The organism is Marinifilum sp. N1E240 (assembly GCF_009295825.1).
Lineage (GTDB): Bacteria > Bacteroidota > Bacteroidia > Bacteroidales > Marinifilaceae > Marinifilum_A > Marinifilum_A sediminis.
Map to the genome: position 1 here is coordinate 57672 of NZ_WHKF01000007.1, position 112491 is coordinate 170162.

98 protein-coding genes (1 of these 98 cut by a window edge) are annotated in these 112491 nt (G+C 34.1%); 68 read left to right on the plus strand and 30 right to left on the minus strand.

The window, feature by feature from the left end:
• The 19 genes from GCQ56_RS15960 to uvrC all read left to right on the plus strand — a co-directional run.
• Positions 1-659, plus strand: the 3' portion of a protein-coding gene (locus GCQ56_RS15960) for a Crp/Fnr family transcriptional regulator (protein ID WP_152735533.1). 46 nt of this gene lie to the left of the window's left edge; only the last 659 of its 705 coding nucleotides appear in the window; its start codon lies beyond the left edge, outside the window; its stop codon occupies positions 657-659.
• A gap of 148 nt (positions 660-807) precedes the next feature.
• Positions 808-3408, plus strand: coding sequence for a TonB-dependent receptor plug domain-containing protein (locus GCQ56_RS15965; protein WP_152735534.1), 2601 nt, complete (start codon positions 808-810; stop codon positions 3406-3408).
• 291 nt (positions 3409-3699) lie between these two features.
• Complete coding sequence (locus GCQ56_RS15970; protein WP_152735535.1) at positions 3700-5907, plus strand: peptidase domain-containing ABC transporter; 2208 nt, start codon at positions 3700-3702, stop codon at positions 5905-5907.
• Positions 5908-5921: 14 nt separating this feature from the next.
• Positions 5922-7220 carry an HlyD family secretion protein gene (locus tag GCQ56_RS15975; RefSeq protein WP_152735536.1) on the plus strand — a complete coding sequence of 433 codons (1299 nt, stop codon included), beginning with the start codon at positions 5922-5924 and terminating at the stop codon, positions 7218-7220.
• A 30-nt stretch (positions 7221-7250) separates the two neighbouring features.
• Positions 7251-8204, plus strand: a complete 954-nt coding sequence (locus tag GCQ56_RS15980; protein ID WP_152735537.1) for an ROK family protein — start codon at positions 7251-7253, stop codon at positions 8202-8204.
• A 45-nt stretch (positions 8205-8249) separates the two neighbouring features.
• On the plus strand, positions 8250-9239 hold the full coding sequence (locus GCQ56_RS15985) for a DUF3187 family protein (RefSeq protein WP_152735538.1): 990 nt from the start codon (positions 8250-8252) through the stop codon (positions 9237-9239).
• Positions 9240-9255: 16 nt separating this feature from the next.
• A complete protein-coding gene (locus GCQ56_RS15990) occupies positions 9256-9624 on the plus strand; it encodes a YccF domain-containing protein (RefSeq protein ID WP_152735539.1) in 369 nt (122 codons plus the stop codon).
• 373 nt (positions 9625-9997) lie between these two features.
• A complete protein-coding gene (locus tag GCQ56_RS15995) occupies positions 9998-11482 on the plus strand; it encodes a lipopolysaccharide biosynthesis protein (RefSeq protein WP_152735540.1) in 1485 nt (494 codons plus the stop codon).
• A 100-nt stretch (positions 11483-11582) separates the two neighbouring features.
• Positions 11583-12017 carry a dUTP diphosphatase gene (gene dut / locus GCQ56_RS16000; RefSeq protein WP_152735541.1) on the plus strand — a complete coding sequence of 145 codons (435 nt, stop codon included), beginning with the start codon at positions 11583-11585 and terminating at the stop codon, positions 12015-12017.
• Between the two features lie 102 nt (positions 12018-12119).
• Positions 12120-13124, plus strand: coding sequence for a sugar phosphate nucleotidyltransferase (locus GCQ56_RS16005; protein ID WP_152735542.1), 1005 nt, complete (start codon positions 12120-12122; stop codon positions 13122-13124).
• 7 nt (positions 13125-13131) lie between these two features.
• Positions 13132-14910, plus strand: coding sequence for a tetratricopeptide repeat protein (locus GCQ56_RS16010; RefSeq protein WP_152735543.1), 1779 nt, complete (start codon positions 13132-13134; stop codon positions 14908-14910).
• The gene (locus GCQ56_RS16015; protein ID WP_152735544.1) at positions 14900-15766 is read left to right on the plus strand and encodes a DUF4292 domain-containing protein; all 867 of its coding nucleotides are present in this window, start codon (positions 14900-14902) and stop codon (positions 15764-15766) included. The genes GCQ56_RS16010 and GCQ56_RS16015 overlap by 11 nt, the downstream gene beginning before the upstream one ends.
• 8 nt (positions 15767-15774) lie before the next feature.
• Complete coding sequence (locus tag GCQ56_RS16020) at positions 15775-17001, plus strand: murein hydrolase activator EnvC (RefSeq protein WP_152735545.1); 1227 nt, start codon at positions 15775-15777, stop codon at positions 16999-17001.
• Positions 17002-17023: 22 nt separating this feature from the next.
• On the plus strand, positions 17024-20317 hold the full coding sequence (locus GCQ56_RS16025) for a hypothetical protein (RefSeq protein WP_152735546.1): 3294 nt from the start codon (positions 17024-17026) through the stop codon (positions 20315-20317).
• The gene (locus tag GCQ56_RS16030) at positions 20310-20717 is read left to right on the plus strand and encodes an ATP-binding protein (RefSeq protein WP_227006090.1); all 408 of its coding nucleotides are present in this window, start codon (positions 20310-20312) and stop codon (positions 20715-20717) included. The genes GCQ56_RS16025 and GCQ56_RS16030 overlap by 8 nt, the downstream gene beginning before the upstream one ends.
• A complete protein-coding gene (ybeY, locus tag GCQ56_RS16035; RefSeq protein WP_152735547.1) occupies positions 20718-21143 on the plus strand; it encodes an rRNA maturation RNase YbeY in 426 nt (141 codons plus the stop codon).
• A gap of 149 nt (positions 21144-21292) precedes the next feature.
• The gene (gene mnmG, locus GCQ56_RS16040) at positions 21293-23170 is read left to right on the plus strand and encodes a tRNA uridine-5-carboxymethylaminomethyl(34) synthesis enzyme MnmG (RefSeq protein ID WP_152735548.1); all 1878 of its coding nucleotides are present in this window, start codon (positions 21293-21295) and stop codon (positions 23168-23170) included.
• A 254-nt stretch (positions 23171-23424) separates the two neighbouring features.
• Positions 23425-25065, plus strand: coding sequence for an adenine deaminase (ade, locus tag GCQ56_RS16045; protein ID WP_152735549.1), 1641 nt, complete (start codon positions 23425-23427; stop codon positions 25063-25065).
• A 31-nt stretch (positions 25066-25096) separates the two neighbouring features.
• Positions 25097-26899: an excinuclease ABC subunit UvrC gene (uvrC, locus tag GCQ56_RS16050; RefSeq protein ID WP_299993924.1), complete on the plus strand. Its 1803-nt coding sequence runs from the start codon at positions 25097-25099 to the stop codon at positions 26897-26899.
• A gap of 70 nt (positions 26900-26969) precedes the next feature.
• Here uvrC and GCQ56_RS16055 read toward each other — a convergent pair whose 3' ends face one another.
• Complete coding sequence (locus tag GCQ56_RS16055; RefSeq protein WP_193323812.1) at positions 26970-27953, minus strand: lipoate--protein ligase; 984 nt, start codon at positions 27951-27953, stop codon at positions 26970-26972.
• A gap of 178 nt (positions 27954-28131) precedes the next feature.
• Here GCQ56_RS16055 and dtd point away from each other — a divergent pair, with 178 nt between their 5' ends.
• From dtd to GCQ56_RS16075, 4 genes are all read left to right on the plus strand, one after another.
• Complete coding sequence (dtd, locus tag GCQ56_RS16060; RefSeq protein ID WP_152735551.1) at positions 28132-28584, plus strand: D-aminoacyl-tRNA deacylase; 453 nt, start codon at positions 28132-28134, stop codon at positions 28582-28584.
• Between the two features lies 1 nt (position 28585).
• Positions 28586-28933 carry a nucleotide pyrophosphohydrolase gene (locus GCQ56_RS16065; protein ID WP_152735552.1) on the plus strand — a complete coding sequence of 116 codons (348 nt, stop codon included), beginning with the start codon at positions 28586-28588 and terminating at the stop codon, positions 28931-28933.
• 194 nt (positions 28934-29127) lie between these two features.
• Positions 29128-30027, plus strand: coding sequence for a deoxyribose-phosphate aldolase (gene deoC, locus GCQ56_RS16070; RefSeq protein WP_152735553.1), 900 nt, complete (start codon positions 29128-29130; stop codon positions 30025-30027).
• Positions 30028-30153: 126 nt separating this feature from the next.
• Positions 30154-32052, plus strand: a complete 1899-nt coding sequence (locus GCQ56_RS16075; protein WP_152735554.1) for a PAS domain-containing sensor histidine kinase — start codon at positions 30154-30156, stop codon at positions 32050-32052.
• Here GCQ56_RS16075 and GCQ56_RS16080 read toward each other — a convergent pair whose 3' ends face one another.
• Complete coding sequence (locus GCQ56_RS16080; protein WP_152735555.1) at positions 32053-33039, minus strand: polyprenyl synthetase family protein; 987 nt, start codon at positions 33037-33039, stop codon at positions 32053-32055. It lies immediately after the preceding gene.
• A gap of 204 nt (positions 33040-33243) precedes the next feature.
• On the opposite strand from GCQ56_RS16080, the gene GCQ56_RS16085 reads away from it, so the two are divergent.
• From GCQ56_RS16085 to polA, 3 genes are all read left to right on the plus strand, one after another.
• The gene (locus tag GCQ56_RS16085) at positions 33244-33543 is read left to right on the plus strand and encodes a helix-turn-helix transcriptional regulator (protein WP_152735556.1); all 300 of its coding nucleotides are present in this window, start codon (positions 33244-33246) and stop codon (positions 33541-33543) included.
• A gap of 46 nt (positions 33544-33589) precedes the next feature.
• Positions 33590-34039, plus strand: a complete 450-nt coding sequence (locus GCQ56_RS16090; protein WP_152735557.1) for a 6-carboxytetrahydropterin synthase — start codon at positions 33590-33592, stop codon at positions 34037-34039.
• A 149-nt stretch (positions 34040-34188) separates the two neighbouring features.
• The gene (polA, locus tag GCQ56_RS16095) at positions 34189-36963 is read left to right on the plus strand and encodes a DNA polymerase I (protein WP_152735558.1); all 2775 of its coding nucleotides are present in this window, start codon (positions 34189-34191) and stop codon (positions 36961-36963) included.
• A gap of 80 nt (positions 36964-37043) precedes the next feature.
• Here polA and GCQ56_RS16100 read toward each other — a convergent pair whose 3' ends face one another.
• The 6 genes from GCQ56_RS16100 to GCQ56_RS16125 form a co-directional block, all read right to left on the minus strand.
• A complete protein-coding gene (locus GCQ56_RS16100; protein ID WP_152735559.1) occupies positions 37044-38729 on the minus strand; it encodes a S41 family peptidase in 1686 nt (561 codons plus the stop codon).
• 251 nt (positions 38730-38980) lie between these two features.
• Positions 38981-39178: a membrane protein insertion efficiency factor YidD gene (yidD, locus tag GCQ56_RS16105; RefSeq protein ID WP_255473231.1), complete on the minus strand. Its 198-nt coding sequence runs from the start codon at positions 39176-39178 to the stop codon at positions 38981-38983.
• Positions 39162-39608, minus strand: coding sequence for a ribonuclease P protein component (locus tag GCQ56_RS16110; protein ID WP_152735561.1), 447 nt, complete (start codon positions 39606-39608; stop codon positions 39162-39164). The genes yidD and GCQ56_RS16110 overlap by 17 nt, the downstream gene beginning before the upstream one ends.
• Positions 39609-39673: 65 nt before the next feature.
• Complete coding sequence (locus GCQ56_RS16115) at positions 39674-40432, minus strand: uroporphyrinogen-III synthase (RefSeq protein WP_152735562.1); 759 nt, start codon at positions 40430-40432, stop codon at positions 39674-39676.
• Positions 40433-40469: 37 nt separating this feature from the next.
• Positions 40470-41309 carry a DUF4271 domain-containing protein gene (locus tag GCQ56_RS16120; RefSeq protein WP_227006091.1) on the minus strand — a complete coding sequence of 280 codons (840 nt, stop codon included), beginning with the start codon at positions 41307-41309 and terminating at the stop codon, positions 40470-40472.
• Positions 41310-41568: 259 nt separating this feature from the next.
• Positions 41569-42378, minus strand: coding sequence for a 5'-nucleotidase, lipoprotein e(P4) family (locus tag GCQ56_RS16125; RefSeq protein ID WP_152735564.1), 810 nt, complete (start codon positions 42376-42378; stop codon positions 41569-41571).
• Between the two features lie 151 nt (positions 42379-42529).
• On the opposite strand from GCQ56_RS16125, the gene GCQ56_RS16130 reads away from it, so the two are divergent.
• The 7 genes from GCQ56_RS16130 (at position 42530) to GCQ56_RS16160 (ending at position 50166) form a co-directional block, all read left to right on the plus strand.
• On the plus strand, positions 42530-43015 hold the full coding sequence (locus tag GCQ56_RS16130; RefSeq protein ID WP_152735565.1) for an RNA polymerase sigma factor: 486 nt from the start codon (positions 42530-42532) through the stop codon (positions 43013-43015).
• 11 nt (positions 43016-43026) lie between these two features.
• Complete coding sequence (locus GCQ56_RS16135) at positions 43027-44070, plus strand: hypothetical protein (protein WP_152735566.1); 1044 nt, start codon at positions 43027-43029, stop codon at positions 44068-44070.
• Positions 44071-44135: 65 nt separating this feature from the next.
• On the plus strand, positions 44136-45200 hold the full coding sequence (locus GCQ56_RS16140; RefSeq protein WP_152735567.1) for an outer membrane beta-barrel protein: 1065 nt from the start codon (positions 44136-44138) through the stop codon (positions 45198-45200).
• A 134-nt stretch (positions 45201-45334) separates the two neighbouring features.
• A complete protein-coding gene (locus tag GCQ56_RS16145; protein ID WP_193323813.1) occupies positions 45335-47332 on the plus strand; it encodes a tetratricopeptide repeat protein in 1998 nt (665 codons plus the stop codon).
• 47 nt (positions 47333-47379) lie between these two features.
• Positions 47380-48090 (plus strand): dipeptidase PepE, encoded by a 711-nt coding sequence (pepE, locus tag GCQ56_RS16150; protein WP_152735569.1) that lies wholly within the window; start codon positions 47380-47382, stop codon positions 48088-48090.
• Between the two features lie 126 nt (positions 48091-48216).
• Positions 48217-49803, plus strand: a complete 1587-nt coding sequence (locus tag GCQ56_RS16155) for an aspartate:alanine exchanger family transporter (protein WP_152735570.1) — start codon at positions 48217-48219, stop codon at positions 49801-49803.
• 90 nt (positions 49804-49893) lie between these two features.
• Positions 49894-50166 carry a hypothetical protein gene (locus GCQ56_RS16160; protein ID WP_152735571.1) on the plus strand — a complete coding sequence of 91 codons (273 nt, stop codon included), beginning with the start codon at positions 49894-49896 and terminating at the stop codon, positions 50164-50166.
• 91 nt (positions 50167-50257) lie between these two features.
• Here GCQ56_RS16160 and GCQ56_RS16165 read toward each other — a convergent pair whose 3' ends face one another.
• Positions 50258-51025 carry an exodeoxyribonuclease III gene (locus GCQ56_RS16165; protein WP_152735572.1) on the minus strand — a complete coding sequence of 256 codons (768 nt, stop codon included), beginning with the start codon at positions 51023-51025 and terminating at the stop codon, positions 50258-50260.
• Between the two features lie 150 nt (positions 51026-51175).
• Here GCQ56_RS16165 and rsgA point away from each other — a divergent pair, with 150 nt between their 5' ends.
• The 3 genes from rsgA to mnmH all read left to right on the plus strand — a co-directional run bounded on the left by rsgA (position 51176) and on the right by mnmH (position 54055).
• Positions 51176-52102, plus strand: a complete 927-nt coding sequence (gene rsgA / locus GCQ56_RS16170) for a ribosome small subunit-dependent GTPase A (RefSeq protein ID WP_152735573.1) — start codon at positions 51176-51178, stop codon at positions 52100-52102.
• A gap of 45 nt (positions 52103-52147) precedes the next feature.
• Positions 52148-52915, plus strand: a complete 768-nt coding sequence (locus GCQ56_RS16175) for a TIGR00266 family protein (RefSeq protein ID WP_152735574.1) — start codon at positions 52148-52150, stop codon at positions 52913-52915.
• A gap of 108 nt (positions 52916-53023) precedes the next feature.
• Positions 53024-54055 (plus strand): tRNA 2-selenouridine(34) synthase MnmH, encoded by a 1032-nt coding sequence (mnmH, locus tag GCQ56_RS16180; protein ID WP_152735575.1) that lies wholly within the window; start codon positions 53024-53026, stop codon positions 54053-54055.
• 1 nt (position 54056) lies between these two features.
• On the opposite strand, the gene GCQ56_RS16185 is transcribed toward mnmH, so the two are convergent.
• Entirely contained in the window at positions 54057-54581 is a 525-nt protein-coding gene (locus tag GCQ56_RS16185) for a YceI family protein (protein ID WP_152735576.1), read from the minus strand.
• 240 nt (positions 54582-54821) lie between these two features.
• On the opposite strand from GCQ56_RS16185, the gene GCQ56_RS20800 reads away from it, so the two are divergent.
• From GCQ56_RS20800 to atpG, 13 genes are all read left to right on the plus strand, one after another.
• Positions 54822-55919 (plus strand): HAMP domain-containing sensor histidine kinase, encoded by a 1098-nt coding sequence (locus GCQ56_RS20800; RefSeq protein ID WP_299993910.1) that lies wholly within the window; start codon positions 54822-54824, stop codon positions 55917-55919.
• 198 nt (positions 55920-56117) lie between these two features.
• Entirely contained in the window at positions 56118-56645 is a 528-nt protein-coding gene (locus GCQ56_RS16195; protein WP_193323814.1) for a DUF177 domain-containing protein, read from the plus strand.
• Positions 56646-56662: 17 nt separating this feature from the next.
• Complete coding sequence (gene rpmF, locus GCQ56_RS16200) at positions 56663-56848, plus strand: 50S ribosomal protein L32 (RefSeq protein WP_152735579.1); 186 nt, start codon at positions 56663-56665, stop codon at positions 56846-56848.
• Positions 56849-57070: 222 nt separating this feature from the next.
• Positions 57071-58069: a beta-ketoacyl-ACP synthase III gene (locus GCQ56_RS16205; protein WP_152735580.1), complete on the plus strand. Its 999-nt coding sequence runs from the start codon at positions 57071-57073 to the stop codon at positions 58067-58069.
• Between the two features lie 330 nt (positions 58070-58399).
• Positions 58400-58771, plus strand: coding sequence for a polymer-forming cytoskeletal protein (locus GCQ56_RS16210; RefSeq protein WP_152735581.1), 372 nt, complete (start codon positions 58400-58402; stop codon positions 58769-58771).
• Positions 58755-58994 carry an AtpZ/AtpI family protein gene (locus GCQ56_RS16215; RefSeq protein ID WP_152735582.1) on the plus strand — a complete coding sequence of 80 codons (240 nt, stop codon included), beginning with the start codon at positions 58755-58757 and terminating at the stop codon, positions 58992-58994. The genes GCQ56_RS16210 and GCQ56_RS16215 overlap by 17 nt, the downstream gene beginning before the upstream one ends.
• Positions 58995-59010: 16 nt before the next feature.
• The gene (locus GCQ56_RS16220) at positions 59011-59403 is read left to right on the plus strand and encodes a hypothetical protein (protein ID WP_152735583.1); all 393 of its coding nucleotides are present in this window, start codon (positions 59011-59013) and stop codon (positions 59401-59403) included.
• A 215-nt stretch (positions 59404-59618) separates the two neighbouring features.
• Positions 59619-60698 (plus strand): F0F1 ATP synthase subunit A, encoded by a 1080-nt coding sequence (gene atpB / locus GCQ56_RS16225; protein WP_152735584.1) that lies wholly within the window; start codon positions 59619-59621, stop codon positions 60696-60698.
• A gap of 59 nt (positions 60699-60757) precedes the next feature.
• Positions 60758-61012 carry an ATP synthase F0 subunit C gene (gene atpE, locus GCQ56_RS16230; protein ID WP_152735585.1) on the plus strand — a complete coding sequence of 85 codons (255 nt, stop codon included), beginning with the start codon at positions 60758-60760 and terminating at the stop codon, positions 61010-61012.
• Positions 61013-61116: 104 nt separating this feature from the next.
• Positions 61117-61611, plus strand: coding sequence for a F0F1 ATP synthase subunit B (locus GCQ56_RS16235; RefSeq protein WP_152735586.1), 495 nt, complete (start codon positions 61117-61119; stop codon positions 61609-61611).
• A 46-nt stretch (positions 61612-61657) separates the two neighbouring features.
• A complete protein-coding gene (atpH, locus tag GCQ56_RS16240; protein ID WP_152735587.1) occupies positions 61658-62206 on the plus strand; it encodes an ATP synthase F1 subunit delta in 549 nt (182 codons plus the stop codon).
• A 42-nt stretch (positions 62207-62248) separates the two neighbouring features.
• Positions 62249-63850 carry a F0F1 ATP synthase subunit alpha gene (gene atpA, locus GCQ56_RS16245; RefSeq protein WP_152735588.1) on the plus strand — a complete coding sequence of 534 codons (1602 nt, stop codon included), beginning with the start codon at positions 62249-62251 and terminating at the stop codon, positions 63848-63850.
• Between the two features lie 81 nt (positions 63851-63931).
• On the plus strand, positions 63932-64804 hold the full coding sequence (gene atpG / locus GCQ56_RS16250) for an ATP synthase F1 subunit gamma (protein ID WP_152735589.1): 873 nt from the start codon (positions 63932-63934) through the stop codon (positions 64802-64804).
• A gap of 117 nt (positions 64805-64921) precedes the next feature.
• On the opposite strand, the gene GCQ56_RS16255 is transcribed toward atpG, so the two are convergent.
• The 5 genes from GCQ56_RS16255 to GCQ56_RS16275 all read right to left on the minus strand — a co-directional run bounded on the left by GCQ56_RS16255 (position 64922) and on the right by GCQ56_RS16275 (position 69333).
• Positions 64922-65920 carry a S41 family peptidase gene (locus GCQ56_RS16255; RefSeq protein ID WP_152735590.1) on the minus strand — a complete coding sequence of 333 codons (999 nt, stop codon included), beginning with the start codon at positions 65918-65920 and terminating at the stop codon, positions 64922-64924.
• A 3-nt stretch (positions 65921-65923) separates the two neighbouring features.
• Complete coding sequence (locus GCQ56_RS16260) at positions 65924-66760, minus strand: hypothetical protein (protein WP_152735591.1); 837 nt, start codon at positions 66758-66760, stop codon at positions 65924-65926.
• Between the two features lie 121 nt (positions 66761-66881).
• Positions 66882-67586 carry a hypothetical protein gene (locus GCQ56_RS16265; RefSeq protein ID WP_152735592.1) on the minus strand — a complete coding sequence of 235 codons (705 nt, stop codon included), beginning with the start codon at positions 67584-67586 and terminating at the stop codon, positions 66882-66884.
• Between the two features lie 78 nt (positions 67587-67664).
• Positions 67665-68114, minus strand: coding sequence for a hypothetical protein (locus GCQ56_RS16270; protein WP_152735593.1), 450 nt, complete (start codon positions 68112-68114; stop codon positions 67665-67667).
• A 97-nt stretch (positions 68115-68211) separates the two neighbouring features.
• A complete protein-coding gene (locus GCQ56_RS16275; protein ID WP_152735594.1) occupies positions 68212-69333 on the minus strand; it encodes an AraC family transcriptional regulator in 1122 nt (373 codons plus the stop codon).
• 217 nt (positions 69334-69550) lie between these two features.
• Between GCQ56_RS16275 and GCQ56_RS16280 the strand changes: the two genes are divergently transcribed.
• The 8 genes from GCQ56_RS16280 to GCQ56_RS16315 all read left to right on the plus strand — a co-directional run bounded on the left by GCQ56_RS16280 (position 69551) and on the right by GCQ56_RS16315 (position 81537).
• A complete protein-coding gene (locus GCQ56_RS16280) occupies positions 69551-70279 on the plus strand; it encodes a GntR family transcriptional regulator (RefSeq protein WP_152735595.1) in 729 nt (242 codons plus the stop codon).
• A gap of 7 nt (positions 70280-70286) precedes the next feature.
• Entirely contained in the window at positions 70287-71222 is a 936-nt protein-coding gene (locus GCQ56_RS16285) for an ROK family protein (protein ID WP_152735596.1), read from the plus strand.
• Between the two features lie 5 nt (positions 71223-71227).
• Positions 71228-72397, plus strand: coding sequence for a sugar MFS transporter (locus GCQ56_RS16290; RefSeq protein WP_152735597.1), 1170 nt, complete (start codon positions 71228-71230; stop codon positions 72395-72397).
• A gap of 26 nt (positions 72398-72423) precedes the next feature.
• Positions 72424-74784, plus strand: a complete 2361-nt coding sequence (locus GCQ56_RS16295) for a GH92 family glycosyl hydrolase (RefSeq protein ID WP_152735598.1) — start codon at positions 72424-72426, stop codon at positions 74782-74784.
• Positions 74774-76066: a GH36-type glycosyl hydrolase domain-containing protein gene (locus GCQ56_RS16300; protein ID WP_152735599.1), complete on the plus strand. Its 1293-nt coding sequence runs from the start codon at positions 74774-74776 to the stop codon at positions 76064-76066. Before GCQ56_RS16295 ends, GCQ56_RS16300 begins: the two co-directional genes overlap by 11 nt.
• Positions 76067-76073: 7 nt before the next feature.
• Positions 76074-77837, plus strand: coding sequence for a class I mannose-6-phosphate isomerase (locus GCQ56_RS16305; RefSeq protein ID WP_152735600.1), 1764 nt, complete (start codon positions 76074-76076; stop codon positions 77835-77837).
• A 26-nt stretch (positions 77838-77863) separates the two neighbouring features.
• A complete protein-coding gene (locus GCQ56_RS16310) occupies positions 77864-80995 on the plus strand; it encodes a GH92 family glycosyl hydrolase (RefSeq protein WP_152735601.1) in 3132 nt (1043 codons plus the stop codon).
• Between the two features lie 98 nt (positions 80996-81093).
• Complete coding sequence (locus GCQ56_RS16315; RefSeq protein ID WP_193323815.1) at positions 81094-81537, plus strand: C-GCAxxG-C-C family protein; 444 nt, start codon at positions 81094-81096, stop codon at positions 81535-81537.
• Between the two features lie 49 nt (positions 81538-81586).
• On the opposite strand, the gene GCQ56_RS16320 is transcribed toward GCQ56_RS16315, so the two are convergent.
• Together GCQ56_RS16320 and GCQ56_RS16325 are read right to left on the minus strand one after the other, a co-directional pair.
• Positions 81587-82420 (minus strand): class I SAM-dependent methyltransferase, encoded by an 834-nt coding sequence (locus GCQ56_RS16320; RefSeq protein WP_193323816.1) that lies wholly within the window; start codon positions 82418-82420, stop codon positions 81587-81589.
• Between the two features lie 292 nt (positions 82421-82712).
• A complete protein-coding gene (locus tag GCQ56_RS16325; protein ID WP_152735604.1) occupies positions 82713-84407 on the minus strand; it encodes a Na/Pi cotransporter family protein in 1695 nt (564 codons plus the stop codon).
• A 445-nt stretch (positions 84408-84852) separates the two neighbouring features.
• On the opposite strand from GCQ56_RS16325, the gene GCQ56_RS16330 reads away from it, so the two are divergent.
• The 6 genes from GCQ56_RS16330 to GCQ56_RS16355 all read left to right on the plus strand — a co-directional run bounded on the left by GCQ56_RS16330 (position 84853) and on the right by GCQ56_RS16355 (position 92161).
• Positions 84853-87273 carry an RND family transporter gene (locus GCQ56_RS16330; protein WP_152735605.1) on the plus strand — a complete coding sequence of 807 codons (2421 nt, stop codon included), beginning with the start codon at positions 84853-84855 and terminating at the stop codon, positions 87271-87273.
• Positions 87274-87327: 54 nt separating this feature from the next.
• On the plus strand, positions 87328-88302 hold the full coding sequence (locus tag GCQ56_RS16335) for a polyprenyl synthetase family protein (protein ID WP_152735606.1): 975 nt from the start codon (positions 87328-87330) through the stop codon (positions 88300-88302).
• A gap of 93 nt (positions 88303-88395) precedes the next feature.
• Entirely contained in the window at positions 88396-89907 is a 1512-nt protein-coding gene (gene atpD, locus GCQ56_RS16340) for a F0F1 ATP synthase subunit beta (RefSeq protein ID WP_152735607.1), read from the plus strand.
• A gap of 65 nt (positions 89908-89972) precedes the next feature.
• On the plus strand, positions 89973-90212 hold the full coding sequence (gene atpC / locus GCQ56_RS16345) for an ATP synthase F1 subunit epsilon (protein ID WP_152735608.1): 240 nt from the start codon (positions 89973-89975) through the stop codon (positions 90210-90212).
• Positions 90213-90352: 140 nt separating this feature from the next.
• On the plus strand, positions 90353-91387 hold the full coding sequence (locus GCQ56_RS16350; protein WP_152735609.1) for a glycosyltransferase family 9 protein: 1035 nt from the start codon (positions 90353-90355) through the stop codon (positions 91385-91387).
• A gap of 108 nt (positions 91388-91495) precedes the next feature.
• Positions 91496-92161, plus strand: a complete 666-nt coding sequence (locus GCQ56_RS16355; protein WP_255473233.1) for a glutathione peroxidase — start codon at positions 91496-91498, stop codon at positions 92159-92161.
• 29 nt (positions 92162-92190) lie between these two features.
• On the opposite strand, the gene GCQ56_RS16360 is transcribed toward GCQ56_RS16355, so the two are convergent.
• The 12 genes from GCQ56_RS16360 to GCQ56_RS16415 all read right to left on the minus strand — a co-directional run bounded on the left by GCQ56_RS16360 (position 92191) and on the right by GCQ56_RS16415 (position 105628).
• A complete protein-coding gene (locus GCQ56_RS16360) occupies positions 92191-93078 on the minus strand; it encodes a diacylglycerol kinase family protein (protein ID WP_152735610.1) in 888 nt (295 codons plus the stop codon).
• Positions 93079-93139: 61 nt separating this feature from the next.
• Complete coding sequence (locus GCQ56_RS16365) at positions 93140-95050, minus strand: LTA synthase family protein (protein WP_152735611.1); 1911 nt, start codon at positions 95048-95050, stop codon at positions 93140-93142.
• Between the two features lie 153 nt (positions 95051-95203).
• The gene (locus tag GCQ56_RS16370; protein WP_152735612.1) at positions 95204-96550 is read right to left on the minus strand and encodes a 4Fe-4S binding protein; all 1347 of its coding nucleotides are present in this window, start codon (positions 96548-96550) and stop codon (positions 95204-95206) included.
• A gap of 63 nt (positions 96551-96613) precedes the next feature.
• The gene (locus tag GCQ56_RS16375; protein ID WP_152735613.1) at positions 96614-96994 is read right to left on the minus strand and encodes a hypothetical protein; all 381 of its coding nucleotides are present in this window, start codon (positions 96992-96994) and stop codon (positions 96614-96616) included.
• An 8-nt stretch (positions 96995-97002) separates the two neighbouring features.
• The gene (locus GCQ56_RS16380; RefSeq protein ID WP_152735614.1) at positions 97003-97998 is read right to left on the minus strand and encodes a GDP-mannose 4,6-dehydratase; all 996 of its coding nucleotides are present in this window, start codon (positions 97996-97998) and stop codon (positions 97003-97005) included.
• Positions 97995-99722 carry a glycosyltransferase family 39 protein gene (locus tag GCQ56_RS16385; RefSeq protein ID WP_152735615.1) on the minus strand — a complete coding sequence of 576 codons (1728 nt, stop codon included), beginning with the start codon at positions 99720-99722 and terminating at the stop codon, positions 97995-97997. Before GCQ56_RS16385 ends, GCQ56_RS16380 begins: the two co-directional genes overlap by 4 nt.
• A 6-nt stretch (positions 99723-99728) precedes the next feature.
• Entirely contained in the window at positions 99729-100364 is a 636-nt protein-coding gene (locus GCQ56_RS16390; RefSeq protein WP_152735616.1) for a lipid-A-disaccharide synthase N-terminal domain-containing protein, read from the minus strand.
• Positions 100364-101092, minus strand: a complete 729-nt coding sequence (locus GCQ56_RS16395; RefSeq protein WP_152735617.1) for a glycosyltransferase — start codon at positions 101090-101092, stop codon at positions 100364-100366. The genes GCQ56_RS16390 and GCQ56_RS16395 overlap by 1 nt, the downstream gene beginning before the upstream one ends.
• Before the next feature lie 72 nt (positions 101093-101164).
• On the minus strand, positions 101165-102421 hold the full coding sequence (locus tag GCQ56_RS16400; protein ID WP_152735618.1) for a HAMP domain-containing sensor histidine kinase: 1257 nt from the start codon (positions 102419-102421) through the stop codon (positions 101165-101167).
• Positions 102422-102537: 116 nt separating this feature from the next.
• Entirely contained in the window at positions 102538-103791 is a 1254-nt protein-coding gene (locus GCQ56_RS16405; protein ID WP_152735619.1) for a HAMP domain-containing sensor histidine kinase, read from the minus strand.
• A 3-nt stretch (positions 103792-103794) separates the two neighbouring features.
• Positions 103795-104478 carry a response regulator transcription factor gene (locus GCQ56_RS16410; RefSeq protein WP_152735620.1) on the minus strand — a complete coding sequence of 228 codons (684 nt, stop codon included), beginning with the start codon at positions 104476-104478 and terminating at the stop codon, positions 103795-103797.
• A gap of 67 nt (positions 104479-104545) precedes the next feature.
• Positions 104546-105628, minus strand: coding sequence for a serine hydrolase (locus GCQ56_RS16415; protein ID WP_193323817.1), 1083 nt, complete (start codon positions 105626-105628; stop codon positions 104546-104548).
• A gap of 143 nt (positions 105629-105771) precedes the next feature.
• On the opposite strand from GCQ56_RS16415, the gene GCQ56_RS16420 reads away from it, so the two are divergent.
• Both GCQ56_RS16420 and GCQ56_RS16425 read left to right on the plus strand, forming a co-directional pair.
• Positions 105772-107109: a YihY/virulence factor BrkB family protein gene (locus tag GCQ56_RS16420; protein ID WP_227006092.1), complete on the plus strand. Its 1338-nt coding sequence runs from the start codon at positions 105772-105774 to the stop codon at positions 107107-107109.
• Between the two features lie 170 nt (positions 107110-107279).
• Entirely contained in the window at positions 107280-107522 is a 243-nt protein-coding gene (locus GCQ56_RS16425) for a zinc-ribbon domain-containing protein (RefSeq protein WP_152735622.1), read from the plus strand.
• A 48-nt stretch (positions 107523-107570) separates the two neighbouring features.
• Here the strand turns inward: GCQ56_RS16425 and GCQ56_RS16430 are convergent, their stop codons facing one another.
• Positions 107571-108284 (minus strand): hypothetical protein, encoded by a 714-nt coding sequence (locus tag GCQ56_RS16430; protein WP_152735623.1) that lies wholly within the window; start codon positions 108282-108284, stop codon positions 107571-107573.
• 152 nt (positions 108285-108436) lie between these two features.
• On the opposite strand from GCQ56_RS16430, the gene GCQ56_RS16435 reads away from it, so the two are divergent.
• The 3 genes from GCQ56_RS16435 to GCQ56_RS16445 all read left to right on the plus strand — a co-directional run bounded on the left by GCQ56_RS16435 (position 108437) and on the right by GCQ56_RS16445 (position 112180).
• Complete coding sequence (locus GCQ56_RS16435; RefSeq protein ID WP_152735624.1) at positions 108437-109786, plus strand: sensor histidine kinase KdpD; 1350 nt, start codon at positions 108437-108439, stop codon at positions 109784-109786.
• Positions 109787-109788: 2 nt separating this feature from the next.
• Complete coding sequence (locus GCQ56_RS20655; protein WP_152735625.1) at positions 109789-110463, plus strand: response regulator transcription factor; 675 nt, start codon at positions 109789-109791, stop codon at positions 110461-110463.
• 154 nt (positions 110464-110617) lie between these two features.
• Positions 110618-112180, plus strand: a complete 1563-nt coding sequence (locus GCQ56_RS16445; RefSeq protein WP_152735626.1) for a M81 family metallopeptidase — start codon at positions 110618-110620, stop codon at positions 112178-112180.
• Positions 112181-112491: the final 311 nt, after the last annotated feature.

The window sequence follows — 112491 nt, forward strand, 5'->3', positions numbered from 1 at the left end:
AATTCACCGAACGGTTTCCTGATCTTTCGGTAGATGATAAGAATCTTCTGTTCTGGGACGAAGATGTACATTTCCAAAAACGAGGAAGTGTTCTTTATAAAGAAGGTGACTTTGCCAAAGGATGCTATTTTTTGTATTCGGGCATACTAAAAGTGTTTAAAACCGGACTGGAAGGTAAGGAGCAGATATTGCGATTTGCCAAACCTGGTGATTTAATTGGTTTTAGATCGGTGTTAAGTCAGGAGCGATTTTGTACTTCTTCAAAGGTGATTGAAGATGCAATGGTAAGTTTTATTCCAGGTACAGTATTAACCAAGTTGATTCAGGAGAATTCCAACTTTGCGCTGGAGTTGATGAAAATGACCTGTAACGAATTGGGTGAAGCCAACAATTACATTACTGATATTGCACAAAAAACGGTTCGTGAACGATTGGCAGAAGTTTTAGTGCATTTAGAGGATACCTTTGGTCTAAATGATGAAGGAACCCTTAAAATATCGCTTACGCGTGAAGAACTCGCCAATATGGTAGGTACGGCTACCGAATCGGTTATTCGATTGCTATCGGAGTTTAAATCAGATAAACTGATTGAATTAAACGGTAGAAAAATTAAGATAATTAATAGCAATGCACTTAAAAAAACCGGTGGATTGATATAAGATATTAAGAATATATGTAAACCCCATTCGATATTATCGAATGGGGTTTTTTATCTAGGGTTAGTTTAAATAATGAATTATTTTAGATGAATTATGGATATTTATATAGTTTAGTAATAATACCACTTACTTAAATATCTTATTGATTATGAATAAATCAATTATTTTAACATTGATTTATCTCTGTTCTCAAGTAATAAATGTAGAAGCAACCATCATAGAGTATGAAATTGCAGAGAAGAACAAAAGAGATACAACCAAAAATTATTTAACTACCGTTGTTAAAAACGAAAATACTGATTTGATACTATCGGTACAGGAATTATTTTTAGGTAAAATATCAGGTTTGAGTATAACAAAACTTAATGGTGATCCAGGATCGTCATATAAATTTCAATCACGTGGTGTATCTTCATTGTATAGTAAGGGCGATCATCCGTTGGTTTTTTTTGATGGTATCCAAATATTAGTACAGCCTGAGGAATTTGGTAATTTTCTAAATACGATAAATCCTGCTGATATAGAATCTATAGAATTTTTAAAGAATGCAGCGGATATCGCTTTATATGGATATCAGGCGGGTAATGGTGTATTAATTATTAAAAGTAAAAAAAGTACTGGTAAAAAACCTATTTCAATAAGTTTTGATAACTCAGTATCAATATCGAGTAGAAGCAATACAGTTGATGTTTTAAATGCAAACCATTATAAATCAGCAATGAATACATATTTGCCTTCTTCTTATTCTGAATATTTGACAATGTTGGGAAATTCTGATACTGATTGGCAGGAAGAGGTTTTACAGTCTACTTTCGGAAATCATCAAAACTTGGCTATTTCAGGTAGGATAGGTAAAACATTTTACCGTGTTTCTGGTGGACATGATAAGCAGAAAGGTGTACTAAAAGAATCTGATTATGCTAGGTGGACTAGTCGATTAAATTTAAACAGGTTACTTTTTAAGGATCGATTGAAATTGAGCTTTGGATTTGGTACGTCTAGAGTTGATCATTCATTTGGTAATTTGGATGCTTATTACGCTGCTATGCGATTTAATCCAACATTACCTTTATCTATTCAGGAATCAGAAGAGTATCCTCTTAAGGTCAACACTTATATTGGACAAGGTAATCCTCTTAATATCTTGAATAATTCAGAAAATGAAATTGATCAGCGAAATTGGACTATCAACTTTAAAGCAGAGTATGAAGTACCTTTTTTACCAGGTGTAAATGCAGAAATTTACTTAGGCAAGAATAAATCTAATGATAAATCATATAATGCTCAGGCTAGCCGATACTATATGAATAATGAAATTTTTATTGAGGCTAATGCTAACACATTTGATCTGAATTCTAACTTGTTTAAAGGAGGATTAAATTATCAAAAAAAGTTTAACACTCTTATATCAGCCTTAAATGTTAGTATAGGATATATAAAGCAAACGGATAGATTAAAAAAAAGAAAAATTACCGCCAGTAATTCTATTAATAAGAATGATTACAATATTGAGAATTTTGGTTATCAGATATTGGATCAAAATTATCTTAATAATCTTAGTGATTCTTACTTTAGTCTCGAGACTGAATTTACTCATTTACGTAGTAAAATGGAATCCTTGTATGGGAGATTATCTATTGAATTAACGGATAAACTTTCTGTTATTGGAAATTATAGAATGGATACTGATGAAGATTGGAATGAAAAAGTTTATTCTGCATCGGCAGGAGTGTCATATCAATTATTGAGTAGACCAAGGAAAACTTCATATGTAAACAACATTGGAATTAGATTGGGACATGGACTTATTGGAAAAGGAAATAAGTCCTCAGTAAAAGCTTATCTGAATAGAATTTATACAAGTAATATCGGTGTTGATATGAGTTTTTTTAATGGTCGTTTGAATGCGGTAATTGAAGGATATATTGAAAAAAGTAAAAACTTACCTTTTGAGGTTGATGTATATTCAGGTTCTAGTCATAGTACAAAGACTATTTATGATGGACAATTTGATAATAAGGGAATTGAATTCACAGTTTCTGCGGTTCCAATTGTTATTAAAGATTTAAATTGGACTTTACATTTTAATGCAAATTACAATAGGAACGAATTTAATAATTTTGAATATTTCCTAACTGTAAACAACCCGATTACAGGTTATGGTAGTACAATTCAGTATACAGCAACAGGGGAAACATATAACTCATATTATGTCCTTAAGCAAGTATATGATAGTAATGGTAAACCAATAGAGGGGATGTACAAAGATGTTAATAATGATGGGAGTGTAGATCACAGTGATAGACGATTCTATAAAAGTGCAGAACCTAAAATATTAATTGGATTTACATCCAATATCCAATATAAAAATTGGGATGTTAATCTTAAATTACGTTCCGCAATAGGAAATTATATGTATAATAATATAGATGCTTATTTGGGGACTTTTGGTCTGTTGCCTGATAACAGGACAAAAGATGCTCTGTATACTAACTTTAAATATCGACCATATTTTTCGGATTACTATGTACAGAAAGCATCTTTTGTACGTATGGAGAACTTTACAATTGGTTATTCATTTAAGCAGTTTTTAGGCAAAGATATTAAAGCACGTTTTTATGCAGGGGGGAAAAATCTTTTTACAATTACTGATTATAAGGGATTAAATCCTGAAGCACCAAATGGAATTGATTACAATAATTATCCTCAGGCAAGAATATTTACTTTTGGTCTTCAGTTCGATTTTTAGTGTGGTAATGGGAAAGTTTGTTTGAATTCATCAATCAAACTTGATATTGTTTAAAATAATAATTTTAACTATTCAAACATAAAGCCCTTAGCAAGCTTAATTTATTTTAAATTTTACTAAGCATTTATGAAGTTTATTAAAAGGTAAATAGGATCAATATATGATTAATTCAGGTAAAGGATCGTTAATCTATGATAAATCAATTTTAACCTATTTTTTTGTTTAGTGCAAATTCAACTATTTTCCCTATTTTTATGCTACCATATACCAATTGCTAACTAATAATCTATTTTGAAAAAGAAATTCCCTCACTTCCGCCAGTTGGATGCCATGGATTGTGGTCCTACTTGTTTGAGAATGATTGCCAAGCATTATGGCAAAACATTCAGCTTGCAATCTTTAAGAGATAAATCTCACATTACCCGCGAGGGAGTTTCTATGCTTGGTATTGCCGATGCTGCCGAAAGCATTGGTTTAAAAACTATGGGCGTTCGAATTTCGTTCGAGCAATTAGAGAAAGATGCACCTCTTCCGGCGATTTGTCATTGGGGACAGAATCATTTTGTAGTGGTTCATAAAATCGAGACCAAAAGGGGTAAAACAACAGTTCATGTTGCCGATCCGGGTTCTGGATTATTGAAATTTACTAAGGAGGAGTTTAAAAAGCAATGGGCAAGCACGCAAAGCCAGGGAGAATTGAAGGGCTTGTGTTTATTAGTTGAAACTACTCCTGATTTTTACAGTCAAAGTGATGAAGATGTTTCTAATAAAAAGAGTATTGGATTTCTTTTGAAATATCTTAAACCTTATCGTAAATTTTTAATTCAGCTGATATTGGGAATGCTTTTTGGAAGTATGCTTCAGTTGATTTTCCCGTTTCTTACCCAATCGGTTGTTGATGTTGGTATCAATACACAGAACCTCAATTTTATTTATTTGGTTCTGATAGCGCAATTGGTGTTGTTTGTTTCACGAATGTCTGTTGAGTTCATTAGATCGTGGATCTTACTACACATTTCAACCAGAATTAATATATCATTGATATCTGATTTTCTGATTAAGCTGATGAAATTGCCAATTGGCTTTTTTGATATCAAAATGATTGGAGATTTATTACAAAGGATTCAAGATCATACAAGAATCGAAAATTTCTTGACATCGTCAACATTAAATGTATTGTTCTCGATGGTAAATTTGGTGATTTTCGGAGCTGTATTGGCAGTTTATAACATGCAGATTTTCTTTATTTTTCTTTTAGGTTCTGCATTGTATTTAATTTGGGTGAACTTGTTCTTACGTAAACGTCGTGAGTTGGATGGCAAACGTTTCGCTCAATTGTCAAGCAATCAAAATTCTTTGGTACAGTTAATTACCGGAATGCAAGAAATTAAGCTGAACAATTGTGAAAAGCAAAAACGTTGGGAATGGGAACAAATTCAGGCAGAATTGTTTCAGGTTCGAACCAAAGGCTTAGCTTTAAATCAGTATCAAATATCAGGTTCAATATTTTTTAACGAAACCAAGAATATCATTATCACTTTTTTGGCAGCAAAAGCAGTTGTGGACGGTCAAATGACACTCGGTATGATGATGGCTGTTCAGTATATTATTGGTCAGTTAAACTCACCCTTAGATAATTTGGTTCAGGTAATTCATTCGTGGCAAGATGCTAAAATTTCTTTGGAACGATTGGGCGAAATACACGAAATGAAAAATGAGGAAGAACATTCAGATGAAAAAATTAGCGAAATTCCAGGAGAGAAAACCATAAATATTGACAAAGTTTGCTTCCAATATGAAGGTCCTCATTCCGAAATGGTTTTGAACGAAGTTAATTTGGATGTAGAGCATGGTAAAACTACAGCTATTGTAGGAGCATCGGGTAGTGGTAAAACTACTTTAATTAAACTGATGTTAGGTTTTTATCCTACTACAAAGGGTAGAATTTCATTAGGTGGAGTTACTTTGGCAAATTACAGTTCTTCTATGTGGAGACAAAACTGTGGTGTTGTAATGCAGGACGGGTTTATTTTCTCGGATACTATTGCAAAAAACATTGCTGTAGGAGTTGAGCATATCGATAAAAAGAGATTGCTTTATGCAGTGCAAGTTGCCTGTATCGATCAATTTATAGAAACCTTACCATTGCGATATAATACCAATATTGGTGCGAATGGTCACGGTTTAAGCCAAGGTCAGAAACAAAGAATACTAATTGCTCGTGCGGTTTATAAGAATCCTGAATTTCTTTTCTTCGATGAAGCTACAAATGCATTAGATGCCAATAATGAATTGGCAATTATGGAGAATTTGGATGAGTTCAATAAGGGTAGAACTGTTGTGGTGGTTGCACACCGATTAAGTACAGTGCGTAATGCTGATAAGATTATCGTTTTGGAAAAAGGGGAAATTGTTGAGCAAGGTACACATGAAGAATTAACACGTTTAGAAGGTAAGTATTATCAGTTGGTTAAAAATCAGTTGGAATTAGGGAATTAAATTTGTGTCTAAAAATGGAGAAAGATAACAATATAGAGTTACGTTCGGACGAAGTAAAAGAGATTTTAGGTAGAGTTCCGAACTGGATCATTCGAAGTGGAACCACACTGTTTTTTGTTGTAATATTCACAATAATAGTTGGTAGTTACTTTTTTAAATATCCTGATATTATCGGATCTAGATTGGTATTAAGTACATTGAATCCACCAGCTGAATTAGTCGCTCGATCTTCAGGAAAGATTCAAATTTTATACGTTGAAGATAATCAAGAAGTCAAAAAAGGAAACCTTCTGGCAATTATTGATAATCCTGCGATTATTGATGACGTATTTTTGTTAAAAGAAAGATTGGATGTTTTCCAGGGACATTTAACTGGAAAGGAGAGTATTGAATCAAATTTATTGGAAAGTAATTTTAGATTAGGTGAAATTCAGTCGTATTATAATGGTTTTTTAAAAGCTTATGTAGATTATCATCGCTTTTTCGAACTTGAGTATTATGACAGAAAGATTGTATCTCTTAATGATCAGGTAAGTAAATACAATATGTTTTACGATCGCCAATATCAGCAAAAAAAGATCTTGGAAAGTGAATTGGCTATTTCTAAGAAGCAATATGTAAGGGATTCCTCGCTTTATCAAAGAGGAGTAATTTCCCAATCTGATTTTCAGAATGCGAAGAAAAAATACTTGGATCAATCCTATACATTTCACGGATCACGTACATCTTTGGCATCAACTCAGATAAGTATTTCTGAAGTTAAACAGCAAATTATCGATATGGAATTGCAGAAAGAGAATGAGAGAAAGGAACTGCAAAACTTGATGATCCAAACCTTTGATAATTTAACTGCACAGATTGATATTTGGGAACAGAGATACATAATAAAATCTCCAATAGATGGAAAGGTTAGTTTCAATAAATTTTACAGTTCCAATCAAAATGTTGAACAGGGAGAAAGAGTTTTCACCGTTTTGCCAAACGATTCAACCGAAATTATTGCGAAAGTTGAATTGGGCATAAGTGGTGCAGGTAAAGTAAAAGTTGGACAACGAGTGAATATAAAATTAGATAATTATCCTTATCTTGAGTATGGAATGTTGGAAGGAACTATACAATCGATATCAAAAATCCCTGAGGATCAGAAATATACTTTAGATGTTGATTTTCCTAAAGGATTAGTGACTAATTACGGTATAGAGCTTGAATTTGCACAAAAAATTGAAGGTGATGCCGAAATTATTACTGAGGATCTGCGATTATTACAAAGAATATTTAGTCCATTGAGAGCTCTATTGAAGGAAAGATTGTAGGTTTCTTATCTAATTTTAAAAAATTGGATTATGGAGAAACTCGCGGTTGGAATTGATATAGGAGGAACATACACAGTATTTGGCTTAGTTGATCGAAATGGCAATATTGTAGAGGAAGGAGAATTTTACACCAAAAATTTTTCTGATTTCAATCTGTTTATCGATGAACTTTTTACTAAAATTAAGAGCTTATTATCAACATGTAAAAACGAATTTGAAATTGTAGGAGTAGGAGTGGGAGCCCCAAATGCCAATTTTTATAATGGTTTTATTCAAGACGCATCTAATCTTCCTTGGAAAGGGAAACTTCCTTTGGGGGATATGTTAAAAGAACTGTTTCAACTTCCGGTTTATATTACTAATGATGCCAACGCTTCCGCTATTGCTGAAATGATTTATGGTGGTGCTAAGGGATTAAGTAATTTCATGGTTTTAACCTTAGGAACTGGTTTAGGAAGTGGAATTGTTATCAATAACGAATTGGTGTATGGACACTCTGGTTTTGCCGGCGAAATAGGACATATTATAGCTCGCCCTGAGGGTAGACAATGCGGATGTGGTCGTTACGGCTGTTTGGAAACTTATGTGTCTGCAACGGGGATTAAAAGAACAGTTAGTAAATTGTTAGCGAAATACTCATATAGTAGTGAATTAAGAAGTATTCCCTATAATAAAATGAGTGCTAAACGATTGGCAAATGCAGCTTATAAAGGTGATAAAATCGCAATAGAAGCATTCGAATTTACCGGAAAAATATTAGGTATGGCTTTGGCAAATGTAATTGCCTTAAACAACCCGCAATCCATTTTTCTTACTGGAGGATTATCTAAAGCAGGAGACTTAATTTTAAAACCAACCAAGTACCATATGGAGGAGAACCTACTTTCTGTATTCGAAGGGATGACTAATTTAAAGTTAACATCGGTTAATGGAAATTCTGGTATTTTGGGCTCTTCGGCAATGGTATGGAAACTAGTAGAATAATTTGTAGATTTGATAGCTTTATCAATAAAACACCATTAGTATTAAATGAGATTTCTATTTATTTTATTTACTCTTATCCTTATTTGCTCCAATACTTTAGTTGGGCAATTTCGAATAGAGCCATTCCCAACTCATAATCAAAGCCCATTAATTCATTTCTTTGGTATGCCGGTTAATACTGGAGGGAAGGTTTTAGGAAAGGGTGAATTCATTTTTAATAACTATTTAAATATCTCAAATAGTGCTACTCGATCCAGGATTTTAGAAGAAGCCATTTATCTCGATGGTGAGTTGTACCGTAATGATTTTTCTGTTCGATATGGACTATCCAATAAATTAGAACTTGGTATAAATATACCACTTGTAAAGCATGCTGGAGGTATTATGGACCCTTTTATTAAAGGTTGGCATAGTGCTTTTGGTTTGCCTGGTAAATCCAGAGAGGTGATGCCAAATCAGCATTTAGCCTACATGTACATGGAAAACAATAAAGCGGTATTGTTAATGGAAAAAAGTGAGTTTGATATTGGGGATATTTCTTTGAATTTAGCTACTCAACTATTTAAAGGTAAGTATAATAATTTAACAATTAAAGTATTTTTCAAATTTGCTACTGGCGATAAGACTAACTTGATTGGAAGCGGAACGAATGATTATGGTATTCAAATTTCTGGGGAAAATACATCCATTATAAAATCAAGAAATTTGAGTTTTTTTTATTCAACAGGATTTTTGAAAATTGGTTCTGGTGCATTGTTATCAGATAAACTAAGTAAGAATTTATTTTTTGGAAATATTGGTTGTGGTGTTAAGTTGAAGAATAAATTTATCCCTAAATTACAGTTCGATTTTCATTCCGAGTTTTACAAACAATCAGCAACAAAACAACTTGGAAATAAGTCGATACAAATGGTTTTGGGAACTGATTACCTTGTAACAAATACTATTAAATTTTCAGCTTCCTTTACTGAAGATTTGATTGTAAATACTTCGCCTGATTTTGTGTTACAGTTTGGTGTATCGTTTAAATTATAATTTATAAATAGTTGATATGAAGATCATTGGAAATATTATTTGGATAATTTTTGGTGGATTATTTATTTTCTTGGAATATATAATCACAGGGTTTTTAATGTGTTTAACGATCGTTGGTATACCATTTGGTCTAAAAATCATGCAATTATCCATCTTGGGATTAGCTCCTTTTGGTCAAAAGGTGGAATACAATGAGCATGCCGGTGGGTGTCTTAGTATTATCTTAAATATTATTTGGATTTTTATTGGTGGTATTTGGATTGCTTTAACCCATCTTGTGTTTGCTCTGTTCTTTGCATTAACAATAATTGGAATTCCTTTTGCTGTTCAGCATGTTAAATTAGCGGGATTTGCACTTACTCCATTTGGGAAAAGTATTCGGTAAGACAAAAGTCTATAAAAAAGAATATCCCGGCCTAAGAGGCACGGGATTTTCACAAAATACTTAAACAACAAACACTAACATAAACGTTCCTTAACGCGTATGAAGAGCAAATGTGGGAAAAATATATTGGATATGAAAGTATTCAGAAATATATAATGATAAAATTATCAGATACTTCCACCGAAAACGTTTGTATCACTCTTATTTATTTTCGATATAAATACTGAAAGGTCTTTTTTTCGAATTAAATTTAGAATTGCTCCACGTGGAACACTGTAAAAAATGTTGAGTATTCATTTTCAGATGCTTTCCTTAAAAGCTCGTCATGAAAAATCTCATATCTTTGCACTTTTAATCGAAATACTATAAAAAATTGAACCCACTTAAGAAACTTGCTGGTGAAACTGCCATTTATGGAGTTAGCTCGATTGTTGGTCGCTTTTTAAATTGGCTATTGTTTCCAATTTATACATACATTTTTGCACCGGATGAATATGGTGTTGTTGCCAATTTAATGTCTTACGTTGCTCTTTTGCTCGTTTTACTTACTTATGGTATGGAAACCGGTTATTTTCGGTTTGCCAATAAGGATGGAAAGGCTGACATTACATTTTCTACTGGTTTTTTAAGTTTAACAACTACCACTTTATTATTCTGGTTTTTTGTTCTTGTTTTTATAAATCCGCTAGGTATATTTTTAAAAATACCTGAGCACCAGGAGTATATCTTACTTCTTGCAATAACCCTTGGATTAGATGCAATTACAGCTTTACCTTTTGCAAAACTTCGTTTGCAAAACAGAGCCTTTCGTTATGCAGGATTAAAGTTGTTCAATATTTTTATCAATCTAGGAATCAATTTATTTTTCCTTGTACTTTGTCCATGGATTTATGAAAACTTTCCCAACATCCCTATAGAAACCATTTGGAATCCTGAAATTGGAATTGGCTATATCTTTATTGCATATTGCGTGGCATCTATTGCTAATTTCCTTTTATTACTGCCAGATTTTAAAATGTTTAGATTTCAAATTCATTGGCAATTACTTAAAGATATTCTGAGCTATTCATGGCCTATTTTGATTGTTGGTGCCTGCGGAATGATTAATATCAATTTAGATAAGATACTGCTGCCAAAATTAATTCCTGCAGAATTAAATCCTATGCACCAAACAGGTATTTACGCAGCAAATTACAAACTGGCGGTTGTTATGACTTTATTCATTCAGGCATTTCGATACGCTTTTGAACCCTTCTTTTTTGCTCAAGCAAAAGAGAAAAACTCAAAACAAGTTTATGCTGACGTTCTAAAGTATTTTACTGTATTTGGGATGTTTATTTTTCTGGGTGTAATGTTCTATATGGACATTGTAAAATTTCTAATTAAATCTACATATCACGAAGGATTAAGTATCGTACCTTATGTATTGTTGGGTAATTTTTTCTTTGGTGTATTTTACTCACTATCCTTATGGTATAAGCTCAGCGATAAAACTCGATATGGTGCTTTATTGGCAATTATAGGTTCAATTATTACTATAGTTCTAAACTTCTTATTAGTACCTAGAATTGGTTATATGGGAGCTGCATATGCTGTATTCATCTGCTTTATTTTAATGATGATTGTTTCATATTACCTGGGGCAGAAATATTATCCAGTACCGTATGATTTAAAAAGAATTTTCCTCTACTTTCTTGCTGCAATGCTTTTATATTGGATTAGTTCTCAAATTCAATTCGATAATCAATGGCTTAAAATGGCTGCAAAAACACCTTTATTTATCGGATTTATAATTTTGGTGATTCAAAAAGAAGGCTTGTGGAATCCACTTTTAAAGTTGCTTCGTTTGAAAAAATAGCTTCAAGCATCGCTTCATTTTTTTTATCTTTCATAAGAGGATTGAAAAATGTATCTTAGCCATTCATTTAAAAGGGTGTTCATTTAAGGAATTTTATTCAATGAAAGTTAAAATCGTTAATAAATCGAAACACGATTTACCAAAATACAGTACTGAGTTATCTGCGGGTATGGACCTAAGGGCCAACATTTCGGAACCAGTTTTTCTTAAATCTTTGGAGAGAAAATTGATAAAAACGGGTTTATTTATAGAGCTTCCTGCTGGCTATGAGGCTCAAATAAGACCAAGAAGTGGAATGGCTTTGAAGGAGGGGATTACTGTTTTAAATACTCCAGGAACTATCGATGCAGATTATCGTGGCGAAATTGGTGTAATTCTGGCAAACCTTTCCAATGAGGTAGTTGAAATTAATGATGGAGACAGAATTTGCCAAATGGTTATAGCTGCTCACGAAACTGTTAGCTGGGAACCAGTTGAAGAGTTAGAAGTATCGGAACGCGGTGCCGGAGGATTTGGACATACCGGAAAAGGTTAAAGCGTTAAAAATTATTAATTTGGATCAAAACAACTTTCTAAAGCTTACATTTGATCCCAATTTTACCTATTTTATACATTACTACTACAAATTAATCAGTAAATGAAGATTATTGTACCTATGGCAGGGATGGGAAAGCGTATGCGCCCACATACCCTTACCGTACCAAAACCATTGATTCCTATTGCAGGAAAACCTATTGTTCAACGTTTAGTTGAAGAAATTGCTAAAGTTTCGAATGATAAGATTGATGAAATTGCTTTTATCATTGGCGATTTTGGCAAGGAAGTTGAGAATACTTTGTGCGATATTGCAGAAAATTTGGGTGCTAAGGCAAGTATCTATTATCAAACAGAAGCATTAGGAACAGCTCATGCTATTCACTGTGCTGCACCATCATTATCAGATAAAGTAGTTGTTGCTTTTGCGGATACTTTGTTCAAGGCAGATTTTGTTCTGGATGCTGATGCGGATAGTGTAATTTGGGTGCAGAAAGTTGAAGATCCTTCGGCATTCGGTGTTGTTAAGCTTGGCGAAGACAGTAAAATTACCGACTTTGTAGAGAAGCCTCAGGAGTTTGTTTCCGATTTGGCAATTATTGGTATTTACTATTTTAAAGATGGTGAAAACCTTAAGAACGAATTACAGTACTTGTTAGATAATAAAGTTGTTGTTAATGGAGAATATCAGTTAACAGATGCTTTAGAAAACATGAAAAATAAAGGACTGGTATTTAAACCAGGGCAAGTTATAGAATGGATGGATTGTGGTAATAAAGATGCAACAGTTCATACAAATCAGAGAATTTTAGAATATCACAAAGATGATGAACTGGTTTGTTCATCGGCATATCATGAAAATTCTATTATTATCCCTCCATGTTATATTGGAGAAAACGTTAAAATTGTTAATTCGGTAGTGGGACCACACGTATCAGTTGGTTCTGGATCTACTGTAAGTAATACATTGGTTCGCAATTCAATAATTCAGAGAAATTCAAACTTAGAGCATTTGAACCTTGATAATTCAATGGTTGGAAATCACGTGGATATTCAAGGAGATGTTTCTGAATTGAATGTTGGAGATTTTGCGAGCTTTTCAAAATAGATAGCGGATGAAAGCGGGAAGTAAATTAATGATAGCATTAATTGCTGGGGGAATTCTGATTTCAGGATCACCGGTAATTGCAAAGAATATGAACTCTGCACTTAGAAAAGAGAAGGTGCAGAAGGATGTGAAGTTAACAGAACAACAAAAATTAGAGTTTGATTTTGCATTTGCAGAAGCAACTAAATCTGTTTTGTTAGGTGAGATTGAGAAAGGGATTTCTTTGTATGCTTCCTGCATCAAAATTGATCCATCAAGCGCTGTTGTGAGATATGAACTGGCTAACATTTATTTAAGTCAGGGAAATTTAAACAGCGCTTTGGAATTATCTCGAGGAGCAGTTAAATTAAAACCACAGAATCTTTGGTACCAAATTCAATTGGCAAATATCTATCAGAAAAAATCGATGATAGATCATGCTTGTAAAGTATATGATGAGTTGATTGAAATGAACCCGGAGCGCAATGATTTTTACTATTTGCAAGCCTCTCTTTATGCTTCGGTTGAAAAATTTAAAGAAGCTATTGAAGTCTATAATCGTTTGGAAAAGAAAGTCGGTGTTCAAGAAGGTGTTTCTTTAGAAAAAGAAAGACTTTATTTAAAGTTAGGCGATAGGAAAATGGCCTACGCAGAGGTTGAAAAATTGATTAAAAAGTATCCTTATAGAGCTGAATTTTACGGCATGCTTGCAGATTTGTACCTTGCAGATAATGAAGAGGAAAAAGCATTTAAGCAATACAAAGAAATATTAAAGGTTGATCCAAATAATGGATTGGTACACTTTTATCTGGCTGATTTTTACAGAAAAAAAGGTGAGGTAGAGAAAAGTAATGTTTCATTGGCTAAAGCATTTGCTCAGCAGGAGATAGAAGCAGATCAAAAAATTCAGTATTTAATTGCCATGCTGATGAATCCTGATCAAGCCAAGTTTACCGATGAATATTTAAAAAGCCTTTTGGATACTCTGGTAGAAATTCACCCTGGACATGTAAGAGTTCATGCTCTTTATGCTGATTACTTGCGTAAAAGAGATGATAACGAAGGTGCAAAATATCATTTGGAAAAGGTTTTAGAAGAAGAAAAATCGAACTATGTTGTTTGGGAAGAATTGTTGTTAATTCACAATCAATTGTTGGATTTTGATAGCATGCTTAAAGTTAGTTCTGAGGCGATAAATTATTTCCCAAGCCAACCATTACTCTATGTTTTTAAGGGTGTTGCATCAGCTCAAAAAGAGGATTATAAAACTGCTATAGAGGCATTCGAAGATGGAATTTCTTACATTGGAGATAATGTTCAATTGAGAATTCAATTTAAAACTTACATGGGTGATGCTTATTATCAAGCTGGAAATTCTGAAAAAGCCTTTAAAGCTTATGACGAGGTTTTACTTTTTGATCCAAATAATGTAATAGTACTAAACAACTACAGTTACTATTTGTCAGTGTTAGGCAAAAACCTTGAAAAGGCAAAAGAAATGAGTTCACTTTGTGTTGAATTGGAATCCGAAAATTCAACCTATTTGGATACTTACGCTTGGGTTTTGTATCAATTGGGTCAATATAAAGAAGCTATAATTCCTATGGAAAAAGCAATGCAACACGGTGGTGAAGAGTCTGCTGTTGTTGTCGAGCATTATGGTGATATTCTTTTTCGCTTAGGCAACAATGAAAAGGCGTTAGAAGAGTGGAAGAAAGCAGTGGAGATAGGTGAAGGATCAGAGTATCTTGCCGAAAAGGTTAAAACAGGTGTAATTCCTGAGAAGACAAAGAAGAATGAAGAGTAATTTAAATTCAAAAATAGTATTAGGGATTTTGTTTGTAATTATTGCCTTTTTTAATGTTTCCTGTAAAACAGTACATGAGTTAGGCGTAGTTAAAGCAAAGCCAATATCCGATGGTAAACTGTACAGAGGATTAATAGATAGTAGCCTTCACTACAATACATTTTATGTAAAAAAATTCTCAGCAAGCTTTACTGTTGATGGTGTAAAAAAGAACTTTAAGGGTTCTATGAAAATTCAGAAAGACAGTTTAATTTGGATGTCAATTACAGCTCCGGTAGGTGGGATAGAGGTGGCTAGAATGCTTATTAGTAAGGATTCGGTCAAGATGATTGACAGATTAAAAAAGAAGTATTTTGTTGATGATTTTAATTTTTTTAGAGAAAAGTTAAATGTTGATTTAAACTTCGAAACCTTACAAAGTATATTAACAAATTCGGTATTTACGGCTGTTAATAATGATAAAGGAAAATCTTTTGTGAGAGGTTTTAATGGAAGAATAATCGATAACATGTATGTTTTCATTTCTGAAAAATCACGTAAGGTGGACAGAAAATTAAGGAAGGATAAATTAAAGAAATTGAATCGTTTCGGTTATCAGAGAGTTGACATAGATCCGTCTTTAATGAGAATTACTGATGTTTTGGTGAAAGATTTCGATGATGCCCGTGATATTAATGTAAAATATCGTGATTTTAAATCTTTTGAGGAGGAGAAGTTTCCTCAGCGTTTGAGCTTTCAAGTGAATGATCCGAAACATTTATTATCTTGTAGCATTAAATTTAATAAAATATCTTTCGACGAAAAGCTTAGATTTTCTTTTAAAATTTCGAGTAAATACGAAAGAATTTATCCCTAAATAGCATTATGGGCAAATCAACATTTTCTTACGTTAAAATAATGCAGTATGTACTAATTTTATTGATGTTACTATCAGTGGAATCATTTGCACAAACTTCGGTCTCAACACTTAAAAAACGTAAAGAACAAAACGAAAAGGACATTGCCTATACCAATACTCTTCTAAAAAATACAGTTAAGAATAAAAAGGTTAGCCTTGGGCGATTGTCTCTCTTAAATCAACGTATAAATGCTCGACAGGAATTAATAAAATCTATTGGAATTGAAATTTCACACATCGGTAAAGAAATTGATGAAATTAATTCTGAGATTGAAGATCTGGAAGAAGAATTAGACAAGTTGAAAAAGCAGTATGCAAAAGTAATTGTCTATGCCTATAAGCAAAAAAATTCCTACGAAAAACTGTTGTTTTTGCTATCATCAAAAGACTTTAATCAGGCTTATAAGAGGTATAAGTACTTGCAACAATTTTCTGAATATAGCAGAAAGCAGGGCATAAATATTGGTAAAAAAAGAAAAAATCTTGATGCAAAAGCTTTAGAATTGAAGAAGGTTAAAGTTGAGAAGGAAATTCTTTTGAGCCAAAAGACCGACGAAAATATTACACTTACGAACGAAAAAGGTGAGCAGGCTGCTTTAGTACAAAAACTAAAGAAGAGAGAAAAGCAGTTAAGAGATGATCTGCGCAAGCAAAAAAGATATACACAAAAGCTTGAGAAAGAAATTCAAAGAATAATTGCCAGACAAGCCAAATTGGCTACAAAATCGAAAAAAGGTTCTGGTAAATATGGCTTAACACCAGAAGAAAAAGTTCTGTCTGCAAATTTTGGATCTAACAAAGGAAAATTGCCTTGGCCTACTAAAACAGGTTTTATTTCTGAAAAATTTGGAGAGCATCCACATCCGGTACTTAAGCATGTTAGAGTCAGAAACGATGGTGTAAACATTACGACGGACCAAAAATCAGATTGTCGAACTATTTTTAAAGGTGAAGTCACTCATATTCTTTCCATGCCAGGATTGAATAATGTAATCATTATTCGTCACGGAGAATATTTTTCAGTATACTCGAATTTGGCAACTGTAAATGTAAAAAAAGGCGATATTGTTAATTCCAAAGAAAAAATTGGTGTGGTATACACCGATAAGGCTCAAAGCACAACAGTTCTTAAATTTCAGTTATGGAAGGGAAGTACTAAATTAAATCCTGCCATTTGGTTGTATCGTAATTAGTCAAAATCCGTAAGTAGATAGTATGGAAAATAGTCGGGATGTTTTTATTGCGAAACTTGATCGTTTTATTCGTAAATACTATCAGAATCAATTGCTGAGAGGTATTCTACTTAGCTTAGTAATTTTTCTGTCTTATTTTCTATTTGTTAGTTTCTCGGAATACTATTTATATTTTTCGGTTCCTACAAAAACAGGACTTCTAATTGCGTCGGGTCTTTTTGTTGGAATGGTTCTATATCGATATATTATTAGCCCCATTGTTAGTTTGTATAGAATTGGTGATGTAATAAGTTATAGGCAGGCAATTGAAATAATTGGAGAGCATTTTCTGGATCAGCAAGATCGTTTATTAAATACATTGGAATTGACAGAACTTTCTTACACATCTGAAAATTCTGATGACACACTATTATTGGCGAGTATAAATCAAAGGATTGATTCTGTTCGTTTACTTCCATTCCGAAAGGCAGTATCTTTCAAGTCCAGTTTTAAGTACTTTAAATATTTAGGTGGACTAATTTTATTGATAGTATTGGTGCATTTTTTAATTCCAGGTTTGTATTCAAATAGTTCCAAAAGATTGGTTCATTTTAACAAGAAATATATGCCTCCTGCTGATTTCTTTTTCGTTTTAGATTCATTGCCCGAAGGGATAGAAAAAGGTTCTAATTTCGTCTTAAAAGCAAGTACAAATGGAAAGTTTATACCCTCTGAAGTTCATGTCCTTTTTGGAAATGCAAAATACTTAATGAAGAAAGAAGGAGGTGGAAATTTCACCTATCTGTTTCGCAATGTGAATTCTGATATTCGATTTTTTCTGGAATCAGGAACGGTAAGTTCTGATATTTTTAAAATTAAAGTTTTATCGAAGCCAGGTGTTCGAAATTTGTCTCTTTCGGTTGTTTCTCCGGCACATACAAAATTGAAAAAAAGAGAGGAGAGTAATGTCGGAAATGTCAGTGTTCCAGAGGGTTCTGTCTTGAAGTGGGAATTGAAAACAGAGTTTTCAAGGGCGGGAGAATTAATTTTTTCTGACTCAATAGCCTGTAGTACGGAAATAATCGATGGAAATGTTCTTAAATTTTCCAGAAAAGTTCAAAAAAAATTATCGTACTCTATTTTTTTGGAAAATGATGAATTTGGCAAAAATTTATTCGCTCGATACAATATTGATATCATTCCAGACTTGTATCCACAAATAAAAGTTAGCTCGCTTCAAGATTCATTAATTTCTTCCGGATATTATTTTAGAGGAATTATTAAAGATGATTACGGAATTTCAAAATTGAGATTTGTATATCAATCCGAAAACAATCCTTCGGTTTATATTCCTATTTCAATAAATGAAAATTTGACTTCGCAAGAATTTTATTTTGCTTTTGATTTTTCATCGGTTGATTTTAATGAAGGAACTAATGTGAAATATTTTTTTGAGGTTTTTGATAATGATGGAATCAATGGTTCAAAAAAAACAAGTTCTCAACAATTCAATTACTATATTCCAGATTCGAAACAGCTATACGATTTAAATACTGTAGTTCAGGATAGCATAAGTAATCAAATTCAAAAAAGTATTGATTTAAGTCAATCTATACAGGAAGATATTTTAAAAATGCAAAAAAATGCTCTGGACGGGTCTACTGAAAAATGGCAGCAAGAGCAATTGATTCAGGAAATAGGTTCAAAAAAACAGCAGCTTGACGATTTGTTAAAAAATATTTCCAATGAAAATCAGCGCAAGAATAATTTAATGAATGCTTCAGGAATGGAAGATCCACAACTTTTGGAGAAACAGAAACAAATAGAAGAGTTGATGAAAAAGGTGATGGATCCTGAACTTGAAAAACTATTTGAAGAATTCAATAAGTTAGCTGAAGATTTGCAATCCGAAAAATTAAATAAGGTTGGAAATCAATTAAAAATGTCGGTTGATGATTTTCAAAAACAATTGGATCGTAACCTGCAATTGTTGGAAAGGTATGAAATAGAATTGCGAACGAAACAAATTGCAGATAGAATTAATAAGCTAGCTAACGAACAAGATAATGCAGCGACTAAGTACAGAAAGGACGAAGATTTACTTAAAGAAAAACATAGCTCAGGTAAGGAAAAGTGGGAGGAAATAGAGACTGATTTATCAGATTTATTAGATAAGAATTCTGAAATTCAAAAATCTTACAACTTTGAAAATACAGAAAAGGATATACAGGAGATAAGTAATTCAATTAATAATTCAGGAGATCAATTAGAAAAAGGAAAAACAGGGAAAGCAGCTAAAGGAATGAAGGAAACGGCAAAAAAACAGAAGCATTTTGCTCAGAAACTATCCGATAATATTGCTCAAAGTAGTTCTATTCAAATGAGCGCCAATATTGATAACCTCATACGATTAATGAATAATTTAATAGAGTTTTCATTCCAGCAAGAGGACGTTATTAAGCGATTTAAGAGAATAAATTATCGTAATCCTCAGTACGTTCAAATGATTGAAGAGCAAGGCACACTTAAAGAGGAATATGCATTAATTCAGGATTCCTTGCTTGCCTTATCGGCACGTTCTCCACAGGTAGCTTCACTAATAGGAAATAAAATTTTTGAAATTGAAAACGAGTTGGAGATAGCTTTATCAGAAGCTACTGAGCGAAGAAAAATTCAATCGGGCACGGCTCAGCAGAAAGTGTTGACCGAAACCAATGAACTGAGTGTGTTCTTATCTGAAGCATTAAAACAGCTAATGGAACAGATGGCAAATGCAATGCCTGGCGATCAGTTAGGTGATAAAAAAGGAGGCAAGCCATCTTTTTCAGGATTAAAATCAGGGCAAGAATCATTAAAAAAAATGTTGGAAGATTTAATTTCAGAAATAAAAAATGGTGATGGTAAACCTGGCTCTAGTGAGAAACTTGGAAAATTCTTGCAAAAACAGGAAATGTACCGACAAAACTTAAGTGAAATGCTTCAAAATGGTGGCTTAGGACACGAAAGTGAAAAAATATTACGTGAAGTGACAAAAATGCTTGACCAAATTGAATCAGATGTATCTAATTTTTCTATAAATTCGAGTACTTTAATCCGTCAAAATCGAATCATTACAAAATTATTAGAGGCTGAAAACGCCCATAGAGAAAAAGATTTTGATAAGAAACGTGAAAGTAAATCAGGAAATTTTTTAAAATTGAGTAACCCTAGAGAAATATTTGAGTATAAAAGAGTACGAACAGAATTTGACGATGTATTTTATGACTCAAATGTTAAATTGTTCGATTATTATAATAAGTTGTACCTTGACTATATGATAAAATTAAATAATGACTAAATCTGATAACTTGTTGGTATTTCCTTCCGAACTAGAGAACATAAGTAGGGTTGAACGCTTGATAGACGATATTTCTTCATCCTACAATTTAAGCTCAGAAATTTACGGTAAAATTTCTGTGGCAATTATCGAAGCTGTAAATAATGCTATCTTGCACGGTAATAGATTAGATGTCTCGAAGAAAGTAAAAATCGAGTACAATATCGATGAGGAAGCAATACAGTTTATTGTAGGAGATGAAGGTACAGGATTTGATTTTGCTAATATTCCTGATCCAACTTTACCAGAAAATATAGAAAAAACACATGGGCGCGGTATTTTCTTAATGAATCATCTTGCTGATGATATTGAGTTTAATGAAAATGGTGCCTTAGTAGAAATGAAATTTAGATTTGGATAAATGTTGATTACATATAATTCGTGTGAAACTGAAATTCCCGCGATTGATCAAAAGCTCATAAGCGATTGGGTCAATCGCGTTGTCGTTAATAATGGTAGTGAAATAGGAGAGATCAATTACTATTTTTGCTCAGACGACTACTTGTTACAAATGAATCGTGAACACCTTAATCATGATTATTTTACAGATATAATCACTTTTGATTATACTGTCGCCAATATTATTTCTGGTGATCTTTTTATAAGTGTAGATACTGTTAAAGATAATGCAGAAGATTACAAATGCGAATATTTCGAAGAACTTCATCGTGTAATAATTCATGGAGTGTTACATCTGTTAGGAATTGATGATAAAACAGATGAAGATCAGGAGATCATGACACAAAAGGAGGACGAATCATTAGTATTACTTTCCGAGATTCATTAAATTTGTGAAATTTTTTAATTTATTTTGCTCTGTTTCAATAGTTTAGATCGATAAGCGTTGATCTAGTATTTTGGTATACAGTAGTTTAGAGTAAAATATCTATCTTTGTAGATAAATAAGGAATATAGAATACAAATATCTGATATAGTATGTTGCCTAAATATGATGTAGTAGTAGTAGGAGCCGGACATGCAGGATGTGAAGCAGCAACGGCTGCTGCTAATCTTGGTTCAACTGTCTTGTTGATTACAATGGACATGAATAAAATCGCACAAATGTCATGTAATCCGGCAATCGGTGGGATTGCAAAAGGGCAAATTGTAAGGGAAATTGATGCATTGGGAGGATATTCTGGTATTGTTACCGATCGATCTTCAATTCAATTTCGCATGTTAAATCGTTCAAAAGGACCTGCAATGTGGAGTCCGCGTGCACAGTGCGATCGAATGATTTTTTCTGCTGAATGGAGAAAAATTGTTGAAAATACCGATAATCTTGACATGTGGCAGGATGCTGTTGTTGGTGTAATTGTTGAAGATGGAATTGTAAAAGGTGTAAAAACCAAACTGGGAATAAATATACTTGCGGAAACTGTTGTTTTAACCAACGGAACCTTTCTAAATGGTTTGATGCATATTGGTCGCAATAAGGAAACAGGTGGAAGATCTGCAGAACCCGCTTCATTTGGAATAAGTGAGCAATTAAAATCATTTGGATTTGAAGTTGGCAGAATGAAAACAGGAACTCCAGCTCGATTAGATGGAAGATCAATTGATTTTTCTGTGATGAAAAAGCAGGAAGGAGAGGAAGGATTTTATCAATTTTCGTATTTAAATAATCATGTAGATAAAACACTTCGTCAGCGTCCATGTTATATTGTTTATACAAATCCTGAAGTGCATGATAATTTAAGAGAAGGATTTGAAGATTCACCTATGTACAATGGAACGATCCAAAGTACAGGACCTCGATATTGTCCGAGTATTGAATCGAAGCTTTCAACTTTTGCTGAGAAACAGGAACATCTACTGTTTTTGGAACCTGAAGGTGAATTTACACATGAATATTACATAAATGGATTTTCTTCAAGTTTAGCTTGGGATGTTCAATTGAAAGCATTAAAAAAAGTCCCAGGTCTTGAGAATGTAAAAATGTATAGACCGGGTTATGCAATAGAGTATGATTATTTCGCTCCAACACAATTGTTTCACACATTAGAGACAAAGTTAATTTCCAACTTGTATTTTGCAGGACAGATTAATGGAACTACAGGATATGAGGAAGCAGGAGCTCAAGGAATGATGGCTGGAATAAATGCAAGTTTATCTGTACAAGGAAAACCTGAATTTACATTAAAAAGAGATGAAGCTTATATAGGAGTATTAATTGACGATCTAGTAACAAAAGGTGTTGATGAACCTTATCGTATGTTCACCTCTAGAGCTGAGTATCGAATATTACTTCGTCAGGATGATGCCGACGTGAGGTTAACCCCGAAAGCATTTGACCTAGGCTTAGCTGATCAGGAGAGATTAGATTTGCTAGAAGAAAAAATTGTCTATAGAAATAAGTTGGTTAAATTCTGTAAAGAATTTAGTTGTAAACCAAAATTTCTAAATCCAGTTTTAGAGAAACTAGGAACCTCACCACTAAAACAGGGTGTGAAGTTATATGATATTATCTTAAGGCCTCAAGTTGGAATTCTTGATCTTATTGAGGATGTGACTCCACTTAAAGAAGTGGTAGACGATATCCCAAATAGAAAAGAGGAGATAATTGAGGCAGCTGAGGTTTTGATCAAGTATAGTGGTTATATCGATCGTGAAAAATTGATTGCAGATAAGTTAACAAGATTGGAAAATATAGACATAAAAGATCGATTTGATTATACAAGTCTCCAATCAATATCCACCGAGGCTAGACAAAAATTAGATAAAATTAAACCACAAACTATAGGACAGGCATCGCGTATATCGGGTGTTTCTCCTAGTGATATCAACGTTCTTTTGGTGCTAATGGGACGATAATGTTCCACGTGGAACTAAGGAGTATTTTAAGAAAGTTTACTCCTTAAAACGCCCGAAATTGCCTTTTTCTTTTGAAAAATGTCGATTTCGGGCGTTTTGGAAGATGGCATTACGCTATAAAGGAGTAGATTATCGATTAAGAAATTTCATATTTTATTTTCTTAATCTTACCTTAATTGTGGAAAACTAAAAGAAGTACAAAGTTTTTAAAAACCATTTTACTCAACATGTGATCATAGTAAAAAAACAAACACATGAATAATAAATACACTATATCGGGAAAGGTTGTTGATGTAATTGCAAAGCAAATTACTCCAGCTGAAATTGTAATAGAAGAAGGAGTAATCATTTCAATTCATCCTAAAGATGATGTTGATGATTGTTATATTTTGCCAGGGCTGGTAGACTCTCATATGCATATTGAAAGTTCACTTCTAATCCCAAGTCGATTTGCAGCGGAAGCTGTAAAATGTGGTACAATTGGTTTGGTAACTGATCCACATGAAATCGCAAATGTCTTGGGTGAAATCGGTGTAGATTTCATGATTAACGATGCAAAGAAAGTTCCTTTGGAAATAAAATTTGGAGTTCCTTCCTGTGTTCCTGCAACCGAATTTGAAACATCAGGATTCGTATTGGATAGTAATATTGTTGAGAGTTTACTTAAGCGAGAAGAGGTGGTCTGTTTGGCAGAGGTGATGGATTTTGTTGGTGTAGTAGAAGACGATCTTGAGGTTTTAAAAAAGATCGTTGCATGTAAGAAATTAGGAAAGAAAATCGACGGTCATGCTCCAGGATTGAAAGGTTCTGATTTAAAAAAATATGTTGCAGCAGGAATTTCTGCAGATCATGAATGCTCTACTTTGGAGGAAGCTTTAGAGAAAATTTCATTAGGAATGATGATCCAGATAAGAGAGGGTAGTGCAGCAAAAGATTTCGAGGCTTTATCATCACTGTTAGAAACTCATCCTGATAAAGTGATGTTGTGTACAGATGATTTACATCCCGATGATATTCTCGAATTCGGTCATATTAATTATCTGATAAAACGAGGATTAAAAAAGGGTTTGGATCTATTCTCGCTATTAAGAGCTGCAAGTTACAATCCAATTCACCATTATGGTTTGGATTTAGGATTACTTCAGGTTGGCGATTCTGCAGATTTTATAAAAATTAATAATCCTGATGAGTTTTCTATTCAAGAAGTATATAGAAAAGGCAATTGCATTTATAAGAATGGTGTGGTATCATTTGAAGTAAACAATGAGATTCTTCTAAATAACTTTAGTCGAAAAGCAATTGAATTGTCGGAATTAGCAGTTACTCCAGAGAGTGGCAAGATTAGAGTGATGGTTGCTAAGGATGGAGATTTGATAACAGATTCAATTTTATGTGATCCAAAAATTGAAGATTCAAATGTCGTTTCAGATATGGATAATGACATTTTGAAAATTGTAGTGATGAGTCGTTACGATAATGGTAAACCTGTAGTTGGTTTTGTTAAAGGTTTTGGATTTAAAAATGGAGCAGTTGCTGAGAGTATTGCCCACGATAGTCACAATATCATTGCAATTGGAACTAGAGATATAGAAATTGTACATGCAATTAATACTCTTATAGATTTAAAAGGTGGTATTGTAGCAGTAAATAATGGTGAAAGCCGTTTTGTAAAGTTGGAAGTAGCAGGTTTAATGTCGAATAAAACAGGGGAGGAATTGATACAGGATTATTCAAAATTAAGTGAATTTACCTCCAAATTAGGATCTGATTTTAAATCACCATTCATGACTTTAGCCTTTATGTCTTTATTGGTAATTCCAAAATTAAAATTGTCGGATAAAGGATTGTTTGATGTGAATGAATTTAAAGTAGTAGATTTGTTCGAGACTCACTAATTCGTTGGCATACTCTTCTAAATATTAAATTGTGATTAAAAATAAGAATATCGATCATCTTAAATCTTTGGTTTCAGCCTTACCTGAAGAGCCAGGTGTATATCAATTTTTCGATGAAAATGACAAGATAATTTATGTAGGTAAAGCAAAGCGACTCAAACGTAGAGTTGCTTCTTACTTTAATAAAGTTCATGATAATGCCAAGACGAATATAATGGTGAGAAAGATTTTTGATATTCGCCATATAGTTGTCAATTCAGAAGAGGATGCATTATTGTTAGAGAACAATTTAATAAAGAAACACCAGCCTCGATATAATGTACTTTTAAAAGATGATAAATCCTTTCCCTGGATTTGTATTAAAAAGGAGAGATTTCCAAGAGTGTTTGTAACGCGTCATTTAACTAAAGATGGATCGGAATATTTTGGTCCTTATACAAGTGTAAAGATGGTTCGAACTCTTATGGATATGATTCGATCATTGTATAAATTGAGGAATTGCAATTTAAGTTTATCGGCAGAAGGAATTACAAATGGGAAGTTTAAAGTTTGTCTAGAATATCATATAGGTAATTGTAAAGCACCATGCATAGGGAAGATCAAAACTGAAGAGTACAATGAAACCATTCAGGCAATACGAAATATTCTTAAAGGGAATATTAGAACGGTTACCTCTCATTTAAAAGAAAAAATGAATGAATATGCCGAGAATTTTAAATTTGAAGAGGCTCATCTTATTAAAGAAAAACTTCAACTACTGGATAAATACCAAAGCAAATCTACAATCGTAAATCCATCAATTAACAATATAGATGTGTATTCAATATTGGACGATGAAGATGTGGCGTATGTAAACTTTTTGAAAATTGTGAATGGGGCAATTATACAAGCCCACACAATCGAGTTAAAAAAGAAAATAGAGGAGAATAGGGAAGATTTATTACTATTGGCAATTACTGAAATTCGACAAAAAATATTTAGTACTGCTAAAGAGATTTTGGTTCCATTTGAAATTGATTTACCTTTTGAAGGTGTAAAATGTTTAGTTCCTCAACGTGGTGACAAACGCAAATTATTAGACTTATCCTTGCGAAATGTGAAATACTTCCGTCTCGATAAGTTGAAGAAAGGGGATAAGTCTCAAAAACAAACTCATTCTGATAGAATATTGGAAAGAATGAGAACCGATTTAAGATTAAAGGATTTGCCTACACATATAGAATGCTTCGATAATTCGAATATTCAGGGTACTCATCCAGTTGCTTCGTGTGTGGTATTTAGAAATGCTCGCCCCTACAAAAAGGATTATCGTCATTTTAATATTAAAACTGTAGTTGGTGCAAATGATTTTGCATCGATGGAGGAGATAATATATAGAAGGTATAAACGATTACTTGAAGAGGATAAATCATTACCACAGTTAATTGTAATTGATGGTGGAAAAGGACAGTTAGGAGCTGCCTTAAATAGTTTGGACAAATTAAATTTGCGGGGTAAAATTTCAGTGATTGGTATTGCTAAAAAATTGGAGGAAATCTATTTTCCTGGAGATCCATATCCTCTTTATTTAGATAAAAACTCTGAAACCTTAAAAACGATCCAACATTTAAGAAATGAATCGCACCGTTTTGCCATTACATTCCACAAACAAAAAAGATCAAAATCATTTATTGGCTCGGAATTGGATAAAATTGACGGAATAGGACCTAAATCTGTTCAAAAATTAATTCAAAGATTTAAATCCGTTGAAAATATAAAGAAAGCCACGTTAGATGAGATTATTTCTGAATTAGGTAACAAGAAAGCTTTAACTGTTTGGAAATATTTTAATTAAGTGTATTTTATTAAAGTGATAGTATTAGTTTTAAGTTGCTCCTTTTCAACACTTTAAAATCACGATGCATTTAAAAAAGTACTTGCAATAATTCACTAGAACTTAAATTATTAAAGTATAAATTAAGATTATTATTGCTAATAACCTTATTGATAGCGAATTTAGTGTGATTTACTCCTTTAAGATGCTCATAAAATTCATTTATTGCTTCTTTATTGATACAATTACCTGCTAATTCAATAGATTCAATTCTTCCTTTTGAAACTTTCATTTCAATCTCCAATATTCGTCCTCCTGAAAAATTACTTATTTTTTCAAAAGTATAAGTAGGCGAGTAGCCAAAGTTCCATTCCAGGCTCTTGTATTTTTCTTCTTTGAGTTTATTTATTGCCTGTTTATCCGAATCAGACAATTGGAATATTGATCCTGTAGGGTAGATATTCTTTATTTCTGATAAAATATGCTCTGCCAATTGATTTATTGAAATAGGATGTAAGAGGTAATCGGAGATATTCGTCACCCGACTTCTGATAGATCTTACACCTCTATCTTTAAATTTTAAAGGATTAACCTTTAACAACTGGTTTAAACGTTTTAAATCGCTTGAAAATAGCATCGTGCCATGCTGCATTACTTTATTTCGATATACATGAGAGGCATTACCTGAAAACTTTTTACCATCAATCGTTAAATCGCTTTTACCTTCAAACTTTGCATTTACTTCAAGTTTTTGAAGAGCATTAATTATTGGCTCACTGTATTTTTTAAAATTAACAAGCTTTCCTTTTTCACCTTTTTTAATGAAACAATAGTTTAAATTGCCCAAATCATGAAAAACAGTTCCACCACCAGAGAGTCTTCTAATAACAGGTATATTTTCAGCTTCTACTTTATCTAAATTGATTTCTGCCAGTGTATTTTGATGCTTGCCCACAATTAAGGCAGGTTGATTTATATACAGAAAGAAGAAATCTTTATCGTACATTTTTAATAAATACTCTTCGCTTGCTATATTAAAAAACGGATCTTGAGAGTCACTGATGTAATAATTCATGATATGTTGTAATGTTCGAATTACAAATATGATTATTATTTGTGAAAGATTTTTATTTAGAATCGTTTTTAATAATGTTTTTTTGAAGGGAAGAGACATTCAGATCTGCCATTAAAACTCAGATTGAATTATATTTAAATATTCACATTAAATATAATATCTTAATAAATATATTGTTATGAGAGTTGTTATACAGAGAGTAAGCAAAGCTTCCGTTAAAGTAGATAATAAGATTATAGGAGCCATTGACTCTGGTTTAATGATTTTAGTTGGAATTGAATGCAATGATTCTAGGGAAGATGCGGAATGGTTGAGTAAGAAAATATGTAATCTTCGTATTTTTGATGATGAAAATGGCGTAATGAATAAATCCCTAATTGATGTCTCAGGAAAGATACTCGCAATTAGTCAATTTACCTTACATGCAAAAACGAAGAAAGGCAACCGCCCTTCCTATATTGCAGCGGCAAAACCTGATGTTTCTATTCCTTTGTACCAATATTTTGTAGATCAATTGGAGAAGGATTCGGATTCGAAAGTAGAAACGGGAGAGTTTGGTGCAGATATGCAGGTTTCATTAATTAATGATGGACCGGTTACAATTGTTATGGATACTAAAAATAAGGAGTAGTATGAATTCAAAGGAAATTAGTATTTCAGAGGCACAAAAAGTGGTCGATAATTGGATCAAGAAATATGGAGTTCGTTATTTTAATGAACTGACCAATATGGCAATACTTACCGAAGAAGTGGGAGAGGTGGCAAGGATCATTTCGAGAAAGTACGGCGAACAATCGTTTAAAGAAAAGGACAAGTTGGTTGATTTAGGAGATGAAATGGCTGATGTACTTTGGGTTTTAATCTGTTTGGCAAATCAAACAGGTGTAGATTTAAACGAGGCTTTTCAGAAAAATATGGAAAAAAAGACTCAAAGAGATGCCGAGAGACATAAAAACAATGGTAAACTTTCTGCCGATTAGCTCGTTATGAGATGGAAAAGCTAAATTTTTATTATAGTTTTGTGCCTTAATCGTTAAGATATGCAAAAGGAAAATCTTTTGTATTTATGGAAAAATCAGCGGAAACGTCCGCAACTGGTTAATTATTATTTATTTACATTGTGTAGCGCCAGGTATTGGATTTGACGCTCCATCCTAATTAAAATTTAGCAAGGATGAAAAAAGACATTTTAGAGATCTTGAAATCGTACAATTTAGAATTGAATGATCAGGAGGTTGCTAATCAGGTAAAAGAGATTATCGCTTCTGATTTTGACAAGTTGTACACTGTTGAGAATTTAAAGAAAAACTTTTCGTTAATTGATTTAACGACTTTAAATTCGAATGACACACACGCAAGAGCCAAAAGTTTTGCAGAAAATGTAAATAACTTCCAGAATGATTTTGACATGCCGAATGTTGCCGCAATTTGCGTATATCCATACCAGGTGCCAACATTAAATGAAAACTTAAAAGCAGAAGGCGTTAATATTGCTTCTGTTGCCGGTGTTTTCCCATCTTCACAATCATATATTGAAGTTAAGGCATTAGAATGTAAAATGGCTGTTGAAAAAGGAGCTGATGAAATTGATATTGTAATTTCAATTGGAGCTTTTTTAGAAGGGAATTATCAGACTGTTTATGATGAAATTGTTGCACAAAAAGAAGCTTGCGGAAAAGGTCATTTAAAAGTGATTTTAGAAACTGGTGAGTTAAAAACTGCAACCAACATTCGCACAGCATCAATTCTTGCAATGGAAGCAGGTGCCGATTTTATCAAAACATCTACAGGTAAAGTTCCTGTAAATGCAACTTTAGAAGCGGCTCATATCATGACTCAGGCAATTACTGAATATTTTGAGAAGACTGGTCGTATGGTTGGTTTTAAGCCTGCAGGAGGTATTTCTACAGCTAAGGATGCTATTGAGTTCTTCGCGATATCTAATAACAACTTGGGTGAAGAGTGGTTGAACAACAAATGGTCTAGAATTGGAGCATCGAGTTTAGCTAATAATTTATTGACTGAACTTCACAGAATTGAAACAGGAGAAGACAAACAAATCACTTACTTTTAGTATTGATTGCTTATAATTTTTAAAAAGTCGGAATTTTTTTCCGACTTTTTGCATTATAAAAAGATAAATTATTTAACTTCGGTAAGGTATTTATAATTAAATAAAAATCTCTTTTTGATATAATAAATGTACAAGGAAGCTTCTGAAAATCTTAATCACAGAATTGTTGAATTAGAAAAAGAACTCTCACAATTAAAAAAATTGCGAGAGAATCAATCTAATTCAATTCAGAACTTGGTACAGAATTCTAATAAAAAATCTTTTCTTTCTGTTATTGATCCTAACTTTACTTTAATTGAGGTGAATGACAGTAGATTGCAGCAACTTGGAGTTGAAAGAGATGAAGTACTTGGTGGAAAATGTCATAAAGTATTTTATAATCTTGATAAAACTTGTGAAGAGTGTACTGTTAATGAGGTAATTAAAACGAAACAGACAGGTAAATTTTTAAAATCATATAACCATAAGGGATCCATTAGATTTGAAGAAAAATTGGTTAAACCGATTCTTAGCGAAGCTGGGGATATAGAACGATTGGTTATCGAGACTGAAGACATTTCGAGTTATTACAATTTAGTTGACAAGGTTGGTCAGCGAGAAGAGTTTTTTAAAAATATTTTTGAATTAGCGGGTGATGCTTTTTTAGTTCATGATGAGAAGGGGAATATATTGGAATTTGGATCACAATTGCCCAAATTGCTTGAATATACTCCAGATGAACTGAAGAATTTAACTATAAGTGATATTGATGATCCTTCAAAATCATTAGGATTTGAGAATAGGCAGGAACAATTTGAAGGTCAGAACAATTTATTATTCGAGACTGAAATCATAAAAAAATCAGGTACAAGAGTTCCTGTTGAAGTCAGTGCTAGTTTAATTCCTATTGAAGGGCATAGACTTTTTTTTGTCTCCTTACGAAATGTGGGAAAACGAAAGAAGGCGGAAGAGAATCTTCGTTTAAGTGTAAAAACTTTCCAGACTCTAGTCGAAAATGCTCCGGATTTAATCATGAGATTCGACCGGGAATTCAAACATTTATTTGTTAATTCAGCTGCAAAAACCATTTTAGGTATATCTCCAAATGAATTCATTGGTAAAACACATGAAGATATGGGTTTTCCAAAAGAGCACTGTGATTTTTGGGCTGACGAGATGGAGAAAGTATTTACAAGTTCAAAATCAACAACAGTTGAATTTACACTTGAAATTGAGGAAGAGGAACATTATTTCGAATGGCAGTTAATTCCTGAATTTGAATCAAATGGGGAGACAGTTACTTTAATGGCTGTAGCACGTGATATAACCAATCAGAAGCTTAATGAGAAGGCATTAAAAGAAGCTATTCAAACTAAGGATAAGTTTTTCTCTATCATTGCCCATGATCTTAAAAATCCATTTAATGTGATGCTTCCAATGGCAGAAGGACTTAAAGAAAACCTGCATACCTTGGATAAGGAACAAATAACAGAAATGGTTGCATTGATAAATTCTGCAGTTAAGCAAGAGTATAATCTTTTGGAGAATCTTCTGGAGTGGTCGAGAGCGCAAACAGGAGCGATTAAACTGAAACCAAAGAAAATTGACCTTAAAAGGTTAACAGAGTTAAATTTGAACTTGAATTATGCCAAAACGCAAAGTAAAAATATTTCTGTTGAATTTACTCCAGGCGCAAAAAATACAGCATTTGCCGATGAATATATGGTAGACACAGTTATTAGAAATCTCGTATCTAATGCATTAAAATTTACTCACTCTAAAGGTAAAATGAAGATTAATATTGTGTCAAATGAATCGAAGATTCACTTTCATATTCAAGATAATGGTATAGGTATAAGTCCTAAAAATCAGGAGAAATTATTTAGAATTGATACCAATTTTAATAGAGCAGGAACCAATGATGAATTAGGAACGGGTATTGGTCTGATCTTGTGTAAAGAATTCATTGAGCAAAATGGAGGTAATATTAGTGTTGAAAGTGAAGTAGGGAAGGGAAGTAAATTCTCATTTAGCCTCCCAATTTAATTATTTTGTTCTCGATATTGTATATTCAACCAATTGATTTAATGCACGTTTAGCTTCAGTATCTGGAAAAGAAGAAATCGATTCAAGAGCTTTTTGTTTGTACTCAAGCATCTTTTCTCTCGTATATTCAATTCCACCATTTTCTTTAACAAATTGAATTAGCTCATTTACTTTTTCATTATTCTTATTGTGCTTGCGAATAATTTTCAGAGCCCAGCGTTTATCTTTTTCGGATATCTGACGAAGTACATAAATTAAGGGAAGAGTCAACTTTTTCTCCTTAATGTCATTACCAGTTGGTTTGCCAATATTTCCTTGTTTTTCGTAATCAAACAAATCGTCTTTCATTTGAAAGGCTATTCCCAGATTTTCACCAAATTCTTTTAATTTTTGCTGATCTTCTTCATTTGCTTTTGCAGATATTGCACCCAAATGTGTGCAAGAAGCTATTAAACTGGCAGTTTTCTTGTAAATGATATCAAAATAAACTTCCTCGGTTATGTCTAATTTCCTTGATTTTTCAAGCTGAAGCAATTCACCTTCACTCATTTCTCGTACGGCATCCGAAACCACTTGTAATTGCTCATATTCTTTGTTTTCAAGAGCAACAAGCAATCCTTTTGATAGGAGGTAATCACCAACTAAAACAGCTGCTTTCGATTTCCACAGAGCATTAATTGAGAAGAAGCCTCTACGTTCATAGGCTTCATCAACAACATCATCGTGAATTAATGTAGCGGTGTGCAGCAATTGAGTTAATGCAGCAGCAGTATAAGTTGAAGGAGTGACTTTATCGATTAATTTGGCACTCAAAAACACCAAAATAGGTCTTATTTCTTTCCCTTTACGCTTAATAATGTAGTTGTTGATAATATCAAGCAATCGAATTTTACTTTTCATCGATTGCCTAAAATAGGACTCAAATTCATCCATTTCAGCCTTTACGGGAGCCTTAATCTCTTTAATACTGCTTCTTTTCAAACTCATAGCAACCAAAGTTAATAATTTATCTTTGTCCTGAAAGTGGGCAGTTTTCCAATTTTGACAAATAGAAAAACCTCGTTTTTATTAAGACTACGAATAAATTATCTACAAACTCAGAAATTTAAATATTTCGATATGAATATAGAGATCATTCACGAATATATTTATATATTTGCATTTGATAATTTACGTGATTAATCTTAGTGTATGAAAATTAAAGAATTAGAACCTGAAAAGTTGGAGCAGGCGGCAAATATGCTAAAGGCGATCGCTCATCCGATGAGAATAGCAATTTTAGGATATCTTGAGGACGGTAAGAAACTTACGGTAACCGAAATTCATGAATTATTAAAGATTGAACAATCTACTACTTCTCATCATTTGGGAATCTTAAAAGATAAAGGAGTATTATCTTCAAAAAGAGAAGGTAAGAACACTTACTATTTTTTAAAGCACTGCAGTTTGAGCAATATCGTCGATTGTATTAGCAATTGTACGCATGCATAAAGAAATTAAAACCGGCACTATCCGGTTTTTTTTATGATATAAAAAAATGGCAAAAATTAGATTAACCAAAGAGTTCCATTTCGAAATGGCTCACGCCTTATGGAACTACGATGGATTGTGTAAAAACATTCACGGTCATTCATATATTTTGTATGTGACTGTGATAGGAGAACCCATTGAGGATGTTTCTAATCCTAAATTGGGTATGGTGATGGACTTTGGAGATTTAAAAAAGATTGTTTCCGAAGAAATTGTAGATCAGTTAGATCATGCTTTGGTATTGAGTAAGGCTGTACCAAATGTTGAGAGTTTAAACATTCCAGAAATGTTTGAACGATTTTTCATTACGGAATATCAGCCAACATGTGAAAATATGATTGCAGATTTTGCAGATCGTATTAAAGGTAGATTGCCTGAACATGTTCAGCTACACTCTTTAAAACTGCACGAAACTGCAACCTCCTTTGCGGAATGGTATGCATCCGATAACGAATAAGAGTTCGACATATAAATTGAACCCGGAAGGAATTCCGGGTTTTTTTATTGCCTAATTTTCAAATAGAATTGCTCTCTTTCTAATATCTTGTATTTTTGTCTAACGGATAAGACTTCCTTATCCATTCAAACCAAATAACGAATAATTTTATGCACTCATCAGCTAGCAATTCTGGCAAAAAACTCTTTCTTCTTGATGCTTTTGCTTTGATATACAGATCGTATTACGCGTTTATAAAGAATCCCAGATATACATCAACAGGTATCAATTCGTCTGCAATGCTTGGATTTACCAATACATTACTTGAGGTTCTCGAGAAGGAAAAACCATCGCATATTGCGGTAGTTTTTGATCCGGTTGGTCCAACTTTCCGACATGATATGTTTAAGGAGTACAAGGCACAGCGTCCACCGATGCCTGAAGATTTGCGTAAATCTATTCCATATATCAAATCCATTATTCAGGGATTTAATATTCCTGAATTCGATGTGGAAGGATACGAAGCCGATGATGTAATTGGAACTTTGGCTAAAAAGGCTGAGAAAGAAGGCTTCTCTGTGTACATGATGACTCCTGATAAGGATTATGCACAGTTGGTAAGTGATAATATTTTCATGTACAAACCAAAACGTTCAGGAAAGGAAGTTGAAATTTGGGGATTACCTGAAGTACAGGAAAATTTTGGCGTGGAAACAGCCGATCAGATTATTGATTATTTGGGATTGATGGGAGATTCGGCAGATAATATTCCTGGTTGTCCGGGTATAGGACCTAAGACTGCACAAAAATTGATTGGATTGTATAAATCGATAGATGGACTCTATGAGAATACCGATCAACTAAAAGGGAAGCAGAAGGAGAGAATTATTGAATCGGAAGAGCAAGTTCGATTTTCAAAAGTTTTGGCAAAAATTGCTTTGGATGCTCCAATAGATTTTGACGAAGAGAAATTTAAATTAATAGATTTAGATGAATCTAAATTGAGACCAGTTTTCAAGGAATTGGAACTTTTTACTTTGGCAGAACGTGTTTTTAAAAATCAAGCAAGTCTTTTCGATGCTCAGAACGAAGAATCTACGGACAAGGATACAAGTGAAGAAAATGAGGTGATTCTCAGAGATATAAAAAGTTTGAGCTGTAAGTTTTTTGTGATTGATAATGAGCAGGTAAGAGCTGATTTAAAAGCAGAATTGTGCATTCAAAAAGAGTTTGCTTTTAGAACAATATTGTCTGATTCCGATCCAAATACATCAAAATTGCTTGGATTGTGTTTTTCTTTTAAGAGTGACAAGTCTTTTTTTATTCCATTTCCTGAAAATTCCGATGAAGCCAAAAAAGTTGCCCAGGAATTCAAATATATTTTCGAGGATGAGAAAATTCTTAAAATAGGACATGATTGCAAAAAAGACATTTTAGCATTGCGTTGGTTAGGTGTTGATGTTAAAGGTGCCATTTTTGATACCATGATAGCTCATTATCTAATTCAACCGGAATTTAAACATGAATTTTCTTTTATTGCGAATTCCATTATCAATTACACAGTAATTCCACCTGAAGAGAAGGTGAAAGGTAAAAAAGCACAATTAAGCCTGATAATGGAACCTGAGCCAATTAAACACGATCGTTTTTGTGAGGAAGTTGCTCTAAGTATAGAATTGAAAGAAGAATTGGAAAATCAGATGAAGGAAAATAATCTGATAGACTTGTTTTACAATGTTGAAATGCCATTGATGGGAATTTTAGCAGATATGGAATTTACTGGCGTTAGTATTGATGTTCCAACTTTGAAAGATTACGCAGTAGTCTTAAACAAAGAAGTGGATGGAATAGAGAAAGAAATAAAAGAAATTGCTGGTGTTGATTTTAATGTAGCATCACCAAAACAGTTAGGTGAAGTTCTATTTGAGAAAATGGAGTTGGATAGTAAAGCTAAAAAAACGAAATCAGGTCAATTTTCAACTTCCGAAGCTGTGCTTGCCAAATTGAAAGGAAAACATGAAATTATTCAAAAAATATTGGATTTTAGATCTCTAAAAAAGTTGATTTCAACCTATGTAGAAGCCTTACCGACCTATATCAATCCAGCATCAGGAAAAATTCATACATCTTTTAGACAGGCTGAAGCTGCAACTGGTCGATTGAGTTCAACCAATCCAAATTTGCAGAACATTCCAATTAGAACGGTGCAGGGGAGATACATTCGTAAGGCATTCGTTCCATCTACCGATGATCACACTTTCCTTTCTGCTGATTATTCTCAGGTAGAATTGCGTTTAATGGCTCATATGAGCGAAGATCAGAATATGATTGATGCATTTAATCATGAGGCAGATTTTCACCAGGCAACAGCCGCAAAGATATATAAGCTTCCAATTGAAGAGGTGAGCAAAGACATGAGAAGCAGAGCTAAAACTGCAAATTTTGGAATTATTTACGGTATTTCAGCTTGGGGATTGGCAGAGCGCTTGGATATCTCACGTAAAGAGGGAAAAGAGCTCATTACAGGCTATTTTGAGTCTTACCCAAGAGTTAAGTCATTCATGGACAAAAGTGTTGAGAAAGCGCGTAAGGATGAGTTTGTAGAAACCTTTATGGGACGCCGTAGGTATTTGAAAGATATCAACTCGAGTAATGCTATAGTTCGTGGTGTAGCGGAACGAAATGCAATTAATGCTCCGATTCAGGGATCAGCAGCCGATGTTATCAAAATGGCTATGATCAATATCGACAAGCGAATGAAGTTGGAAGGTCTGAAATCGAAAATGCTGATTCAGGTGCATGATGAATTGAACTTTGATTGCTTAAAATCTGAACTAGATCAAATGAAAGTAATATTAAGAGAAGAAATGGAGAATGCCGTTAAGCTATCGGTTCCTCTTACCGTAGATATGGGAGTAGGAGAAAATTGGCTTGAGGCGCATTAATTTAAAATATACAAAATGAAAAAGCTCATTCATCAATAGATGAATGAGCTTTTTTTATATCAATTTAAGATGTTGATTTTTTATTTGTTGATAGCATGTAAACCAATGCTACCATCTAAAATACCTGCGTACTCATTTGTATTTTCTAGTACCTCAATGGCTTTATTTAAAGTTTTATCTTCACGCAAACTAAATTCAATTCCACCTTTCTGATAATGGAATCTTTTTACGATTTCGTGAGCTAATAAATCAGCGATTTCATCTTTAAATCTATTCAAATCACGATCTAAATTTGGTGCTAGTTTTGCTTCTAAAGCAGCAAATTCTTCATTAGAAATCTCAAAGTATTTTTCCTCTTTAGCCGATTTCTTTAATGCATCCAAAATTTCGGTACTTTCCGATTTGTATTTGAATTCATTCTCCTTGATATATTTTGTGAAATTTTCAAACTCTTCATCACTCAATTTAAATTCCTTAGCTGACGGAATGCTTTCTTTACTATTTGCATACAAAGTTGCATAATCAAATATCATGAAGTTGCGAATCAAGTTAATGGTTAAGCTGCTATATAATTCCGAATCAATTTTAATATCAGGAAGAATTCCTCCACCATCGTAAACTGATCGACCATTTTTAGTGTGATATTCAGTCATTAATGAGTCAGCAATTTTACCAACGCTTCCATCATCATTTCTATTGCTGTAATCCAGAGCCTGAATACATCTTCCGCTAGGAATGTAGTACTTCGCCGTTGTTACCTTTAATTTGGCGTTATAGGTCAAATTACGTGTTGTTTGAACCAATCCCTTACCAAATGTTCTATTACCGATTACAACGCCTCTATCGAGATCCTGAATAGCACCCGAAACAATTTCAGAAGCTGATGCAGAACCGCGATTTACCAATACCGCAATTGGAATTTCAGCATCAATAGGAGTTTTGTTTGCTTTATAGCTTTTGTCCCATTTCGAAACTTTTCCTTTTGTGCTAACAATACTTTCACCTTTATTCACAAATAGGTTCACAATTTCAATTGCTTGATCGAGCAATCCCCCAGGGTTTCCTCTTAAATCCAATACAATTGATTTTGCATTTTGCGCTTTTAATTCTTTAAGGGCAGCTTTAATTTCACCTGCCGCTTTATTTGTAAACTGATTCAAATGAATGTACCCAATAGAATCAGTCACCATTCCGTAGTAAGGAACTGATTTCAGCTGAATTTTTTCACGAACCAATTTCTTTTCCATGGTTTTATTAATACCTGGACGCTTAATTTTTATTGTAAGAGGAACATTTGGTTGACCTTTTAAAAGATTACTAACATCCTCGGTATTTTTCTTCAGAACTTTAGTTCCGTTAATTTCAAGCATAACATCACCTGCTTTTAAGCCAGCTTTGTAAGCAGGAAAACCTTTGTAAGGCTCGGCAATAATAACTTCATCTTTATGTTTGCTAATTAATGCACCAATACCGGCATATTCGCCAGTAGTCATCAATTTAAAGTCTTCAATTTCCGATTCGGAGATGTAAGCCGTATAAGGATCAAGTGAACCTAGCATGGCATCCATACTCTTCTTCACCAAATCTCCAGGATCAATTTCATCCACATAGAATAGGTTCAATTCCCTGAATAATGTATAGTAAATATTCAGATTTTTACTGATTTCAAAATTTCTCTCATCCCTGCTAAAACCCCAGAATGCCGCACTACAAAAAAGTAGTAAGGCAAGCATCCAAATGGCTCCTCTTTTTCTTTGAAGCTTCATATATTTTCTTTTAAATTGATATTTTTAATTAACCCTTCGCGAAGATATCTCCAGCACGAATTTACAAATTCGAAGTAAACAAAATTCTTAGTAGGTGAAACAAATATAATTAATCCATTCCTAAAATTGTTCGCTTTAACATTTCTTAACCCTATGCTACTGGTTAACAATCACTATACCAAAATCTACGTAGGTAATAGTAATGTACGAAATATTATTAAGAATTGTTCTGAATAACTAGCGATCTTTGATTAAGGTACCGGATCGTGACCATGACCGCCCCATGGATTACAGGATAAGATTCTTTTAATGGCAAGATAAGATCCTTTAATTGGACCATATTTTTTTAAGGCTTGCAATGCGTATGATGAACAGGTTGGTGTGTATCTGCAAGCCGATGGGGTAAGAGGAGAAATAAAATACTGATAGAATTTAATCGGCAGTATCATGATGAACAGTATCATCTTTTTCAGACCGTTTAGAATGTTTTTCATATTCTTTAGGTATTCGTTGTAAAGCTTTTATCAGCTTACCTTCCATTTGCTTTGTTTCAAGAATATCTTTGGATAGATAAACAATCATAAAAGCGATTTGAGTATCTATTTTCTCTATTTCCTGATAGAAACTATGCTTATTTAGCCTGTAAATTTCCCTGATTCTTCTTTTTAAAAGGTTTCGCTTAACAGCATGCTTAAAGTTACGTTTTGAAACTGTAATTGCAACTTGTGCAGGATAACCAGAATGAAGTTTAGCCTCTTTCCATACAATCCTAAAAGGATAACAGGTAAAGCCGTTTCCTTCGGAAAATAGTTTGCCTATAAGAATCTTATGAGTTAATCTTTCAGCTTTTTCAAAAGTAAAACGAATGTTACGAGTCATATTACAAAAATCGACAAAAAAAGGGGAAAATATTTCCCCTTTTTATTTTTTATATTGATACAAGACTATTTGTCTTTATTCTCTTTATTGTATTTCTTAATGAACTGATCCAAAGCCATTGTCATTGAAGGAGCTTGTGGCATTGGAGCCTGAATATCAAGTCTCAATTTAGCATCACTTACAGCTTTTGAAGTAGCAGGACCAAAGGCAGCAAGAATGGTATTGTTTTGTTCAAATTCAGGGAAATTTTGTAGCAATGAAGTAATTCCTGAAGGACTATAAAAAGCTAAAATGTCGTAATTAACATCAGCTAAATCCGAAAGATCACTACTTACAGTACGATACAAAATCGCTTTAGTGTACTTAATCTTACTCTTATCAAGAAGAGTTGGGATTGATTGCTTGTGAATATCTGAAAGTGGAATCAGGAATTTTTCTGATTTGTGCTTTACAATGATATCCATTAACTCTTCAAATCGTCTTTCACCGAAGAAAATCTTACGTTTTCTATAAACGATGTATTTCTGCAAATAGAAAGCCGTTGATTCCGAAATACAAAAGTATTTCATGTCATCAGGAACGGTTACTCTAAGTTCCTCGCATACTCTGAAGAAGTGATCAATTGCTGTTCTGCTGGTAAAAATCACAGCAGTGTGGTCCAATATGTTGATCCGCTCCTGTCTAAAATCTTTGGCTGAAATGCCTTCTACCTGGATAAAAGGGCGAAAATCAATTTTCAAATTGTATTTTTCTGCCAAATCAAAATAAGGTGACTTTTCGGTTTGAGGTTTAGGTTGTGAAACCAGTATAGTCTTGATTTTCAAAATACTAAGGTTTAGTTCAACAATTCATTACACCGCCTCAGGCTATTGATAATAACAGTTTGTAAATCACTAGCAAGGGCAAAATTTCCAAGGCACAAAGGTACAAAATCATATAAAATATTGAAACATGTTTGCGAAATAATATTTTAATACCTCGAAATAGTCTGAGTAAGAAGAAAATTAAGCCGATTATTATACCTGCATTTAGTAAAAAAGAAGATGCATATTCAGCAATAAATGGAACACTTAATGTGATAGGCAAGAGTATCATTGCCAGGTTTTTATTGTATATAAAAATGGTGTGTAGATATTCTTTAGCCTCTTTACTTCCGTTAAATATATATCCTATACTTCGTACTATAATTATTTTACCAAGATATAAAATACACAGACCAAGCAATGCAGAAACATAAAAAGCAAATGAAACCTTATCCGTGTTTACATTCCAAAAATAATTATAATATTGAACTATAAATAAGGAGATATTTGTGAAAAACAAAGAGTTTAGAAAAATACTTCCTCGTAAGTTTCTCATGTTTTTCTCAAGAAATAAATTAGTTGAACTTTGGTAATTAAGTACTGAATCTATTACTCTATATAGATATTTTCCAAAGGAAAATCGAATTATTGCAATAAGAATCAAACCCAGTAAACAAATTGGAATCATCCAGTCATTTTGAGTAGTAGTAATTAATTTACCCTTTTCACCAATAGGTTTTATTTCTACTGTTTCAGTATTGATATTTTGAATTGAATCTGCAATTATAGTATCAGATAGAATCTTATTTTGCAATGAAATATTTGTGTCTCGATTTATCTCAACATTTGTTGATTGAGTGGGGAGGATCGTTTCTGTTTGTTTTGTATTTCTACTCATATAACTTTTCGAGATACTTCTTACGGGACCAATTTGGTTGAGAACAATCTTACCTGTTTGTAATGCTTTAAAGTTGAAATTAATTGTAACAGGAGATATTTCGAATACCGTTGAGTCTGAAGATGAATAAGTTGTGTTGTAAGAGGTCATACTTTATAGAGAACAAATACTAAATTATACAAAGATAATTTTATTTTTTTGTGTGGATGGGTAACAGTAACCAGAAAGCTCGCAAAATTTTTACGAGCTTTCTGGTTGTTTACAATTCTTCGTATCCAATTAATCTTTTTTTACGGAGTATTTCTTTCTCTGTAGGAGATAATTTTTTGTCACTTTTTAATACTTGTTTTTCCCATGAACCATACATTGGATTAGGTAAAACAATAAATCGGTTTCCAAATTGATTTTTCATTTTATCTACTTTTGAGAATCCGTAATTTTCAGATCGATCTTCTAAAAATTCGTCAAAATCTCCAACATTATCACCAGCTAATATTAGAATTTCATGAGTTTTACTTACAATATTTCGACGTATTGTTTTTACACTAGTATTGCTTTTTAGCAAAATATGATTTTTATCTGCAAAAGGAAAACCAAGTTTTTGAAGATTTTTTAAAGATATAGTAGTTGCAGAAGTATCTCGATTTGAAATGTAGAAGGTTTCAACACCTTTAGATTTTGCATAGTTCAGAAATTCCAGAGAGCCTGGTGTTGCTTTTGCCTCAGCTTTATCAACCCATTCTTTCCAGGCGGCAGGAGTAAATGTTTTTGCAGTACGTATTGAATTTGTTTCAAATGGACTGTTGTCAAGTACGGTTTCATCAATATCAACAACAACAGCCTTTGGTTTTGAATTGTTCAAATTTTTAGCCAACTGATTGTCCAAGGACATTTTGGCCATGTTAAATGCTTGATAGTAAAGTGCACGACATTCCGATGCTCGTTGGTACCAAAGAGTAGACATCACCAAATGCTCGTTCGGATTTTGTGTTTCGGCAGGTTTATTTTCTGTATTTTGACATGAAAATAATCCACAAGAAACTAATAATGCAAGAAATATTTTTCTCATTTCGAATAGTGTTTTAATTTTAATATTTCAATCTGAAATATTGATTCAAATAATTCGGAGTGGAGATAAAATGGAAATTAATTCGAAGATAATAAAAATTGCTTGTAACATTTCACAATGTCTAACCGTCATAGAATCGAAACTGACCTAAATGAACTCTGTACAGTACAATAAAAGCGTAGACTTATATGCCGATGGCATGTTTCGTTTTATCCTCAAAAACATTAAAGATGAGGATAAAGCGCGTGATATAGTACAAGATAGTTTCGAGAAATTGTGGAGAAACATTGAAAATGTAAATCACCTGAAAGTAAAATCGTATTTGTTTACCACGGCATATCATACCTTGATTGATTTGATAAGACGTGAGAAAAGAAAAGAAGATTTTGAGAATGTTGATGTCAGAGAATATTCACATTCGACTCAATACAGCGATTTAAAAGAAGTTTTGGATGAAGCACTCGAGAAATTATCAGAAATACAGCGATCAGTTGTACTGTTAAGAGATTATGAAGGATACTCGTATGCAGAAATCGCTAAAATTACAGATTTAACTGAATCCCAAGTGAAAGTTTATATCTACAGAGCGAGAAAGCATTTGAAAAATTATATTGGTAGCATTGAGACTTTAGTATAAAATAGGCGGAGATGAGAGAGATTAACAAATACAATTACGAAGAGTTCTTCCTGGATTTTATGGAAGGAAATCTGAGTACCTCAGAATTGTCTGCGTTGGAAGAATTTTTGGATTTACATCCGGAATTGAAGGAAGAGTTTGAGGAGATGAGTCTTGTTGAGTTGGTTGAAGAGGAGGTAGCTTTTGATAAATCTACCCTTAAAGAACTTCCATATAAAAATGATTTTGATCAATTCTGCATTGCAAAAGTTGAAGGTGATTTAAGTGCGGAAGAAGAGATAAGCTTTGATGAATATCTAAATGCTGATGATTCGCGTCAAGTCGAATTTGGTTTATACGAGAAAGCAAAACTTAAGGCTGATTTAAATATACAATTTCAAGACAAGAATGATCTAAAGAAAAATAGAAAGATATTACCATATTGGTTGCTTTCCGGAACAGGTGTAGCTGCATCAATTTTGTTATTATTCTCAGTTTGGAATTCTTCGAATGAAAATGAAGACATTCAAATGCCATCACATAAGATGGTTCAAACAGAAAATAAAGCAAAAGAAATTGATCAGAAGTTAGTGAATCAGAAGGAACAAATTGCTGTTAATGTTGAATCAAAGAACCTTCATGTAGAAGATTTGATCGAGATAAAAGAAGAAATGACTTCGAATAAACAGCTAGAAGAAGCTAAACTAAGTGTTATTTTGCCCGAGGAAAAAGTAGAGATAAAAGAAGTAGAAAGGGTAAGCTTACCCATTGTTACTGCATCAGCTAAATTAGAATTAATTGCTAATGCAGATATTGCTAATTCAGACATTTCAGTTACGAAGAAATCCATAACAAATAGTGGATTGTCAAAATTAGGAATGTCATGGAAATCAAGTGTTCCAGATAAGAAAAAATCAAATTCATTACTATATGCGGTGGCAAAGATGGGGGTGAATAAACTTGGAGAAATAGCAGGAAAGAAGATACAATTGGAAAAAAAATACGATTCAAAAACTGAAAAAACACGATTGAATTTTAATTCTGCAGGATTAGGATTCTCAACTACAGTAAAATAATTGGTAAGCTGTAACTATTCTGCAACAGCTTCGTCTTACCCTTAGAAATCAGAAAATTTAACACTATGAAAAGAATATTACTTATATTCCTGGCTTGCACAGTATGCTTGGGAACTTACGCACAGAATACTATTGATACTTTAAAAACTGATACAGTTAAGAAAAAGATCATAATTAAAGACAATTGGTCGAATAAAAAGGAGAAGGTAAAACCTGAGAAAAAGAATGTTTATTATCATTCAACCAATTCAGATACAACTAAGGTTGAGTTTATGAATAAAGACCTTGTTAAGGTTGTAGAACTTGAAAATGGAGGAAAAGTAAAAGTTGGTAAGATTGGAAAATTTGCGTATCAGCAGGGGAGAGATACCACTAAAATCCGAATTGGAGGAAAACAGATTAACATTATTGATGGCTGGCATGGAACAAGAGTAAGAATCGAAAAAGTACATCCTTGGGATCCAAATCAGGATAAATTCTTTTTAGATAAAGAACCTGAATTTAGAGGTCATTGGGCAGGTTTCGAAATGGGAGTTAATGGTTTTGCCGATGAAGATTATACTGGTTATGCTTATGATTTTATGGAATTGGATATGGCAAAATCAATAGCGGTAAATCTTAATTTTTTGCAATATGATATAAGCTTACAAAAAGAAAGAAATACTATAGGTTTAGTAACCGGTTTAGGTTTAGAATGGAACAATTATCGTTTTGATAATGATATTACTTTGGTTAAGGATGCTAATAGAAAAATTCAACCATTAGATTTGAATACAACCTATCCAGATTGGGATGTAAAGAAGACCAAGCTTACATCTTTGTATATAACAGTTCCTTTACTTTTGGAGTTTCAGATTCCTGTAAAATATAAAAAGAGACGAGTTCATATGTCGGCTGGTGTTGTTGGTGGCTTAAGAATAGGTTCGCATACCAAAGTAAAACACAATGGTAAAAAGGATAAGGATCATGATGATTTTAATTTAAAAACACTTCGTTATTCTGCGCAAGCAAGAATAGGTTATCGATCGTTGAATTTCTTTGCTACTTATGGATTAACAGAATTGTTTGATAAAAATGATGGCCCTAAATTAACTCCTTATACGGTAGGGATTACATTAATTACATTTTAATTCAGTACATAAAGTTATTTTTAAAGCTGCTTGAGGGATCTTTTCTTTGGGCAGCTTTTCTTTTCTATGTGTTTACAACTATTTGTCTAGTTGTTACATCTAGCATAAAATTGTATATTAGAGGCATGAATAAAATGCCCCTAATATTATTAATTTTTATTTGTTCATTTATTATTTTGCCAGGAATTGCGCAGAATAAAACAAGTTTAGATAGTCTAAATGAAAGGTTTGAACGAACTGCAGGAAGAGAGAAATTAGAAACTCTTCTTGAACTTAGTAAGGAATATTGGAATATTGATCCTGTTGAAGGTATTAAGCTTGCAAAACACGCATTAGGTACTGCACAAACTCTGGAAAGTGAAGAAGAAATTGTAAAGGCTATGTACTATTTAGGTACTGCTTATTACATCGATAATCAGTTGGATAATTCCCTTGATTATTTATTACAAGCTCACCAATTTGCTCAAACTCATAATTACGATACTAATACTGCAAATATTAGTCGTCAGCTTGCTATAGTGTACTTTGAATCAGGTAAGCTTGATAGAATGTATACTTATACAATTCAGGCATTGGACATTTATAATTCAGGTAAAGATGAATTAGGAATTGCCAGATGTCAGAATTTACTTGGCTTGTATTATAAGGGAGTTAACGAGTACGAAAAAGCAATTGAATACTTCGAGAGCAGTTTAAATCTTGGAAAAAAAATTGAAAAGACATCTTTAGTTGGATCCATTTTAAATGATGTAGGAAGTATGTATGCCGAAATGGGAGACACGATTAAGGCAATACAAATTTACAACGAAGCAGTTCCTTATCATAAATCTAATGGTAGAAATTTTAAGAGTGGAACTTTTGAACTTACTTTAGCTGATTTGTATGTGCAAAATGGAAAGTTGCAAAAGGCATCTCTACATTTAAAACAAGGATTTGATATCGCGAGTGATTTAAATTCTAAAAGATTGTTGAGAGATTATTATAGAATATTGGCTGATTATGAGATTAAAAAGAATAATAAATCCAATGCCTTAATTGCATATCAAAAACTTCAGGCATATGTTGATTCGGTATCTTTAGGACAGTTAAATAATAAAATTGAAGAACTCGATTCTCGTCATGCAATAAGTATTTCGAATCAGGAAAACCAGAGGTTACGAGATAAGAATCAAACACAGGAGTTAAAAATTACTCAGCAATACATAGTCGGATTGTTAATATTTATCGTACTTCTTATTGCAATATTTATTCTTACAATTCGATATCGAAATAACTTGAAAGATAATGAATTACTATATCTGAAAAATAGTTTGGTGAATCAACATCAGGAAGAGTTAATTGATGCAATGAAACGCATAAAAATTAGTGAAGATAAGCTCCGTTTAGCAAACGATACAAAAGATAAGATGTTCTCTTTAATTGCTCATGATTTGCGAGGTGCAATAGGTAATATCAGCAATGGATTAAGAATGTATCTTGGTGAGGAAGATTTAAATCTATCAGAAGAAGACAAAGAGGAGTTCTTACAGGCTTTGTTTCATTCATCGGATAGTGCATACGAATTGTTAGAAAATCTTTTGTTTTGGGCTAAAAATCAAGCCTTAACTTTAACAGCGAATAAACAAATGGTTGATGCAAGTTCTATTATCAATTCTAATATTGGTTTATTGGGCGATTTGGCTAAAATTAAATCCATAAATCTGTTTACATCCATTAACCCGAATGTTGAAGTATTTGTTGATTGGAACATGATTAATACGGTTCTTCGCAATCTGATTTCGAATGCAATTAAATTCACGAATAAAGATGGCTCAGTTGAGATTAAGTCAGAAATAGGGCAATATTTTGTGAAAATTTCGGTGATTGATAATGGAATTGGCATGCTTCCTGAACAAATTGAAAATATCTACGATGGAAAAACTACCGATGGAACTGCAGCTGAGAAAGGAACCGGTTTGGGCTTGACTTTATGTCGTGATTTTTTAATTAAGAATCATGGCAAAATGTTGGTCACAAGTAAGGTGGATCATGGAAGTACATTTGCATTCATTATTCCACGTAGACCGATGAATGATGAAAAATATTCTGAATTAGTAGAAAAAGAACCACTTACTTTCTTAGTAAATAATTAAATTTAGAGCTGATAATTCACATCAGCTTAAACTAAAATTAGATACTAATGAGATTATTACTTATCAGTAATTCAACAAACCCAGGTGAAGAGTACCTGGATTATCCGAAAAATAACATCAAAGAATTCTTAGGTGAAAAACCTGTAAAGGCATTATTTATTCCTTATGCAGGAGTAACCGTTTCTTTTGACGATTACGAAGCTAAAGTTAAGGAACGTTTCAATGAAGTAGGGCACGATGTTGTTTCTATTCATCATTTCGAAAATCCTGTAAAAGCAGTAGAAGAGGCGGAAGCAATTGTTGTTGGTGGTGGTAGCACATGGAATTTATTGCATTTAATTCACAAATACAATCTTACTGAGCCTATCCGCAACAAGGTAATTAATGAAAAAGCACCATATATTGGTTGGAGTGCAGGTTCAAATTTAACTTGCCCGACTATTAAAACAACCAACGATATGCCAATTATTGATCCAATGGGATTCGATGCTTTAAATTTGATTCCTTTCCAAATCAATCCGCATTATTTGGATAAAAATCCTGCAGGACATGGAGGCGAAACCCGCGAGGATAGAATCAACGAGTTCATGGTTTTGAATCCTGATATATATATTGCAGGATTGCGTGAAGCAACTATGTTTTTGGTTGAAGATGGCAATATCAAGTTAATTGGAGATAGAAATTGTCGGATCTTTAAAAATGGTTTTGAAGCCTACGAATTAAGTGCTAAAGATGATTTTAATTTTCTTTTGAAATAAAGATTTAAGAATAGCAGGAAGCGGTTGATTTAATTTTCAACCGCTTTTTTTATTTGGAATTTCTACCTTTGTCGGCTGAAAAGAACATTTCTTTTCTACAATTTCTACTAAATCAATACATTTCTAATGGATTTACTTTCGTCCACATATTTTGTTCTTTTTCTGATTGTTGCAATCGGATTTGTTGTTGGTAATATTAAAATAAAAGGCATTTCACTTGATGTTTCGGCTGTGATATTTGTGGCTCTTGTTTTTGGACACTATGGGGTTAGTATTCCTACGGATATTCAGAAAATTGGACTTACTCTTTTTATCTTTACCATAGGAATTCAGGCGGGTCCAGGATTTTTCGAATCCTTTAAAAAGAATGGGAGAGAGTTGGTTGTTTTGGCATTTGTTTTAGTGGGAAGTGCATCTTTAGTGACACTAGTTTTGGCATTGGCTTTCAAAGTTGATACTGATATTGCAATTGGTTTGCTAACCGGATCCTTGACAAGTACACCTGGTTTGGCAGCAGCAATTGAATCTACTCAATCTTCTATGGCTTCTATTGGTTACGGTATTGCTTATCCTTTTGGTGTAATTGGCGTGATTCTTTTTGTGAGAATGTACCCTAAATTAACTAAAGTGGATATCAATAAGGAAGCGAAAAAATTGGATGACGAGACTCAGCAGAATTTTCCGGAACTTTTTAATAAGAACTTCATTGTTGAGAATGAAAATATTGTTGGCAAGAGCATACGTGAATTGAAGATCAGATCAATGACTCAAGCCAATGTTTCCAGAATAATGCATCGCGGTGAAACCATAGTTCCATTGCCTGAAACCATATTGGAAAAAGGAGATATAGTAAAACTGATTGGAACTGAGCAGGCAATTGAACAAGCTAGAATGTTGATTGGGGAACAAACCGATGAGAAAATCCCGCTAAGTCGCGATTATGTGGTTGAATCGGTATTGGTAACCAATAAGCAAGTGGTGAATAAAACGATTGGTCAACTGAATGTACTAGCCAATTACAATGCCAGAATTACCAGAATTCGTAGAGCGGGAATTGATATGGTTGCAAGCTCAAAATCAGAAATTCGTTTTGGCGATAAGCTAGTTGTGGCTTGTGGTACAGGTAACATTAAAAATGTTCGACATTTATTTGGTAACGATAGTAAAAAACTTTCGGATACTGATTTCTTTCCTATCGCAACAGGAATTGTATTGGGTGTTTTAGTAGGGAAACTGAAAATTTCTTTTTCAGATGATTTTACCTTTAGTTTGGGGTTAACCGGAGGAGTATTGATGGTTGCCCTGATTTTAAGTAGAATCGGAAAAACCGGACCTATTTTGTGGACCATGTCCGGATCATCTAATCAATTACTTCGTCAGCTGGGTTTATTAATGTTTTTAGCTGTAGTAGGGACCAGTGCAGGAGCTCACTTGGTTGAGACTTTTAAAGAATCAGGCATGGCATTATTTGGCATCGGAATTGGAATTACCCTGTTGCCAATGATTATCACTACGCTAATTGGGCATTTTGTTTTAAAAATGAATGTCTTGAATTTATTAGGTGCTTTAACAGGAAGTATGACGAGCACTCCTGGTTTGGCCGCGGTAGATGGTATGGCCGACTCAAGTGCACAATCAATAGCTTACGCAACGGTTTATCCGATTGCAATGGTGTTTTTAATTATTTGTGTGCAGATATTAAGCCTGTTGTAGTTTTAGTGTGCTAAATAAAAAGGTATGTCCATAAGTTGCTTGCAGAATAATCAAGTTATCTTAGGAAATTACATGCAATTACTTTAAAGGATGCAGCAAACCAATACGGACTGTCTCCAAGCTAAAACCGAAGTGCTCCAAACCCTAAGCAACACTCTTCAAGACAAAAGTGAAGCACTCCAAGCTGTTGGGCGCAAGCTGCAAGATGAGTTGAAGATCTTCCAAGAGCTGAGGAAACCCTTCCAATACACCAAGGAGCTTTCTTCAAGACAGGAGGGAAGCACTCCAACCCATAGTTTTCAATCTCCAAGACAGGAAACAGGTACTTATTTCATGTTTGTTAATGGTAGAGTTATTAATTAATAAAAAACCCTTAAAGAAAACTTCCTTAAGGGATATATAAATGGTTAATTGTTTTGATTAAGAGTGAGTAAGGATAAGTAACAAGAATTATTTAAAAATCCATCTCAACAACAATTGGGCAATGGTCAGAATGAACTACATCGGCTAAAATAGAAGCGCCTTTCAATTTATTCTCCAAACTTTCAGTAACCATGTGGTAATCGATTCTCCAGCCTAAGTTTTTGCCACGAGAGCCTGCTCTGTAACTCCACCAACTGTATTTGTCAGGTGATTGATCGAAAACGCGGAAGGTATCAATAAAACCACTTTCAATAAATTGGCTTACCCATTCTCGCTCTTCAGGAAGAAAACCGGAAACATTTTTCTTTTTTTCAGGTCTGCTAATATCAATAGGTTTATGGCAGATGTTATAATCGCCACCAATTACCAAATTAGGTCGCTCAATTTTCAGTTTATTGATATATTCTTGAAAATACGCAAGCCATTCCATTTTATAATCCTGTCTTGGACCTCCGGTTGTCCCTGATGGGTGATAAGTACTAAAAACCGAAATGTCTCCAAAATCGGCTCTTATTGCTCTTCCTTCAACATCATATTTTGGATTGTCAACTCCAGTAACAACAGCATCTGGTTTTTCCTTGCTAAGGATTCCAACGCCACTGTAGCCTTTTTTCTCTGCAGAAAACCAATAGCAGTGATATCCCAATTCTTCGAATAGATGAGATTCAATTTGCTCTGGTTGAGCTTTGGTTTCCTGAATTAATAGTATATCCGGATCTTCCTTCTTTAGCCAGCCAATTAAGTCTTTGCCCAAAGCAGCTCTGATACCGTTAACATTATAGCTTATTATTTTTCGCATAATTGTATTTTTTAGAAAGATTAAAGATAATAATCTATTGGGAAAAGCCTTGAAATTTGAAGATGTATGAAACTTACACAAATCTTTAAGGCTTTAGACGGTAGATAATTGCTTGGAATCAACTATTTTTGTAAAAAAAACGAAGCTACATTGAAAGAAGGACTGGTAATAAAATCGACAGGAAGTTGGTACACGGTAAAAACCGATGATGGTGAAATTCACAATTGCCGAATAAAAGGGCGATTTAGAATGGATGGAATTCGAACAACGAATCCTGTTTCGGTTGGCGATAAAGTAGAATTTGAAGAAGATAAGGAATCGAAAGTGATTGTAAAGATTCGGGATCGAAAGAATTACATCATTCGAAAATCCTCGAATCTATCGAAACACAGTCAAATAATTGCTTCGAATGTTGATCAGGCATTTTTAATTGTTACCGTTAATTATCCATTAACAACAACAACTTTTATCGATCGATTTTTGGCAGCTGCCGAAGCTTATAGAATTCCGGTTCGATTGATTTTTAATAAGATTGATAGATATCGCCCGAACGATATGGAGCGCCTTGAGGAATTAAAAGGCATTTATGAAAAAATTGGATACAAATGTTTTGAGATATCTGCCAAGAATGGAACGCATTTGGATATCATACGAGAAACATTAAAAGATAAGATCAATCTACTTTCAGGTCATTCAGGAGTAGGTAAATCGACTTTGATTAATGCAATTCAGCCAGGATTAGACCTTAAGACTGGTGAAATATCTGAGGCTCACTCGCAAGGAAAACATACTACCACTTTTTCGGAGATGTTTGAACTCGATTTTGGTGGATACATTATCGATACACCAGGAATTAGAGGCTTTGGAACAATTAATATGGCAAAAGAGGAAATGTCACATTTCTTTCCAGAAATATTCAAAGCTTCAGAGAATTGTCAGTTCAACAATTGCAGCCATATTCACGAACCAAAGTGCGCCGTTAAAAAAGATGTTGAATCAGGAGAAATTAGCATCACTCGTTACGAAAGTTATCTTGGAATGGTAATGGAGGACGAGGATAGCAAATACAGAATCTAAAATTATGAATTATTAGTTATGAATGATAAATTTATAATTAACAACATGAGATCACACGAAGTAGATTATAAAATTCACGGGAACGATATTCAGCTGGTTGAAGTAGAATTAGATCCTAACGAAACGGTAATTGCCGAAGCAGGAGCCATGTCGTACATGGAAGAAGGTATTGATTTTGAAACCAAAATGGGCGATGGATCGGAACCAGAGCAAGGTTTATTTGGCAAATTACTATCTGCAGGTTCTCGATTAATAACAGGTGAATCGTTATTTTTAACACACTTTACTCATCGTGGTTATGGAAAGGCTAAAGTTGCATTTGCAGCTCCTTATCCAGGAACTATCATGCCTATTGATTTGCAAAAATCAGGTGGTTCATTAATTGTTCAGAAAGATGGATTTTTGTGTGCTGCCTTGGGCACAAAAGTAAGCATTACTTTCAATCAGAAAATTGGCTCAGCATTGTTTGGTGGTGAGGGTTTTATCTTGCAAAAATTGGAAGGCGATGGAATGGCTTTTGTTCATGCAGGAGGAACTGTTATCGAAAAAGAGTTGAATAGTCAGACCTTAAGAGTTGATACCGGTTGTGTGGTTGCTTTCGAAGAAGGAATAGAATTTTCGGTACAAAAAGCCGGAGGATTAAAATCCATGTTTTTTGGTGGGGAGGGACTGTTTTTAGCCACTCTAAAAGGCACTGGAAAAGTTTGGTTACAATCTATGCCAATTCGAAAATTGGTTAAAGCAATAGCTCCTCATAGCGAAAACAGAGGAAAAGGATCAAGTTCGATACTTGGAGAATTTCTTGAAGATTAAATAAAAGATCAGAATTAAAACACATAGCACGTAACAATTACGTGCTTTTTTCATACTATCAGTGAACTGTAATTGTTAAAAATTACATTCATTTAATTTCTTAATACAATGGCAAAAGTACTTGAACCGAAAGAATTTCTTGAATTGGGAAAAACCATTCCAATGGTTGATGTTAGAACTTCAGCAGAATTCGAAAACGGTCATATTCCAGGCGCATCTAACTTACCAATTTTCACAAACGATGAAAGGGCTGTAGTTGGAACCAAATACAAGAGAGCTGGTAAAGATTCTGCTGTTTTATTAGGATTGGAATTGGTAGGACCCAAATTGGCAAGGTTTGTAAGAATGGCTAAGAAAATATCACCTCAAAAAGAGATATTGATTCATTGCTGGCGAGGTGGTATGCGAAGTGGTAGCATGGCTTGGTTATTCGAGACTGCTGGTTTTAAGGTGTTTTTATTGAAAGGTGGTTATAAGGCATATCGTTCATACATTAGAGAGCAATTTGCACAAAAATCGAAGGTACTTATTTTAGGAGGAATGACCGGTAGTGGAAAAACAGAAGTTTTGCATGAAATGCAAAAACAAGGTGCTCAGGTTTTGGATTTGGAAGGTGTTGCCAATCATAAAGGATCTGTATTTGGCGCTTTAGGTCAGGAAAATCAGCCAAGTAACGAAAGTTTTGAAAACGAACTGGCTAAACATTGGTTAGATTTTGATAATGACAAACCTGTTTGGCTGGAAGATGAAAGCAAATCAATTGGTTCTGTATGGATTAATGATGCATTATTTGAAAGAATGCGATCGGCTGAGGTAATTAAGATGGAATTGCCCAAAAAGGAACGAATCAATAGATTGGTAAAAGAATATGCCTGCTTTGAAAGAGAAGTTTTGGCTCACATGATATCAAAAATTGAAAAGCGATTAGGCGGATTAAATGTAAAAAAATCATACGAGAGTTTGGAGATAAATGATTTTGCTACCGTTGCTGATATTACCTTAAGTTATTACGACAAAGCCTATAATCATGGGTTGGAAAAGAGAGAAGGTCAAACCATTCACAGTTTAGAGCTTGAGAAGGACAATCCAGTTGAAAATGCCCGATTAATTTTAGAGTTTTACAAGAATTTAGAAAAATAGCTTAGTTAACAACACAAACAATAGTTATTTCCACCTCTTTCCCTACAAGAATTCCACTTTTGGGACCAATTTTATAATCAAGCCGGTTAACTTTTAGTTTTCCGGTATAGGTGTTTCGTGAGTAGTTGAAAACTATTTCAACATTTTTACTTTCACCGTGCATGTTTAAAACACCTTTGGCAATATAGCTCATTCCTGCATTAACAACTAAATTAGACGAAAAACAGATTTCTGGATAATTTTCAACATCGAAGTATTCAATTTTTTTTAAATGTTCGTCTCTTTTTTTCATTTTGGTATTGATAGTTGACGCGTCAATACAGACCTTGAAGAAAGATTCTGATATATTTCCTGGCTCAAACTTGAAAGATCCTTGCATGCCTTTAAAAGTACCTTTAACCTTATTTGCACCAAGGTTCGATACTTTAAAATTTACAACAGATTGTTCAGGATTGATATTTTGAGAAGAGCATAAAAATGGAATACAACTAATGATTACAATTAAGATAATAAGTTTTCCTTTCATGATATGTCCTTTCCATTTGATGCGACTTTAAACAAATATAAGCCATAATGTGTGATCAGTACAAACCTATTGCTCTATTTAAGAGCGTGTTTTGTGTAATATAAATGATTCTTTCGCACTTTTTTATTTGTATGAATAAGAATTAAATCGATTTGTCGTTACCTTTATCAGAAACCTTTTAATTGGAACTATTTGGACTCTTATCTTAAAAACCGGAATTGGAAATACCATTTTTTAATAGTGGCTGTAATTATTATCCTTGGCTCAATTTTGTATACCAATAATTTGGTTGAAAAGCTGGCCAGAGAAGAAGCTAAAAAAGTGGAACTGTGGGCTGTAGGAATTCGTGAGCTGGATACAAATCCAAATCAGGATGTTACTTTAATCCATAATATAATGGAACAAAATGAGACCATTCCTGTTATTTTGGCTGATGAGAATGATTATATTATTGCTCATCGAAATATTAATTTTCCAGAAAATCAGGAAGAAAAATTTTTAAGAGCGAAACTTTCTAAAATGAAAGAAGAGAATCACTCTATTGAAATTCAGCTGGTGAATAGCAAAAACTTTATTTACTACGACGATTCAAATATTCTAAAACGATTGGCTTGGTATCCGTTTATTCAGTTGGGAGCAATCGTTACGTTTATTTTGATAGCATTTTTAGCTTTTTCGTATTCTAAATCGGCAGAACAGAACAGAGTTTGGGTTGGTATGTCAAAAGAAACAGCACATCAATTGGGTACTCCAATTAGCTCTTTAATGGCTTGGATGGAATTGATAAAATCAGGACATGTAGATTTAGGTTTAGCCGAAGAAATGAGTAAAGATGTTACTCGATTACAGGTTATTGCTGAGCGATTCTCCAAAATTGGATCTAAACCTGTACTAAAATCAGTTAATATTCGCGAAAGCATAGGAACAAGTATCGAATATTTGAAAAAAAGAACTTCGGGAAAGGTGGAATTTATTTTTACGGTGGTAAATGTGAACAAAGAAATCATTTCTTTGAACAAGGAGTTGTTTTCATGGGTGATTGAAAATTTGACTAGAAATGCTGTCGATGCTATGGAAGGAAAAGGGATATTGAGGTTTTCATTGACAGAGAAAAATAACGATATCGTGCTGGATATAAGCGATACAGGAAGAGGAATATCAAAAAAAATGTTTAAATCAATATTTAAACCTGGCTATACTTCAAAGAAAAGAGGATGGGGCTTAGGTTTGTCTTTAGCAAAGAGAATTATTGAAAATTATCATCAGGGGAAAATATTTGTTTTGAGCTCTGAATTGGGCAAGGGAACGGTTTTCAGGATTATTTTGCCAATAAAGTGAACCAATTGGTTTTCAAATAGTGGAAATTGTTTTGAAAGCAAAAAAGAACTGCTTACTTTTGCAGCCCGTTTTTCACGGAATTAGTTATTGAAACTGTATTTCAGTTCAGTAATTGCTTGAAATTGACAAAAAAGATGTATTTTTTTGTGAATTCGTAAGATTAATTTTTATACTTTTGCAAAGTTTTATTTGAATATTTTGGAAAATATCACAAAATATACGATTCCTTTTAAAGGATTAAAAGATGGAAAGCACGAATTCAATTTCGATGTTGACCATGAGTTTTTTAAAAACTTTCAGACGGAAGATGTTTACGAGGCTGAAGCAAAAGTAAAAATAGCTTTTGAGAAAAAAACCTTAGTAACAACTTTGGCATTTGACTTAAAGGGAAAATTGAAAACAGCCTGTGACAGGTGTTTGGAAGAATTAAGTTTAGATGTGGAAGGTGAAAACTTTTTGTATTTAAAATTTGGAGAAGAACACGAAGAATTGGCTGAAGATGTAATTGTGTTAGCAGAATCTGATAACGAGATTAACGTTGCACAGTACATATATGAGTTGTTTTCACTAAGCTTACCGTTGAGCTTTGTTCATCCCGAAGATGAAGATGGAAACAGCACTTGTAATGAGGAAATGATTCAAAAATTGAATGACCTCTCGGTGAATGAGGAAGAGAAGATTGACCCGAGATGGAATGATTTAAGAAAATTGATTGATAATAACTAGTTAAATAGGTTTGAAAAATGGCACATCCAAAACACAGAACGTCGAAGCAGAGAAGAAATAAGAGAAGATCTCATCTTAAAACAACTCCTGCAACTTTAGCATCTTGCTCAAATTGTGGAGCAACTGTTAAATATCACACTGTTTGCCCTGAGTGCGGTTATTACAGAGGCAAATTGGCTATCGAAAAAGAAGTTACAGCATAATCTGAGTAAAATAATTCAGATTTGAAGCTATATGTAAATTTGCTCCTCGGATATTTCTCAGGGGCAAATTTGCGTTATACATTATTGAATTAATGCCCTATTATATTGGTGTAAACCAATGGGCTTGTAAAGGTTAAAATTACCCAAACAAGTGGTGATATAGGGATAAATTCTGTATAATTGTGAGCCTATTATCTGATAAAAACTAAGTAAGCTTAAACAATGTCAAAAATTAATGCAGTTATAACAGGAGTTGGGGCTTATCTACCCGACTACATTCTTACCAATGATGAACTAAGTACAATGGTCGATACATCCGATGAATGGATCATGACCCGTATTGGTATCAAAGAAAGAAGAATTCTAAAAGGAGAAGGTAAAGGATCTTCGGATCTTGGACAAAAAGCAGTTGAAGAGCTATTGCGAAAGACTGGAACTTCACCTGAAGAGGTTGATTTGTTGATTTGTGCAACTGTAACTCCCGACATGCAATTTCCAGCTACAGCAAATATCATTAGTGATAAAGTGGGGATTAATAACGCATTCAGTTTTGACTTAAATGCAGGCTGTTCGGGATTTTTGTTTGCATTAGCAACAGGTTCAAAATATATTACTTCTGGTTTGTACAAGAAAGTAATAATTGTAGGTTCAGAAAAAATGTCTTCAATTGTAGATTATTCTGATCGTCAGACTTGTCCTATTTTTGGTGATGGAGCAGCGGCAGTTATGCTAGAGCCTACTACTGAAAATGTTGGTATTGTAGATGAGATGTTGCATACTCAAGGATTTGGTCGCAAGCATTTACATCAAAAAGCTGGTGGATCATGCAAGCCGGCAAGTCACGAAACGGTTGATGCAAGAGAGCATTTCATTTATCAGGAAGGAAATCATGTATTCAAACATGCAGTTTCTAACATGGCAGATGTTTCTGTTGAAATGATGGAAAAACACAACATGACTGCTGATGATTTAGCTTGGTTGGTTCCACATCAGGCAAACAATCGTATTATCGAAGCTACAGCTAAACGAATGGGCTTAGCTAAAGAAAAAGTGATGATTAACATCGAGAAATACGGAAACACGACTTCAGCTACAATTCCATTGTGTTTGTGGGAGTGGGAAAATCAATTGAAAAAAGGAGATAATATTATTCTTTCAGGATTTGGAGCAGGTTTTACTTGGGGATCTATCTTGTTGAAATGGGGTTACGATCCTAAATAAGATCAATATTATTAAAAGATATAGTAAAGGCTTCCAATTTGGGAGCCTTTTTTTGTTTTCAATCATTCACTTTAAGTGGGATTTATGCTTCAAATTTTTATATTTGTAGGTGCCACGAACTTAAGTGAAGGAGATTTAGAAATTAGATGCAAAGTTCGTATACTTTTTTATAAATTTTTGAGTTGATTAATAGAGTCAATTCTAGATGAATCCGACAATTTTAGCAGAATAATATCCAAGAGCTATCATTTTATTATTGCTATTATATTTTTTAAGATCGGTTTTGTCACCATCAATACGATTTCAAACATGTTTAGTAAAAAAGATAAAATGAGCAGAAACAACGAAGTACAACCAACAGCTGTAAACCTTATTTGCGATGGAACCTCTATTAAAGGAGATGTACAGGCATCAAGAGATATCCGTATTGATGGATATTTGAACGGTAAAATGCAAGTGAATGGTAAAGTTGTAGTTGGAAATACTGGAAAAATTGAAGGAGATGTTAATTGTAAAACAATTGATGTATCTGGTAGAGTTGAAGGAAATATTATTGCTTCAGAAATGGTGAATCTGAAATCAACAGCTTTAATATTGGGAAATATTACAACTGATAAAATCTCGGTAGAGCCAGGAGCTAAATTTACCGGAACTTGTAAAATGGGTGAAGCAGCACCTAAGCAAGATGAAAAGAAAAAATAAATCCGATAAGGAAGATAGTAAGAAAAAGCAATTTACCGGAGTATTAAAATATTCCGGTTTGGCTTTTCAAATGATTACTATTATTCTAATTGTATTGTACGGAGGTATGAAATTAGATGAATATCTCGAGAATGAATTTCCCTTATTTACATTTTTAGGAGCTATTTCAGGAGTGGTTTTATCGCTCTACGTCGTATTAAAAGATCTTTTGAATAAGAAGTAATATCAAAACATTGTATATGGAAAGTAAGTACAAAAACTATATTTATAAATTAGGATTGATATCGGTGATTTTACTTGCGGTATCGAGCATTCTATTTTTAACGGTACTTAAACCTTGGTTTAACTATATTTTTCCTTTCGTAATTTTATATTTTTTCCTTTTCAATTCGTTTCAACATTATAAATTATTGAAATCAGCTAAGAAAAAGCCTCAGGTTTTTAATACAAATTACATGGCTTGGTTCGGAATTAAAATATTTTTCAACCTAAGTTTCATTTTAATTTACGTTTTGTTGAATAAAGCGGAAGCATTGAGTTTTGTGCTATTTTTTGTAGTTTGTTATATGGTTTATACTACCTTCGAAGTAATTGCTCTAACAAAGACTTTAAGATCGGGAAATGTTAAATGATTATAAAAAGTTTTGTGGAGTACTTTTTTTATTAAATTTGGGAGACGAAATCAGAAGTTGATATTTATTCAGAATATCAATGGTTGATAAGAAAATGGTCTGTTGACCAAAAATATTTGCTGACAGATTATGATTTTGTGTCAGTTCAATAAATTAAACTTATAGAATAGACCAAATTTCAGTTTGGATAACTATTTAAAGCAAGTGATTTACGTATGAAAAACATTCATCGATTACTGTTAATTTTCTTCTTAATAGCGGCTGTAACGCCAGCTATTGCATCTGATGAACACGATCAGCATGCTAATGATTCTCACAAGCAGGAAAAATTTCAAGCTGGAGATTTTATTATGGATCACATTGCCGATGCTTACGATTGGCACATGTTTTCAATAGGTGATTTTCATGCAACACTGCCTTTGCCAGTGATTTTGATTTCTGAGCAATCCGGATTTCACATGTTCATGTCAACTAAATTTCATCACGGACATTCATCTTACAAGGGTTTTTCAATTGCAAAGGAAGGCGATTATAAAGGTAAGGTAGTTGAAATGATAGATGGTCATCAGGTTCGTCCTTTTGATATCTCCATGACAAAAAATGTTGTAGCAATGCTGGTGAGTATGTTTTTCCTTTTATGGATTTTCATATCAGTAGCGAAAGCATACACGAAAAGAAAAGGTCAAGCTCCTAAAGGATTGCAATCCTTGGTTGAGCCAATCATTATTTTTGTACGAGATGAAATTGCAAAGCCGGCTATCGGCGAAAAGAAATATGAGAAATTTATGCCATTCCTTTTAACCATCTTTTTCTTTATTTGGTTAAATAACTTAATGGGATTGGTACCATTAATTCCTGGAGGTGCTAATGTTACTGGTAATATTACTATTACTATGGTATTGGCTTTATTTACCTTTATTATCACAACCTTTAGTAGTAATAAGAATTACTGGGTTCACATTTTTAATACACCAGGCGTACCTTGGTGGTTGAAGTTTCCGGTACCTTTAATGCCATTGGTTGAGTTAATGGGAATGATAACTAAGCCATTTGTTTTGATGGTTCGTTTGTTCGCGAACATTACAGCAGGTCACATGATTGTTCTGGCATTTGTAAGTTTGATCTTTATTTTTGGAGAAAAAAGCACTGCAATGGGATTTGGGACATCAATTTTTTCAGTAGCCTTTATCATCTTTATGGATGTATTGGAATTGCTGGTAGCTTTGATACAGGCTTATGTATTTACTTTGCTTTCTGCACTATACTTTGGTATGGCAACAGAAGAACATCACTAAGAATTTATCTACTCCTTAATGGGAGCTTTAATAGTTTTTAATCATTTAATAAAAACGCTATGATTACATTATCAATTCTTCTTCAGGCTGCAGCTAGTATGGCAGTTGCTAAAATGGGTGCTGCTTTTGGAGCTGGTTTAGCTGCTATCGGTGCTGGTATCGGTATCGGTAAAATTGGTGGTTCTGCTCTTGAGAGTATTGCTCGCCAGCCAGAAGCATCTGGAGATATTCGTTCAAACATGATTGTTGCTGCTGCACTTATTGAGGGTGCTGCTTTCTTTGCAATCATCATTTGTTTGTTAATCGTATTGTAAGAATACAATCCGCAGTTTGCCATAAGGGATTGCCTGAAGCAAATTGCGGAAATTGTTTTGAATGTTTAAACACACCTTTGAGGTGTAATTAAAATAAGAATAGTATGGGCTTGGTAACACCTGAATTAGGAACTTTTATATGGATGTTCTTGGCATTTGCCATTGTTTTGTTCGTCCTGAAGAAATTTGCCTGGAAACCAATATTAAATGCCTTAAAGGAACGCGAGGAATCTATTGAAGATGCACTTCGTTCTGCTGATCGTGCTAAAGAAGAAATGGCTGAATTACAAGCTGACAATGAAAGAATTCTTCAGGAGGCTAGAAAAGAACGTGAAGCAATGCTTAAAGAGGCAAAGGAAATGAGCAATACAATTGTACGTGATGCCAAACAAAAAGCAACTCAGGAAGCTGATAAAGTAATTGAATCAGCTCGATTGAATATTGAGGGCGAAAAGGCGGCAGCATTAAACGAAATTAAGGCTCAGGTGGCAAATCTTTCTGTAGAGATTGCAGAGAAGATTCTTCGTCAGCAATTTGCAGATGATCAGCAACAAAAAGATTACTTCAAAAAGTTAATGGACGAAGTAAAACTAAACTAAGAACAGAATGTGAGCCTTGTCTCGCAACAAGATAAAACTTCGATTTATGAACGAAAGTAAAATCTCGGTTCGATATGCCAAAGCTCTTTTCGAATTAGGAAAGGAGAAGGATTTATTAGATGCCTTTGTTACAGATACCAATTTAATTGATAGTACTTGTAATGAAAGTAGTGATTTTGTATTGATGCTCGATAGTCCGGTTGTTAAAACCTCACAAAAGAGAAGTGTAGTAAAAAGTATTTTTACTGATAAAATCAACGCAAACACATTGAATTTCCTTGATTTGGTAGTACAAAACCGAAGGGAAATGTATCTGAAAGATATCTCAAGAAACTTTTTAGCTCTTTGTCGCAAGAACAAAGGAATTCTTTCTGCAACACTCACAACAGCTTCGGCTATTGAGGAGGAAGGTAAAAAGAAATTGTCTAATGTTTTAGAAAAAGCATTCGATTCAAAGATTGAATTGAACGAGGTGATTGATAAGGATATCATTGGAGGATTTGTAATTCGTGTCGAAGATCAGCAATTGGATGCTAGTGTTAGCAATCAATTGACTCAAATAAAGCGTGAATTGCTTTCAAATCATATTAAATAGAATTTCAAATCGGATTAAACTCTGACTAAATAACAATTAAATATGGCTAGTATTAAACCTGCAGAAGTTTCGGCAATCCTAAAGCAGCAATTAGAAGGATTAAAGACCGAAGCAGAACTGGAAGAAGTCGGAACCGTATTACAAGTAGGGGATGGTATTGCCCGAATCTACGGTTTATCGCACGTTGAATCCAACGAGCTGATCGAATTTCAAAATGGTGTTTTAGGAATCGTATTGAATCTTGAAGAAGACAATGTCGGTGCTGTACTATTAGGAGAATCGCAAGGTATTAAAGAAGGAGATGTTGTTAAACGTACCAAACGTATTGCTTCCATCAATGTTGGTGAAGGAATGTTAGGTCGTGTGATCAATACCATTGGAGAACCTATTGATGGTAAAGGTGAGATAACAGGTGTTACATACGAAATGCCATTGGAACGTAAAGCTCCAGGGGTAATTTATCGTCAGCCTGTAAATGAGCCCTTACAAACGGGTTTAAAATCGGTTGATGCAATGATTCCAATTGGTCGTGGACAGCGTGAGTTAATAATTGGTGACCGTCAGACTGGGAAAACAGCGATTGCTATTGATACTATCATCAATCAAAAAGAATTTTACGACAAGGGTGAACCTGTTTATTGTATTTATGTTGCAATTGGACAAAAGGGATCAACCGTTGCGAATATTGCCAGAACTCTTGAAGAACATGGAGCAATGGCTTATACTACAATTGTATCTGCAACCGCATCAGATCCGGCTGCTTTGCAATTTTACGCACCCTTTGCTGGTGCATCAATTGGTGAGTTCTTCCGTGATACGGGACGTCCTGCATTGATTATTTATGATGATTTATCGAAGCAAGCGGTATCATACCGTGAGGTTTCTCTACTACTTCGTCGTCCTCCAGGACGTGAGGCATATCCAGGTGATGTATTCTACTTGCACTCAAGATTATTGGAGCGTGCAGCTAAGGTGATCAACTCTGATGAAATTGCTCGTCAGATGAATGACTTGCCAGAAAGCTTGAAGAATGCAAAGGATGAAAATGGAGAATCAATTATTAAGGGTGGTGGTTCCTTAACCGCACTTCCAATTATTGAAACTCAGGCAGGTGATGTATCTGCATATATTCCAACCAACGTAATTTCGATTACGGATGGACAGATTTTCTTGGAATCAGATCTATTTAATGCTGGTATTCGTCCTGCTATTAACGTAGGTATCTCGGTATCTCGTGTAGGTGGTAATGCTCAGATCAAGCCAATGAAAAAGGTGGCTGGTACATTGAAATTAGATCAGGCACAGTATCGTGAATTAGAGGCATTTGCTAAGTTCGGTTCTGATATGGATGCTGCGACACTTTCTGTTTTGAACAAAGGTGCTAAGAATGTTGAAATATTGAAGCAAGGACAGTATTCTCCTGTAGCCGTTGAAAAACAAGTTGCAATTTTGTATTGTGGATCTCAAGGATTATTGCGAAATGTTCCAGTGGATAAGGTAAAGGAGTTTGAAACTGATTTTCTGGATTTCATGGACTTGAAACACAAAGACGTGTTGAAGGAAATTGCATCTGGGAAATACACCAAAGAGGCACAGGATACAATGAAATCTGTTGCTGCTGACATTGCTGCAAAATATAAATAAAGTATAAAAGCTTAAAGCTGACAGTTCTTGGTTTTTTATTTGAAACCAAGAGCTTTCTTCTAAGAGCCCAAAATATTGTAAATGGCTAATTTAAAAGAAATTCGTACTCGTATTTCGTCGGTACAGAAAACCAAACAGGTTACTGCAGCGATGAAAATGGTTTCTGCCGCTAAATTAAAAAAGGCGCAGGATGCCATTGTGCAAATTCGTCCTTATGCTGATAAGTTACACGAGATTTTATCGAACCTTACTGGTAGTTTGACCAATACGGATGATAATCTTTATGGAGTAGAGCGTAAGCCGGAAAAAGTATTGCTGGTTGCGATGTCATCCAATAAGGGATTGTGTGGTGCATTTAATGCAAATGTTATCAAGCAAGTTGTTGCTTTAGCGAGCGGTAAATACACCGATCAAAATCAACGAGGAAATCTTGAGGTACTTTGCATAGGTAAACAAGCCAACGAAATTCTTAAAAAGACTTACAATGTAATTGGAGAGCACAATAAATTGTATGATACCATGAGCTATGAAAATATCTCAGAAGTAGCAGCTACAATTATGGCTCAATTTGTAGAAGGAAAGTATGATAAAGTAGAATTGGTTTACAATCAATTTAAAAATGCCGGAGTACAAATTCTAACTACAGAACAATTTCTACCTGTGAAACAAGACGAAGAAGGCAATGAAGTACAAAGCGAGTACATTTTTGAGCCTAACCAATCTGATATCTTGGGAGAATTGATTCCAAAATCATTAAAAACACAATTTTTTAAAGCAATGTTGGACTCTTTTGCTTCTGAACATGGAGCAAGAATGACAGCAATGCACAAGGCAACGGATAACGCTACTGATTTAATTCAGGATCTGAATCTGACCTACAATAAAGCACGTCAGGCTGCAATTACTAACGAAATTTTGGAGATTGTTTCCGGTGCGAATGCTCTTGCCCAATAATTTCTTTTAAGTGGCTTAGAGCGCAAATAAAGACCATATTTAAACATTTTATAATTGCTGCAAAGGCTGTCCATTTGGACAGCCTTTTTTAATTTGAATAAAAAACTACTACAACTATTACAAAATCTCTTGAATGGCGCGATCAATAATTTCGTCATGCGATCTGTCATTCCAGTCGATTTGTACTTTGATATCAGCTGGGATCCCCTTTTCCCAATCTGGGCTCATATTTAAATTAAGAGCTTGTGTAATAGAGAATCTGTAGGTCCAACCATTTGGCAATTGTCCGCCGTTTGGCATACCAAGACCACCACCTGTTGCATCACCAACTAGTATCATATTATCGATAGCTTTGGTAGCCAGAGCCGTAAATGAACCTGCACTGTATGTTCCTCTGTCAATCAATACCATAATTTTGTTTTGATATCTGATTCCATCATGAGGAGTAAGCTTTGCTGGCTCTGCTTTGCCAAAGTCATTGTGATCTTTTCCAGTTTTTATTCTGGAATAGTAAAGAGTTGTTTCTTTTTCTATAAATCGAGATAAAAGATTGAAGATATCGGTAGCAGCGCCGCCGCCATTTTCTCTTAAATCTAAAATTAAACCTTTGGTGTTTTTATAACGGGTTAAGATGAAGTCCAACTGATCATCATCGACAGTACCTGTAAAGGCAGGAAATCTTACGTAACCTATTTGCTTGTTTTCGATGAATTCGTGTTGGAAAGGTCCTGTAATCTTATAATTATAGCCTATATAGTTGTCTTCTACAATTCGCCAGTCGAAATTGTCTTGAGCCTGATATTGAACTCCAAATCTTGAAACGTCGAAATTCGACATCAAATTGGTATGATCATCTTTTAATTCGCTAAGCATGTCACCCAGAATGTCAAACAATTGTTTATCGTTTGTTTCATCAGTAATTTTGCTTTCGTATTTGTTTTTAATCTCCAACCAATCGATATTTTTTACATCGAAATAGGAATATTTCTCATCGCATTGTTTCCACAGATATTCAAAATTGGTTTTTGCATCTGTTGATTCCAAATCTTTGTCAAGTATAACTGATTCGCAAGAAGCTAGAAATGGTATAATTAGTAATAAAATGTATTTTCTCATGATCTATTTAGTTTTAAATAGTAAAGCAATTTTTAATTTGTAGTTAGCCATCTCAAACTTGTCAAGATTTCCTCCGGTTTTATATGCGTCAAATTCATACCCGAATCGAATGGCATTCTTGTTTTTAAGGAAAACAGTGTAATTTAATTCCGTTCCAATTCTATATCCGCTAAATATTTTTAGCTCATAATCATCAAAAACATTTGGATCATTCGTGATGTCGGAATTGTTATTGTACACATATCCATTACGGTATGTATTGTTCATTACAGCTAAATTCATACGAAAGGAAAGCTCTCTTTTTCTTGGCTTAAAGTTCATAGGTATAAATAGAAACTTTGCTCTCTTATTTGTTTTATTGGAAATATCCCAAGATATTTTACCAGATGCAAAAAGAGTAGAAAAGACTTCTAAACCTGTCGCATTGTTTTGAAAGGATGGGTTGTTACGAATATGAAATGAATTTCGAAGCTCTCCACCTACTTTTAAATCCCATTTATTTTGCTGCCAAATCGGATATAATTTGGAATAGCTGAGGTTATAAATCGAAATCTGTGTTGATGCAGTATGGTTATTTGTTGAATTATCAGCTACCCCTGTTGAAAGAGAGAAAAACAAATCTCTTTCTTTTCCATTTTTATACTTTACATGTCCCAATTCAAAGTGTTTCAAACTTCCGGTGTAGAAAAGTGGCGAAGTTGCCATATCACGGAGTTTTACGCTGTTTAATCCAGCAGCAATTTTTATGAATTTTTCTGAATCCTGATTGACCATTCTTTCTTGACTATAACTTAGGCTAGCAAGAAATATACCTGTAAAAATTAATACTATTTTTTTCATGAAATTTTATTGTGTTTTATGCTATAAATAGCTCATGTTCTTAAAATTTTTTGATAAAGTTTTCGATCTCTTAACGGAAGACAAGTAGGAGTGATGTTGCACGTATAAGGAAAATAAAAAGTTATTTTTCCTTCTTCCAACTTGTGTCTATTTTCTGTAGCTCCTCCAATATTCCTTTTTGATGATCGGCACCGTATATCACAATGATTTTATCATACTTAGAGGTTTGAATGCGCTCGGCAACAATTTTATTACGATGATTTAAAATGATGTCCATTACATTTTTGTTGTCATTGAATGTAATCTCTTCATACAATGGAGCATTCAGATCCTCACTTGAAAGAACAATTTCACCATGCCTTTTTTCATATTCATGAATCAATTCTTGAGGTGTAATGTCAACGTTGAAATCCAAAGAATTAGCATGATTCATAAACTGTTCGTTGTCTTGAAAAACAACGCCATCTACTTTTATTTTTTCTATCATATTTTGATATCCCTGTTTTGAAGGAATCATGCCAACCACTTTTTTCGTCTTTCGAAGAGTTAGTGTATCAGCAGTTTCATAATCTATCCACTCATAAAAAAGTACATAACCATCTTTTTTGTAATTCTCTATTTCTTTGGACACATTGTCGTAAAAACTCTGTTGTCCCAGGTGAATCATATTAATAAAGTGAACCGATTTGTCATTTGATCTGAAATCAACAGATTCTACTTTTGTGTTGGTTAATCGTTTATGAAATTGGATGGCATCTTTAAAGCTGCAAGAACTCACGATTAGAGCGATAGTAAAGCCTAATATAATTGGTATTAATTTTTTCATTGCTTCGATGTATTTAAAGCTAAATCTCTCATTAGTAAGAGATTCATGGGAAATTTCTAAAATTAAGGGAGAATAGAATTAGCGAAATTGATTTTTCTTGCGAAATATCATGTTTACTCGGTAAGTTCCAGTACCGCCTTCAATAGTGTTAAAAATATCATCAACATTATCTTTCTCGTGAAGCGAATTACTTACCTGACTGGAGTTGTAGGCATTTACAAACTCAAATCCAAGTTTCGACATGGAATTCAATAAATCAGTTTGATTTCTAACCTTAAGCTTATCGCCGTCTTGTAATAAGTTCTCCAATTTTTGTAATTGAGGTTTGTAAGTGGATTTCTTGTAATCGATCATGATACCAATACCGCCAAGCAGTTTGGTGTTTTGCGAGGTGATGATTACGTACTCTGGAAATTCTTCGATAGAAACACTACTGGATTTTACGACAGAAAGTTTCTGGGCAGATCCTTCCACTGCCATGCATGCGATAAGTGCAATTACTGCTACTAATAAAATAAGTTGTCTCATTTTTTCTCCTTTTTAAGTTTGATATCTGCAAAGGAGATGAGAAATTTTTTGGATGTATTCCGAAATAGTGAAACTGCTCTTCGGATTTCTGAAAAGACTACTGAATTCCTAAATTTGAATTTTTTAAAAACTGTAATGGTGTGATATTCAGTTCATTTTTAAAAGCACTGTAAAATGAACTATTGCTGTTAAAACCTGCTTCAAAACCAATTCCTTCCATGTTTAAATGTTCAGAATTTTTATTTTTCAGAAGATTTTTAGCTTCCTCAACGCGATATCTATTTATAAATCGGTTGAAATTTTCGTTACAAATACTATTGATACTTCCTGAAACAAGACGTGGATGTTCTCCAATTTTATCTGCAATATGAACAATTGTCAATTCGCAATTTAAATACAGTTTTTCCTCTTCTAAAAGTTCTTTAATTTTACCTACGACCTGATTTTGTTTATCATTTTTATCATCAAAAGATAAAATTTTAGAAGTGATTTTTTCTTTGATGACAACATTGTTTTCATCGCTTACAAGATTAATCGAATTTTGCTGAAGTAAGCCGTTGTATGCAATCCAGAATGTGATAAATAATCCAAATAATGATATTAGTAAATCAGCAATAAATCCATCTAGAAAGATTTCAACAAGGGCGGAAAGTACAAATAATAGTATGATTGATAGAATGGCAATATTTAACCATTTCAACTCCCTGTTTTCTATTGAACTGTATTGGTTTTTAATCAATCTTGAATGTTTTCTAACCTTTCTAAAGATTAGAGCTATTAGTATCAAGCCAAATAAAAGTCCAATCAATTCAAATAAAGCATAAGCAAGTGAATCTTCAATTGCTTTTTTCATTTGTAAGGGTAGAAGGTATTTACCAATATTTAAAATAAAATCTATAGCGCCAGGAATTAAAAGAAAGTAACTTGATTTTTGAGTTTTTTCGATAGATATTCTTTCAACATATAAATATAATAGAGTAGGCAGTAGCCATAAAAAATTGAAATTGAGAATGTTTAAGTAAGGATTTTTAATGTATGCATTAAAGAAATCGAATATCTCGGATAAGGCACTTAAACCGGATACAACAAGAAAAATACCTAACAATTGTAATGAATTTTTCTTTCGTCTATTTATGATTAGAAGAAATAAGCCAACCGATATGGCTTGCCACATATCAATAGTATCGAGTAAAAGAAAAAATATCTTATCTAATTCCATGTTATATCCTTCAGTGATTAAGCTATAAAGTTAAAGTTTTCCTTAAGACTGTAGTATGTTACTAAATACGCAGGTTAAGATACGTGTGAGTTAATCTTTGGTTGTCATTAATTGTTAATTATGATGATCCTTACGTGATATTAAATATTATTAAGGCAAGATGTATAGATATATAAAAAATATTGCCTAATTTTACATGTTCAAACATATGCACAAAATGGAATTGAAGATAGATCACAATAGCCCTTTACCACTTCACGCACAGGTGGAAACACTTGTAAGGAAAATGATTGAATTGCCTGAATATAAGAATGGTGGATTTCTACCAAAGGAAGTAGATTTAGCAAAACGATTGGGAATTTCCCGAAATACACTTCGACAAGCTACTAACAAACTGGAATATGAAGGATTGTTGATACGCAAGAAAGGTATCGGTACTAAAGTTGCAGAAAAGGGAATTACTACGAATTTGGACAACTGGCAAAGTTTCACTCAGGAAATGACAGAACAAGGAGTTGATTTCGTGAACTTTTTGATAGAAGCTAAGTGGGTAAGTGTGAATGAGAAAATAGCTAAGTTTTTTGGTATTAGCGAAGGTGAAAAAATACTTTGTTTATCTAGATTGAGAGGATTTACAGATGGTCCTTTTGTATTTTTTGAAAGTTATTTTCACCCAAGAATTGGTTTGACTGGAGAGGAAGATTTTACTAAACCACTTTATGGTATTCTGGAGAATAAATACAATGTAGTCCCATCTATTTCTAAGGAAGAAATAAAAGCAAAACTAGCTTCCAAGATTACGGCTGATCGATTACAGATAAAGAAAGGCGATCCAATTTTGGTACGTGAAAGATATGTTTCAGATCCTGGAAACAGACCCTTGGAATACAACATAGGTTTTTACATCGCTGAAAAATTCACCTATTCTATAACCATTACAAGATAAATCGAACATGAAAAATCAGATTTCCATTGGAATCGATGTTGGCGGAAGTCATATTAGTTGTGCAGCTTATGATTTGGAAAAAAATCAGCTTATTCCTAAAAGTATTTCTCATATTTCATTGAACAATCAAGGAACTAGAGACGAAATTATAAATGCTTTTACATTATTAATTCAAACGTGTTTTGCTAAAGTTGAATTTGACCAATTAAGGGGAATAGGTATTGCCATGCCTGGTCCATTCGATTATGTGAATGGAGTAGGACTATTTACTGGAGAGAATGCTAAATTCCAGAAATTAAATGAGGTAAATCTGAGATCTGCGATCCAAAATAGTTTGGAAATTAATGATCTACCTATTCGATTTATAAATGACGCTACTGCATTTGCTATAGGTGAATATTTCTTAGGGAAACTCACTGCCAGTAAGCAAACATTAGCAATTACTTTAGGAACTGGTTTAGGCTCTGCTTTTTTATCAGATGGAATTCCGGTAATAGTTGAAGATTCAGTGCCTGAAAACGGATGTATTTGGCACCTACCGTTTGAAGATGGTATTGCTGATGATTATTTTTCTACCAGAGGCTTGCTAAACCGATATTTTGAACAAAGCGGGAAGAAGTTGAATGGTGTAAAGGAGATGGCAGAATTGGCTAAGGAGCATTCTGATGCAAGAGAATTGTTTGAAGATTTTGGTAAAAAATTGGCAATGTTCCTTGCTCCATGGATCAAAAGTTTTCAGGTGGAGGCGATTGTTTTTGGAGGTAACATTTCAAAGGCATCTAATTTATTTAACCAAGCAATGATTGAACAGTTACAAAAGGATGGTTTAACAGTTAATATTCACTATTCTGAATTGCAAGAATCAGCTGCATTTGTAGGAGGAGCACAATTAATAAATGAAGATTTTTGGAATCAAGTGAAACATCAACTAAAATATATGTAGTTCTTATGAAAGCATCAAAAACTAAATTTATTCTTCCTGTATTACTATCTTTTTTTGTGGTCAGTTTTGTTGATTTGGTAGGGACGGGAGTGGATGAATTAAAGCAAAACTCAAATACGCCAGAATACTTGTTACAATTAATTCCTTTCGTGGCATTTATTTGGTTTTTTTTATTGTCTGTTCCATCTGGAATCTGGCAGGCAAAAATTGGAAAAAAAAGAGTCTTAAATGTGGCTATTCTTTTAACAGCAATTGGTTTATTTGTGCCTATTTTAGGAAATAATCTACCAGTTATTCTAGTAGCATTTTCTTTGTTAGGGATTGGAAATACGATTATGCAAGTTGCTGCAAATCCATTATTGATAGATGTAGTACCCGATGATAGAGCATCTAGCTACTTAAGTTTCTCCCAGTTCATGAAATCACTTGGCTCGATGATTGGACCTTTTGTTGCGGCAGTTGTTGGTCCATTTTTGGCACATCTATTTGGTTACGAGGGAGCAGGAACATGGCGATTTGGTTTGTACCTTTTTGGTATAATTTCTTTGTTATCATTCTTTTGGCTAACTATTACTAAAATAGAAGAGAAATCAGAAAATCAGGAAAAAGTATCCATTTTATCATGTTTTAAATTATTATCGATTCGATACATAGCCTTAATGGTGTTGGGAATTTTTGCGGTAGTAGGTATTGATGTAGCTTTAAATTCGAATATAGGTACATTTTTACATTTAAAACTTGGGATAGGAGAAGAGGCGGCAAAGTATGGAAAGTCAGTTTACTTTTTTGCGAAAATGATTGGAACATTTGCAGGAGCAATTATTTTAATGAAGTGGGATCCTAAAAAGATTCTTGGCATCTCTAGTATTTTGGCAATTGTTGCTGTGATTGCATTAAGTATTACTTCCAATGAAATTGCAGCATGGATTTTCGTTGGACTAATTAGTTTAGGAGTTTCTAATATTTTTCCTCTGATTTATTCGCTGGCTGTTGGGAATTATCCGAATCGTTCTAACGAAATTTCCGGATTAATGATGATGGCTATATCTGGTGGTGCATTCTTTCCATTTTTAGTTAGATTGTCAATGGAATTTAACCTTAATGGAGGTCTTTGGCTAATCTTAGCATTATTAATTTACATACTCTTTTTAGTGAGAATATCACCTGGAAAATAGTTGAGTTTAATTTAAAGTTGATACAAATGCAAAAAATCATATGTTCAAACATTAGAACAATAAATCAATTTATTTTTATCTTATTGATTCTATCTTTCAGTGCATGCTCTTCAAAAGAGGATTTGGTAAAATATGTAGATCCAAATATTGGAACCGCTCATAGCAGATGGTTCTTTTATACACCAGCAGCTCTTCCATTCGGAATGGCAAAAGCTGCACCAAGCACAAATGGTCATTATGGAAATAAATCGGGATGGGAAGCAGTTGGTTATGATGATCGTCACGAATCTATTGAAGGGTTTGCAAATGTTCATGAATTTCAGTTAGGCGGAATTGTTTTAATGCCAACTTCTGGAAAGTTGATTACAACACCAGGAAAGTTAGAGACTCCAGATGCAGGTTATCGTTCCAGATTTAAAAAGGAAACTGAATATGCTGAACCAGGATATTACAAGGTTGATTTGACCGATTACGATATAACTGCAGAGTTAACGGCTACCAAACGAGTTGCAATGCATCAATACACTTATCCGGCTAACCAACAGGCAAATTTGTTATTTGATATTGGAAATCAGCAAGGAGAAAGCGGTAAGGTTGTAAATTCAGCAGTAAAAAGAATTGATGATTTTACTGTGGAAGGTTGGGTAGAAACTGTACCGGAATATGTGAAAAAATATCAAAAAGGCTCAACAGTATCGATGTACTTTGTTGCTAAGCTGAACAAGGCAATTGAAAATTATGGAGCGTTTCGAGGCGATTCAATTTTTAATAATCAATCAGAAATAAGTGGAAAAGGAGCAGGTTTGTACTTGTCATTCTTACCATCGAAAAAGGAAGTGGTAGAGGTTCAAGTGGCTCTTTCGTATACTTCAGTACAGAATGCGTACGAAAACCTGAAAGCTGAAGGGAAGTCATTTGCATTAGTAAAAAAAGAGGCAAATCAAATTTGGAATACTGAATTGAATAAGGTTTTGGTTAAAGGAGAATCTGAAATAGATAAAACGAAATTTTATACGGCTCTTTATCACGCGTTACTTGGAAGAGGTTTGGCTAACGATGTGAATGGAGCCTATCCTAAAAATGATGGCACCATTGGTCAGCTTCCATTAAACGCAGATGGAACCCCACAATTCAATTTTTACAACACGGATGCAGTTTGGGGAGCATTTTGGAATCTCACTCAGCTTTGGACTTTGGCTTGGCCCGAATACTATAACGATTTTGTGCAGACTCATTTGCAAGTTTATAAAGATACAGGTTGGTTTAGTGATGGTTTGGCGAATAGCCGATATGTTTCTGGTGTTGGTACCAATTACGTAGGATTAATTATAGCATCAGCTTATAACTGCGGTATTAGAAATTATGATATCGATTTAGCCTTTGAGGCGGCATTAGGTAATGAATTGGCATGGGAAAACCGTCCTTTAGGTGCTGGAAAAATGGATGTGAAAAGTTTTGTTACGACAGGATTTATTCCGCATAAAGAAGAATGGGGAGATATACCGGAAGCAAGTGCTTTTTCAGCTTCTCACGTTTTGGAATATTCATTTTCGGCAAATGCTGTGGCTCAATTTGCTAAAAAATTGAATATGACAAAGGAAGCGAATCAATTAGCAAAACTTTCTAACAGTTGGGAAAATATTTTTGATCCTTCTATCGGATTTATTTGTCCGAAATATGAAAATGGAGAATTCATCTCAAATTTTGATCCTATGGAGCCATGGAGAGGTTTTCAGGAAGGAAACTCGTGGCAATATAGTTTCTATGTGCCTCATAATGTCGAGAAATTAGTTGGAAAAATTGGACAGGAAAATTTCAATAAAAGATTGGATTCCATATTTATTGAATCGCGAAAGAATGCTTTTGGTGGAGGAAAAGAGATTAATGCATTTGCAGGTGTAAAAACCATTTACAATCATGGCAATCAGCCTAGCTTACATATTCCCTGGTTGTACAATTTCTCAGGGGAACCAGAAAAAACTCAATTCTGGACAAGAACTATTTGTAATGAGTTTTATGGATCAGATCCAATTCATGGATATGGTTACGGACAAGATGAGGACCAGGGACAATTGGGAGCCTGGTACGTAATGGCATCTATTGGTTTGTTTGATGTAGCTGGTTTAACCGCAGAAAATCCAAGCATGCAAATAGGAAGTCCTGCCTTCGATGAAATTAAAATCAAACTAAATCCTGATTACTATTTGGGTAAAGAAATTCTAATCAACGTGAATGATAATTCTCCGGAAAACCTGTTGATCAGGTCAGCAAAACTAAACGGTGAAAAGTTGGATAAACTTGAAGTTTCTTTTCAGGATTTAGTAGATGGAGCAAGAATAGAGATTGAAAAAAAATCAATGAAAAATTTATATAAAAATGAGAAATAGTTTAATCATTCTAGCAATGTCGATACTACTGTTTGGATGCAAACCACATTCAAAAATCAGTGATGAATTGAAAACATCGATTCAGACAAATGAGAGTTTTGATTTTGTGAAAAAGAAAGCATTGGAAATTGTGAAAACAGGTTTTAATGCTGGCGATGGATATGGTGAAGTTTGGATTCGCGATTACAATACATTTATTGAACTTTCGGCTGAAGTGTACCCAACAAAATCACTTAAAGAAAATTTGAGAGTGTTTTTTCGCCTGCAGGGAGAGGATGGAAATATTATTGATGGATTTATTCCAAAGGAAAAAGCTGTTGATGTTGAGGGGGGATATACCTACATCTATAACGATTTGGAATCAACTTATTGCGGGCATAAAAATACGGTAGAAACTGATCATGAAACATCATTAGTACAGGCTGTTTACAAGTATGTTTTGAAAACGGGAGATAAAGAATTTCTGAATGAAAAAATTGGAGATAAAACCGTTGCTGATCGCATGGAATGGGCAATGGAATTTCTATTAAATCACCGTTGGGATAAGAAACATGGAATGATTTGGGGAGCAACAACTTCCGATTGGGGCGACGTGCAACATTGCCATCCTTGGGGTGTTTATATTACCGAGAATACGAAGTATTGCCTTGATATTTACGACAATGCAATGTTTTTAATTGCCATTGATAATTTAATGGAATTGGACCCATCAAAGAAAGAAAAATGGCAGTTGATTCGAAACGATCTTGCAAAAAACACAATGAAATACCTTTGGGATAATGAAAATCAGAAATTTATTCCTCATGTTTATTTAGATGGATCTCCATTTCCTGAGTCCTTTAACGAAAATGAAATTTTCTATCATGGAGGAACAGCTGTAGCTATTGAAGCCGGCTTGTTGAATAAAGATCAGGTGAAAATTTCTTTGGATAAGATGATTGCCAATGTAAAAGCTTCAGGAGCTGGATCAATAGGATTAACGATGTATCCTCCATATCCTGAAGGTTCTTTTGAAAATAAAGGAATGTATCCTTACGGATATCAAAATGGTGGTGACTGGACCTGGTTTGGAGCCAGAATGATTCAGCAATTGGTAAAATTTGGTTTTGTAAAGGAAGCCTACGAACAATTACAACCAATGACCAATAGAGTTGTTGTTAATGATGGTTTTTACGAGTGGTATACGGTAAAAAATGAACCAACAGGTTCGGGCACTTTCAGAGGATCGGCAGGTGTGTTGTATAAGGCAATTGTAATGTTAGAAGATGCAGTTGAAAAATAATAGGGCGATGGAGAACAGAAGAAAATCAGATCAATATTTACTTCCACTTCAGAGAAGTGAGTCGGAAAAAGGAAAATACGATTTGTATCCATCTTTGCAGATGGAAGATGGGAAGATAAGTGTTGGATTTGTGCAGCTTGCAAAGGAATTGCAAAATGAAAAATTCATCATTATTGATGGATATGTTGGTGTTTTTTACGATCAGATTAAAGAACAATTAGATGCGCAATTTGAAATATTAGGGAAGAAAGTTAATTGGGTAAATGCTGCATCGGCAATGAAACCTGAGTCTGAAATTGATAAGTTAATAGAACCATTTTTAGGAGGTGATAATCCAATTTTTGGAACCAAAGCAAGTATTTCCTTATCGGATTTCTTTGAGCAGCAAAAACTGGAAAGTTTAGATCAAAATGCTAGTACAGATATCAATATCATTTATGGTCCCGGAGCTTCTCTAAGCAAATGGAAGGGTAAGTTAGTTTATATTGATTTGCCAAAGAATGAGCTGCAATTTAGAGCTCGTGCGCAAAGCATTACCAATTTGGGAGCTAGTACACCATTTGAAGGTAAACCTATGTACAAACGCTTCTATTTTGTCGATTGGATCGTTCTGAACGAACACAAACAAACTCTTCTTCCAAAAATCGATTTTGTTTTAGATGAACAACGTTTGGATGTGATAACCTGGATGAGGGGAGATGACTTACGGGAAGGCTTGCGAAAAATGGCATACAATATTTTCCGTGTTCGTCCTTGGTTCGAGCCAGGTGCCTGGGGAGGTCAATGGGTAATGGATAAAATTGATGGCTTGAATAAGGATGTTGTCAATTATGCCTGGTCGTTTGAGTTGATTGTGCCCGAAAATGGTTTGTTATTCGAGAGTAGTGGTAATTTATTGGAAGTCTCTTTTGATTGCATCATGTTTCAGGAAACCGAGGCGGTAATGGGAAAACATTCAGAGCAATTTGGTTTTGAATTTCCAATTCGATTCGACTTTTTGGATACTTTTGATGGAGGAAATCTTTCCATCCAATGTCATCCACAGCCAGAGTACATCAAAGAACATTTTGGTGAAAGCTTCACACAAGAAGAAACGTACTACATATTAGATGCTGGTAGGGATGCCAAATGTTATTTGGGTTTTCAGGAAGATATTGATCCGAAAGTATTCGAAGCAGATTTACAATATAGTTTCCAGAACAAAAAGGAAATTGATATCACCAAGCATGTACAAATTCATGATTCGAATAAGCACGATTTGTTCTTAATTCCCCCGGGAACCATTCATGGTTCAGGAACCGACAATTTAGTGTTGGAAATCAGTACAACGCCATACATTTTCACCTTTAAAATGTACGATTGGCTGCGTGTTGATTTTGATGGGAAACCTCGCCCGATAAACGTAGAGCGTGGAATGGAAAATCTGAATTTCGACAGAAAAGGGCAGTATGTGAAAGACAAATTAATAGCTCATCCATATCTGTTAAATGAAGGGGCTGGTTGGAAACAATTTCATTTGCCAACCCACAATAAGCATACTTACGACGTGCACAGGTATCACTTAAATACAGAAGTTAATATCGATACCGAAAACCGATGCAATGTTCTTTCTTTAGTGGAAGGGAAAAGTATTATTGTAGAAACGGAAAATGGGATGCGACAGCGATTTAATTATGCTGAAACTTTCGTAATTCCTGCCGCTGCCGGATCTTATAAAATTATCAATGAATCCAATGAAGAAATAAGGGTTGTTAAAGCATTCATGAAATAAATCCAGATCTTTAAATATCCCATAAAATGAAAAAAAATACATTTCTATTCTTATTATTCCTTTTGGCAATTACTTCTTGCACACAGAAAAGTAAAGTGATATGGCAAATTGGTAAGAATGACAATTCGGGTGATGAATTCGCTTTGTCGAACAATGAGTATCAGCATTACATAGCCAATGATTTTGGTTGGGAAGACAAGTATTTTCTGATTGGAACATCAGATGAAAAGAAGGATTGGCCATATATTATTCCTGGAATAAGTGACACTTGGGGAGGTACTTGGGGAACATCCGGATGGAGATCAAGCACCTTAAATATTTTGTTTGGAATAGATCAACTTTCTACTGCGGGAGAGTGGAAATTGATCATTGATATTTTAGATTGCAATCCGGCTGATTTACCTCTTTTTAAGGTATCTGTAAATGGAAATTCATGGAAGTATAGACTTCCTGTGATTAATTCGAATTCAAAAATCGAAAACTCACCCAAAGATTCATCTGAATATCTGATTGAAATACGAATTCCAAGTCAGTTAATAAAAAAAGGAGGAAACGAGATTTCTTTATCAACAATTGAAGGTTCGTGGTTAAAATTCGATCAAATTAAGTTGGAAGGACCTGGGAATGTTGAACTTTGCAATGAAAATTCAATTCACTTACGTGATGTTTCGGCTGCTGACTATGAGATAGAATTGGATGGAAATTCTTATCAGGCATTAATTGTTGATATTGAGCATTTATCTGGTAAACCAGAACTGAAAGTATTGCTTGATGGAAAAAATATCTTTTCCGAAACAGTTGAAAAGGGAAGATATATTTTTGAAGCACCAATGCCATCGGTTTCTTCAGATGTAACTAGCAAATACGAAATTTTAGCTGATGATGTGATAATTGAATCGGGTGAAATTCTTCGAGAGCATTGTGATACCATTACACCAGCAGAATATGTTGATACGAAAATGGGAACGGGTCATTCCCGTTGGATGATTGCTCCCGGACCTTGGATGCCATTTAGTATGGTAAAATTGAGCCCGGATAATCAGAACGCTGCCTGGCAAGGTGGATATGAGCCTAATTTTGAGTCGATAGGCTGTTTTAGTCATATCCATGAATGGACTGTTGCTGGTTTGGGAATTATGCCTACTAATGGTCCTTTGCAAATAAAAGTGGGAGATGAGAAAGATCCGGATAGTGGCTACAGATCGAGAATTGACAAAGCCACGGAGAAAGCACCAATCGGATATTACAGCGTTGAATTGACGGATTATAATATTTTGGCAGAGCTTACATCTACTACGCGTTGTGGATTTCAGCGATATACATTTCCTGATTCTTTAGAGAATAGAATTTTGATCGATTTGCAAATTCCTTGCGAATACACTTATCAAAACAAAGAAATAGAAATCAAGCAGGTTAGCGATACCCGAATCGAAGGATTTTCTCATCAGTTAACCGAAAATACCTGGGCGGGAGGAATCGATCAGGAGTATAAAATTTTCTTTGTAATTGAATTTGATCAGCCGATAGTAAAAAGTAGTGCATGGATTGATGATGCAATTTTGGAATCAACAAAAATCCGTTGTAAGAACCCGAAAGATGCAGGGTACTTTGTCGAGTTTGCTAAGCAAGAAAATAATCAGGTACAAGTTCGTACGGGAATTTCCTATGTCAGTATAGCAAATGCTTCAGAGAATTTAAAGAAAGAGATTGCTGATCCTTTTGACTGGAGTTTTGATGCAGTAAGAGCTTATCATGTTTCGGAATGGAATAAATTAATTGGTAGAGTTAAGATATCTAGTAATGATAAGAGTGAGAAAAAGCGTTTTTACAATGCCATGTATCGTTCTATTTGTAGTCGAAATATTTTCTCCGATGTAAATGGACAATGGCGAGATGCAGATGAAAAAATCAGACAATTAGAAGATCCTTCGTCACCTGCTTTAGGTTGTGATGCTTTCTGGAATACCTTTTGGAATTTGAACCAATTTTGGAATTTGGTTACACCGGAATGGAGTAATCGTTGGGTAAAATCACAATTGGCAATGTACGATGCCAATGGTTGGTTGGCTAAAGGTCCTGCAGCAATGGAATATGTTCCGGTGATGGTGGCAGAACACGAGATTCCTTTGATTGTTGGTGCCTACCAAATGGGAATTCGAGATTATAATGTCAAAAAAGCATATGAAGCGGTAAGGAAAATGCAGACAACTCCTGCTCGAAAAGTTGGTGGTGGTTTTGCTGGAAACCGCGATTTACTTACCTACTTAAAACATGGCTATGTACCTTACGATAAAGGACGTTTTTCCAATTCTCTTGAATATTCATTTGATGATTGGACGGTTTCTCAATTTGCCAAGGCTCTGGGGAAAATGTCTGATCATAAGAAATTTTTGAAACGTGGTTATTACTGGAAAAATATCATCGATAAAGATATGGGCTATGCTCGTATGAAAGATTCCAGGGGAAATTGGGCTAAAGATTTTGATCCATATAAATCAGGTGCCAATCATCATTATGTTGAAGGTAATGCCTGGCAGTTGACCTATTTTGTGCCACAAGATGTACCTGCTTTGGCAGAACAGATTGGAAAAGATCGATTTATTAAACGTTTGGATTGGGGATTTAAAGAGAGTGACAAAACCCGTTTTAATGGAATGAACGATCAATATTGGAACTATCCAGTCATTCAGGGAAATCAACAATCGATGCATTTTGCATTTCTTTTTAATTGGGTTGGGAAACCTTGGCTAACTCAAAAGTGGAGTAGAGCCATTATGGATAGATATTATGGACATGGTGTATCAAATGCTTATTTGGGTGATGAAGATCAAGGACAAATGAGTGCTTGGTTCGTAATGGCTTCTTTAGGATTGTTTCAAACAGATGGAGGCTGCAGTACAGAGCCTGTTTATGAAATTGCCAGTCCACTATACGAAAAAGTTGAAATTAATCTTGGGAATCGGTTTGGTAGAGGTGAAAAATTTGTGATAGAAACAAAGAATGCCTCTCGATTGAATAAATACGTTCAATCAGCTAAGCTAAATGGGAAGATTTTACAAGACTTTAAATTCCCGACAAGCGAATTGCTAAAAGGAGGAAAGTTAGAGTTGGAAATGGGTGCAAAACCTAATAATAACTGGGGAATAGTAAAGAAGTAAATAGTAAGAAGTTTGGATATAAAAGCTCACCTTTGGGTGAGCTTTTTTCAATTAGGAATATGATTATCTTTATTGTCAATTAATTACAGATGTATCAGATGAAAGAAATAGAAGAAAAAGCCATTTATTCGTTTTACAATGGGATGAATTGCGCTCAATCTGTATTGACAGCTTATGCAGATCATTTGAAATTTGATCCGGAAATGGCTTTGTTCGTATCGGCTGGCTTTGGTGGCGGTATTGGAAAAATGCAGAAGACTTGTGGCGCTGTTACCGGATCGTTTATGGTTTTGGGAATTAGCAATTCTAAGAAGCATTTAGAAAATATAGATGCTAGGAATGCAACGAATGAAATGATCCAAAAATTTACTGTTGATTTCACAGCATTACATGGATCATTGGACTGTAAGGCACTTTTAAATTGTGATTTTACAACAGAAGCAGGAGAGAAGCAGTTTAAGGATTTGGATCTGAAAAAGAACATTTGCTCTAAATGTATTTCAGACTCAATTAAACTGATTGAGGAATTGGTTAATAAATAATGGTTTAAATAAAAAATCCCCATCCGTATGGATGAGGATATTTAAATTTTTATCCGGTTATTACAAAACTAATGTTATCTCCTAACCAACAACCTCCTTCGGGTAGGACCTTGTCAGAGCTTTTCAGGATCTTGAATCCGTTGTCATGAAGCATTTTTTCTATATCATTCATGGTAAAATAATGAGTCCAAAATCGAAATGTTTTGGGCATTGTATTTTCCTGAATTAAAATATGTTGAAACAATAACACTTGTTTTTCTGGATAATGAAATGGTTCCGATAAGCATAAGTATGGTTCAGGACTCCAAAAGCCTTGTTGTGCTGTTTCCCAATTTTTAACTCCAATCTTTTGATCAAGATTGCGTTCATTGTTAAAGTCAAAAGCAAATACACCTCCTGGTTTAAGAGCTTTCTTAATTTTTGACAATAACAATTCTTGTTCTGCAGGTAGTAAAATGCAAAAATCAGTATAAATTAAAATTACCAGGTCAAACTGGTTTTCGTATTCGATTTCCAAATAATTTTGACAGATATAATCGATGTCAAATTCTTTTATTTTCGCTTGTTCTTTTGCATAACGAATCGAGTTCTCAGAAAAATCAATTCCTGTAATTTTGTGTCCACGTATGTGTAATTCCTCAACATAAAGCCCAGGACCACAACCTAAATCAAGTACATCTAGTCCAGAGCCTGATGAATAATCAAGAATCCAATTTAATGTGGCTTGAATAGAATCAGGTTTTCTACTAGCCAAATTTATCTCAGGATTTAAGTGAATCTCTAGTAAATTCTTTGAAATGTATGGATCAGTCCACATCTGATCTGTTCCTTTTTCGTGTACTTTGGGGCGATTACTTGTAGTTATAATATTGTTAATATTCATATCTATTACATTTGAATGCAACAATTCCATTGCATTTATTCTTAAAAAATAATTAGAATTTTAAATGAATTGGGGGCGCACAATAAAGTGCACACCAATGTTGTTTGGTGAGTTTCCAATTAACTTTTCAGGTTGAATAGTTGTTTTTGATATGATATTAAAGAGCCATAAGTGCCACAAAATTAAAGATTTTTAGTTGTAAACAAATTTATGTGCTAAAATTTAAAAATTGAGACAAAAAAAAGTCCTCACAATTTGTGAGGACTTCATATAAAGGTTTCTGAGTTTTCAATTATTCCTTGATCTCATTAATTGCTTCACTTACATTGATACAGTAATCACCGATTTTTTCACATTCAGAGAACATATCGTTGTAAATAATACCAGCTTGATACTTGTATTTGTTTTCTTCAACATTTGCCAAGTGTTCAGTTTTAAGAGCTGTTCTGTAATCATTAATTTCACGCTCAATTTCCCACGCTTTTTTAATTCTTACTTCCGAAAACTCCATTTTGGTATTTTCATGCATCACATCAAGAGCTTGATCAACATGCTCAAACATTTTGTTGATATTATCTCTCAATTCCTGAGGGAACCATGCTTTTTGCTCACGTTTTCTCTTCATTGCTTTAGCCAGGTTCAGAGTAGAATCACCAACACTTTCGATATCACTTACCATTTTAAAGTAAGCACGAACACGTTCCGAATTTTCAGTACTTAAGCGAGTTTCAGAAACAGAGGTAAGGAAATTTGCAATTTCAATTTCCATATCATCACTTTCATCTTCTCGTTGAGAAATTTTATCGAATAACTTATTGAAAGATTTATCGTTGGTTTCGTTGAAGGCTTGCTTAGTATAGCTAAACATTTTCTTAGTACTCTTCACATAAGTGCTAATTTCCTGTTTAGCCAGGAAAAGCGATGCTTCTGGAGTTGAAAGTGTTCCTGTTTTAATGTGCTGAAGTTTAAATTCTTCTTCAGTATCTTCTTTTACCGGTACCAGTTTGGTTACTACTTTTACAATTAGATTGGCAAACCAAATCATAATCACAACATTAAGAATGTTGAATCCTGTATGGAATAAGGATAAGGTTACAGGTACAGCAGCTGCATCTGTAAAAGCATTTCCTTGTCCAAAGAAATTTTGACTAACCCAGGCTACCGCTTCAAGGAAATAAGGTAATAATAATAGCATCCAAAATACCCCAATAGTATTAAAAATAAGGTGAGCTCTTGCAGCTCTTTTGGCTGAAGTATTGGCAATCATTGCCGCAAGGTTTGCAGTAATAGTTGTTCCAATGTTCTCACCAAGAACCATAGCAGCCGCCATTTCAAAACTAATCCATCCACTATTACACATTACCAAGGTAAGCGCCATTGTAGCCGATGAAGATTGAATTAAGATGGTAAGTAATGTACCAATACCCATAAATAAAATGGTAGAGGCAAATCCCATATCAGTATAACTAGTCAAGAAATTTAAAATCTCTGGGTTACTCTTAATGTCAGGCATCGAGGTTTTCAGGAACTGCAAGCCAATAAATAGCAATGCAAAACCCATGATCAATTCACCCCAATTCTTTCTCGAACGATTTTGAGAAAATAAGAATGGTAATCCCATTCCAATAAGAGGAAGTGAAATAGCACTCATACTCACTTTAAATCCAAGAATAGAGATTAACCAGGCAGTAACAGTCGTACCAATATTGGCACCCATAATAACGCCTACTGATTCTACCAGCGAAAGCAATCCAGCATTCACAAAACTAACAACCATTACAGTTGTTGCTGATGAAGATTGAATTAATGCGGTGATCAAAACTCCTGTAAAAACACCTTTTACACGGTTTGATGTCATTGCAGCAAGAATACTTCTCATCTTGTCGCCTGCAACTTTTTGAAGAGCCTCACTCATTAGTTTCATTCCGTATAGGAAAAGTCCCAGGGAACCAATGAGTCTTAAAATATCGGCTAATCCGTAATCCATAATTGACTAATTTAGTTTGTTTTCAATCGATTAGTTTGATAAGGTGGGCAAAAATAGAATTTTTTCAATGTAAATTCAATGTAAAGAGAAAGAAAAGTAAAAGTTAAGGCATTAATTAGATTCTTTCGTTTTAATATTTTTTAACATTAAGGTACTGATCAATTAATCAGGAGGTTAAGAGTGCTTGAGATTTAAGATAAAACTGGTTGAAAATTATTATTTAACCATAATGCTTGAATGGGAACTGAAGAAATTTGTGGATTAGGAATTAATTTCTTAAAAGTCAGATCATTTGGTGCTTTTTCCGTATTTTTAATTCATTGGCTTAAAAATTGATATTGAAGAATAGTTAGGTGTAACTTACATCTTTTGAAAAGATGATATTAAGTCGTATTTTCGCCGAAATCTAATTTAAAATCATACCTACTTAGCAGGATACTAGAATATGTGGAATAGAATTGCAGGATTAATTCTTAGGAATAGAATATTACTTTTAGTGATAATTGGGCTGGTTACTTCTTTCATGGCGTATAAGGCACAATTTGTGGAGATGTCATATCAGTATGCAGCACTTCTTCCCGATGATGATCCAGCCTCTGTTGAGTATGAAAAATTCAAGAGTACATTCGGTCAGGAAGGAAATGTGATGTTCTTCGCAGTGCAAGATCCCGATTTCTATGAACTTGAAAAGTTCAACGATTGGATTGCACTAGGAGATAGTCTACATGCATTAGATGGTATTGATGCAGTAGTTTCCTTAGCACACACCTGGAATATCAATAAGAATAAAAAATTGAAGCGATTCGAGTTTGAACCTATTTTTCCCAATCATCTCGACTCACAAAAACAGTTAGATAGCTTAGCTAAAATAGCGGAATCTTTACCGTTTTATCATGGTTCTTTAATCAATAAAGAGACCAATACCTTCTTGATGGCAATTACGGTAAATTCCAAAATCATCAATTCGAAGGCTCGTGAGCCGATGGTTGCTAAAGTTCGGGAAATCACCGATAAGTTTACAGCCAAGCACAGTTTGGATATGAAATATTCTGGTTTGCCGTACATTCGTGTGGTGACTGCCCAAATGATTAAGGGCGAGATGAATATGTTTATTTATTTGTCATTGTTGGTTACGGCAATTATTCTTTTCATGTTCTTTCGATCGTTTAAAGTGGTTTTCTTTTGCATGCTTGTTGTCGGATTAAGTGTGATATGGGCTGTAGGATCCATGGTTTTATTCGACTACAAAATAACTTTGCTTACTGCAATGTTACCGCCATTGTTAGTTGTAATCGGAATTCCAAACTCGGTATTTCTAATAAATAAGTATCATGGTGAATATATTCGTCATAACAATAAGATAAAAGCACTGCAGAGAGTGGTAGCTAAAATTGGAAATGCAACTTTCCTGACCAATTTGACTACCGCATCAGGTTTTGCAACTTTTATTGTGACTTCCAGTCAGATATTGAAAGAATTTGGAGTGATTGCAGCATTAAACATCATGGTTGTTTTTATGCTTTCCTTGCTTTTAATTCCTATTATTTTTAGTTTCTTAAATCCACCTGATGATAAGGCTACTAAGCACTTGGATAACAAACTTACTGTATGGTTTGTAGGACGATTGGAAAAAATCGTATTGAATCATCGTAGTTTGGTTTATGCCGTTGCAATTACTTTATTGGTTTTAGGAGGTTTTGGTATCAGTAAAATAAAAAGCACTGGTTATATGGTGGACGATCTGCCTCATGACAATGTGATCTTTCAGGATTTGAAGTTTTTCGAAAAAAATATGGATGGAATCATGCCATTAGAGGTAATGATTGAAACCAAGAAGAAAGCTGCTGTTTTAAAATCATCTACTCTAAAGCGCCTAAATAAATTAAACGATTCATTAAGAGCTTATCCGGAAATATCATCCTCGGTATCGGTTGTTGAAGCTGCAAAATTTGCCAACCAAGCCTATTTTAACGGGAAAGAAAAATACTATAAGTTACCAAGTAGTCAAACTCAAAATATTATCCTTTCGTATTTGGCTAAAGCCGATACGGGTGAAGATTCAAAAGTATTGGAGACCTTTGTGGATTCCACTCAAAGTTTAACTCGTATGAGTTTTAGAATGAAGGATATTGGTACAACTCGTATGGCGGAGATGGAGCAGAAAATTTTGGGACATGTTCATGATATTTTTCCAGATAACAAATACAATGTTCAGGTGACTGGATCAAGCATCATCTTTTTTAAAGGAACAAAATATCTGATAAAGAACCTGTTTTTGAGTTTAGCTTTAGCAATTTTCTTAATAGCCTCGTTTATGGCTTGGATGTTTTCTTCAAAGAGAATGGTTGTGGTAGCTTTAATTCCTAACCTGTTACCATTGGTTGTTACGGCTGCTCTTATGGGATTTTTTGGTATTCCTATCAAAGCGTCAACGATTTTGGTTTTTAGTATTGCCTTTGGTATTTCCGTTGATGATACGATTCATTATCTGGCAAAATATCGTCAGGAGCTAAAAGCTACCAATTGGAGTATTCGTTCTTCGGTAGTATTGGCACTTCGCGAAACAGGGCAGAGTATGATGTACACTTCTATCATCTTGTTCTTTGGTTTCAGCATTTTTGCATTATCAGAGTTTGGAGGAACGGTTTCATTGGGAGTTCTGGTTTCATTAACCTTATTGTCGGCTATGCTTTCAAATTTGGTCTTGTTGCCATCATTATTGCTTACACTAGAGAAATTAATTACCAACCGTTCGTTTAAAGAACCATTGTTGCAGATTTTCGATGAAGAGGAAGATATCGAATTGGATGATCTTAGAATTGCAACATTCGAAAACAAAGACGAAAAAGAAACAGCAGTGAACTAATTTTTTATATTTTAGTGAGCTGAAAATTAGATGCACACTAAACTGAATTTTAACATGCATAGTTTTAAAGAGCTTCAGGAAATCGTTCAAAAAGAAATTGATGGATTGGAGTTTGCTACACCACCCGAAGGTCTTTTCGAACCCATGAAATATATTCTGGGAATTGGAGGGAAACGACTTCGTCCAATTTTGGTACTATTAAGTGCTAACTTATTCAAAGAAGATCTGTCAAAAGTTTGTTTGCCAGCAATCGGAATAGAGGTTTTTCACAACTTTACTTTATTGCACGACGATGTAATGGACAATGCTCCTATTCGTCGTAACAAGCCAACCGTTCACGAACATTGGAATAGTAACGTTGCCATTCTTTCTGGTGATGCGATGTCTATTAAAGCCTATCAATACATTGTAAGTTGCGAAGATAGACACTTACGTGATGTGTTGACCGTTTTTAATCAAACAGCATTAGAGGTTTGTGAAGGTCAGCAGTTCGATATGGAATTTGAGGAACGAAAAGATGTGAAGGTTGAGGAATATTTGGAGATGATTCGTTTAAAAACTGCGGTATTATTAGGTGGTAGCTTAAAAATGGGTGCAGTAATGGGTGATGCAGATTCGAAAGATTCAGATCTATTGTATCATTTTGGAGTGAATTTAGGGATGGCTTTTCAATTGCAAGACGATTTGTTGGATGTTTTTGGAGAGGAAGCTGTTTTTGGAAAGAAAATTGGTGGCGATATCTTATCAAATAAGAAAACCTTTTTATTGATTAAAGCATTCGAGACAGCAACAGGAGAGACTAAAGAAGAATTAAATTCCTGGATTGAATTGGAGAATTTTAATCCTGAAGAAAAGATTGAAAAAGTTAAGGCTATTTACGAAAAATTGAATGTTCGTGATTTCTCTCAACAGAGAATTGACGAGTACTTTTCTCTTTGTTTGGAATATCTCGATAAAGTGAATGTACCTGCCGAAAAGAAAAAGGAATTGTACACTCTTGTTAAGCGATTGGTAAATAGATCCGTTTAAGAATGTTAAAATTTAGGATATGATACTCCTTTATTGGCAAAAAATTTTAAATTTGTCTTCACGCTATATTAATGATCCAAAAAATTAATGTAAATGTCACAAAATACAGGCAAAATTGTACAGGTTATTGGACCTGTAATCGATGTAAGTTTTGAGAAGGAAGGTTCTAAACTTCCTGAGATTTACGATTCATTAGAAGTCGTAAGAGAAGGTGATAGTAATATTGTTGTTGAGTGTCAACAGCACATTGGAGAGAACACAGTTCGTGCTATTGCAATGGACTCGACCGATGGATTACGCCGCGGGATGGATGTAATTTCAACCGGATCTCCTATCGTTATGCCAGCCGGAGATAAAATCAAGGGTAGACTTCTTAACGTAGTAGGTGAAACTATCGACGGAATTGGACCAGTTGATAAAGAAGGTGGATATCCTATTCACAGAACACCACCGGCATTTGATCAGTTAAGTACTGAATCGGAAGTATTTTTCACAGGTATTAAAGTTATCGACCTGATCGAGCCTTATGCAAAAGGTGGTAAGATTGGTTTGTTCGGTGGTGCCGGTGTAGGTAAAACAGTACTGATTCAGGAGTTGATCAACAATATTGCAATTGGTCAGGATGGTCTTTCAGTATTTGCCGGTGTAGGTGAACGTACTCGTGAGGGTAACGATTTGCTTCGTGAGATGATTGAATCGAAAGTAATTCGTTATGGTGACGAATTTGAAGAAGACATGGAAAAAGGTGGTTGGGATCTTTCTAAAGTGGATAAAGATGCTTTGGATAAATCACAGGTATCTCTTGTTTTCGGTCAGATGAATGAACCACCAGGAGCACGTGCTCGTGTAGCATTATCAGGATTAACAGTAGCAGAAAGTTTACGTGACGGTGATGAAAAATCAGGTGGTCGCGATATTCTTTTCTTCGTAGATAATATTTTCCGTTTTACGCAGGCAGGTTCTGAGGTATCGGCGCTATTGGGTCGTATGCCATCAGCGGTAGGTTACCAGCCAACTCTTTCAACAGAGATGGGTGTCATGCAAGAGCGTATTACTTCAACTAAACGTGGTTCTATTACATCAGTACAGGCGGTTTATGTACCTGCTGATGACTTGACAGACCCTGCGCCAGCAACAACATTTGCTCACTTGGATGCAACTACGGTATTGAATCGTAAGATTGCTGAGTTGGGAATTTATCCTGCGGTAGATCCATTGGATTCAACTTCTCGTATTTTGACTCCGGATGTAGTAGGTGAAGCTCACTATACATGTGCACAAAATGTGAAAGAGATTCTTCAGCGTTACAAAGAATTGCAGGATATCATTGCAATTTTGGGTATGGAAGAACTTTCTGAGGAAGACAAGTTGGTTGTACACCGTGCTCGTCGTGTTCAGAGATTCTTGTCACAGCCATTCCATGTAGCAGAACAGTTTACCGGATTAACAGGATGTTTGGTGTCAATTGAAGATACGATCAAAGGATTTAACATGATTATGGATGGTGAAGTGGATAAATATCCTGAAGCTGCCTTTAACCTTGTTGGTACCATTGAAGAGGCTATTGAGAAAGGTGAGAAACTTTTAGCTGAGGCTGAAGCTTAAAACCAATTATTAATTATTAATGAAAAATGTGATGGCGCATTAGTCATTAAATAGTAAACATTAATATGCATTTAGAAATAGTAACACCGGAAAAAAGCCTTTATTCAGGAGAAGTTGTTTTGGTACAACTCCCAGGTAAAGATGGATCTTTCGAAATACTGAAAAATCACGCTCCAATTGTTTCTACTTTAGAAAAAGGAACAATTAAATTAAGACCTGTAGAAGGAGATGATGTTTTTTTTGAAGTCAACGGAGGTGTTGTTGAATGTAAGAAAAATGTAATCTCAGTATTAGCAGACAATTAGTTTTAACTAATATATTTTAAGCCCCGGATAGATCATCCGGGGTTTCTTTTTGCATACAAATTGATTTTTCTAAATTTGCCATATCAATTTTTATAATTCAAAGAGAGTTGAATAATTTCCAATATATAGATCGAAATAAAATGCCTAAAAAATTCTTAATAATACGATTCAGTTCCATTGGTGATATCATTCAATGCATGACAGTAGTTGATGGTATATTGAATCATTATCCTGATGCTGAAATTCATTGGATTGCAAGGAAGGATATGTCTTCATTTCTGGCTATGGATCAACGTATTCATAAAGTATGGGGATTTGATCGTAAAAAGGGATTTAAAGGTTTATTAGCACAAGCTAAGCAACTAAAGGCTGAGAAATTCGATTTTGTATACGATGCACATTCAAATATTCGATCAATAGTTTTAAAAACGGTGTTGGTTCCCCGATGGAAACGTTGGTTTGGAATCGGACCAAAATTTACCATGAGAAGTAAAGATCGAATCAAAAGAATATTGCTTTTTAAGTTTAGAATCGATCGATTTCCAATGCCTTTTAAGGGAATGCGCTCTTTTAGAAAACCTATGGAAAAATGGGGAATTGATGATTATTCGAAAGTGAATACCAATTGGTTTTTTCCAGAAGAATTGAAAGAGAAAATGGATGCCAATGTATTCTCCAGTTTAAAGGGAGATAAATCTAAATTGGTGACTTTGGTTCCATCTGCTGCTTGGATTATGAAACGTTGGCCCGTATCGCATTGGCAAAAATTGGTGAGCCTACTTCCTGATTATAATTTTATGATTTTAGCGGGCCCTGATGATGTCTTTTGTAGTGAAATTGAAAAGGAAGCACCTGAAAAAATCTTAAACTTAGCAGGAAAAACCAATTTGTTGGAATCCTGTTATCTGACTCAAAAATCGAATTTGGTGATTTCTGGAGATACAGGATTTTTACACGCTGCCGATAAATTTAATGTAAAGGCATTATCCTTAATGGGACCAACCGCTTTTGGGTTTACAACTGGAGATCAAATTAAAACTTTGGAAGTAGATATGAAGTGTAGACCTTGTTCTAAGGATGGCTCAGGAAAGTGTAAGATGAATATTTATCAGCAGTGTATGGTAGATATTACACCGGAATGGCTTGCTAAAGAGGTAAAATCAGCCATGATTTAATTTTGCATCATCTCACATTTAACAGATAATTAAGTCTTTATTTCTTGCTGATCTGACTTATTGTTTTAAATTTGTATCGCACGCGATAATAATTGAAAAATCAATAAGATGAAAAAACTAGCTTTAATAATGTTACTTGCAATGGGCTTTATGTCTGTACAAGTTCAGGCTCAAAACGAGAAAAAGAAAGAATGCAAAAAGGAATGCTGTTCTAAAAAGAAATGTTCTTCTGAGAACTTGTACGGCTTTAAAATGGCTTCTCTAACAGGTGATGAAGTTGATTTGAATAAGTATAAGGGAAAAGTAGTCTTAGTGGTTAATACTGCTAGTAAATGCGGTTTAACACCTCAGTACGAAGGTTTGGAAGCCATGTATAAGAAATACAAAGATCAGGGACTTGTAATTTTGGGTTTTCCAAGCAATCAGTTTTTAGAGCAGGAGCCAGGTACAGCTAAAGAAATTGCAGCATTTTGTGAGAAAAATTATGGTGTAAGCTTCCCAATGTTCGATAAAATTGAGGTAAGAGGTGAAAATGCTCATCCACTTTATAAAATGCTAACCAGCCAAAAACCATTTTTGGGTTTCGATGATTCAGAGTCAGGACAGAAATTCAAAGGCTTTTTAAGTACCAAATTTCCTGAAATCTATAAAGGTGATGGTGTGAAATGGAATTTCACAAAATTTCTGATTGATAGAGAGGGTAAAGTAGTTCAACGAATTGAACCAAATATAACTCCTGAGAATATTGAAGATGATGTAAAGAAATTATTATAAGAGAAAAGAGCTCCTCTGGAGCTCTTTTTTTATGTCTTAGACTGAGAGAAAATGTTTAAACTTTTCGGATCTAACTTCAGTTTAATGGTATTGCCAAAAATTACTGGTTCACCATCAACATGTCCTAGTTTAGAATTTTGATAGATGTTAATTTCATCTACAATTATTTCTTTAAAAAGTGATGAAGAATTTATTCGTTTCGAAAAAACAGCAATTGCCAAAGCAGGAATTTGATACCACTTTGGCTTTTTAAGAAGACAAAGATTCAGTTTTCCATCATCAATTTTTGCATTTGGAGCAATGTATGCATTGTTGCCAAATTGTGAGGAGTTACAAAAACTAAGCATCATACCTTCCTCAATACTAGAGATATTATTGTTTTTAAGCTCAAATCGTTGTGTTTTGAAAGTTCTGAAACATTTTAACGTCGCTTTTATATAAGTGCTCAATCCTCGGGAATTCATCTTTTCAAATTCGTGAGAAATTTTCGCATCGAAACCAATTCCACCAACATTCACAAATCGATACTCGTTTGCCGATATTGTATCCACTTTCTGGATGTTAGCTTTATTAATCCATTGAATTGCCTTTATAGGATTCATAGGAATTCCAAGATGCCTAGCTAAGCCATTTCCCGATCCACATGGGATTACAGCTAATGCAACAGGAGAAAAGACTAGTGCTTTCGAAATCTCATTTATAGTTCCATCTCCTCCAACGGCAATTACCGCTTCATATCCTTTTTTAATAGCATCTTTTGCCAATGCATAGCCATGTCCGGCATATTCAGTGCGAATGTAATCCGCATTAAATTTCTTTTCATTCAGATATCTTTTGAATAGATGTTTGATCTGTTTTTGTCTGCCAGTTCCAGAAACAGGATTGATGATAATGAGTGTTTTGTATGTTGTATCCATTGCAAGTAGAAGTTAAAAAAATCAGGAGTATTACTTGTATAAAATACTCCTGAAAATTTAATTATTGAGCAAAATTATATCCTTTATGATGGAATAAATAACTCGCTGTTTGATAGTAGGTAATTGCGTCGTAAAGTTCTACTTTATCAATTTCAGAAGCTTCTTGTTTCATGTTATTTACACGATAAGCTTCTGTACGTTTTGTTGGCAGTTGAACTGTTAGTTTATTCTCTTTTAACAATCCTATTTTTTGATAGGTTCCAATTAGAGCTCTGTTAGGATCCTCTAGAAGAATATCTTTCCCAAAGAATTTCGATGTGTAATCCATATTCAATAATCCCAGAATAGTAGGAGCAAAATCAATTTGGGAACACAATGAATTATTTTCTTTGGCTTTAATTATTCCTGGAGCGTATATCATAAAAGGAATGTGATATTTTTTAACTGGCAGTGATGTTTTTCCAGCGCTAGAAGCACAATGATCCGCAACAATTACAAAAAGTGTATTATCGAACCATTCGTGTTTTTTTGCTTCACGAAGAAATTTTGCAATGGCAAAATCTGTGTATTTCACAGCGCCTTTTCTACCTGAATGAGAAGGAATATTGATTTTTCCGTTAGGATAGGTATAAGGGCGATGATTGGAAGTAGTCATGATAAAATTGTGGAATGGTTTACCTTCTGAATAGGCTTTATCAGCGACTTGTGTTGCTTTGGCAAACAAATCTTCATCGCAAACTCCCCAGGCATTTTCGAAAGTGATTTCATCCTTCTCAAAATTCTTTTTATCAACAATATTATAACCACTGTTTCCAAAAAAGTAATTCATGTTGTCAAAATAGCCATTACCTGCATATATAAAATTGGTATCGTAACCTTTCGATTTTAAGATATTACCAAGCGTAAACATGTTTTCATTGTTAGGACGTTTCACAATAGAATATCCTGGTGTTGGAGGTAAAGAAAGAGTTAAAGCTTCCATACCACGAACAGTTCTTGTTCCGGTTGCATAGAAATTGGTGAAGAATAAGGAGTGTTCTGCGATGGTATCCATATTGGGAGTAATGTTATGCTGACCTCCAAATTTGGTAAAGAATGAGCCGCTTAAACTTTCAACGGTAATCATCATTACATTGTATTTTTTATCCTCCCCAGAATAGCTGATTTCTCTTCTTACATCGAAAATATCATCGCTGATAAATTCACTATTCGATGTTTTAAGTAGTCTTCGTAAATTGGTAAACGCTTGTTTGTCATCTATAGAATGATAAAAGGCTTTATAATCTAACTCGTTATTGCGGAATGCAGAGAAAATTTGATAAATTCCATTGTGAGCCAATTCATTGGAATAGGTATTGTCTTGTATTTCAGCTGAAGTTTTATCGATGGTTAAGAATGCCAAAATTGGGAATGCCCAAAGAACCAAACTAATTGTAAATCGGGATACAAATCGCGACTCTGAATTTATGGTTTTATCGAAATGCTGTTTCACAAGAGCAAATATTCCTCCTGAGAGAAGAAGCATACCCATAATGATAATTGGCATAGGATACGATTCCTTAATGTTTGAAATCACTTCATGTGTATAAACCAGGTAATCAACAGCAATAAAATTGTACCGAACGCTGAATTCTTCCCAGAAAAACCACTCACCAATACCTGAGAATACTAATATTCCTATACTTATAATAAAGAAAGCGTATGATATCCAGCGGTGGATTTTGGAATTAAAAATTTTATCAGGAACAACTAGTAGATAGAATACAAAAGGAATGATAAAATAGGAGATTGCTACCAAATCGTAGAAAAGCCCAAATGAATAAATTTGAAAGAATCGAATGAGATTTAAATCTACATTCTGAAAATCTTGAATCAATAAAATAGTCCTTACCAGAAAGGATAAGGCTAGAAAAATAAAACTGAATATAACCAGTCCGCCATAGCGACTGCGTAGGATGTTACTGAACTTCATATTTTTTGAATTGTGGGATTTGAAATGTGATTCAAAAAAAGAGTTCATTTCTAACAAAAATCTAACAAGCGCTTAATTGGCTTGTGAAAGAATATTAAAAAAACTTAAAAGCTCAGCTTTAAGAAAATTGCAATGAGCTTTTAAGTGTTTTATTTATAAGATTATAGATGTGATAGGACCAAATGATAATAATATGAAATGGAATATGATCAAAAGATAAAAAAACCATTTGTTTGAATCATTGGAGTTTAGTTTTTGATATGAAAGCCAACTAGCATAACAAAGTCCACCAACACCTAGTGCGATTACTAAAACATTCAACCACGATATTGGATTAAGAATAATTTCTTTGTTTAGAAGGCGAGTTGCATAATACATGCCATCGGGCTTTTCAATGGCATATTTCCAATAAGGAATTCTGGAACTTGTTTTTAGGAGTGCTTTAAAAACATGACCAAAAGCTACCAATGGCAGAAGGTGTATTGCAATTTTTTGCAAATAATATTTCCAGGATTGATTTCCTAACAATTTAAGTATACCTGATGTTATCAAAAGAAACAAAAATGGAACAAGTATGAAGAGTACAATTGCTTCGAAGAATCCATTAGGAATATTCTTTATGGCTAAGAGTTTTTCTAGGTAGACCGGAATGGAACGGATGATAGAATCACTTATCTTCCAACTTGAAAGTATTTCATAACAAACAAAGCCAAGCAATATCATTAGCATTCCAATTTCAGACCAGGTTAACTGACGAGAATCAAATTTTAGATAGGAATTTGGAATGTTTTTTAAGCTGATGTTATCCTTTGTACAAGATTTTACGCATTGAGTACATAGAATACAAGTTCTGTTATCAGAAATACAAGCCGGGTACAAATTCGAAGTACACGATTTTCCAATTAATTTGTAATGATTGGCTTTATCAATACAATCCTTGGTTTTACATGTATTGCATGTGTCTTGATTTTTAACTCTTAAGCCAAATCTGGAAAGTAGAGAATACAAACCCAAAAGCTTCCCAACTGGGCAGAAGTAGGAACAGAATGCTCTTTTCTCAAAAACTAAAGCTAGAAGAACAGCTAAGCCCATTAAGAAAAGTAGATAGAAAGCCATTCGATTCGGGTAGCGATGAATTCCCCAGGTATGGATGGCTACAATTGCTATCAAAGCATATAGAATGGTAATCATCCATCCTGATTTAATGAATTGAGGAACTTTTATTTTTAAGCCAATGCGGCTTGTAATTGCAATAAGTAATTCAATAGGGCAGATACTGCACCAATGTCTGCCAAAAAATACTGCAGTTAAAACGATCAGCGGCCACCAATACGACCAGACAATTAAATTGGATAAATTTGTATTTCGTAAATATTTGGCAAGATCTCCATTGTCAGCTGTAACGTCAATACCTCGAATAATCAGAAAGATAAAAACAGTAAGAGCCAGAATTTGAAATACAAGAGGATATCGTTTGGATCGATATAATTTATTAATCATGTTCTTTTTTTAATAATTAAATAATGAGTTTTCGTTCCTTAGAACGTGTTAAACTTGATGTATTTAATTATTAATAGGTGGTGATTTTGAGGAATAATTACGAATAATACAAAGGAATAAACTAGCCGTTTTATTACGAATAAAAAATGTAGTGACCAGAGTGTTAGGTACACTTTGTTTGGTCACATTCGACCAAAGTATTCCCAATTCAGGAACAATAGAGGAACTTAGAGTATTTCCTTCAGAAATCAGGTAAAGATTGGCATGAATACTTTCTCCTTTATTTCCATCATTACTATTAGAAGTTGAATCAGGAAGTGTTGAAAAATCAGGGATAACAATTCCTTCTATTTCCTTATGACTGTGTGGAATTATCTTTTCGCCAATAACCGAACAGAAAAGAAGTATACAAAGAAATGCTATTTGTCTGATTTTAAATCTCATTGATTAAACTAGGCTACGGTAAGAATAGATTTTTTTTGAAGAAACCATTTTACAAAGGTTTCGATACCATCTTCAAACGCAACTGTAGGAGCATATCCAATAAGATTCTTGGCTTTTGTAATATCTGCATAAGTTTGATTCACATCTCCGGCTTGCATTGGCAAGCGATTAATATTTGGACAGATTCCTGATTTTTTTGCAATGGTTGCTATCATATTATTCAGGTTGATGGGATAACTATTTCCAAGGTTGATGGTTTCAAAAACTTGTGAATGATTGAAAAGGTAATCGCAGCAGTTCACAATACCTTCAACGGTATCATCAACATAGGTGTAATCACGAGCACTTGTACCATCTCCAAAAACAGGAATGGATTCGGAATTACTCATTAATTTCATGAACTTGTGAATTGCTAAATCGGGACGCTGACGTGGACCAAAAACGGTAAAAAACCTCATGTTGATGATATCCAATTGGTAAAGGTGATGATAGCTGTGATTCAAAACTTCGCAAGATTTTTTCGAAAATGCGTAAGGAGAAATTACATTATCAACATTTTGTTCTTCGGTGAAAGGAACTGTTTTATTGTTACCATATACCGATGAGGAGGAGGCAAATGCAAGTTTTTTGATATTTTTGGTTCTCATAAAATCCAACACATTGCGAGTTGCGGTAATGTTACTATCGATGTATCCTTGTGGATCTTCAATGGAAGGTCTTACACCAGCTTTACCAGCCAAATGAACGATTAGTGATATGTCTTCAATAATCATGTTTAAAGTTCCGCTTTGGCATAGATCCAATTGGTAGAATCTAAAAGCTTTATTCCTCTTAAAACCTTCCATATTTTCCATTTTTAACTCAATGGAATAGAAGGGATCAAAATTATCGACACCTACAACTTGATAGCCAAGTTTTAGAAGCTTTTCACACAGGTGAGAACCTATAAATCCGGCACATCCTGTTACCAGGATACTTTTTGAATGATTGTACGAACTTTTCATTTTGACTTCTGTGTAAGTAATGATTGTTTGATGATTGAATCACTTTCTGACAAGACTTTGATGGGAGTTATTAGCGTAGCATATTTTTGAAAGTGAGGTTTATTTCTTTTTTTCCCTTGGTGATATCTGTTGTAATCGAAATGATCAATAGTTTTGAAATTAATTGATTTCAACTGATCATTGGATAATAAATCAGTTACTGGTTTTGTCGAAAAGACAACGAATGGTTCTTCCTGAGGAATGTAAATATTGCTTTCAAAATCCCACTCTTTGACCTCTTTTCCTGCCTCATAAACCAATTCTATCCTAAAACCAGGCTTTCCAATACTATAATAGTTTAGTTCCTTGTATTGCGTATAATTATTAATCTCGGAGAGGTTTTTAAAATCAGGATTTTGATTTAGAAAACCTTTTAAATTTGGAATAAGAAATACAATGGGAATGCACATTAATAGCACAGAGTTAATTAGGAATTGTCTTACATTTTTATTGATCCAAGTCAATAAGAATAACACAAACAGCAATTCAGAACTAATTGTAAACAGGGTAAATTCAGTAATTGACAATTGATTTTCATTAAAGAAAACATGAAATACGACCATAGGTAAAGCAAATGCAATAATGGTAAGAGTCCATACATTGATTCCAAATATCCAGAGATCAGAAGTCTTGTTTTTCTTTTCAGAGAATACTTCATACAAATGTTGGATCAGTTGTCCAGCTAAAATTGCGGATGGAATTAAAACAGGTAGAAGGTATCTGTCTTTTTTCTCAGGAATTAAAGAGAGCAGAACCACTGAGCTCAATGTCCAAATCAATGCAAATAGGTATTCTTTTTTATTCCTGAGATTTTTCTTGATGATTGGAAACAGCAAAGCCGAAAAAATTAAAACAGTCCATATTCCTGTTTGAATTGGAAAGTTCCAGTAGTAATAAAAGGGACGAACATGACGATTCATCCATGAACCGGATTCCAATTTTGCAACAGCAGCTGCAGAATCGGCGTGAGCAACAGAAATGTAAACTGGCCACCAAAAGCTGATAATTGCAAATATGAGTACACACAAGAGCAGTGGCTTCCAGTTTTGGATTAAGCTTTTGCTTTTGTAAATCCAATAATAGGCAATAAAAAAGGGAATGAGAAGAGCAAAAAATGCCACCGGACCTTTACTCAGAAAGGATAATCCTAACAGTACTCCTGCAAACGAAAACTTACCCATACGTTTACATTTATAATTTTGCAGGGCATTGAATAAGATCCAGATGGCACCAAGCATAAAACTGTGACAATAAATATCCCAGGTGCCTGTTCTACTCATATATAATACATAAAAACTCGATGTTAATATCAAACTATTGGTGAATGCCTGGCTCTTTTTACCAGTAAGATCCATGCTAAATTGATACATGAATAAAACTAATAGGCATCCCATAATGCCAGCAGGAAAGCGAAGCATTGCCAAATCAGTCATTCCAAAATAAGAACCGAACATAGCAGTTATCCAGGTTGGAAACGGTGGCTTTGCCAATCTTAATTCACCATTCATGCTAGGAACCAGCCAATTTCCTTTTTCAATCATTTCTCGCGCAGTTACAAAGTTCCTGGCTTCCATAATATTTACAAAAAAGCTCTCATTGAAGAGAAAAAATGTGATGTAGCAAAGAACGAAAAGCAATAACAAATGGATTTTTGAATTTCCTTCGAATAAGTGATTTAACTTCATGATGATTTATGCTTTAAGATTCAAGTTGGAATGTCTGATTAGTGATATATTTCGGGCATAAACTACAATTCCAAAACCTTGTCCGATAAATAATACCGGGTCTATTCTGTAAATGGCATAGGAAAGAATCATAATAGAACCAAGAATACTGATGATCCAAAAGCCAATGGGTAAACATGATTGCCCTTTCTTTTCGGAATAAATCCATTGATATACAAATCGAAAAGTAAATGTCACCTGACCGATTATACCCCATATCATTAATGCAATCGGGATATCTGTGTTGTTGAATAACTTCTGGTAATGAAGATCCCAATTTGACGACATCAATAGGATTGCTACAAAAGGAGTGGCAAGTGCTATAATCCTTGTAATCACTGGAAGTTTTTTCCATTGATTTTGCAATTGCAGGTTTCTAATGTAAATAGAGTAGGCAATGATTTGTCCAAGAATAATTGCAAAATCATCTCGAAGTAATCCATATACAAAAAGTAGCCAGGAAGCGAGAATACTCAGTTGCCAAAAAATAGCTGGAGATAAGGATAAGCCTGCTTTTTCAGATTTAATCCATTGTACCAGTAATCGGGCTGAGAATAGTGCTTGCGCAAGAAAACCAATGGCATAAATATGGAAATTTTCCATTATCCCTGATTTTGAATTTCGTAATTGATGTATCGTTTTTTCATCCATCTGTAGGCAAAGCAATCCTTGAATGGACCAATCATTCTATTGAAAAGATGGTACTTGGCTTCACCGGCAATTCTTGGATAATGACGAACAGGAATTTGTTTCATTTCACCATTTTGCAACAAAATAAGAGCAGGAATAAAGCGGTGCATACCCGTGAAAAAAGGAATTCGCTTGGCATATTTGGTTTGTAAAATCTTAAGAGGACAGCCCGTATCAATGGCTTTGTCTTTGGTCATGAATCGGCGAAAGCCATTGGCTAGGGTCGAACTCATGTTTTTGACAAAACTATCTTTTCTATTTTCACGATAACCTGTTACCAGTGCATAATCGTGACGGAACTCCATAAGAAAATCAAAGTCGAAAGGAGTGGTTTGCAAATCAGAATCAATGTATCCTACAAATGGTGTGTCAATACTATCGATTCCTGCTTTTATGGCAGCGCTTAAACCTAAATTTTTGTGCAATTGAAGAAATGAGAATCGATCTGATCTTTGACAAAAATCCTCGATCAAATACTGACTTTGATCTGTAGAGCCATCGTTTACAAAAAGAACTTTTGATTCGTATTTAGATTCTTTAAAATACGTTAGAAATTCCTTTCTTACTCTTTCCAGGTTGTCCTCTTCATTAAATACAGGGACAATAATCGTTAACTCAAATTCTATTTTCGACTTGTACATGGGGTAGTCTGTTAAATACTCTGTTCCTACTAAAAACATGAAACAAAGGACTAAAACAGATCTAACAAAAATCTAACAAACCGGGAGTTGAAATGTGAAAGTGTGTTTAAAATTCTTAAAAGAGTAGTGGATATCCATATGGTAATGGTCGGTAATCTTTTTTACAATGGCTAAACCAATTCCTGTAGATCCAGTACCATCACTTTCTTTATAAAATCGGTTGAAAATTAGTTCTGGATTACTGATTGCCTGTTCTCCAAAATTACTGATGGATAATTCCTGTTCATTTAGAATGATATCCATTTGCTTTTGTTTTGGAGAATGCTTGATGGCATTGATTAAAACATTTTGGATCCAAAGAGTAGCAAGCCGTTTATCCATAAAGAAAGAACAGTCTTTATTTACAATGAGATTTACCTTTAGTTCTTTGTCTTCAATAACTTCCTGATAGAATTTAAGTTTTTCAGAGAATACTTTTTTTATACAAATTTTTTCATTGTCGTCGAACTGACCATGATCAATTTTAGCGAGAAGTAGAAGTGCTTTGGTAATACCCGATAATCGATCAGTTGAGACGAAAATTTCGCGGATGGATTGTATCGTATCTTCAGACAAATCATTTTTTGAGAATAGAGCCTCACATTTATTTCGGATTATAGCTAATGGGGTTTGCAATTCATGAGCAGCATTTGCTGAAAACTCTTTAGATGCTTGATAATCCTTTCCCACACGATCAGACATTTTTACCAAAACTTGGTTTAAATCATCAAATTCATCAATGTTAGTATGAATAAGTTGTAATTTATTTTTTGAAGTAAGAGAGTAGTTCTTAAGTGTAGTCAGATTGTTTTTGAAATCTTTCCAAAGACTTTCACTCATGTACTTGTTATAATATAGCATTACCAAAAATATGCTACCAAGAAAAAAACTAATAATAGGAGTTATATCGACAAATAGTTCCCAAAAACTTTCAGCAAGGTGGCGATGTACAATAAGGTAATTTGTACCATCAATCTTAGTGGAAAATTTGTATTCTCTAAATAGATCCATGGTTTGATCTTCTGGATCAAACATGATTGTATCTTTAAAAATACCTGGAATATTTTTGTGAATACCTATAATGTTAACAGAATATGATGGTGGAATTTCAGGGAAATGACCATGATTTTTAATAATATTACTCACCTCCATAGCACCATATTTTAATTCTTTATCTGTATCTAATTTTGCGATATGAGAAATAAGTGAAATGATGATTAAATCGGCAATTAGAAATACGTACAAACCATATCTAAAATAGTTTTTATTGATTTTAGTAATAAGTTTCATATTGCGATTTTATCAATTTGATGTTGGAGATATTTGTCTTTTCAATAGTTTGAAATGAATAAGATTATTGTCTTTTAATAAAGAATAAAAAACCTAAGATCTACTCAAGTATAAATTCAGTTAGGTAATTTGAAATTGAACTTATGTTTGTCTTCTTCAAAAACATATTCGGATTTAATCTTATAATGATCGGCTATTTTTTTAACTAATGCCAAGCCAATTCCTGAGGAATCAACTTGTTCAGACTCTTTGTAAAAGCGATTAAAAATTTGTTCTGGATGTTGAATTGCTTTTTCTCCAAAATTTGAGACTGATAACGAATTGTTATTAAGGTTAATACCAATTTCTTTTCCATCGGGAGAATATTTTATGGCATTAACAATGATATTTTGAATCCAAAGGTTAACAAGTCTTTTATCCATGTGAATGATACAGTTGCCTGTCGATTGAAAGTTGATTATCAATTTTTTATCCTCGAGAATCTCATCAAAAGAATCTATTTTTGATTTTATAAATTGATTCAAGATAATTTCTTCGTTTTCATTGAATTGTCCGTGATCGATTTTAGCGAGTAAAAGAAGGGCTTTGGTTATTCCAGAAAGTCTATCTGTTGAAACATATATTTCTCGAATAGAGTCGATTACTTTTTTGTCTAATTCTGTATAGGAAAATAAATCTTCACATTTATTTCTAATAATGGAGAGCGGAGTTTGCAATTCATGTGCGGCATTTGCTGAGAATTCTTTTGATGCCAGATAGTCCTTTTCCAACCGATCAGACATTTTTGAAATTACCAGGTTAAGATCATCGAATTCTTTTATTCCTGTTTGATTTAATTGCAGTTTATGCTCTAAACTGAAAGAATATTGCTTTAATAATTCCACATTTTTATTGAAAGTGCCCCAAAGCATGGAATTCATTTTATGTGTGAACAGGAGAACTAATAGAAAGATTAATCCCAATACTGTAGAAATTAATACTGTAAAAAGAGAAAAGATATCATCGAGCTCCATTAACATTAAACGAGTAATAATTCTATAGTTTTTGCCATTAATTGATTTGTACAATTTGAATTCTCTATAGGGAACTAATTCATCGTGATTTGCTTCATAAATCAAGGTATCCTTTGTTGAATTCTTTCCCAATTCAGAAGAAGAAATTTCTTCAGCGATATCGGTTGGATAAATACTGTGAAATTCGCCCTTATTTTGTAAGGTTTTAGCAATAACCTCAGCTTCCAATTTTAACTGTTGATCTAATTCATCCTTTAAAATAAAATTACTCATTAGAATAATCACAACATCAGCTACTAAGAATACCAGTAGTCCATACTTGAAATAGGTTCTGTTAATTTTGGAAAGTAATTTCATTGTTTAATGAATTTCTAATTTGTAGCCAAAGCCGTGAACAGTTTTGATGTAATTATCACCAGTATGTTTCTTTATTTTTTTTCTCAGACGATTGATATTGGTATAAATAAAATCTGAATTGTCCATGAATACAGAATTCTCTCCCCAAACATGTTCGAATAAACTTTCTTTGGTGAGTACCCTGTTTTTATTTTCGAAGAAATAAAGCAATAAATCATACTCTTTACGACTAAATTCTACTTGTGTCCCCGATATGCTAATCGAATTATTTAATGTATCAATTGATATGTCTTCGAATTGCAAATTACAATTGTCGTTTGGGCTATTGCGTCGCAATAACGCATGAATTCTGGCATTTAGTTCAGACAAGTGGAATGGTTTCACCAAATAATCATCTGCTCCTAAATTCAATCCATCTACACGATCTTCCAGTTTATCGCGTGCAGAGATAATAATTACGCCGGTTTGATCCCAAATGGATTTGATAAAAGGAATGCAATCCAATCCATCACCATCGGGTAAGCCCAAGTCCAGTAAGACGATGGGATAAAACTTTTTATCGAAAAGCTGTTTTGCTTCTGATATTGTGGAGGTGCAAATACATTTAAAGCCTGAAGAATTCAAATAGTCAGTAACGATTTTTTGCAAACTCAAATCATCTTCAATTAGTAGAATCTCTTTATTCATATGGGGTGAATTTAAGATTAGGAATCAATTATCATGCAAATAAACGAGAATTTGCTGCAAATCTTGTCTAATCCATGAACAGATTGGCAATATCATGACTAAAGCTATTGAATCGAACGTTCGAAAGATTGGTTAACACCACTACACAAATCTCCTCTTTTGGATAAATAATCATGTGTGTAGTTGCACCTATTGAACCACCAGAGTGTCCATAGAAATAATGACCTTGTCTATCTGTTCCGCTTGCCCAACCAATGCCATATTCTGTCTTTGTTCCATCTAAGGTTTGCTGAGGACGTGTTAATTCATCAATCTGCTTTTGACTTAGATATCCAACTTTGCTGTGAGCTTTTGCAAAGCGCATGATATCTTCCGATGTAGATAAAAAGCCACCACCAGCCCATTTAATACTATTGTCAACAAATGGTCCATTTATAATTTTATTGTCTTTTGTTCTTTGATAGAAACCGGTTCTATTGGTAATGATGCTATCGGTATGATCGGCAGTTGTATTGTGCATTTTTAATGGATCGAACACATGATGTTGCATATAGGAAAGAAACTCTTCACCCGAAGCTTTTTCAACTATTCTACTCAACAAATTCCATCCGTAACTTGAATAGTGATATTCTTCTCCTGGATAGGAGATAAGAGGATCATTTTCGAATATCTCTAAAGCATCATCGATATTATCGTAGTGTTTGGCACTTAAAAACTCATTGCCATTGTAATGGCGAATTCCTGCCAGGTGACCAGCTACCATTCTACTGGTGATTTTTGCTTGTTTTTTAGGGAAATCAGGCAAATAAAACTGAATGGAAGAATCAAGTTGTAATTTATTTTCATCCCACAATTGAATGAGTGCATCGGCACTTACAGGTTTTGAGATACTTCCTATTCTAAACTTGGTGGTAGCAGGATTAACCTTGGATTGAGATTCCAAATTTCCATAACCAAATCCTTTGGAGAATACATTCTTACCTTTTACCGAAACGGTTATAGCTAATCCTGGGATTTTATTTTTAGCAATAAAATCATTTGTTAATTCAATGGCTTGTTCAAAAGGTTTAGCAGACTCATTTTTTTGACTTTGACATGATAAAACAAGAAGAACAAGTAGGCATGCCAGAAATGATTTTGTGAATTTCATAAGTTTTGATTTGGTGGATGATGAGTTAAAATTATAAAATAATTCAAATATCATTGCACTGATTGAGTCAAGTTTAGCATTTGCCAAATCCTCTGCTTTTAACTAATTTGCGAACTATAAAATCCATCATAAAAACCATACGGATGAGTAAAATTCGCAACAATTTTGATTTGGTAATGAATTTCCTGAGTAGGGGAGTTTGGAATATGCGTTTGAAAGATTTATCGGGACACCGATATTTCCTGATTCGTCAATTGCGAATTTATCTTCTGGCAGTAAAGGGTTTTTATGAAGATAAATGTCAGTTGAGAGCTTCTGCATTAACCTTCTATTCCATTTTATCTGTTGTTCCAGTTCTGGCAATGGGTTTTGGTATTGCCAAGGGATTTGGATTGGAAAGAATGATAGAAAACGAGCTTAAATCGAGTTTATCGGGACAGGAGGAGGTTTTGAATTGGATCATTGAATTTGCCAATAAAATGCTCGACAATACCAAAGAAGCTTATATTGCCGGTTTGGGATTTGTTATCTTGTTTTGGTCGGTGATTAAAGTATTGAGCAATATCGAGGAATCGTTCAACGATGTTTGGCGAATTAAAAAGTCAAGAACCTGGGGGCGCAAGTTTAGCGACTACACGGCGGTAATGATTTTTGCTCCAATTCTGTTGATTGGTTCAAGTGCAGGAACCGTATTTCTTAAGACCATGATTCAGGAGGTGACTCAAGGGAATACCTTATTAGAAACAGTTGGACCTTTTCTAACTTTCTTGATCAATCTGGCTCCTTACTTTCTGGTTTGGATACTATTTACCTTGCTGTATACTTTCATGCCTAATACACATGTGAAGTTTAAATCGGGTTTAATTGCAGGGATAATAGCCGGGACAATTTATCAGATCTTCCAAATATTGTATATTGAATTTCAGGGAATGGTGACTACTTACAATGCGATTTACGGTAGTTTTGCAGCTTTGCCATTGTTCCTGATGTGGTTGCAGTTGAGTTGGCTGGTGGTGTTGTTTGGTGCTGAAATATCTTTTGCCGAGCAAAATGTGGAGAACTATGAGTACGAGGCAGAAACCACCGAAATATCCTATGATTACAAGCGTTTGTTGAGTTTGTATGTACTGCACCAGATTGTAGATAATTTTAAACAGGATAAAGTTCCACTTCATTCTCAGGAGATATCACATCGGTTGGAAATGCCAATCCGATTGGTGAGGGAGATTCTTTTTAATCTGGACAGTGCAGGTTTGATATCAGAATTGACGACTGAGAAAGACAAGCAAATGGCTTATCAGCCGGCTTTTGATATCAATCACATGAGTGTGAATAAGGTGATTGATGCCTTGGAAAATTCAGGATCGGATAAGATTCCAGTTCTGGAAACGGAAGAGTATGCTGATTTAAAGTTGATTATTGAAGAGTACAGGAAGTCATTTTCTGTTGATGGACGTGAGATTTTGTTGAAAGATATTTAAGCAATAGTGTCAAGTTACAAGCTACTAGTAACAAGAATCAAGAAAGAGAATATTTTATCCGGAATGATTATTTGGTGCTTGTATTCAGAATTACAAATAAATTTCAAATAGCAGAATGTCACAGGGATCTTGAAACTGGAATCTTGCTACTTGAGACTAAAAATTAATATATGATTTTCATTTTTGGAGCAAACGATAAGGTTGTTGAACAGCAACAATGCAGAACGCAAGAACATTGTTACCATTGCAACAATACTACCAATTGGATTTTAGAAAAGAATGCAACTTATGCCAGTTTCTTTTTCATATCTGTGTTTCCTATTAAAACCCGTTACATTCATTACTGTCCGATTTGTAAGAACGGAAATCAGATGAATCAGGATGAGTACAATTGGAAGAAAAATAACGGTTAAATAGTTAGCCTGACGACAATTTAGAATTTCGCCAGGCATAAACATTTACTATTTGATTATTCGATATTCACCATCTTTTAATAGAGGCAATCCTATTTCTACTCTTGCTTTATTTGTTTCCTGTAGATCTCTAATTATAGGAGGAAGAATGGATTTACTTTCATTATCGTATTGTTTGTTAGTTCCATATAATTGTGGTTCTCGTAAGATTTTTGCCTGCATATTATCATAGAAGTTGGCAAAATCTTTAGCTGGCATGCGTCCTGCTTTTATTTCGTGTAAAAATAATTGGGTATAAGATTCCTGGTAAAGTTTTACATCCCAATCCTTTGGTGGATGCAATAACAAAAGCACTTGCAAGTAATGTTTCTCTTTTAAGATTGATTTTGGCAAGTAGCCATAAGTATTCAACATCCCCCGAAGTAGTAAATGATTCTCGAAATCCAATCGATGTTGTAGTTGCCATAAAGAATCCGAAATATGTTTATCCAAGGATAATTTAAGTGAGGATCTGTAAGTCCATCCCTGCTGTATGCCATAATTATCGAATACAGAATCAATTTTTGCGATCACATCATCATCCATTGTTTTATTGGATAAATAGTTTCTATACTTTTGATCATTCTCTGAGATTTTCTCAGCAAGTTGATGGAGGTATTTCTTCTCATCATTGCTAAAATCACTTTCCTTAATTAAAGTTTGTCCCAAGCATGAATAGCATTGAGTTATAAGAAGGATGGTAATCCAATAAATTCTATTCATAGTTTTTAATTTATTTGTTATTTGGTAAAGGAAAGAAGTTTACCTAGATGGTTTTTTTATTAAAATGCGAAGATGATTTAATCAATACTTAAATAACTTAATGAAAACCTAACAAGTAATAAGTTGCACTTAAATATTTCTATTTTTGAGGTATGATTCCATCTAAAACCCGCTATTCTTTATTGAGTTCCGTTGCCTTTATAATTATGGTTTTACTAATAATTATACAGGTTCGTTGGTTTACTTCAGCTATTGATTATCAACAAAAAGAATCGCATCAAAAATTGAATCAAATTATTCCTGACATAGCTCTTGAAATTAATGGTATAAACCATACTTTATTTCATAAGCATGGTGTTAAAACAGAAGATTTACCTAAAGAAAAAATTGAGAATAAGATTGATTCAGTATTAAAGTTGAATGGGTTTGATAAACAGATTTATTATGCGATATATCAGGCTGATACAGATGGTATCTTTTTAAGTAATACCGATGAATATCAAAAAGAGCTTTTACGATCGGATATAAAATCTTGTTTAAGTAGTATTATATCTTTTTCGTTTGCTGAGGATAATAGAAAAAGAAAAGGTGAACGCGATGAGGAATTCAACTCAAGAATAATTAAACAGTCAACCTTTCAGTATTTTAGCCCGGTTATAGGGATAAATCAATCAAAAGAGAGTGATTTATGGCTGTCTTTATATCAAGAGCGACAATTATCTAATGATATAGCCTCTTTGTTAGGACAGTTTATTCTAAATATATTGCTGCTGATCATCCTATTTATTTTACTAGTCTATTTATTGAAATCATTGGCAAAGCACAAGAAGATGAGTCAAATAAAGAATGACTTTTTCAATAATTTGTCTCATGAATTTAAATTGCCTATTGGATCAATTCGATTGGCTTCGAAAGTATTGCGACAAGCTACCAATGAAGAAAAAAAGAATTCTTATCACAAGATTATCGAAAACGAGAGTGAGTTACTGGAAGAGCAAGTAGATAAATTGCTACGATTTTCGATGTTCGAAAATGAATTCTCATTTAAAGAGAATCAGGAATTAAACCTTCATGAGATTATAAAATGTATTCCCGAGAAGTTGAAAATACTAATCGAGAAGAATAATGCAGAGCTTAAATTAGATCTACAATCAACAGAAACGATACTTGTGGGCGACAAGGACATGCTTATCAGTAGTTTCGTAAATATTGTGGAAAATAGTTTGAAATATTCGGAAGAGGGAGTTACTATTACAATAAGCACAAGTTATAAAGCGAAGCAAAGAGTTATAAGAATTATAGATAATGGTCCTGGAATAGATCCTAAGTTTGAAAATCAAATATTTGATCGTTTTTTCAGAGCAAATCAGGAAAATCAATATCAAGGAAAAGGATTTGGAATTGGTTTAAGTTATGTGAAAAGTATTATAGAAGCGCATAATGGAACTATCAAATTGTTGAATCACTACCCTAAGGGATGTGAATTTGTCATTAATTTATAAGTATGAAGCGGATATTATTATTGGAAGATGATCGAAGTTTTGGATATATTTTATCTGAGTATTTATCTATGCAAGAATTTCAGGTAGTTTGGGTTCAAACAGGAGAGGAAGTTTTAAAAATATTGGAAAACGACAATTTTGACTTAGCTCTTTTGGATGTAATGCTTCCAGGAATCGATGGATATGAATTGGCTAAAATCTTAATGAAAAAACATGATGATCTACCATTTCTATTTCTTAGTGCTAAATCATTGAAAATAGATAAGCTAAAAGGATTTAAGTTGGGAGCGATTGATTTTATTACAAAGCCAATTGATGAAGAATTATTAGTTGCAAAAATCAATGCCATATTAAATCAAGCTAAGAATAGTAAAGGTGAGGACAATTCTATAGAAATAGGCTGTTATGAGTTTAATCCTAAGTTGTTTCAATTAAAATATAAAGAGGAAATTATAAAACTAACTGCCAGAGAGTCTGAACTGTTATTGATGTTATGCGAGCATAAAAATAATTTACTTTCGAGAAAGAAAGCATTGAATGAAATCTGGGGAACAAACGATGAGTTTAATCGGAAAAGTATGGATGTATTCATTTCTAAATTGAGAAAATACCTGAATAAAGACAGAAGCATTACCATTGATAACATACATGGGAAGGGATTCATTTTTTCATGCTAATATTGATTGTACGATAATGGCTTAAATTTATAGTTTAATCTATCTGTCAATTCCTATTATTGATTATTTTTACCTGAGATTTGATTACTTACAATTGATTTGTAAATATCAGGTATCCCAAAAGCCAAATTGACAATACCTTAAATTCAAATTAATGAACAGATCTGTTATCTGTGTTTTCATGCTTTGCGTAATGATGCTATCATCGTGTACACAAGCGAATAAACAAAAGAAAGACCTTCCGAAAATCGCTATTGCTGGATTTTGGATAGAGTCCAGTACTTTTTCTCCTGCCAGAAGTGATGTAAATTCCTTTAAACAGTTGCGAGGAGATGAAATATTCAACTATTACCCATTCTTTGGAGTAGATTCTAGCTTAAGAAAAGCTGCCAATTGGTTTCCTACACTTCGTGCAAGAGCAATCCCAGGAGGTATGGTTACTAAGGAAACTTACGAAAGCCTGGTAGGTGAGATTCTTGAAAAGTTGAAGAAGAATATGCCTTACGATGGATTGTTTTTAGATATCCATGGAGCGAGTAGCGTAGAGGGAATGGATGATCCGGAAGGAGATTTGATCACTCGTATTAGAGAGGTAATAGGAACTGAATGTATGATCTCTACCAGTATGGATTTGCATGGAAATGTAACCCCTGAATTGGTAAAGCATACCGATTTAATTACCTGTTTCCGATTAGCTCCACACGAGGATGCTATGGAAACAAGAAGAAGAGCCGTTCAAAACCTCTTGGATCGCTTAGAAAGTGGAAAAGGGAAACCGAAGTACAAAGCCTGGGTTCCTGTACCAGTTCTTTTACCTGGTGAGAAAACTAGTACCCGAATTGAGCCAGGAAAGAGTTTATATGCCAAAATTGATCCTTTGACACAGACTGATGGCGTAATTGACGCTGCCATTTGGGTGGGTTACGCCTGGGGCGATGCGCCAAGAAATACAGCAACAGTTACCGCTTATGGCGATAGCAAGGAGGAAGTTGCCAAAGCAGCAGAATACCTGGCAAAAAGCTTTTGGGATGTTCGTGAAAAGTTTGAGTTTGTAGCACCTGTGGCTAATTTAGAGGAGTGTTTAAACAAAGCAATTGCCAGTAAGAAGCAACCCTTTATTATTAGTGATATGGGAGATAACCCAACGGCTGGAGGAGCAGGAGATGTGACCTGGACATTGCAGGAAGTACTGAAAAGACCTGAGTTTAAAAAAGCTGATGGTCCTTCGGTGATTTATGCCTCGATTCCGGGACCTAAGTTTGTGGAGAAGGCAATTGAATTGGGTGAAGGAGCTATGATTGAAGCATCGGCAGGAGCAAATGTTGATGCCAGATATGCCGGACCAGTGATGCTGAAGGGTAAGATTGAAAAAATACGTCATGGCGATAAGCATGCGGAGACTGAAGTGGTGGTGAAAGTGGGAAGTGTACATGTAATTGTTACCAAAATCCGTAAGCCATATCATCATGAAGCCGATTTTACCAATTTAGGACTGAATCCGCGCAAGACGGATATTGTAATGGTGAAGATAGGTTACCTGGTGCCGGAACTGTACAACATGAGAGGTGATTGGTTGATGGCACAAACGCCAGGTGGAGTAGATCAGGATTTGGAGCGCATTGGCTACAAGAGAATCAAACGCCCGATGTTTCCTTTGGATGGGGATATGGAAGATCCTGATTTATCAGCGAGAATCATTCCCTTATCGAATGAATAGAATGCAATAAATAAGATTTAGAAGAGACGTACGGTGGTACGTCTCTTTTTGTTTTAAGTAATGTCTTTGATTTTGTCCTCAAGCCGGACGGGCTCTTCATTTTTGGCTTGACCCAAAAACGAAGCAAAAAGCTCAAGGCTGCATTAAAAAGATCATGATTCTTATTGCAATACTTAAGTACGGTCGGGTGATATACTCTAGTAAAATCAAAATTTTAAGCCACATTTTTTGAGGAGCTATTATTAATATTCTTTTCTCTAGGGTCAAGGCATATATAATCTCGGCTATATGGTACTTTACTTTTTACTACG

Excerpts from the sequence above, each read along its gene's own strand:
- GCQ56_RS16275 (WP_152735594.1), bottom strand. The coding sequence starts at position 69,333 with ATGGAATTAGATAAGATATTTTTTCTTTTACTCGATACTATTGATATG.
- GCQ56_RS16280 (WP_152735595.1), top strand. The coding sequence starts at position 69,551 with ATGGAATTGAAGATAGATCACAATAGCCCTTTACCACTTCACGCACAG.
- GCQ56_RS16125 (WP_152735564.1), bottom strand. The coding sequence starts at position 42,378 with ATGAGAAAAATATTTCTTGCATTATTAGTTTCTTGTGGATTATTTTCA.
- atpH (WP_152735587.1), top strand. The coding sequence starts at position 61,658 with ATGAACGAAAGTAAAATCTCGGTTCGATATGCCAAAGCTCTTTTCGAA.
- polA (WP_152735558.1), top strand. The coding sequence starts at position 34,189 with ATGCACTCATCAGCTAGCAATTCTGGCAAAAAACTCTTTCTTCTTGAT.
- GCQ56_RS16330 (WP_152735605.1), top strand. The coding sequence starts at position 84,853 with ATGTGGAATAGAATTGCAGGATTAATTCTTAGGAATAGAATATTACTT.
- GCQ56_RS16430 (WP_152735623.1), bottom strand. The coding sequence starts at position 108,284 with ATGAATAGAATTTATTGGATTACCATCCTTCTTATAACTCAATGCTAT.
- GCQ56_RS15985 (WP_152735538.1), top strand. The coding sequence starts at position 8,250 with ATGAGATTTCTATTTATTTTATTTACTCTTATCCTTATTTGCTCCAAT.
- GCQ56_RS16290 (WP_152735597.1), top strand. The coding sequence starts at position 71,228 with ATGAAAGCATCAAAAACTAAATTTATTCTTCCTGTATTACTATCTTTT.
- atpG (WP_152735589.1), top strand. The coding sequence starts at position 63,932 with ATGGCTAATTTAAAAGAAATTCGTACTCGTATTTCGTCGGTACAGAAA.
- GCQ56_RS15965 (WP_152735534.1), top strand. The coding sequence starts at position 808 with ATGAATAAATCAATTATTTTAACATTGATTTATCTCTGTTCTCAAGTA.
- GCQ56_RS16110 (WP_152735561.1), bottom strand. The coding sequence starts at position 39,608 with ATGACTCGTAACATTCGTTTTACTTTTGAAAAAGCTGAAAGATTAACT.
- mnmH (WP_152735575.1), top strand. The coding sequence starts at position 53,024 with ATGGCAAAAGTACTTGAACCGAAAGAATTTCTTGAATTGGGAAAAACC.
- GCQ56_RS16145 (WP_193323813.1), top strand. The coding sequence starts at position 45,335 with ATGCCCCTAATATTATTAATTTTTATTTGTTCATTTATTATTTTGCCA.
- atpE (WP_152735585.1), top strand. The coding sequence starts at position 60,758 with ATGATTACATTATCAATTCTTCTTCAGGCTGCAGCTAGTATGGCAGTT.
- GCQ56_RS16350 (WP_152735609.1), top strand. The coding sequence starts at position 90,353 with ATGCCTAAAAAATTCTTAATAATACGATTCAGTTCCATTGGTGATATC.
- GCQ56_RS16220 (WP_152735583.1), top strand. The coding sequence starts at position 59,011 with ATGGAAAGTAAGTACAAAAACTATATTTATAAATTAGGATTGATATCG.
- GCQ56_RS16265 (WP_152735592.1), bottom strand. The coding sequence starts at position 67,586 with ATGAAAAAATTAATACCAATTATATTAGGCTTTACTATCGCTCTAATC.
- GCQ56_RS16205 (WP_152735580.1), top strand. The coding sequence starts at position 57,071 with ATGTCAAAAATTAATGCAGTTATAACAGGAGTTGGGGCTTATCTACCC.
- GCQ56_RS16085 (WP_152735556.1), top strand. The coding sequence starts at position 33,244 with ATGAAAATTAAAGAATTAGAACCTGAAAAGTTGGAGCAGGCGGCAAAT.
- GCQ56_RS16075 (WP_152735554.1), top strand. The coding sequence starts at position 30,154 with ATGTACAAGGAAGCTTCTGAAAATCTTAATCACAGAATTGTTGAATTA.
- GCQ56_RS15980 (WP_152735537.1), top strand. The coding sequence starts at position 7,251 with ATGGAGAAACTCGCGGTTGGAATTGATATAGGAGGAACATACACAGTA.
- GCQ56_RS16135 (WP_152735566.1), top strand. The coding sequence starts at position 43,027 with ATGAGAGAGATTAACAAATACAATTACGAAGAGTTCTTCCTGGATTTT.
- GCQ56_RS16160 (WP_152735571.1), top strand. The coding sequence starts at position 49,894 with ATGCAGCAAACCAATACGGACTGTCTCCAAGCTAAAACCGAAGTGCTC.
- GCQ56_RS16385 (WP_152735615.1), bottom strand. The coding sequence starts at position 99,722 with ATGAAGTTAAATCACTTATTCGAAGGAAATTCAAAAATCCATTTGTTA.
- rpmF (WP_152735579.1), top strand. The coding sequence starts at position 56,663 with ATGGCACATCCAAAACACAGAACGTCGAAGCAGAGAAGAAATAAGAGA.
- GCQ56_RS16165 (WP_152735572.1), bottom strand. The coding sequence starts at position 51,025 with ATGCGAAAAATAATAAGCTATAATGTTAACGGTATCAGAGCTGCTTTG.
- GCQ56_RS16020 (WP_152735545.1), top strand. The coding sequence starts at position 15,775 with ATGGGCAAATCAACATTTTCTTACGTTAAAATAATGCAGTATGTACTA.
- GCQ56_RS16310 (WP_152735601.1), top strand. The coding sequence starts at position 77,864 with ATGAAAAAAAATACATTTCTATTCTTATTATTCCTTTTGGCAATTACT.
- GCQ56_RS16235 (WP_152735586.1), top strand. The coding sequence starts at position 61,117 with ATGGGCTTGGTAACACCTGAATTAGGAACTTTTATATGGATGTTCTTG.
- ybeY (WP_152735547.1), top strand. The coding sequence starts at position 20,718 with ATGTTGATTACATATAATTCGTGTGAAACTGAAATTCCCGCGATTGAT.
- GCQ56_RS16025 (WP_152735546.1), top strand. The coding sequence starts at position 17,024 with ATGGAAAATAGTCGGGATGTTTTTATTGCGAAACTTGATCGTTTTATT.
- GCQ56_RS16055 (WP_193323812.1), bottom strand. The coding sequence starts at position 27,953 with ATGAATTATTACATCAGTGACTCTCAAGATCCGTTTTTTAATATAGCA.
- atpC (WP_152735608.1), top strand. The coding sequence starts at position 89,973 with ATGCATTTAGAAATAGTAACACCGGAAAAAAGCCTTTATTCAGGAGAA.
- dtd (WP_152735551.1), top strand. The coding sequence starts at position 28,132 with ATGAGAGTTGTTATACAGAGAGTAAGCAAAGCTTCCGTTAAAGTAGAT.
- GCQ56_RS16185 (WP_152735576.1), bottom strand. The coding sequence starts at position 54,581 with ATGAAAGGAAAACTTATTATCTTAATTGTAATCATTAGTTGTATTCCA.
- GCQ56_RS16305 (WP_152735600.1), top strand. The coding sequence starts at position 76,074 with ATGGAGAACAGAAGAAAATCAGATCAATATTTACTTCCACTTCAGAGA.
- GCQ56_RS16395 (WP_152735617.1), bottom strand. The coding sequence starts at position 101,092 with ATGTACAAGTCGAAAATAGAATTTGAGTTAACGATTATTGTCCCTGTA.
- GCQ56_RS16260 (WP_152735591.1), bottom strand. The coding sequence starts at position 66,760 with ATGAAAAAAATAGTATTAATTTTTACAGGTATATTTCTTGCTAGCCTA.
- GCQ56_RS16140 (WP_152735567.1), top strand. The coding sequence starts at position 44,136 with ATGAAAAGAATATTACTTATATTCCTGGCTTGCACAGTATGCTTGGGA.
- GCQ56_RS16370 (WP_152735612.1), bottom strand. The coding sequence starts at position 96,550 with ATGATTAATAAATTATATCGATCCAAACGATATCCTCTTGTATTTCAA.
- GCQ56_RS16130 (WP_152735565.1), top strand. The coding sequence starts at position 42,530 with ATGAACTCTGTACAGTACAATAAAAGCGTAGACTTATATGCCGATGGC.
- GCQ56_RS16100 (WP_152735559.1), bottom strand. The coding sequence starts at position 38,729 with ATGAAGCTTCAAAGAAAAAGAGGAGCCATTTGGATGCTTGCCTTACTA.
- atpA (WP_152735588.1), top strand. The coding sequence starts at position 62,249 with ATGGCTAGTATTAAACCTGCAGAAGTTTCGGCAATCCTAAAGCAGCAA.
- GCQ56_RS15990 (WP_152735539.1), top strand. The coding sequence starts at position 9,256 with ATGAAGATCATTGGAAATATTATTTGGATAATTTTTGGTGGATTATTT.
- GCQ56_RS16005 (WP_152735542.1), top strand. The coding sequence starts at position 12,120 with ATGAAGATTATTGTACCTATGGCAGGGATGGGAAAGCGTATGCGCCCA.
- GCQ56_RS16415 (WP_193323817.1), bottom strand. The coding sequence starts at position 105,628 with ATGAAATTCACAAAATCATTTCTGGCATGCCTACTTGTTCTTCTTGTT.
- GCQ56_RS16335 (WP_152735606.1), top strand. The coding sequence starts at position 87,328 with ATGCATAGTTTTAAAGAGCTTCAGGAAATCGTTCAAAAAGAAATTGAT.
- atpD (WP_152735607.1), top strand. The coding sequence starts at position 88,396 with ATGTCACAAAATACAGGCAAAATTGTACAGGTTATTGGACCTGTAATC.
- GCQ56_RS16355 (WP_255473233.1), top strand. The coding sequence starts at position 91,496 with ATGAAAAAACTAGCTTTAATAATGTTACTTGCAATGGGCTTTATGTCT.
- GCQ56_RS16270 (WP_152735593.1), bottom strand. The coding sequence starts at position 68,114 with ATGAGACAACTTATTTTATTAGTAGCAGTAATTGCACTTATCGCATGC.
- GCQ56_RS16445 (WP_152735626.1), top strand. The coding sequence starts at position 110,618 with ATGAACAGATCTGTTATCTGTGTTTTCATGCTTTGCGTAATGATGCTA.
- GCQ56_RS16365 (WP_152735611.1), bottom strand. The coding sequence starts at position 95,050 with ATGAAGTTCAGTAACATCCTACGCAGTCGCTATGGCGGACTGGTTATA.
- GCQ56_RS16320 (WP_193323816.1), bottom strand. The coding sequence starts at position 82,420 with ATGAATATTAACAATATTATAACTACAAGTAATCGCCCCAAAGTACAC.
- GCQ56_RS16065 (WP_152735552.1), top strand. The coding sequence starts at position 28,586 with ATGAATTCAAAGGAAATTAGTATTTCAGAGGCACAAAAAGTGGTCGAT.
- yidD (WP_255473231.1), bottom strand. The coding sequence starts at position 39,178 with ATGATACTGCCGATTAAATTCTATCAGTATTTTATTTCTCCTCTTACC.
- GCQ56_RS16300 (WP_152735599.1), top strand. The coding sequence starts at position 74,774 with ATGAGAAATAGTTTAATCATTCTAGCAATGTCGATACTACTGTTTGGA.
- ade (WP_152735549.1), top strand. The coding sequence starts at position 23,425 with ATGAATAATAAATACACTATATCGGGAAAGGTTGTTGATGTAATTGCA.
- GCQ56_RS16410 (WP_152735620.1), bottom strand. The coding sequence starts at position 104,478 with ATGAATAAAGAGATTCTACTAATTGAAGATGATTTGAGTTTGCAAAAA.
- GCQ56_RS16400 (WP_152735618.1), bottom strand. The coding sequence starts at position 102,421 with ATGAAACTTATTACTAAAATCAATAAAAACTATTTTAGATATGGTTTG.
- GCQ56_RS16420 (WP_227006092.1), top strand. The coding sequence starts at position 105,772 with ATGAGTAAAATTCGCAACAATTTTGATTTGGTAATGAATTTCCTGAGT.
- GCQ56_RS16425 (WP_152735622.1), top strand. The coding sequence starts at position 107,280 with ATGATTTTCATTTTTGGAGCAAACGATAAGGTTGTTGAACAGCAACAA.
- GCQ56_RS16380 (WP_152735614.1), bottom strand. The coding sequence starts at position 97,998 with ATGAAAAGTTCGTACAATCATTCAAAAAGTATCCTGGTAACAGGATGT.
- GCQ56_RS16325 (WP_152735604.1), bottom strand. The coding sequence starts at position 84,407 with ATGGATTACGGATTAGCCGATATTTTAAGACTCATTGGTTCCCTGGGA.
- GCQ56_RS16255 (WP_152735590.1), bottom strand. The coding sequence starts at position 65,920 with ATGAGAAAATACATTTTATTACTAATTATACCATTTCTAGCTTCTTGC.
- GCQ56_RS16010 (WP_152735543.1), top strand. The coding sequence starts at position 13,132 with ATGAAAGCGGGAAGTAAATTAATGATAGCATTAATTGCTGGGGGAATT.
- GCQ56_RS15975 (WP_152735536.1), top strand. The coding sequence starts at position 5,922 with ATGGAGAAAGATAACAATATAGAGTTACGTTCGGACGAAGTAAAAGAG.
- GCQ56_RS16030 (WP_227006090.1), top strand. The coding sequence starts at position 20,310 with ATGACTAAATCTGATAACTTGTTGGTATTTCCTTCCGAACTAGAGAAC.
- GCQ56_RS16405 (WP_152735619.1), bottom strand. The coding sequence starts at position 103,791 with ATGAAATTACTTTCCAAAATTAACAGAACCTATTTCAAGTATGGACTA.
- GCQ56_RS16155 (WP_152735570.1), top strand. The coding sequence starts at position 48,217 with ATGGATTTACTTTCGTCCACATATTTTGTTCTTTTTCTGATTGTTGCA.
- GCQ56_RS16015 (WP_152735544.1), top strand. The coding sequence starts at position 14,900 with ATGAAGAGTAATTTAAATTCAAAAATAGTATTAGGGATTTTGTTTGTA.
- GCQ56_RS16295 (WP_152735598.1), top strand. The coding sequence starts at position 72,424 with ATGCAAAAAATCATATGTTCAAACATTAGAACAATAAATCAATTTATT.
- GCQ56_RS16210 (WP_152735581.1), top strand. The coding sequence starts at position 58,400 with ATGAGCAGAAACAACGAAGTACAACCAACAGCTGTAAACCTTATTTGC.
- mnmG (WP_152735548.1), top strand. The coding sequence starts at position 21,293 with ATGTTGCCTAAATATGATGTAGTAGTAGTAGGAGCCGGACATGCAGGA.
- GCQ56_RS16285 (WP_152735596.1), top strand. The coding sequence starts at position 70,287 with ATGAAAAATCAGATTTCCATTGGAATCGATGTTGGCGGAAGTCATATT.
- GCQ56_RS16360 (WP_152735610.1), bottom strand. The coding sequence starts at position 93,078 with ATGGATACAACATACAAAACACTCATTATCATCAATCCTGTTTCTGGA.
- deoC (WP_152735553.1), top strand. The coding sequence starts at position 29,128 with ATGAAAAAAGACATTTTAGAGATCTTGAAATCGTACAATTTAGAATTG.
- pepE (WP_152735569.1), top strand. The coding sequence starts at position 47,380 with ATGAGATTATTACTTATCAGTAATTCAACAAACCCAGGTGAAGAGTAC.
- atpB (WP_152735584.1), top strand. The coding sequence starts at position 59,619 with ATGAAAAACATTCATCGATTACTGTTAATTTTCTTCTTAATAGCGGCT.
- GCQ56_RS16215 (WP_152735582.1), top strand. The coding sequence starts at position 58,755 with ATGAAAAGAAAAAATAAATCCGATAAGGAAGATAGTAAGAAAAAGCAA.
- GCQ56_RS20655 (WP_152735625.1), top strand. The coding sequence starts at position 109,789 with ATGAAGCGGATATTATTATTGGAAGATGATCGAAGTTTTGGATATATT.
- dut (WP_152735541.1), top strand. The coding sequence starts at position 11,583 with ATGAAAGTTAAAATCGTTAATAAATCGAAACACGATTTACCAAAATAC.
- GCQ56_RS16080 (WP_152735555.1), bottom strand. The coding sequence starts at position 33,039 with ATGAGTTTGAAAAGAAGCAGTATTAAAGAGATTAAGGCTCCCGTAAAG.
- GCQ56_RS16315 (WP_193323815.1), top strand. The coding sequence starts at position 81,094 with ATGAAAGAAATAGAAGAAAAAGCCATTTATTCGTTTTACAATGGGATG.
- GCQ56_RS16390 (WP_152735616.1), bottom strand. The coding sequence starts at position 100,364 with ATGGAAAATTTCCATATTTATGCCATTGGTTTTCTTGCGCAAGCACTA.
- GCQ56_RS16435 (WP_152735624.1), top strand. The coding sequence starts at position 108,437 with ATGATTCCATCTAAAACCCGCTATTCTTTATTGAGTTCCGTTGCCTTT.
- GCQ56_RS16120 (WP_227006091.1), bottom strand. The coding sequence starts at position 41,309 with ATGAGTAGAAATACAAAACAAACAGAAACGATCCTCCCCACTCAATCA.
- GCQ56_RS16375 (WP_152735613.1), bottom strand. The coding sequence starts at position 96,994 with ATGAGATTTAAAATCAGACAAATAGCATTTCTTTGTATACTTCTTTTC.
- GCQ56_RS16175 (WP_152735574.1), top strand. The coding sequence starts at position 52,148 with ATGAGATCACACGAAGTAGATTATAAAATTCACGGGAACGATATTCAG.
- GCQ56_RS16090 (WP_152735557.1), top strand. The coding sequence starts at position 33,590 with ATGGCAAAAATTAGATTAACCAAAGAGTTCCATTTCGAAATGGCTCAC.